Origin of the sequence: Streptomyces sp. NPDC006140, assembly GCF_040628815.1 — a bacterium.
Taxonomy (GTDB): Bacteria; Actinomycetota; Actinomycetes; order Streptomycetales; family Streptomycetaceae; genus Streptomyces.
In genome coordinates this window covers 1-115,343 of the sequence record NZ_JBEXTS010000021.1, presented here as the reverse complement: position 1 = coordinate 115,343, position 115,343 = coordinate 1, and the positions used below count along the sequence as shown (strand labels likewise).

Below are 115,343 nucleotides of genomic sequence, written 5' to 3'. Positions count from 1 at the left end.
ATCAACCCGCCGATCGACGAGCTCCTCGAGGCCACCGACTCGAAGTACAGCCTCGTGATCTACGCGGCCAAGCGGGCCCGCCAGATCAACGCGTACTACTCGCAGCTCGGCGAGGGCCTCCTCGAGTACGTCGGTCCCCTCGTCGACACCCACGTCCACGAGAAGCCGCTCTCGATCGCCCTCCGCGAGATCAACGCGGGGCTCCTGACGTCCGAGGCCGTCGAGGGCCCGGCGCAGTAAGTCGTATTTGCAGCTTGATGCTGACTTTTCCACAGGCCCGGCAGGCCGACTGCCGGGCCTGTGGTGTGTCATGGAGTCGTACGGTGGGCCGGTCGCCGAGGTCCGGGTCGCCGAGGTCCGGGGAGAGACGGGGAGCAACGTGGACAAGCCGAAGGTCGTTCTGGGGGTCAGCGGCGGCATCGCCGCGTACAAGGCCTGTGAGCTGCTGCGGCGGCTGACGGAGTCGGGCCATGACGTGCGCGTGGTGCCCACCGCCTCCGCGCTGCACTTCGTCGGTGCCGCGACCTGGTCCGCGCTCTCCGGAAAGCCGGTCTCCACCGAGGTCTGGGACGACGTGCACGAGGTGCCGCACGTCCGCATCGGGCAGCACGCCGACCTGGTCGTCGTCGCCCCGGCCACCGCCGACCTGCTCGCCAAAGCGGCCCACGGCCTCGCCGACGACCTCCTCACCAACACCCTGCTCACCGCCCGCTGCCCGGTCGTCTTCGCCCCCGCCATGCACACGGAGATGTGGGAGCACCCGGCCACCCAGGAGAACGTGGCGACGCTGCGCCGCCGCGGCGCCCTCGTCATCGAGCCGGCCGTGGGCCGCCTCACCGGCGTCGACACCGGCAAGGGCCGGCTGCCCGACCCGGCCGAGATCTTCGAGGTCTGCCGAAGGGTGCTGGCCCGGGGCGTCAGAGAGCCGGACCTCAAGGGCCGGCACGTCGTGGTGAGCGCCGGGGGCACCCGCGAGCCCCTGGACCCCGTCCGCTTCCTCGGCAACCGCTCCTCCGGCAAGCAGGGCTACGCCCTCGCCCGCACGGCGGCCGCCCGCGGCGCCAGGGTCACGCTGATCGCGGCCAACGCCACCCTGCCCGACCCGGCGGGCGTGGACGTCGTACCGGTCGGCACGACCGTGCAGCTGCGCGAGGCGGTACTCAAGGCCGCCGCCGAGGCCGACGCCGTGGTGATGGCGGCGGCGGTGGCGGACTTCCGCCCGGCGACGTACGCGGCCGGGAAGATCAAGAAGAAGGACGACCAGGAGCCGGAGCCGATCACCCTGGTGCGGAATCCGGACATCCTCGCGGAGGTCTCCGCCGACCGGGCCCGCGCCGGACAGGTGGTCGTCGGCTTCGCCGCGGAGACGGACGACGTCCTCGCCAACGGCCGCGCCAAACTGAAGCGCAAGGGGTGCGATCTGCTGGTGGTGAACGAGGTGGGGGAGCGGAAGACCTTCGGTTCCGAGGAGAACGAGGCGGTCGTGCTCGGCGCCGACGGCAGTGAGACGGCGGTGCCGCACGGCCCCAAGGAAGCCCTGGCCGAAACTGTGTGGGACCTCGTCGCCGAGCGCCTCGGCTGATGCTCGAGTCGCCTCGGAAGCCGATCAAACCCGGCCGATCCAGGCGTGGCGCCTCTGGCCAACGCCGCTCGGCATTGGGCAGAATGCCCGTGCCGCAGGTCACAGCACTCCCGAGTGGCGAGACAGGGGGACCGTGGCCGAAGCGTGACCGATAAACTGTTCCACGGACGGCGCCGGGTGCAGCCCCCGCCGTCCGCCAATGATCAGCCAGCAGCCGCTGCAACCCCAGGGAGCGTTGTGTCCCGTCGCCTGTTCACCTCGGAGTCCGTGACCGAGGGTCACCCCGACAAGATCGCTGACCAGATCAGCGACACCATTCTCGACGCGCTCCTGCGCGAAGACCCGACCTCCCGGGTCGCCGTCGAGACCCTGATCACGACCGGCCTGGTGCACGTGGCCGGCGAGGTCACGACCAAGACGTACGCGGACATCGCGACGCTGGTCCGGAACAAGATCCTCGAAATCGGCTACGACTCCTCGAAGAAGGGCTTCGACGGCGCCTCCTGCGGCGTCTCGGTGTCGATCGGCGCGCAGTCGCCCGACATCGCCCAGGGTGTGGACACGGCGTACGAGTCCCGTGTCGAGGGCGACGAGGACGAGCTCGACAAGCAGGGCGCCGGCGACCAGGGCCTGATGTTCGGCTACGCGACGGACGAGACGCCGACGCTGATGCCGCTGCCCATCTTCCTCGCGCACCGCCTGTCCAAGCGCCTGTCCGACGTGCGCAAGAACGGCACGATCCCCTACCTGCGCCCGGACGGCAAGACCCAGGTCACCATCGAGTACGACGGCGACAAGGCGGTCCGCCTGGACACCGTCGTCGTCTCCTCGCAGCACGCGTCCGACATCGACCTGGACTCCCTCCTGGCCCCGGACATCAAGGAGTTCGTCGTCGAGCCGGAGCTGAAGGCGCTCCTGGACGAGGGCATCAAGCTCGACACGGAGAACTACCGGCTCCTGGTCAACCCCACCGGCCGCTTCGAGATCGGCGGCCCGATGGGCGACGCCGGCCTGACCGGCCGCAAGATCATCATCGACACCTACGGCGGCATGGCCCGCCACGGCGGCGGCGCCTTCTCCGGCAAGGACCCGTCCAAGGTGGACCGCTCGGCGGCGTACGCGATGCGCTGGGTCGCCAAGAACGTGGTCGCCGCGGGTCTCGCCACCCGCTGCGAGGTCCAGGTCGCGTACGCGATCGGCAAGGCCGAGCCGGTCGGTCTGTTCGTGGAGACCTTCGGTACCGCCAAGGTCGACACGGACCGGATCGAGAAGGCGATCGACGAGGTCTTCGACCTCCGCCCGGCCGCCATCATCCGCGACCTCGACCTGCTCCGCCCGATCTACTCCCAGACCGCGGCGTACGGCCACTTCGGCCGCGAGCTGCCCGACTTCACGTGGGAGCGCACGGACCGCGTGGACGCGCTGCGCAAGGCGGCGGGGCTGTAGTCCCCACGCTTCACCGCCGAGGCCCGGCTCCCTTCGGGGGCCGGGCCTCGGCGTGCCCCGGGGTCTGACGGGCGCCGTCGTCTGTCAGTGGTCTTTGGTAAGAATGCAAGCGTGAGCAGCGAGAACGAACAGGCGGGTGGCGGTGGCGAGGGTGCGCCGCCGGAGCAGCTCGCGCTCATCCGGGAGAGTGTGCGGAAGGCGAAGACCCCCCGGGCCAAGCCGCGTACGTGGCGGGGGGCCGCGCTCGCCAAGGAGCTGCCCGTGGCGCGGGTGCTCGTCGACAAGGGCGTGCTGCATCTCGACCGGTACTTCGACTACGCCGTCCCCGAGGAGCTGGACGAGCAGGCCCAGCCGGGCGTGCGGGTGCGGGTGCGGTTCGGGGCCGGGCGGCACCGGGTGCGGGAGGGGCGTCGCGAGGGCGGCGGGCTGATCGACGGCTTCCTCGTCGAGCGGCTGCCCGAGTCCGACTACTCCGGGCCGCTGGCCGCCCTCGCCCAGGTCGTCTCGCCCGAGCCGGTGCTGAGCGAGGAGCTGCTGGGGCTGGCCCGGGCGGTCGCCGACCGGTACGCGGGCAGCCTCGCCGACGTCCTGCAGCTCGCGGTGCCGCCGCGCAACGCACGGGCCGAGCAGCGCGCCTCCGCCGAGCCCCTGCCGCCGCCCCCGGCGCCCGAGGCCGGGTCCTGGCAGCGGTACGAGCGGGGAGCGGCCTTCCTGGAGTCGCTGGCCTCCGGCGGTGTGCCCCGGGCCGTGTGGAACGCGCTGCCGGGCCCCCAGTGGAGCGAGGAGCTGGCCCGGGCGGTGGCGGCGACGCTGGCCTCGGGCCGGGGGGCGCTGGTGGTCCTGCCCGACGGCCGGGCCGTCGCCCGGGTCGACGCCGCGCTGACGTCCCTGCTGGGGGAGGGACGGCACGCGGTGCTCACCGCCGACGCCGGTCCCGAGAAGCGGTACGCGCAGTGGCTCGCGGTGCGGCGGGGATCCGTCCGGGCCGTGATCGGGACCCGGGCCGCGATGTTCGCACCGGTGCGGGACCTCGGGCTGGTCGCCCTCTGGGACGACGGGGACGACAGCCACAGCGAGCAGCACGCCCCCCAGCCGCATGCCCGCGAGGTGCTCCTGCTGCGGGCGGCCCAGGACAAGTGCGGCTTCCTGCTGGGCAGCTGGTCCTGCACGGTGGAGGCCGCGCAACTCGTCGAGAGCGGCTGGGCGCGGCCCCTCGTCGCCGGGCGGGAGCAGGTGCGGGCAGCCGCTCCGCTCGTACGGACCGTCGGGGACGGGGACCTCGCCCGGGACGAGGCCGCTCGCGCCGCCCGGCTGCCGAGCCTCGCCTGGCAGGCCGTCAGGGACGGGTTGCGGCTGGGGCCGGTGCTGGTGCAGGTGCCCCGGCGGGGTTACGTGCCGCGCATGGCGTGTGCCAACTGCCGTGCCCCCGCGCGGTGCGGGCACTGCTCGGGGCCGTTGGAGACGCGGGACGGCGGTGCCCTGTGCTGTGGCTGGTGCGGCCGTGAGGAGAGCGGCTGGCACTGCCCGGAGTGCGGGTCCTTCCGGCTGCGGGCCTCGGTCGTGGGGGCACGGCGGACCGCCGAGGAACTCGGACGGGCCTTTCCCGCCGTGCCGGTGCGGACCTCAGGGCGTGAACATGTGCTCGACACGGTGCCGGGAGCGCCCGCGCTGGTCGTGAGTACGCCGGGGGCGGAGCCCGTCGCCGAGGGCGGTTACGCGGCGGCGTTGCTGCTGGACGGGTGGGCCATGCTCGGGAGGCCCGATCTGCGGGCCGGGGAGGACGCGTTGCGGCGGTGGATCGGGGCCGCGTCCCTCGTCCGGCCGCAGTCGGCCGGCGGCACGGTGGTGGTCGTCGCCGAGCCGACGCTGCGACCCGTGCAGGCGCTCGTGCGGTGGGACCCCGTCGGACACGCGGTGCGCGAGCTGGCGGAGCGGGCCGAGCTGGGGTTTCCGCCGGTGTCGCGGATGGCGGCCGTGTCGGGGCCGCCGGATGCGGTGGCCGACTTCCTGCGCACGGCCGAACTGCCGCCGGAGGCCGAGGTGCTGGGGCCCGTGCCGTTGCCCGTTCCCCCTCCGGGGCGACCGAGGCGGGCGGGGGCGCCGCCGCCCGGGGAGCAGTGGGAGCGGGCGTTGCTGCGGGTGCCGCCGGGGAAGGGGGCGGCGCTGGCCGCCGCGCTGAAGGCCGCGCAGGCTGCGCGGATGGCCCGGGGGAGCGGGAGTGGGAGTGGGAGCGGTGCCTGGGTCTGGGTGCGGATCGATCCGGCTGATATCGGGTGAGGGGGGTGTCGCATCGCCGGGGTGCGGACGGTGGGCGTTGCCCGGGGTGCGAGCGGTGGCGTCGCCCTGGGTGCGAAGGGTGGCGTTGCCCGGGGTGCGGACGGTGCGTCGCCCTGGGTGCGAGCGGTGGCGTCGCCCTGGGTGCGAAGGGTGGCGTTGCCCGGGGTGCGGACGGTGCGTCGCCCTGGGTGCGAACGGTGGCGTCGCCCTGGGTGCGAAGGGTGGGCGTTGTCCGGATGCGCGGCTGCCCTCCCGGAGGTGTTCCGGGAGGGCAGGGCGGGTAGGGGCAGTGGTAGGTCAGCCGTTGCGCGGGCCCGGGAAGGCGGTCGGCCTTGCCTCGTCGCGGAGTGCCGGGCTGCCTGCCGTCGGCTGCGTGGGCATGGAGCGGGCCGCGGGGACCGTCGGCACGGTGGGGAGGCCCGTGTTCACACTGACCGTGCGCGTGCCGGACGGCTCCGGCGTGCGCTCCGGCTCGGCCGCGGCCGGCTGGGCCGTGGCGCGGCGGGCGCCGTAACGGCGGTGGACCGCCTGTTTGGTGACTCCGAGCGCGGAGCCCACCGCGTCCCACGAGAAGCCGAGTGAACGGTCGAAGTCCACGGCCGCCGTGACCAGGGTCTCGACACTGTCCCGCAGCTCCTGGGCGAGACGTACCGTCGGGGCGGGGGCGCGTCCGTAGACGACGAAGCCCGTGGAGGGACCTGAGCGGCGCGGGCGGTAGACGTTGCCCAGCTGGGCGGTGAGCGTGCGCAGTGCGTCCACCTGCCGGCGGACCCGCTCGATGTCCCGCACCAGCAAGTGCAGGCTGGCCCGAGCCTGGGCGTCGTGGGTTGCGTGGTCGGCCATGAACAAGCCTCTCGAACCGGCGTTGAAAGGAATGGGCCGCGATCGCGGCCCGATGTGGTCAACTCTGTCTTGACCAACGCGGATTCGCTCCGCTGGTCACGGTGTGGGGGCGTGGGGGCATATGCGTGCGCCTGTTTGCGCGGGGCGTGCGCCTCGGCCTGCGGCCTTCGGCGTCGTCTCCCACCCGCGCACCGCCCGTAACTGTCCGCCGAGAGGCCCGGCTCTCCCGTGGGGGATGAGCGCCGTCGGCGGCTTCCCCGTTCCGGCTCATAGACTTGGGCGTTGCCCGTCGTCCACCCCGCCCGAGAGGCCCCCACCACCCCATGAAGCTCGTCTTCGCCGGTACACCCGAGGTCGCCGTTCCCGCTCTGGACGCTCTTCTCGCCTCCGGGCGGCACGAGGTGGCCGCTGTCGTCACGCGGCCCGACGCGCCGGCCGGACGCGGACGCAGGCTCGTCGCGTCGCCCGTCGCCGAGCGGGCGGAGGAGGCCGGGATCGAGGTGCTGAAGCCCGCGAAGCCGAAGGACCCCGAGTTCCTGGAGCGGCTGCGGGAGATCGGGCCGGACTGCTGCCCCGTCGTTGCCTACGGCGCGCTGCTGCCCCGGGTCGCCCTCGACGTCCCGGCGCACGGCTGGGTCAATCTGCACTTCTCCCTGCTGCCCGCCTGGCGGGGCGCCGCGCCCGTGCAGCACGCCATCATGGCCGGGGACGAGATCACCGGGGCGTCGACCTTCCTGATCGAGGAGGGGCTCGACTCCGGGCCGGTGTACGGGACGGTCACCGAGGAAATCCGGGCCACCGACACCAGCGGGGATCTGCTGACCCGGCTCGCCTTCGCCGGTGCCGGGCTGCTCGCGGCCACCATGGACGGGATCGAGGACGGCACCCTGAAGGCCGTGCCGCAGCCCGCCGAGGGGGTCACCCTGGCCCCGAAGGTCAACGTCGAGGACGCCCGCGTCGACTGGAACGCGCCCGCGCTGCGCGTCGACCGGGTGGTGCGCGGTTGCACCCCCGCCCCGGGCGCGTGGACCACCTTCCGCGGTGAGCGGCTCAAGCTCATCCAGGTGACGCCCGTTCCCGACCGGACGGACCTCGCCCCGGGGCAGATCTCCGCCGGGAAGAACAACGTGTACGTCGGCACCGGCTCGTACGGCGTGGAGCTGCTGTGGGTGCAGGCGCAGGGCAAGAAGCCGATGCGGGCGGCGGACTGGGCGCGCGGGGTGCGGATCAGCGAGGGGGAGCGGCTCGGGGGCTGACGCGGCGACACGTCCGGGGCCGCGTAGGCTGGAGGGCGCACTTCATCTCACCCCCGGAGCACCTTTTTCGTGAGCGACCAGCCCCGTCGGCCCCGCCCGTCCGGCAAGCCCTACCGTCGGCCCAAGAAGGACCCCGTCCGCATCCTCGCCTTCGAGGCGCTGAGGGCCGTGGACGAGCGGGACGCCTACGCCAACCTCGTTCTGCCGCCGCTGCTGCGCAAGGCACGGGAGAAGGAGGGCCCCGAGGCGTTCGACGCCCGGGACGCTGCGCTCGCCACCGAGCTGGTGTACGGCACGCTGCGGCGGCAGGGCACGTACGACGCGGTCATCGCGCGGTGCGTCGACCGGCCGCTCGGTGAGGTCGACCCGCCGGTGCTGGACGTGCTGAGCCTCGGCGCGCACCAGCTGCTCGGGACGCGCATCCCCACCCACGCGGCCGTGTCCGCCACCGTCGAGCTCGCCCGGGTCGTGCTGGGCGACGGACGGGCCAAGTTCGTCAACGCCGTGCTGCGCAAGGTCGCTCAGGACGATCTGGACGGCTGGCTGGAGCGGGTCGCGCCGCCCTACGACGAGGACCCCGAGGACCATCTCGCCGTGGTCCACTCCCACCCGCGCTGGGTCGTGTCCGCACTGTGGGACTCCCTCGGCGGCGGGCGCGCCGGCATCGAGGAGCTGCTGCGCGCCGACAACGAGCGGCCCGAGGTGACCCTGGTGGCCCGCCCCGGCAGGGCCACCGCCGAGGAGCTGCTCGGGGAGGACGCCGCCGTGGCCGGGCGCTGGTCGCCGTACGCCGTGCGCCTGGCCGAGGGCGGTGAGCCGGGTGCCATCGCGGCCGTGCGGGACGGGCGCGCGGGCGTGCAGGACGAGGGCAGTCAGCTCGTGGCGATCGCCCTCGCCAACGCGCCCCTGGACGGTCCCGACCGGCGGTGGCTGGACGGGTGCGCGGGCCCCGGCGGCAAGGCCGCGCTGCTCGGCGCGCTCGCGGCGCAGCGGGGCGCCGCCCTCGTCGCCTCCGAGAAGCAGACCCACCGCGCCGGGCTCGTGGCCAGGGCGCTGGAGGGCAACCCTGGGCCGTACCAGGTGATCGCCGCGGACGGGACGCGTCCGGCCTGGCGGCCGGGCAGCTTCGACCGGGTGCTGGTCGACGTGCCGTGCACCGGGCTCGGTGCCCTGCGGCGCCGTCCCGAGGCGCGCTGGCGGCGCCGCCCGGAGGACCTGGAGGGGTTCGCGCCGCTCCAGCGCGGGCTGCTGCGGAGCGCCCTGGAGTCGGTGCGGGTCGGCGGTGTCGTCGGCTACGCGACCTGCTCGCCGCACCTGGCCGAGACCCGGGCCGTGGTCGCCGACGTCCTCAAGCAGCATCCGGACAGCGACCTGCTCGACGCCCGGCCGCTGCTGCCCGGCGTACCGGACCTGGGTGAGGGGCCCGACGTACAGCTGTGGCCGCATCTGCACGGGACCGACGCGATGTACCTGGCGCTCATTCGCCGGACCGGCTGACCCCCGCCGGGACGCTCTCCCGGGCCGTTGCGCCGCCGTCCTCCCGGGCCAGCCGGTGCGGCCACCACACCTTCGGGCCCACGTCCAGGAACAGTGACGTCACCAGGATCGAGCGGACGACGAAGGTGTCCAAGAGCACGCCGAGGGCGACCGCGAAGCCGATCTCGGCGAAGGCGACCATCGGGAGGGTGCCGAGGGCGGCGAAGGTGCCCGCCAGGACCAGGCCGGCGGAGGTGATGACCGCGCCGGTGGCGGCCAGACCGGTGACCACGCCCGGTCTCGTGCCCTGGCGGGCCGCCTCCTCGCGGATGCGTGTGGTGAGGAAGATGTTGTAGTCGATGCCCAGGGCCACCAGGAAGACGAAGACGAACAGCGGGAAGTCCGTCGACTCGCCCGCGTAGTCGAACAGGTACCGGAAGGCGAGCGCGCTGATGCCGAGCGCCGCCGCGAACGACAGGATCACCGTCCCGATCAGCAGCAGTGGGGCGATCAGGGCGCGCAGCAGCACGCACAGGATCAGCAGCACGACCACCAGCACCAGCGGGATGATCAGCACGTTGTCGTGCGTGGTCGCCTCGTCCATGTCCAGCAGGGCCGCCGTACCGCCGCCCACCCGGGCGTCGGCGTCCGGTACCGCGTGCACGGTGTCCCGGACCCGCTCCACCGTCTGCTTGGCGGCCTCGCTGTCCGCCGGGGCGGTCATGGTGGCCTCGAACAGCACCCTGCCCTCGAAGGCCGGTTTCGTGCCGGGCGGCAGCCCGAGGGACTGCGGGACCACGCCCGGCGTCGCGGCGACCGCGCGGCCCACCTGCTCGGCCTGTGTCTGGTCGCTGACGATGACCAGGGGGTCGCCGCTGCCCGCCGGGAAGTAGCGCGCCGACACCTCCTGGCCGGTGATCGAGTCCGGTTTCCCGGTGAACGCGTCCGCGTTGCCGATGCCCTCCGCGCGCAGCTGGATCAGCCCCAGCGAGCAGACCGCCAGGACCAGCGCCGTCACGGCCCAGGTCATCCGCGGCCGGTGGGCGATGCGGCGGCCCATGCGGGCCCACACGCCCCGCTCGGTCGGTTCGGGGGAGCCGAGGTGTGGGACCACCGGCCAGAAGATCCACCGGCCGAAGATCACCAGCAGGGCGGGGAACAGGCTCATCATCGCCAGCAGGGCGACGGCGACGCCGATCGCGGCGACCGGGCCGAGGCCGCTCGTCGAGTTCATTTCGGCGGCCAGCAGCACCAGCATGCTCAGCACGACCGTCGCGCCGGAGGCGAGCACCGCCGGGCCGGCGCGGTGCAGCGCCAGGGCCATCGCCTCGTGCCGGTCCTCGTGCCGGCGCAGCTCCTCCCGGTAGCGGGCGACCAGCAGCAGGGCGTAGTCCGTCCCCGCGCCGAACACGAGCACCGTGAGGATGCCGGCGCTCTGGCCGTTGACCGTCAGGCCCGCGTGCTCGGCCAGCAGGTAGATCAGCGCCTGCGAGGCGAACAGCGCGCAGACCACCGCGACCAGGGGCACCAGCAGCAGGGTCAGGCTGCGGTAGGTGATGAGCAGCATGACGATGACGACGGCCATCGCCGAGAACAGCAGGGTCGAGTCGATGCCCTCGAAGCCCTCCGCGAAGTCCGCGGACGTGCCGCCCGGGCCGGTGATGTGCACGGCAAGACCGCCGCCGCCCTCCCCGACGTCCTCGCGGATGGAATCCACGGCGGGCGAGATCCGCTCCCAGCCCTTCTCGTCCATCGTGATCGGCACGAACACCTGGGCCGCGCGCGGATCGGCCTGCCGGTCGAAGACCGGACCCCGGGTCTGCGCGCCCATGATCCCGTGGTCGCGCAGCTCCTTGAGCTGCCGCACGTCCTCGGCGATCTCCGCCCGGTCCCGCGCCGTCAGCCCGCTGTCGCGCGCGTAGATCACGATCGCCGGGATCTGCTCGGGCCGGAAGTCCTCCGACTCCTGCAGCACCTGCGTCGACTCGGCGGACCCCGGCAGCCAGGACGAGGCGTCGTTGTCCTGCGCGTCGGTCAGCTTCATGGCGAACGGCGCCGCGACGAACAGCACCACCACCCACAACACCAACACCAGCCACTTGGCCCGCCGCCCGCAGACGAGATGAGCAACGCCCTGTTTCATCACATCCCCCTCCGCGGAAGCGCCCCGCAGGGGGCGCGGGGAACTGCGCGAGCAGCCACACACGGCCCGCAGCCGCCGTACCACCGTCCTCGTCCGGGACCGATGCCCACAACCCCCGGAGGGCATGGCAGGCTTAGGGCATGGCCGTGCAGATCAACCCCAGCATCCTCTCCGCCGACTTCGCCCGCCTCGCGGACGAGGCGAAGGCCGTGGAGGGAGCCGACTGGCTCCACGTCGACGTCATGGACAACCATTTCGTCCCGAACCTCACGCTCGGCGTGCCGGTCGTAGAGTCGCTCGCCCGTGCGACGGACACCCCGCTGGACTGCCATCTGATGATCGAGGCCCCCGATCGGTGGGCGCCCCAGTACGTGGAAGCGGGGGCCGGTTCCGTCACCTTCCACGTCGAGGCGGCCGCCGCCCCGGTCCGGCTCGCCCGGGAGATCCGGGCCAAGGGCGCCCGGGCCTCCATGGCGCTGAAGCCCGCGACCCCCATCGAGCCGTACGAGGACCTGCTCCCCGAGCTCGACATGCTGCTGATCATGACGGTCGAGCCGGGCTTCGGGGGACAGGCCTTCCTCGACATCATGCTTCCGAAGATCCGCCGCACCCGCGAGTTGATCAGCAAGCACGGACTGGAACTCTGGCTCCAGGTCGACGGCGGAGTCTCCGCTTCCACCATCGAGCGGTGCGCGGACGCCGGAGCCGACGTCTTCGTGGCCGGATCGGCGGTCTACGGGGCAAACGACCCGGCAGAGGCGGTACGTGCACTACGCACCCAGGCGGAGGCGACGACGGCGAAAGCCTCCTGGGCCTGCGACCACTGAGCCACAGCAAAGTGAACGGCTCTCATCAGGGCTGATCATCCGCGCCGGATCTGCAAGGATGAACGGCGAATCCAGAGTGTGAACAGCAGTGAGGAGATCGCCGTGTCGGGTATGTCGGCGGGCCGGTCAGCCATGCGGATGGGACCCGCTGAGCTGGTGCAGGCGGCGGCCATGGCCCGCCGCTTCTACCTCGAGGGCAAGTCCAAGATCCAGATCGCCGAGGAGTTCGGCGTCAGCCGCTTCAAGGTGGCCCGGGTCCTGGAGACCGCCCTCGAACGGGATCTCGTACGTATCGAGATCCGTGTGCCTGCGGAGCTGGACGCCGAGCGCTCGGACGCGCTCCGCGCCCGCTACGGCCTCAGGCACGCCGTCGTGGTCGAGTCCCCGGCCGAGGCCGAGGAGTCGCCCGACCCCGAGAACCTGGGAGAGGTGGCCGCCGACCTGCTCGGCGAACTGGTCGACGAAGGAGATGTGCTGGGCCTGGCCTGGGGCCGCTCCACCATCCACATGGCGGCGGCGCTCGACCGGCTGCCGCCCTGCACGGTGGTGCAGCTGACGGGTGTGTACGACGCCGGGACCGCCGAACGCGGCTCGGTCGAGGCCGTCCGCCGCGCCGCGCAGGTGTCCGGCGGGGACGCCCACCCCATCTACGCGCCGATGCTGCTGCCCGACGCGGCCACGGCCACGGCGCTGCGCAACCAGACGGGCATCGCCCGGGCCTTCGAGCACTTCGACAAGGTCACCGTCGCCTGCGTCTCCATCGGCTCCTGGGAGCCGGGCATCTCCACGGTGCACGACATGCTCAGCGACGAGGAGCGGGCGCACTACGCCTCCCTCGGGGTCGCCGCCGAGATGTCCGCGCACCTCTTCGACGCGGAGGGCCGCCGCGTCGGACGGGACCTGGGCGAGCGGTGCATCACCGTCAAGGCCGACCAGCTCCGCCGCATCCCCGAGGTCGTCGCGATCGCGGGCGGGCAGCGCAAGGGGCCGGCCATCGACGCGGTGCTGCGCTCCGGGCTCGTCACCAGCCTGGTGACGGACACGTCGGCCGCGGACTACCTGATGACGGCGGGCCCGGCACCGAAGCCCGCGCTCAACCGCGCCGACCCGGACGGAGTCTGACGGGTGGTCGGTCAGACGCACGGGGTGCACGACCCGGCGGGCCGGATCGTGGTCGTCCTCGACCTCGAAGGGGTCACGGACAAGGCGGGTCTCATGGACCGCTGCGCCCGTGACCTGTCCCTGCCCGAGTGGTTCGGCCGCAACTGGGACGCTCTCGCCGACTGTCTGGCCGACCCCGCCCTCTGGCCCGAGGGCGCCGTGGACCGGGGGCTGCTCGTCGTCGTCCGGGGCTGGCGGGCCTACGCCGAGGCGCGGCCCGAGGAGTGGCAGGTCGCGGAGGAGATCTTCGCCGAGGCGACGGACCGGGGCCCCGGCCTCTTCGTCACCCTCGGCCTTGGAGAATCCTCCGAACGGCCCCCTGACCAGCCTGGATGATTCGCTGGGGGACGTGTGCGCACCCGGCATGGGAGAATGAAGTACGTGCTCTTTTCCCCCTGGCCGGCCGGTCGGGGGGTCACCTCTGATCGACTGGGATGTGCAGCACGTGCGTTTCCTCAATGACATCCGGCCCGGGTACGACCTGACGTACGACGACGTCTTCATGGTGCCGAGCCGCTCCTCGGTCGGCTCGCGGCAGGCCGTCGACCTCAGCTCCCCGGACGGCACGGGCACCACCATCCCGCTCGTCGTCGCCAACATGACCGCCATCGCCGGGCGCCGCATGGCCGAGACCGTGGCCCGCCGCGGCGGCCTCGTGGTGATACCGCAGGACATTCCGATCGAGGTGGTCACCGACGTCGTCTCCTGGGTGAAGAGCCGCCACCTGGTCCTGGACACCCCGATCATCCTGTCCCCGCACCAGACGGTCGCGGACGCGCTGTCCCTGCTGCCCAAGCGCGCGCACAACGCCGGTGTCGTCGTCGACGAGCACCACAAGCCGATCGGCGTGGTCACCGACTCCGACCTGTCCGGCGTCGACCGCTTCACGCAGCTCTCCGAGGTCATGTCCCGGGACCTGCTGCTCATCGACGCGGGCATGGACCCGGGCGAGGCCTTCGACACGCTCGACCACGCCAACCGCCGCTACGCCCCCGCGGTCAACGAGGACGGCACGCTCGCCGGCATCCTCACCCGCAAGGGAGCCCTGCGTGCCACGCTGTACAAGCCCGCCACCGACGCGCGGGGGCGGCTGCGCATCGCCGCCGCCGTCGGCATCAACGGCGACGTCGCGGGCAAGGCACAGCAGCTGCTGGACGCGGGCGTCGACACCCTCGTCATCGACACCGCGCACGGCCACCAGGAGTCGATGATCAGCGCCCTGAAGCTGGTGCGCGACCTCGACCCGCAGGTCCCGATCGTCGCGGGCAACGTGGTCGCCGCGGCCGGCGTGCGCGACCTGATCGAGGCGGGCGCCGACATCGTCAAGGTCGGTGTCGGGCCGGGCGCCATGTGCACCACGCGCATGATGACCGGCGTCGGCCGGCCGCAGTTCTCCGCCGTCCTGGAGTGCGCCGCCGAGGCGAGGAAGTACGGCAAGCACGTGTGGGCCGACGGCGGTGTCCGCCACCCGCGCGACGTGGCCATGGCCCTCGCCGCCGGCGCGTCCAACGTGATGATCGGCTCCTGGTTCGCGGGCACCTACGAGTCCCCCGGCGACCTCCAGCACGACGCGCAGGGCCGCGCCTACAAGGAGTCCTTCGGCATGGCCTCCGCCCGCGCCGTGCGCAACCGCACCTCGGAGGAGTCGGCGTACGACCGGGCCCGCAAGGCGCTGTTCGAGGAGGGCATCTCCACCTCCCGCATGTTCCTCGACCCGGCCCGCCCCGGCGTCGAGGACCTGATCGACTCGATCATCGCGGGCGTCCGCTCCTCCTGCACCTACGCCGGCGCCGGCTCCCTGGAGGAGTTCGCCGAGAAGGCCATCGTCGGCATCCAGAGCGCCGCCGGCTACGCCGAGGGCAAGCCGCTGCACGCCAGCTGGAGCTGACCCGCCCAACGCCCTTGTGCACGGCCCCCGTTCGACCTGCCCGGCAGGCCGAGACGGGGGCCGTACGCGTCTGCCCGCGCAACGGTCGAAAACGGCGGTGCAACGAACCTCCGGTCAGCCCCCATGCACGCAATGATCTTGCGTGGATGCGCAAGGTTGCTGCATTTCGACAGCAACGCCGCTCCTCGTAGGCTGTCGCCTCGTACGTGGCGTGGCGGGGACTCCGCTCGGCGGGTCCCTGCTCAAGGGTGCCCGCGGTCCCTGCCGCCCTGACCGGCAGCGATGAAGGAGCCAGCGCGTGCTCGACCAAGGCGCACCCCCGCAGAATCCAGGCCAGACAGCCGCCCCCTCGTCCCCGGGCATCGGCGCGCGCCTGATGCGCCGCAAGCCCGTGGAACGCCTGGTCGCGGAGGGTGGCCAGGGCGAGGGAGGCTCGCTGCGGCGGTCCCTCGGGCTCTGGCAACTCACCATGATCAGCATCGGTGCCACCCTCGGCACCGGCATCTTCGTCGTCCTCGGCGAGGCCGTCCCGAAGGCCGGCCCGGCCGTCACGCTCTCCTTCGTCATCGCCGGCCTCACCGCCCTCTTCTCGGCCCTGTCCTACGCCGAGCTGGCCGGCAGCATCCCGGTCTCCGGTTCCTCGTACTCGTATGCGTACGCAACGATGGGCGAGCTGATCGCCTGGGTCTGCGGCTGGTGCCTGGTCCTGGAGTACGGCGTGTCGGTCGCCGCCGTCGCCGTCGGCTGGGGCGAGTACCTCAACGAACTGCTCGACGGGACCATAGGCGTCACCATCCCGGCCGCCCTGTCGGCTCCGCCCGGTGACGGCGGCGTCTTCAACCTGCCCGCGCTGATCGTCGTGCTCCTCGCGATGGCGTTCCTGCTGGGCGGTGCCCGCGAGTCCGCCCGCGCCAACACGATCATGGTCATCGTGAAGATCGGCGCGCTGGTGCTGTTCTGCGCGATCGGCGTCCAGGGCTTCCGCTCCGGCAACTACGAGAACTTCATGCCGCTCGGCATGGCCGGGGTCAGCGCCGCCGGTGCCACGCTGTTCTTCTCCTACATCGGCTTCGACGCCGCCTCCACGGCCGGCGAGGAGGCGAAGAACGCGCAGCGCGACCTGCCCCGCGCGATCATGCTGTCGCTGGTCATCGTCACCGCGCTGTACGTCCTCGTCGCCGCCGTCGCCGTCGGCGCCAAGCCCTGGGAGAACTTCACCGACTCCGAGGCCGCCCTCGCCCAGATCATGCGCGAGGTCACCGGACAGACGTTCTGGGGCACGCTGCTGGCGTTCTGCGCCGTCATCGCCATCGCCAGCGTCGTCCTGACCGTCCTCTACGGTCAGACCCGCGTCCTGTTCGCCATGTCCCGCGACGGGCTGGTGCCCAAGGTGTTCGCCAAGGTCCACCCGAAGACCGGCACGCCTCGCGCCAACACCCTGATCGTCTCCCTGTTCTGCGGAGTCCTGGCCGCCGCGATCCCGCTCGGGCAGCTCGCCGACGCCACCAGCATCGGCACCCTGTTCGCCTTCGCGCTGGTCAACGTGGCCGTCGTGGTGCTGCGGCGGACCAAGCCGGACCTGCCCCGCACCTTCCGCGTGCCGCTCTCCCCGGTACTGCCCGCGCTGGGCTTCGGCTTCTGCGTCTGGATGATGGGCAGCCTGCCGGCCGTCACCTGGGTGGTCTTCGGTGTCTGGATGGCCGCCGGGCTCGTGTTCTACTTCGTGTACGGCTACCGCCGTTCCCGACTCGCACCATCCGAGAAGTGATCGACCCACTGTGCTGAACGATCTCGACGAACGCATCGTGCACGCCCTCGCCGAGGACGCCCGCCGCTCCTACGCCGACATCGGCCACCTCGTCGGCCTGTCCGCGCCCGCCGTCAAACGGCGCGTGGACCGGCTGCGGGCCACCGGAGCCATCACCGGCTTCACCGTGCGCGTGGACCCGGGCGCCCTCGGCTGGGAGACCGAGGGGTTCGTCGAGATCTACTGCCGGGGCAACACCTCCCCGGAGACCATCCAGCGGGGCCTGGAGCGCTACCAGGAGGTCGTGGCCGCGTCCACCGTCACCGGGGACGCGGACGCGATCGCCCAGGTCTTCGCCTCCGACATGCGGCACTTCGAACGGGTCCTGGAGCGGATCGCCGGGGAGCCGTTCGTCGAGCGGACCAAGTCCGTGCTGGTGCTCTCGCCACTGCTGCGGCGCTTCTCGTCGGGGTCGCCGACCTAGGAGCTCCGCCGCGCGTGTTCACGGACCGCCGCCAGCAGGCGTCGTACGCCGAGCGCGTGGCCGCCCGTGGCCAGGACGAGCTGCCGGTAGAGAGCCCCCGCCGGGCCCGGGAACCTCGCCCGGGTCTCGGCGCGCAGCCGGGTGCGTCCGGGGCCGGCCGCGTCGAGGTGGAAGAGCAGGGCGTACGTCGAGAAGTGGTGGCGTCCGATCAGGATCAGCTCCGAGTGCGGCACAGCGGAAGCCACTCGGAAACCAGGGATCGTCGAGCCCACGGCCAGGGGGCGCGGCCCGGAGGACGTGCGGTCGGGGCAGCCGACCAGGCGTGCGTACCCGGCGCTCCGTCCGTCCCCGAACGAGCGGTCCAGAACCTCCCCGAGGCGCCCCCACACGACACCGGCGTCCGCCGCGACCACCGTCGTGTGCTCGTCGACGTACGGCAGGGACAGTGCTGCGACGGCGTCCATGGAGATCCCCTTCACCGGCGGGTACGGCTTTCCTTCCGCAGTCTCGCGCGCCGGGCCGTCCGCAGTCCTCGTCCGGCGAGCGGACCTCCCTCGCCGCTCGGCGGAGACGCCCGCCGCCCGCCTCCTCCCGGGGGAGGACGGCCCCGGAGGAATTCCCGCTGGGCCTACGGCGCCGGCCCGCCTACCATCGATGCCATGACCTGGCGACATTGATCCACCCGCCGCGCCTCCCGAGGACCGCCTCGGCCGCCGTACGTCCCGCACGTCCGGTGTCCGAACCGCCCCCTCGGGAAGGCCTCATGACTCTCTCACCCGTGCCCGCGACCGGTGTCCGCCGGCTGACGAGCACGCTGTACGGCTACGCGTTCCTCGAAGACTTCGTCCTGCTCTACCCGGTGTACGCGCTGCTGTTCGCCGACACCGGCCTGTCGGTCTGGCAGATCTCCTCCCTGTTCGCCCTGTGGTCGGTCACCGGCGTGGTGCTGGAGGTCCCCTCCGGCGCCTGGGCCGACGCCTCCTCCCGCCGGCTGCTGCTCTGCCTGGGCCCGCTGCTCACCGCCGCCGGCTTCGCGCTGTGGACGTTCCTGCCGTCGTACGGCGCCTTCGCCCTCGGCTTCGTGCTGTGGGGCTCCGGCGGCGCCCTGGTCTCCGGCGCGCGAGAGGCGCTGGTCTACGACGAACTGGACCGGCTCGGCGCGGCCGGACGGTACGCCCATGTGATGGGCCGGGCTCGGGCCGCAGGCCTGGTCGCCACCATGGCGGCGACGGCCCTGGCCGGACCGGTGCTCGCCCACGGCGGCCACACCGCCGTCGGTGCCGCGAGCGTGCTGGTGTGCCTGCTGGGCGCGGCGACGGCGACCCGCTTCCCGGAGCAGCGGACCCCGACGGCCGGGCACGACGGCTGGACCGCGACCCTGAAGGCCGGGCTCGCCGTGGCCCGGGCCGACCGGTCCGTACGCGGCGCGCTGCTCCTGGTCCCGGCCGTCACCGCCGTGTGGGGCGCCCTGGACGAGTACACGCCGCTGCTGGTGCGGGACACCGGCGTGTCCGACGCGCTGGTGCCCTACCTGCTCCTGCTGATCTGGGCGGGCGCCACGGCCGGGGGCCTGCTGGCCGGGGCGGGAGAACGCCTGGGCCAGCGAGGTTTCGCGGCACTGCTCGCGACCTCGGCCCTCGCCCTGGCCCTGGGCGCCGGCGCGGCCAGCCCGGCCGGCATCGCGCTCGTGGCGCTCGCCTTCGGCGGGTTCCAGGCGGCGAGCGTGCTGGCCGACGTACGGCTCCAGCGGCGCATCGACGACCAGGGGCGGGCCACCCTCACCTCGGTCGCCGGGCTGGGCACCGACGTGGCCACCATCGCCGTGTACGGCGGCTACGCGGTGCTCGGCACGGCGGCGGGACACGGCACGGCCTTCGCGTGGTGCGCGGTGCCGTACCTGGTGACCGCCCTGCTGGTGGCCGCGCCCGTGCCCGCTAGAGCGGGGGCTGCCAGGGAGTGACCGAGAAGTCGCCGGTGCCCTTCTCGACCTTCTCGAAGGGCGCCGAGCTGACGCACTTGGGCAGGTCCTCGATGGCGACCGGGGTGCCGGTCGTGGCCCAGCTGTAGCCGAGCCGGTCGCTTCGGCCGAGGTCCTGCACGGTGATCCCGACGCGCTTGCCCTTCGCGCCGGGCAGGTCGGAGGAGGTGATGACACCGGAGACGACAGCCACCTTGCCGCCGGTGACCAGACAGTCCACCTTCGCCTTCGCCCGGGCGCCCTTGCCGTTCAGGTAGTGGCTCCACTCGAAGGTGCCGGTGGCCTTCATCGGGTCGAGCTTGTGCTCGGCCGCCAGGTGCGCGTCGAACGAGAACGCGATGTCGTCCCCGGCGGACCGGTACAGCTTGGCCTTGCCGGTGAGGGCGGCGGCCTCGCGCTGCTTCCCCTCGGAGGCGGTGGCACCGGCTGTGCGCCGCCCGTCGTCGGCGGCGATGGCCGCGCCCGCCGCGGCGGTGGCGCAGAGCAGTAACGCGGCACCGATCACGGCGGTCTTCGTACGGCGGTTCATGGCCTTCATACGGCGGTTCACGGCCTTGGCGCGGCGGTTCATGGCGTTCGCACGGCGGTTCATGGCGGTCCTCTCGGCAGGTGAGCGCTGTGTGTCGCGGTGTTCGGAACGCTCATTACTCTCCCGGGCCCGGGCCCGCGCCACATCGCACCGGGGACGGGACCCCGCCTCCGCCGCCCGGCGGGGACAACTCCGCTCCGCCTGCCCCTGGGGGAGTACCGGACCTTCGCCTGCCCCCGGGGGAGTACCGGACCTCCGCCTGCCCCCGGGGGAGGACCGGACCGTACCCGCAACGAATCGCCGCCGACCGCCCGACGAACGCAATGATCCGCTCACGGACGCGCAACGGCTGCTCCTTGTCCGGCCGAAGCCGCCGACCGTACCGTCTATCCGGCCCCCTGAAACCCTCCGCGTACCGGTGAGGAACACGCATGCGCACCGCCCTGCTCCAGAGCTCCGGCCGACCCGGCTCCACCGTCGAGAACCTCAAGGTCCTCGACGAGGCCGCGGGCCGGGCCGCCGCCGCGGGCGCCGGGCTGCTGATCACGCCGGAGATGTTCCTGACCGGGTACGCGATCGGCGACGACATCGCCCGGCTCGCCGAGCCCGCCGACGGCGACTGCGCGGACGCGATCGCCGAGATCGCGACGAGCCACGGGCTGGCGATCGCCTACGGCTACCCCGAGCGGGCCGGCGAGACGGTGTTCAACTCCGCCCAGCTGATCTCGGCCGACGGCACGCGGCTCGCGAACTACCGCAAGACCCACCTCTTCGGCTGCTTCGAGCGCGACCACTTCACGCCCGGCGAGCAGCAGGTCGTGCAGGCGGAGATCGACGGTCTGCGCGTCGGGATCCTCATCTGCTACGACGTGGAGTTCCCGGAGAACGTCCGCGCCCACGCCCTGGCCGGCACCGACCTGCTGGTCGTCCCGACCGCGCAGATGCACCCGTTCCAGTTCGTCGCCGAGTCGATGATCCCGGTGCGGGCGTTCGAGAACCAGCTGTACGTCGCGTACGTCAACCGGGTCGGTGCGGAGGGCGAGTTCGAGTTCGTGGGCCTGTCCACGCTGGCCGGTCCCGACGGCGTAGCCCGGACCCGGGCCGGGCGGGGCGAGGACCTCGTCCTGGCCGACGTCGACCCGGCCTTCCTCGCCGCGTCGCGCGAGAACAACCCGTATCTGCGGGACCGGCGCCCCGGCCTGTACGGGTCGCTCGTCTGACACCCCCACACCCGCCTGTTCACACCTGTGCAAGGAGTCCGTACCCCATGACGTCCACCGTGCCCAACGCCGTCGAGCACGCAGACGCGCAGCAGCCGCCGATCACCATGTTCGGCCCGGACTTCCCGTACGCGTACGACGACTTCCTCGCCCACCCGGCGGGCCTGGGGCAGATACCGGCGACCGAGCACGGCACGGAGGTCGCGGTCATCGGCGGCGGCCTGTCCGGCATCGTCGCCGCGTACGAGCTGATGAAGATGGGCCTCAAGCCCGTCGTCTACGAGGCCGACCAGATCGGCGGGCGGCTGCGCACCGTCGGCTTCGAGGGCTGCGACGACTCCCTCACCGCCGAGATGGGCGCGATGCGCTTCCCGCCGTCCTCCACGGCCCTGCAGCACTACATCGACCTCGTGGGCCTGCAGACGCGGCCGTTCCCCAACCCCCTGGCCGAGGCCACCCCGTCGACCGTCGTCGACCTCAAGGGCGAGTCCCACTACGCCGAGACCATCGACGACCTGCCGCAGGTCTACCGGGACGTGGCCGAGGCCTGGGGCCGGTGCCTGGAGGAGGGCGCCGACTTCTCCGACATGAACCGCGCCCTGCGCGAGCGGGACGTCCCGCGCATCCGCGAGATCTGGTCCCGGCTCGTCGAGAAGCTCGACAACCAGACCTTCTACGGCTTCCTCTGCGACTCCGAGGCGTTCAAGTCCTTCCGGCACCGCGAGATCTTCGGCCAGGTCGGCTTCGGCACGGGCGGCTGGGACACCGACTTCCCGAACTCCATCCTGGAGATCCTCCGCGTCGTCTACACCGAGGCCGACGACCACCACCGCGGCATCGTCGGCGGCTCCCAGCAACTGCCGCTGCGGCTGTGGGAGCGCGAGCCGCAGAAGATCGTCCACTGGGCCCAGGGGACCTCGCTGGCGAGCCTGCACGAGGGCCGTGAGCCCCGCCCGGCGGTGACCCGGCTGCACCGCACGGCCGGCAACCGCATCACGGTGACCGACGCCCGCGGCGACATCCGCACCTACCGGGCGGCGATCTTCACCGCCCAGTCCTGGATGCTGCTGTCGAAGATCGACTGCGACGACTCGCTCTTTCCGATCGACCACTGGACGGCCATCGAGCGCACCCACTACATGGAGTCCTCGAAGCTGTTCGTTCCCGTCGACCGCCCGTTCTGGCTCGACAAGGACGAGGAGACCGGCCGGGACGTCATGTCGATGACGCTCACCGACCGTATGACGCGCGGCACCTACCTGCTCGACGACGGCCCGGACAAGCCCGCCGTCATCTGCCTGTCGTACACCTGGTGCGACGACAGCCTGAAGTGGCTGCCGCTGTCCGCGAACGAGCGGATGGAGGTCATGCTGAAGTCGCTCGGCGAGATCTATCCCAAGGTCGACATCCGCAAGCACATCATCGGCAACCCGGTCACCGTCTCCTGGGAGAACGAGCCCTACTTCATGGGCGCGTTCAAGGCGAACCTGCCCGGCCACTACCGCTACCAGCGGCGCCTGTTCACGCACTTCATGCAGGACCGGCTGCCCGAGGACAAGCGCGGGATCTTCCTCGCCGGCGACGACATCTCCTGGACGGCCGGCTGGGCCGAGGGCGCGATCCAGACCGCCCTCAACGCGGTCTGGGGCGTCATGCACCACCTCGGCGGCACGACCGACCCGACCAATCCGGGCCCCGGCGACGTGTACGACGAGATCGCTCCGGTGGAGCTGCCGGAGGACTGACCCGGAGGACCGACCGGGCGGCCGGGCCCCACGGGCTCGGCCGTCACGTCCGCGGGCCGGCGCGGGTCCTGATCCGCCTGGCGTAGCGGAGGTTCCGCGCCGCGCCGGCCCGTCCCGGGCGTGACCGGACGCGTGGCGCCGGTCGTGGCCGCGGGCCCGGGGCGGCACCGCGTACGGACTCGGCGGCCTCCTCGTCCTCGGGGCCGAGGGCCGGCAGCCTGCGGCGGATGACCATCGCTGCCACGGCGGCGATGGCGCTCACGGACACGGCGAGTCCGCCCAGGCCGGTGATCGCGTCGGCCACCTGCCGCCACAGGTCCCTGGCCCAGGAGACCCAGCTGTCGTCCTCGGGCGGCTCCACCGCCCGCACCGTCCAGGCCGGAGACGGCTTCTCCGCCAGCACCGTGTCGGTGTCGCGGAGGTAGGAGGTGATCGTGAGCGCGATGCCGAACGTCCCCGCACGCTCGGCCTGCATCTCCCACACCCAGACGGCGACGTCCTCGCGGGTCAGGACGTACTGTCGTTCCGACGACAGGGGCGTGCACCGCACCCCGGCGCCGGTGCAGTGCAGCTTCACGCCGATCTGCGTACCCGCTCTGGCGACCGTGTGGGTCCCGCCCAGGTCGGTCCGGGGCCGGGCACCCCGGATCTCCACCCGGAACCGGCGCGGCGGGGCGTCCGCCACCAGCCTCAGGGCTCGCGGGTTCGTGTGGACGACCGTGGCGTCGAAGAGCCGGCGACGCGCCTGCTCGATGTCCTCGAAGGCGTCGTACGGGGGTGCCGGTGCCATCGCGGCACCACCGGGCCGGTCCTCGTCCCCGCTTCGCGTGGCGAACCCGACGAAACTCCCCCAGACGAGGGCGAGCAGGAGCCCGAGCGCCACCCAGGAAACGCCGCCCAGGGCGTCGAGGACCAGGAGTACCGAGCTGCGCCGGCGAGTCGCCCACGCGCGTAAACCGACCATGCGCGCACAGCGTAGTGAACGATCCTGTCACCAGGACCGCGCCCCCAAGTCGACGTCCGCAGCGCCGAGTTGGATCACCCCTGCAACGGTGTGAGCAGCATGCGCCCCGCCAGGCCCACCGCCGTGTCCAGGTGTTCCGTGAACTCCCCGGCGATGTCGGGGAGTCCGCGCAGGGCCCACAGGGCCCGGGCCGCCGTCCAGGCCGCGTCGCGGGCCCGCTCCAGGCTCCAGGAGCCCAGCAGATGGGTCAGCGGGTCGGCGATCTGGAGGAGATCGGGGCCCGGCATCAGATCTTCGCGGATGCGCTCCTCCAGCGAGACGAGGAGATCACCCACCGCGTCGAACTCGTCCTCCAGGTCGGCGGGTGCGCAGTCGAGCGTACGACAGGTGTCCACGACGGCCAGTGCGAGATCGTGCCCGATGTGCGCGTTGATGCCCGCCAGCGCGAACTGCAACGGTCGTACCCCGGGATGGCGGCGGAGCTGGAACAACGGCCGCCAGCAGGCCGGTGCGCGCCGGTCCCCGGCCGCCGCCTCGACGGCGTCCAGGTACCGCTCGGCGAACCGTACGTCCAGCGTGATCGCGGCCCGCGGGTCCGCGAACCGCCCGGTGTCGACGTGCCGGTCCACCGCCTCCGTCACCGCCAGGTAGACGCGGTTGAAGACCGCCACCCCGTCCCGGGGGTGCAGGGACGCGCCGAGGGCGCGCATCCGGGAGATGACGGCGTCGACCGGTGTGTCCACGGCTGGGGGGACTTGTTCGCATCGCGGCATGCGGGCAGAGTCCCAGCTCTAGGCTGGCGGGAGTGCCGGCGGGCCCGGTGCTTCCCCGGAACGGGGGAACGCCGCCCGCCGCAGGGGGAGGGGGAGCAGCAGCGTGTCAGGCTCGCGTGCGCAGCGCCTGGCCGCCCGCAGGGCCGCGCGCAGGCGTGCCGCCCGGCGCGGCGCGATGGTCGTGGCGGCCTCCGTCGTGGTCGCGGCCGGCGCGGTCGCGGGGGTCCTCTCCGCGTTCGAGGACGGGCGCGGCCCGGACCAGGCCCGGCGCCCCCAGGTGTCCGCCCCGCCCCGGCCGGCGCCCCTGCCCGCCGAGCCGCCCTCGTCCCCGACCGTCGCCGCCGAGTCCGCGGTGCCCTCGCCCTCCGCGTCGGTGCGCAGGACGCCGAGCCGCACGCCGTCGCCGTCGAGAATCGAGCGGAAGCGGGAGCGGACCACGACCGTGACCACACGGCTCTACCGCCACCCGGACTCCCAGGTGCTGGACTGGGTCAGGGCCCACTCCGGCGACCCCCGGCACGCGGTCATCGCGTCCCGGATCGCCGACCAGCCGGCCGCCGTCTGGTTCGCCGAGTACGCGCCGGACACGCTCACCGCCCGGGTCGCCGCCGTGACGTCGGGCGGGGCCGCCCAGGGCCGGGTGCCCGTCCTCGTGCCGTACGCGATCCCCGGCCGCGACTGCGGCGGCCACTCCCAGGGCGGCGCCCCCGACCTGGACGCCTACGACGCCTGGATCGACCGGTTCGCGGCCGGGCTGGGCTCCGGAGAGGTCATCGTCGTCCTGGAGCCGGACTCGGTCGCCCAGGCCGAGTGCCTCTCCGCCGGGGAGCGCGCGGACCGCTTCGCCTCCCTGGCCCGGGCCGGACGCGTCCTCAAGGAGGCCAACCCCCGGGCCCGCGTGTACTTCGACGCGGGGCACTCGGGGTGGAACGCCCCCGGCAAGCAGGCGGCGTGGCTGCGGCAGGCCGGAGCCGCCTCGCCCGAGTCCTCCGACGGGATCTTCAGCAACGTCTCCAACTTCCACACCACCGCCGACGAGGTCGCCTACGACCGGCGGGTCCTGGACGCCCTCGGCGGCCCGGCGAGCCTGGGCGCCGTCATCGACACCAGCCGCAACGGCAACGGCGCCCCGGCCGACGGCCAGTGGTGCGACCCGGCGGGCCGCAAACTCGGCCGGACACCCACCCTCAGCACCGGCGAGCCCCGGATCGACGCCTACCTGTGGGTGAAGCTGCCGGGGGAGTCGGACGGCTGCAAGGGCCGCCCGGGGACCTTCACGGCGTCCTACGCCTACGACTTGGCCTCGTCGTAGGAGCTGGTGCCCTCGTCCAGCAGCGGCTGCTGCGTCTTCAGATGGGCCGGGGCGAAGGCCCGCAGCGCGTGGTAGCCGGTGATGACGACGAGCGTGCCCAGCGCGATGCCGCTCAGCGAGAACGTGTCCGTGAACTTCATGGTGACGTTGCCGACGCCGATGATGATGCCCGCCGCCGCCGGGACCAGGTTCAGCGGATTGCGCAGATCCACCCCGGCGTTGATCCAGATCTGCGCGCCGAGCAGCCCGATCATGCCGTACAGGATGACGGTGATGCCGCCGAGCACCCCGCCCGGGATCGCGGCGACGACCGCGCCGAACTTCGGGCAGACGCCGAAGAGCAGGGCGAAACCGGCGGCGGCCCAGTAGGCGGCCGTGGAGTAGACGCGGGTCGCGGCCATCACGCCGATGTTCTCGGAGTACGTCGTGTTGGGCGGGCCGCCGACCGCCGTGGACAGCATCGAGCCGACGCCGTCGGCCGCGATCGCCGTGCCGAGCTTGTCGTCCAGCGGGTCGCCGGTCATCTCGCCGACCGCCTTCACATGCCCGGCGTTCTCCGCGACCAGCGCGATGACGACCGGCAGGGCGACCAGGATCGCCGACCACTCGAACGACGGGCCGTGCAGGGTCGGCAGCCCGATCCAGTCGGCCTTGCCCACACCGGACAGGTCGAGCCGCCAGTGGTCGGTCAGCCTGCCGCTCGCGTCCACCGAGTGGATCTTGCCGAAGACCTGGTCGAACACCCAGGAGATGCCGTACCCGAAGATCAGCCCCAGGAAAATGGCGATCCGCGACCAGAAACCGCGCAGACAGACGACCGCCAGACCGGTGAACAGCATCACCAGCAGGGCCGTCCACTGGTCCTGCGGCCAGTACGTCGAGGCCGTCACCGGCGCCAGGTTGAAGCCGATCAGCATCACCACCGCGCCGGTCACGATCGGCGGCATCGCGGCATGGATGATCCGCGCCCCGAACCGCCGCACGGCGAGCCCCACCAGGAACAGCGCGGCCCCGACGACGAAGACGGCGCCGGTGACGGTCGCGCTGCTCCCGCCCTGGGCGCGGATGACCGCCGCCACCCCGACGAACGAGAGCGAGCAGCCCAGGTAGCTGGGCACCCGGCCGCGGGTGGCCAGCAGGAACACGACGGTCGCGACACCCGACATCATGATCGCGAGGTTCGGGTCCAGGCCCATGAGGACCGGGGCCACGAACGACGCCCCGAACATCGCCACCACGTGCTGGGCGCCGAGCCCGACCGTGCGGGGCCAGGAGAGCCGCTCGTCGGGGCGGACCACCGCGCCGGGCGCCGGGGTGCGTCCGTCGCCGTGCGGTTTCCAGCGGACGCCGAGATCCATGGTGCGGTTTCGCTTTCGTCGTGCGGGCGAGTGTCCGGACCATTGTCGGGGTGCGCCGGGAGGCGCGGTGACCGGGGCTGACCCGGGGGCCGGACCCGGCTCAGGGACGCGGGTCGGGGACCGCCGCGTCCGGCCGGCTGATCTTCGCCCGGTCGCCGGGGCGCAGCACCCCCGCGAACGCCACCAGACCGCACGACAGCGCCGCCACCAGGCAGAACGACACCATCAGGCTGGTCGCCTGCGCCAGCATGCCGATCGCGCTCGGCGCGATCAGGCCCGAGGTGTAGGTGATGGTCGCGACGCCCGCGATGGCCAGACTCGGATTGGCGCCGCTGCGGCCCGCCGCCGCGAAGCACAGCGGCACGACGACCGCGATGCCCAGCCCCATCAGCGCGAACCCGGCCATCGCCACCGCCGGGTGCTCCGCGACGACGATCAGCAGCCCGCCGAGCACGGCGAACACCCCGCTCGCCCGCACGGTCCGCACCGCGCCGAAGCGGTCCACCACCTTGTCGCCGGCGATCCGGGCGAGGGCCATGGTGAGCGTGAAGCCCGTCGTGCACGCCGCCGCGAGACCCGCCGAGGTCTCCAACTGCTCGCGCAGGTAGACCGCCGACCAGTCCAGGCTCGCGCCCTCCGCGAAGACCGCGCAGAACCCGATCGCGCCGATGAGCAGGGCCGACCGGGGCGGCAGCGCGAACCTCGGCGGCGGCTCCTCGTCCTCGGCGGGCTGCAGGTCGAGCACCCACCGGCAGGACAGCACGCCGATCACGGTGAGGACCGCGGCGGCCAGCACATGGTGCAGCCGGGCGTCCGAGCCGAGATGCGCGGCGAGCGTGCCGGCCGCCGAGCCGACCAGGGCGCCCGCGCTCCACATGCCGTGCAGCCCCGACATGATCGACCGGCGGAGGCGGTTCTCGACCTCGACGCCCAGCGCGTTCATCGCGACGTCCGCCATGCCCGCCGTCGCGCCGTACACGAACAGGGCCAGGCAGAGGGTGAGGAGGTTCGGCGCGAGGGACGGCAGGACCAGCGACAGCGTCCACAGCGCGATCAGTCCGCGCAGCGCGTTGCGGGCCCCGAAGCGGTGGCTGACACTGCCGGCGAGCGGCATCGCGACGGACGCGCCGAGCGCGGGGAAGGCCAGCGCGATGCCCAACTGCCCCGCGCTGACACCCGCGTGGTCCTGGATCCACGGCACGCGGGTGGCGAACGAGCCGGTCACGGCGCCGTGCACGGCGAAGACGGCGGCCACGGCGTACCGGGACCGCTTCACCTCGCGCAGATCATCGACCACGTTGCCCATTCTGCGGTCCCCCTCCAGGTCTCTGCCTCACTCGCGTCGCTGCGGGCGTAAACTATCAGGAAGCCTGCCTGATAGATAAGGGCGCAACCGGTCGGCCCGTCCGCCCGCCCCGCCGATCTGGGAGGATCCCGGCATGCCCGCATCCCCGAGCACCGCCCGGGCCATCAACGACCGGCTCGCCCTCACCCTGCTCCAACAGGAAGGCCCGCTCACGGCAGGGCAGTTGAAGCAGCTGACCGGCCTGTCCCGCCCCACCGTCGCCGACCTCGTCGAACGCCTCACCGCCGCCGGCCTGATCGCGGTGGTCGGTGAGGCCGGCGAGCAGCGGCGCGGCCCCAACGCCAAGGTCTACGGCATCGTCGCCGACCGGGCGCACCTCGCCGCCCTGGACGTGCGCACCGAGGGCGTCGCCGTGGCCGTCGCCGACCTGGTGGGGCGGGTGCTGGCCGAGGCGTCGGTGCCCATCGACGGCGACATGGGGACGGGCCCCGCCGTGGAGCAGGCGGTCGCGCTCGTCGAGCGCGTGGTGAAGGAGGCCGGCGCCGACCGGCTGCACACCGTCGGCATCGGCGCGCCCGGCCTGATCGACCCGGCGAGCGGCGAACTCCGCGACTCCACCGGACTGCCGGCCTGGCACCGCCGCCTGGTCGCTGCCCTCCAGGAGCGGCTGCCCGAAGCCCGCGTCAGCGTCGAGAACGAGACCAACCTCGCCGCGCTGGCCGAGCAGCGCGACGGAGCGGCCCGGGACCGGGACCCGTTCGTCCTGCTCTGGCTGGGCCACGGCACCGGAGCCGCCGTGGTCCTCGACGGAGCGCTGCGGCGCGGCGCCTCCGGCGGCACCGGCGAGATCGGCTTCCTCCCGGTCCCGGGCACCGCGGCCCCGCCGTCGGCGAAGGACTGCGCGGGTGGCTTCCACTCCCTGGCCGCGGCGGCAGCGGTCGTGGACCTCGCGGCGCGGTACGGGATGGCGCCGGAGCGGGGGGAGGGGCCGTCGGCGGTGGGCGTGGTGCGGGCGGCCGTCGGCGTGGTGGAAGCGGCGGTGCGCCGGGTGCGGGAGGCGGGGGGCGGGGGAGTGAGGGAGATCGGCGAGGCCGCGGCGTCCGCGGCATCGGGCGGGCGCCCGGCGTCCGGGCCCGTGGGCGAGAACGCCGGGGAGCCGGGCACCGGGGAGCCGGGCACCGGGGAGTGGGGCGCCGGGGAGTCGGGCGCCGCCTCCGCCGGCCGTTTCCTCGACGCCCTGGCCGACCGTCTCGCCGTCGGCGTCGCGGCGGTCGTCGCGATCCTGGACCCCGGGTGCGTGGTGCTCGGCGGCGAGGTCGGCCGGGCCGGGGGCGAGGAACTCGCCGCGCGGGTGCGGGAGCGCATCGCCCGGATGACACCCCTGCCCACCGAGGTGCGCCCGACCATCCTGGGCGGCGGCGCGGTCCTGCGCGGCGCGCTGCTGACGGCCCGGGAGCGCGCGCAGGACGAACTCTTCGCCCCTCGGGAGCGGGGGCTTCCGCCCTCCTGAAGGGGGGCGTGGGAAGGCCCGACGGCGGGCAAGGGCCGTCGTCACCGCCGCCGGGCCGGTCTGCGGGTTGAGGGGTGAAGGTCGCGGGTTGCGCCGACCCTAGAAAGGACTAGACCACGCGTCAATAGGTGCGTACCAACTCGGATCCGTCAAGGCCGGACCACCGCACGGAAGTTGGGCAGCCCTGTCGCGCTGGGGAAGGGTCGTGACACGTTCTGTGAGGCACCCCACACACTTCGCCGGTCTGGATGCCGATCAGGCGTGGCACACTGGCCATGTATCAGTAGCAGCGCACTCCGGGGTCGGTGAAAGTCCGAACCGGCGGTTACAGTCCGCGACCCGGTCGCCTCCAGCGGCCGGTTGACCAGGTGAAATTCCTGGACCGACGGTTAAAGTCCGGATGGGAGGCAGTGCGCGGCGAGCGGGCATCCGTGCGCGCCGCCCAGAAGTCCGTCCTCGGGGGCGGACTCCGTCCGGCGTCGTCCCCGGTGTTCCTGCTCGTACTTCTGTCGTCATCGACAGCCCCGGAGTCCGTGCCCGAAGAGGCAGGAGGACCCGGGAAGTGTTCACCGGAATCGTCGAAGAGCTGGGCGAGATCACCGCCGTCGAGACCCTCGACGACGCCTGTCGCTTCCGTCTGCGCGGCCCCGTCGTCACCCAGGGCGCGAAACACGGCGACTCCATCGCCGTCAACGGCGTCTGCCTCACGGTCGTCGACCACGAGGGCGACGAATTCACCGCCGACGTCATGGCCGAGACCCTGAACCGCTCCAGCCTCGGCGCCCTGAAGGCCGGCTCCCGCGTCAACCTCGAACGCCCCATGGCCGTCGGCGAACGCCTCGGCGGGCACATCGTGCAGGGCCATGTGGACGGCACCGGCGAGATCCTGGAGCGCAAGCCGTCCGAGCACTGGGAGATCGTGAAGATCTCTCTCCCCGCGGACCTCACCCGGTACGTGGTCGAGAAGGGCTCCATCACCGTCGACGGCATCAGCCTCACCGTCGTCGACGCCGGCCCCGACTACTTCACCGTCAGCCTCATCCCCACCACCCTCGACCTGACCACGCTCGGCCACAAGCAGCCCGGCGACCCGGTCAACCTCGAAGTGGACGTCATCGCCAAGTACGTCGAGCGCATGCTGGGCGACCGCGCGCGGGGGGCGGCCGAGTGAACTCGCTGAACTCCGAGGCGTTCGTCCTCTTCGGCCAGCACATCCTCTGGTCCGACATGGTCGGCAACCTCTTCGGCCTGGCCGCCCTCGCCCTCGGCTGGCGGCGCTCCATCTGGACCTGGCCCGTGCAGTTCGTGGCCGGCCTCATCCTCTTCGGCGCCTTCTTCGGCCACCTCACCGGCAGCGCCGGCAAGCAGGCGGTCGTCATGCTCGTCGCGCTCTACGGCTGGTGGCAGTGGCAGCGCGGCAAGGGCCAGGGCGAGGACGGCCACATCGCCGTACGGTTCGCCTCCTGGCGCGAGCGCGCCGCGATGACCGCGGCGGCCGCCGCCGGCACGGTCGCGGTGGCCCTGCTCTTCACGGCGTACCCGACCCTGTCCTGGGACCCCTGGCCGGACGCCTACATCTTCGTCGGCACGATCGTCGCGATGTACGCCCAGGCCCGCGGCATGGTCGAGTTCTGGTTCGCCTGGCTCCTCGTCGACCTCGTCGGCGTACCCCTCAACTTCGCCAACGGCTACGCCTTCTCCGGCTTCGTCTACGTCATCTACGGCGCGCTCGTCCTGTGGGGCCTGCGCGACTGGTGGCTGCGCTCGCGCGCGGCAGCACGGCCCACCCTGGAAGGAGCGCCGGCATGAGCACGGCACCGATCCTGTACAGCACCGACGGCGAGTTCGAGGACCTCGCGCTCGACCCCGTCGAGCAGGCCATCGCCGACATCGCGGCGGGCCGCCCGGTCGTGGTCGTCGACGACGAGGACCGGGAGAACGAGGGCGACCTCGTCATCGCCGCCGAGAAGGCGACCCCCGAGATCGTCGCCTTCATGATGAGCGAGTGCCGCGGCCTGATCTGCGCCCCCATGGAGGGCGACGAGCTGGACCGGCTGAAGCTCCCGCAGATGGTCGAGGACAACACCGAGTCGATGAAGACCGCCTTCACGGTCTCCGTCGACGCCTCCGCCGCCTACGGCGTGAGCACCGGCATCTCCGCCGCCGACCGCGCCACCACCCTGCGGCTGCTCGCCGACGGAGTCTCCGGGCCCGACGACTTCGTCCGCCCCGGCCACATCTTCCCGCTGCGCGCCCGGCCCGGCGGCGTCCTCACCCGCAACGGCCACACCGAGGCCGCCGTCGACCTCGCCCGCCTCGCCGGCCTGCGCCCCGCCGGCGCCATCGTCGAGATCGCCGGCGAGGACGGCCGCATGCTGCGCCTGCCCGAGCTGGTCCCGTTCGCCCGCAAGCACGGCCTGACGATCATCTCCATCGAGGACCTGATCGCCTACCGCCGCAGCAGCGAGCCCACCGTCCGCCGCGAGGCCAGGACCCAACTGCCCACCGCACACGGCACGTTCACGGCGTACGGCTACCGCTCCACCGTCGACGGCGTCGAGCACGTCGCCCTGGTGCACGGCGACATCGGCGACGGCCAGGACGTCCTCGTGCGCGTCCACTCCGAATGCCTCACCGGCGACGTCTTCGGCTCCGCCCGCTGCGACTGCGGCCCCCAGCTGGACGCCTCCCTGGCCCGCATCCAGGCCGAGGGCCGGGGCGTGGTCGTCTACCTGCGCGGACACGAGGGCCGCGGCATCGGCCTGATGTCCAAGCTGCGCGCCTACGAACTCCAGGAGCGCGGCCGCGACACCCTCGACGCCAACCTCGAACTCGGCCTGCCCGCCGACGCGAGGGACTACGGCGCCGGAGCCCAGATCCTCGCCGACCTCGGCGTGCGCAGCGTCCGGCTGCTGACCAACAACCCCGACAAGACCGACGCGCTCGTCCACCACGGCATCACGGTCAAGGCCCGTGTGCCGATGCCCGTGAGCGCCGGCGAGCACAACCTCCGCTACCTGCGCACCAAGCGGGACCGGATGGGCCACGACCTGCCCTGGCTCGACACGACCACCGTGCCGGCCTGCGGCAACCAGTAAGAGAGCAAGAGGGAGAGACGTGAGCGGCAAGGGTGCACCGGAGCTGTCCGTACGCAATGTGGGTGACCTCCGGGTCGCCGTCATCGCGGCACAGTGGCACGAGAAGGTGATGGACGGACTGGTGGACGGCGCCCTGCGCGCCCTGCACGACCTGGGCATCGACGAGCCGACCCTGCTCCGGGTCCCCGGCAGCTGGGAACTCCCGGTCGTCGCCAAGGTCCTCGCGGGCCGCGGCTACGACGCGATCGTCGCCCTCGGCGTCGTCATCCGCGGCGGAACCCCCCACTTCGAGTACGTGTGCCAGGGCGTGACCCAGGGCCTCACCCAGGTCTCCGTCGACACCGGCGTCCCCGTCGGCTTCGGCGTGCTGACCTGCGACACCGAAGAGCAGGCCCTGGACCGCGCGGGCATCGAGGGCTCCAGCGAGGACAAGGGACACGAGGCGGTGACGGCCGCGGTGGCGACCGCGGCCACCCTCCGCTCAGTATCCGAACCCTGGCGCTGACGAACCGCACCTGTGGCATAGGCTGAGCGTCACCATGTCCAAGAAGACGTTCGAGGAGCTCTTCACCGAGCTCCAGCACAAGGCCGCCCACGGCGACCCCGCCACTTCCCGCACCGCAGAACTGGTCGGGAAGGGCGTCCACGCCATCGGCAAGAAGGTCGTCGAGGAGGCCGCCGAAGTGTGGATGGCCGCCGAGTACGAGGGCAAGGACGCGGCCGCCGAGGAGATCTCGCAGCTGCTGTACCACGTCCAGGTGATGATGGTCGCCCGCGGCATCTCCCTCGACGACGTCTACGCCCACCTGTAAGCCGCACACCCGTTCCCGCAAGACACCACGCAAAGGAAGCCGACCTCATGCTGCGCATCGCCGTCCCCAACAAGGGTTCCCTGTCAGGCCCTGCGGCGGAGATGCTGCATGAGGCCGGCTACCAGCAGCGCAGGGAGTCCAAGGAACTGCGGATCGTCGACCCGACCAACGAGGTCGAGTTCTTCTACCTGCGCCCCCGCGACATCGCGATCTACGTCGCCTCCGGCCAGCTCGACATCGGCCTCACCGGCCGGGACCTGCTGATCGACTCCGGAGCCGACGCGGAGGAGATCCTCGCCCTCGGCTTCGCCCGCTCCACCTTCCGCTACGCCGGCAAGCCCGGCACCATCAGCGGCCTGGCCGACCTGACCGGCAAGACCGTCGCCACCTCCTACGAGGGCATCGTCGCGGCCCACCTCGCCGAGCACGGCATCGACGCCTCCGTCGTCCACCTCGACGGCGCCGTCGAGACCGCCATCCAGCTCGGCGTCGCCCAGGTCATCGCCGACGTCGTCGAGACCGGCACCTCGCTGCGCAACGCGGGCCTGGAGGTCGTCGGCGAGCCGATCATGCAGTCCGAGGCCGTCGTGATCCGCCGCACCGGCGCCGACCCCGACGACCCCAAGGTCCAGCAGTTCCTGCGCCGCCTCCAGGGCGTCCTCGTCGCCCGGACGTACGTGATGATGGACTACGACTGCCGCGTCGAGCAGCTGGAGAAGGCCGTCGCCCTCACCCCCGGCCTGGAGTCGCCGACCGTCTCCCCGCTGCACAACGAGGGCTGGGTCGCCGTCCGTGCCATGGTCCCCGCCAAGGAGGCCCAGCGGATCATGGACGACCTGTACGACATCGGCGCCCGGGCCATCCTGACCACGGCCATCCACGCCTGCCGTCTGTAAGAGGGGCGCACCCGATGTCCGACCTGCCCACCCTGCCCGTCACGTTCCGGCCGGGCAGCACCCGCGCGGTGCTGCTCACCGCCGCCGTCGCGATCCTCGTGGTGATCACGGCCGTGGCGATGCTGCTGGAGCAGCTCAGCCCCGCCGAACGCCTCAGCTTCGTCGTCACGGCACTGCTGCTGGACGCCGTGCTGCTCCTGCTGGCCCGGCCCAAGGTCGTCGCCGACGAGGACGGCGTCACTGTCGTCAATCTCACCAACAAGCGCCGGCTGGAGTGGGCCGAAATCCTGCAGGTGACCCTCCGGCCCGGCGACCCCTGGGTGTTCCTCAACCTCAGCGACGGCACCAGCCTGCCCGCGCTCGGCATCCAGCCGGGCATCGCCAAGCAGCGCGCGATCGCCGACGCCAGGGCCCTGCGGGCACTCGCCGAGGCCCGTTCCGTCGCGGACCCCCAGCGGCATCAGAGCTGACGCGTGGCCATTCGCACGGCGGTCGCCACTGCCGCTCCGGGCCGTGTCTTGATTAATCTGTTGGCGGAGGCGCAAAGGACGCGCCTTCGCCGCTGCTGCCCCGCCCGGTGCGCAGAGGCTTCCTGCTAACCGAGGAGTGACCCTCTCCGGCGATGGACGGATCGTCCTGCAGTACCTGCGCCGCCCCCTGCCGACATAGCGCGGACCGTGTCCGCGACCGTGCGGAGGCGGCGGCATCATGACCATCCCCCTGCTGCTCCTGGCAGCCGCGTTCCTGCTGATTCTCGCCAACGGATTCTTCGTGGCGGCCGAGTTCGGCCTCGTGACGGTCGAGCGGGCGGAAGCCGAGAAGGCCGCCGCCGACGGCGACCGGCGCGCCCACCGCGTCGTCGAATCACTCAGGGAACTGTCCTTCCAGCTCTCCGGCACCCAGCTCGGCATCACCATCACCTCCCTCGTCGTCGGCATGCTCGCCGAACCGGCGCTCGCCGAACTGCTGCACGGCCCGTTCACCTCGATCGGCGTCCCCGAGGGAGCCGTCTCCGGCGTCACGGTCGTCGTCGGCATGCTGGTGGCGTCCGCCGTGCAGATGGTGATCGGCGAGCTGCTGCCCAAGAACTGGGCCGTGTCCAGGCCGCTGCAGGTCGCGCGCTTCGTCGCGGGCCCGCAGCATGTCTTCGCCCGGCTGTTCCGCCCGGTGATCGCGGGCCTGAACGCCGTCGCGAACCGGCTCGTGCGGGCCCTGGGCTTCGAACCCGCCGAGGAACTGGCCTCCGCCCGCACCCCCGGCGAACTCGTCTCGCTGGCCCGCCACTCGGCCCGGGCCGGCGCCCTGGAACAGGACACGGCCGACCTCTTCGTCCGCACCCTGTCCCTCGGTGAGCTGACCGCGCAGCACGTGATGACGCCGCGCGTGAAGGTCAGCGCCCTGCAGTCCTCCGCCACCGCCGAGGACGTCGTCAACCTGACCCGCGCCACCGGCCTGTCCCGCTTCCCCGTCTACCGGGAGCGGATCGACGAGGTCGTCGGCATGGTCCACCTCAAGGACGCCCTGGCCGTGCCCGTCCAGGACCGGCTGCGCACCCCGGTGGGCCGCATCGCCCGCCCGGCGCTGCTCGTCCCCGAGACCCTGCCCGTCAAGCCCCTGCTGACCCGGCTGCGCAGCGAGCAGCCCATCGCGGTCGTCGTCGACGAGTACGGCGGCACGGCCGGAGTCGTCACGCTGGAGGACATCGTCGAGGAACTCGTCGGCGAGGTCCGCGACGAGCACGACGGGCACGACCTGCCCGAGCTGGCCGCCGCGCCGCCGGAGGACGGCAGGCCCGCCTGGGACGCCGACGGCAGCTGCCGGGTCGACATCCTGCAGCGCATAGGCCTCGACGTGCCCGAGGGACCGTACGAGACGGTCGCCGGGCTGATCGCCGACCTGCTGGGCCGCATCCCGGCCGTCGGGGACAAGGCGGAGCTGCCCGGCTGGCGGCTGTCCGTGCGCCAGGTCGGCCACTACCGCGCGGAGCGGGTCCGGCTCGTGCGCACGGCCCCCGTGATCACCCTGGCGGAGGCCGCCCGATGAGCGTGCTCCAACTCCTCTTCGCCGCGCTGCTCGTGCTCGCCAACGGCTTCTTCGTCGGTGCCGAGTTCGCGCTGGTCTCCGTACGCCGCAGCCAGATCGAACCCCTCGGCACCGCCCGCGCCCGGCAGGTCCTCTACGGCCTGGAGCGGCTGCCGCAGATGATGGCGGCGGCCCAGTTCGGCATCACCGTCTGCTCCCTCACCCTCGGCGCCGTCGCCGAGCCGACGGTGGCGCATCTGCTGGAGCCGGTCTTCGAGTGGATCCACCTGCCGCACGCGATGATCCACCCGCTCGGGTACGTCATCGCCCTGGCCACGGTCGTCTTCTTCCACCTCGTCATCGGCGAGATGGTCCCGAAGAACCTGGCCATGGCGGCCCCCGAGAAGGCCGCGCTGTGGCTCAGCCCCGGCCTGGTCTGGTTCGCCCGCTTCTGCAAGCCCATCACCGCCGCCCTCGGCGCCGTCTCCCAGGGCATCCTGCGGCTCTTCCACGTCGAGCCCAAGGACGAGGTCGAGGCCGTCTTCACCAGCGAGCAGCTCAACCGGCTGGTGGAGGACGCGGGCCAGGCGGGCCTGCTCGACCCGGAGGAGGCCGAGCGCCTGGAGGACGCCCTGGAACTGGGCTCCCGCCCGGTGACGGACGTCCTGCTGAAACGCGAGTCGCTGGTGACGGTCAGCCCCTCGGTCACCCCCGGGCGGATCGTCGAGCTCACGGCCCGCACGGGATACTCCCGCTTCCCGGTCGCCGCGGACAACGGTGCCTTCATGGGCTACCTGCACGTCAAGGACGTCCTGGACCTGGAGGACTCGGACCGGGCCGTGCCGCAGCAGCTGTGGCGGCCCATGACGACCCTGCGGTCCGAGCTGCCACTGGACGACGCCCTGACGGTGATGCGCCGGGCGGCGACCCACCTGGCGCAGGTCGCCGACGGGTCCGGAAAGGTGCTCGGACTCGTGGCGCTGGAGGACGTGCTGGAGCTGCTGGTGGGGGAGGTACGGGATCCGGCTCACCGGCAGGTGCGCGAGGTCCGGCTGACCGAGCCGAGGTCGGGCGAGGAGGTACTGGCGACGTAGCCCGGGCCGGGTGGGTGCGCAGCCCGGCGCCGCGGGGTGCCGCCCTCTGTGGGACGGGTGCCGCCCTGGGGGCACCTCCCAGGCCCTTGAGGCACTGGGGGAGGCACGACTGCCCGCAGGCTAGGTCGTCACAGTCCGGGCGGATCCTGCGGCCCCCGCCCGGACAGCACCTCCCCGTACGCCTGCATCAGGTCCGGCAGCCGCAGCGTCGCCAGATCCTCCCTGCCCAGCACCCCGGGATACACCGACAACCGCAGATCCCGGTACGCGCAGCTCTTCTCGTACAGCGTCCGCAGGAACCGCCCGTTGCCCAGCTCGTCGATCCACCCCTGGTCCACCACGTGCGCCGCGATGGACCGCAGCTCGTCGAGGGCCTCCTCGTCCCACAGGTCCCCGTTCTCCGCCGCGAGGACCTTGCCGATCTCGGTGAGTTCGAGGGGACGGTAGGACGGGAAGTCGACCCGGGTCGTGAAACGGGACGACAGCCCGGGGTTCGCGGCGAGCAGGCGGTCCATGCCCTCCGGGTAGCCGGCCAGGATCACCACGAGATGGTCGCGGTTGTCCTCGGCCCGCTTCAGCAGCACCTGGAGCGCCTCGTCGCCGTACGCGTCCCCCTTGCCGTAGCCCGAGTTGGACAGCGAGTACGCCTCGTCGACGAAGAGCACGCCGCCGAGCGCCGAGTCGATCAGTTCGTTGGCCTTCACGGCCGTCTGCCCCAGGTACTCGCCCACCAGGTCGGCCCGCTGGGCCTCCACCAGATGGTCGCCGCCGAGCAGGCCGAGCGCGTAGAAGACGCGGCCGAGGATACGGGCGACGGTGGTCTTGCCGGTCCCGGAGGGGCCGGAGAAGACGAAGTGGCGTTTCGGCGGCTGCACCGGAAGGCCCTGCCCGGCCCGCAGCCGGGCCATGTTCAACTGCGCGGACAACGCCTTGACCTGGCGCTTCACCGGCTCGAGGCCCACCATGCGTTCGAGTTCGGCCAGGGCCTCCTCGAGTAAGGCGGGGTCGGTGGGGCCGGCGGGCAGGGACGGTGCCGGGCCGGTCTTCTCGCGGACCAGCGGGTCGGCCACCGGCGGCAGGGGAGGGGAGAGAGGCGGCTCCGGGTCGGGCAGTCTCAGGTCGCGGCCCTCGGTGCCGAAGAGCGGGTCGAACCCGTCCGGCCCGTCCACGGCGTCCTGGCCGGCACCGGTGAGCGTGATCGCCGCGAGGTCGGCGGAGTCCTCGTAGCCGTCGCCCTCGGCGATCGCGGCGAGCCGCGCCGACGTGTCCATGAACGCCGGGTCGACTCGGTGCACGGCCCGGTAGAGGGGGAGCGCGGCGGCACTGCGGCCGGTGCCCTCATGCGCCCGGGCCAGCCAGTAGCGCAGCTCCTTGCGCTGCGGCTGCTCGCTGCGGCAGCGCATCAGGGCCGCCGACAGCAGCGGTTCGGCCTGCCCGTACATCTCCAGCCGGACCCGGGCCATGCCGCCGAACAGGCCCGCCTCGATGCCGAGCATCGGGTCGTCGAGCAGCGGGTCGGTGTGGCGGACCAGCTGCTCCCAGTCCTTGACCAGGTAGGCGCGGCAGGCGTGCAGGAAGCGGACCTGGTGGTCGGTGTCCACGGGAGGCAGCCCGGCGAGTGCCCGGTCCAGCTCGGGGACGTGGCGGCCGTCCAGCCAGTGGGAGGCGTGCGCGAGCAGCAGGTCGCGCGGGCTCTCCAGCACGGGCTGCACCCACCAGCCCAGCCAGTACCAGGAGTTGAGGGTGCGGCGGTAGCGGGTGCGCTGCTCCCCGAAGCGGTCGCGGTGGCGGAACATCTTCAGCAGCGCGGTCGTCGTGTCGACCCGCAGGGCGTGCAGTCCGAGCCAGCCGTCGGCCATCCCGGCGTCCAGCCGCACGGCGGTGCGGAACTCCTCCTCCGCCTGCGGATAGGCGCCCATGGTGTAGGCATCCACGCCTCGCAGCCAGGCGAGGTCGGCGGGGGCCTGCGGGCCCTGCGTGCCGAAGTCCATCACGTCCCCCACAAACCGTGCCCCCGTCGGTATGCCAACGAGCCGTCCCCCGGGCCCTGTTGTGGGCATCGTACCTGCGGGGGCGGCGCGCCCGTAGGGTGCCGCACGGGCCGTTCGGCGAGGTGGGAGCGGATGCGGCGCACCGGCGCACGGTGACCGAGGGTGAGCGTCCGACGCCGCGCGGAACCCGGAAAACCGGAGGAGGACAGAACGAAGCCCCCGATCACGGGGGAACAACCGGGGGCTTCGCGTCAGTGGGCGGCTCCAATGGGCCGCACATTGAGAACGTAAGACCTGTACGGCCCCCTGGTCAAGCCGAGTTGAAGCACTCCGGCAAGTTGTTCCGCAAGGCCCTTCACAAGTTCAGCACACCGCGGGCGGTCCGTCACCCTCAGTGAGGGGCTGGTCCGGTCCAACGGATCCCGCAGGCCCCGGAAGCACCTCGTACCCCTTCTCCCGCTGACGCACCAGGAGGTCGGCGAACGGCCGGGAGGGGTCGTCGGCGAAGTGCCGGCGTTCCGCCGGGACCCATCCGTTCCAGAACTCCCGCTGCTCCTCCCCGTCCCGCGACCGCCCCCGCGCCCAGGCATCCTCGCGGGGCAGCTCCATCCACAGCAGCAGCGCCAGGTGGGGGCGGAGCGCCCGGCGTCCCGCGCCGACGCCCTCCACCAGTACCACCGGCGCGGGCGGCAGGGGGCGCGGGGCGCCGAAGCGGCGGGCTCGCCAGTCGTAGGGGGCGTAGTGCGCGGTCCGGCCGTCGGAGAGCGGTCCGACGACCTGGTCCAGCAGGCGTCCGGTCCAGTCGAACAGCTCGTCGTGGCTGGCGATGTCGTCCAGGCGCAGCACCGGAGCGCCGCCCAGCGCCGCGGCCAACTGTGCGGTGAACGTGGTCTTCCCCGAGCCGGCGTGCCCGTCGACGCCGACGAGCCGGACCGGGCCGCAGGACGGGGAGAGGCGGCGGATCCGGGCGGCCAGGTCGCGCACGGCGGGCCCCGGTGCGGGGCGGAGGGACGGATTCATCTCGCGCAGCACTCTAACGACGGCCTCCTCGGCCCGTGCCACTGGTCGACGCCAATATTGGTGGGCGTGGCGCGTGTCGAGGTGCTGGCAGTACCCGGCGGGCTGTGCTCATATGTGGCGCACACGCGTGTGCGACCGACCGTGCCACGGACCTGCCCCGCCCCTGCCCGACTCCGACATCCGGGGGTCCCCCATGTGCAGAGCCGAACAGCCGTCCCGCAGAACCGTCCTGGCCGCCGCGGTCGCCGCCGCCGTCACGGCGAGCGCGGGTCCGGCGGCCGCCGACATCGAGGCGCCCATGACGACCGACACCACCGCAGACCCCGCCCGGGCGGTCCCGGCCCGTACCGTCGACAACCGGGCGTGGACCTCGTACGGCGACTGGTGCGGCGGCACGGCCAGGGGCACCCGGGCCGTCGCGGGCGCCCGCCCGGGCGTGGTGATCGCGACGCCCGCGGGCACCACCGACTACACGGACCCGCACACCGGCACCACCGCGCCCTGGGAGTACGGCACCTGGACGTCCCCCGTGCACCGGCTCGCCGTCCCCGCGACCGAGGCGATCGTCTCCTGGAACGCGCACACCCCGCCCGGCACCTGGCTCCAGGCCGAGATCAAGGGCACCTACACGAACGGCACCGGCACCCCCTGGTACGTGATGGGCCGCTGGGCGGCCGGCGACCAGGACATCCGGCGCACCTCGGTCGACGGCCAGAGCGACGACAGGAGCAGTGTCTGGACCGACACCCTGGCGATCGACGACCCGTCGACCGGCCCTCGCCTGACCTCGTACCGGCTCCGCCTGACCCTGTACCGCAGGCCGGGCACCCAGGCCACGCCCACCGTGTGGCGGCTCGGCGCGATGGGCTCCGACGTCCCCGACCGGTTCACCGTCCCGGCGTCCGAGCCCCGACTCGCCCGGGAACTGGCCGTCCCGCGCTACTCCCAGGAGATCCACAAGGGCCGCTACCCCGAGTACGACAACGGCGGTGAGGCCTGGTGCAGCCCGACGTCCTCCCAGATGGTCATCGAGTACTGGGGCGGCCGGCTCACCCCCGAGCAGCTGGCCTGGGTGGACCCGTCGTACTCCGACCCGCAGGTCTGCCACGCGGCCCGGTCCACCTACGACCACCAGTACGCGGGCTGCGGCAACTGGCCGTTCAACGCCGCCTACGCGGCCACCTTCGACGGCCTCCAGGGCGTGGTCACCCGGCTCGGCTCGCTCACCGACCTGGAGACGCTGATCGCGGCCGGCATCCCGGTCATCACGTCCCAGTCCTTCCTGAAGGAGGAGCTGACCGGCGCCGGGTACGGCACCGCCGGGCACCTCATGGCCGTCATCGGCTTCACCGCCGACGGCGATGTGATCGCCAACGACCCCTACTCGGCGAGCAACGAGGCCGTACGGCGGGTCTACCGGCGGCGCGAGTTCGAGAACATCTGGCTGCGGACCAAGCGGTACAACGCCTCCGGCAAGGTCGTCTCCGGCACGGGCGGCGTCTGCTACCTGTACTTCCCGGCGCGTCCGACCGCGGCCCAGAGCAAGGCCCTGGCAGCAGTGGGCGTACGCGTGTGACCAAGCTCTCGGCCGCACCATCCGCTCCGGGTGGCAAGGTGGACAGAACCTCGGGGGGAAGTCCGTCCGCACCACCGAACGAGCGAGAAGCCATGACCGCGCACTCCGCCACCGCCGGCCGCGTCCGTACCGGCGGCCCCCAGGAAGACGGCCCGAAGATCGTCGAGCACCTCATGGGCTGGGTTCTCGTGGTGGTCGTCGCGATGTTCGTGACACAGCTCGGACTGCTGTGACCTGACCCACGACCCGGCCATGGGGCCTGCCATACTGCGGATGTCCCGCCCCCGCCCGTGAGACCAGGGTCGAAATTGAATATCAGCCCCCAGCCTGCCGCGCGCCCCAGAGCCCGCGGCACCGAGCGCTCGACGGCGCGCCGTGCCGAACTCATCGCCATCGGGCGGAGGTTGTTCGCCGACACGTCCTACGACGCCCTCTCGATGGACGACATCGCCCGGCAGGCGCACGTCGCCAAGGGACTGATCTACTACTACTTCCAGTCCAAGCGCGGCTACTACCTGGCCATCATCCAGGACTCCGTCACCGAGCTGATCACCCTGGCGGCCGACAGCCTCGAACTGCCCCCGGTCGACCGGGTCCAGCGCACCATCGACAGCTACCTGCGCTACGCCGAGCACAACCAGGCCGCGTACCGCACGATCGTCAGCGGCGGCGTCGGCTTCGACACCGAGGTGCACGCCATCCGGGACGGCGTGCGCGAGGCCGTCGTCACGACCATCGCCGAGGGCGCGTACGGCCGCGCCGACGTCACCCCGCTGGCGCGGATGGGCCTGCTGTCCTGGGTGTGCAGCGTCGAGGGCGCCACCCTCGAATGGATCGACCGCCCCGAACTGCCCCGCGCGACCATGTGCGAACTGCTGGTGAAGACGCTCGGCGGCGCCCTGCGCGCGATCGAGGAGCTGGACCCCGCCTACCCGGCCCCGCAGCCCGCGCGCCGGGGCGCGTGAGAAAGGGGCGGAGGATCCGCCACGGACCCTCCGCCCCCGGTGCCGCTCCGGTCTACTTGATGGCCTTGATCAGCTCACCGTTCGCCGTGTCGCCGCTCAGCTCCCAGAAGAACGTGCCGCCCAGGCCCTGCTGGTTCTTGTAGGCGGTCTTGGTCGCGATGGTCGCCGGGGTGTCGTAACTCCACCAGTCGCCGCCGCATTTGGCGTACGCCGTGCCGGCCACCGTCCCCGTCGCCGGGCACCTGGCCTTGAGCACCTTGTAGTCCTCGATGCCCCGCTCGTACGTGCCCGCCGCCGGGCCGGTCGCGGTGCCGCCGGGTGCCGCCTGGGTGACGCCGGTCCAGCCGCGGCCGTAGAAGCCGATGCCGAGCAGCAGCTTCGAGGCGGGGATGCCGAGGCCCTTGAGCTTCGCGATCGTCGCCGAGCTGTGGTTGTCCGCCTTCGGTATGCCGGGGTACGAGGTCAGCGGCGAGTGCGGGGCCGTCGGGCCGGTGGCGTCCCAGGCGCCGAAGAAGTCGTAGGTCATCGGCAAATACCAGTCGACGTAGGGGGCGGCGCCGGCGTAGTCCGCCGCGTCGATCTTGCCGCCCGGGGTGGCGTCGGCGGTGATCGCCGCGGTGACCAGGTTCTTCGAGCCGAACGTGGCGCGCAGTGCCTGCATCAGGTTCCGGAAGGCCGCCTTGCCGCTGGTGTCGCAGGTGGCGCCGCAGGCGTTCGGGTACTCCCAGTCGATGTCGATGCCGTCGAAGACGTCGGCCCACCGGGAGTCCTCGACCAGGTCGTAGCAGGACTGGGCGAACGCGGCCGGGTTCTTCGCGGCCTCGCCGAAACCGGCCGACCAGGTCCAGCCGCCGAAGGACCACAGGACCTTGAGGTTCGGGTGCTTCTGCTTCAGCTTGCGCAGTTGGTTGAAGTTGCCGCGCAGCGGCTGGTCCCAGGTGTCGGCCTTGCCGTCGACGGACTCGGCGGCGGTGTAGGCGCGGTCGGTGGCGGCGTACGCGTCGCCCATGGCGCACTTGCCGCCGGTGACGTTGCCGAAGGCGTAGTTGATGTGCGTGAGCCTGGCCGCCGAGCCGGACGTCTCGATGTTCCTGACGTGGTACTTGCGGTCGTAGGTGCCCCATTCGGTGAAGTACCCGATGACCTTGGAGCCGGCGGCCTTGGGGCCGGGGGCCTTGGGGCCGGAGGCCGCCGTCGAGGCCGCGGCGGCCTCCTGAGCCGGGGTCGCCGCGGTGGCGGAGGTGCCCGCGCCGGCCAGGAGACCGGCGCCGAGGACGGCGCAACAGGCCGCGGACACGATGGTCCGGAAGCGGGAGCGGTGGGGGGTGGGCATCCGGTGTCTCCTCGTGGGGAGAGGGAACGCGCGCCGATTGGCATGAACGCGCTGAATCGGTGGAGCGAAACAGTAGGAGGACTAGACCAGTTCGGTCAATGGTGCGGACCAATTTCCCCGCTCCGGACGTCCGCGTGCGATTCTTGAGGTGAGCGGTCGTTAACTGGTGACGGGATGCCTCCGATCGGGCATACTCACAGCGCACAGCCGCTGGTCAGCAGCTTCCGCGACCCGGGACTGCAAGCATCGGCCAGGCACCAGAACGACCCGGCGGCGCCGCCCCCACCCGCGGGCTCGTCCGCCACTGCCCGACAGGGAGGAGAGCGTCGCCATGCCCGACCGCGCCCCGCAGCCGGTGGACCGACAACTGCCCACGGAGGAGGCCCGGGACCTGATCTCACTCGTCCGCGACATCGCGCAGCAGGAGATCGTCCCGAAGGCGGCCGAGGAGGAGGACGCCGGCCGCTTCCCGCGTGAACTCTTCACCCTGCTCTCCCGCTCCGGCCTGCTCGGCCTGCCGTACGACTCCGAGTACGGCGGCGGCGACCAGCCCTACGAGGTCTACCTCCAGGTCCTGGAGGAACTCGCCGCGGCCCGCCTCACCGTCGGCCTCGGCGTCAGCGTCCACTCCCTCGCCTCCTACGCCCTGGCCGCCTACGGCACCAAGGAACAGCAGGTCGAGCACCTGCCCGCGATGCTCGGCGGCGGCCTGCTCGGCGCCTACTGCCTCTCCGAGCCGCACTCCGGCTCGGACGCGGCCGCGCTGCGCACCAAGGCCGTGCGGGACGGCGACGACTGGGTGATCACCGGCACGAAGGCCTGGATCACGCACGGCGGGATCGCCGACTTCTACACGGTCATGGCGCGCACCGGCGAGGAGGGCCCGCGCGGGATCACCGCGTTCCTGGTGCCCGGCGACGCGCCGGGGGTGAGCGCCGCGCCCCCCGAGAAGAAGATGGGCATGAAGGGATCGCCCACCGCCCAGGTGCACTTCGACGGCGTCAGGGTCCCCGACGCGCGGCGCATCGGCGAGGAGGGGCAGGGCTTCGCGATCGCCCTCTCCTCCCTCGACTCCGGGCGGCTCGGCATCGCGGCGTGCGCGATCGGCGTGGCACAGGCGGCGCTCGACGAGGCGCTGGCGTACGCGGCGCAGCGGCGCCAGTTCGGCAAGCCGATCGCCGACTTCCAGGGGCTGCGCTTCATGCTGGCGGACATGGCGACCCAGATCGAGGCGGGCCGCGCGCTCTACCTCGCGGCGGCCCGGCTGCGGGACGCGGGCCGGCCGTTCGCCCGGCAGGCCGCCATGGCCAAGCTGCACTGCACCGACACGGCGATGCGGGTCACCACCGACGCCGTGCAGATCCTCGGCGGCTACGGCTACACCGCCGACTTCCCGGCCGAGCGCTACATGCGCGAGGCCAAGGTGCTGCAGATCGTCGAGGGCACCAACCAGATCCAGCGGATGGTCATCGCCCGCCACCTCGTGGGTCCAGAGGGACGCTGAACTGGTCGAGGCCCCGCCAGGGAGCCGCGAGCCGCATCCACTCCGGGTCGTGCCGGCCCGGCAGGGTGCGGCCGCCTTCCGCCCAGGTCCGCATCAGGTCGCGGTAGATCGGCGGGTCCTGATAGCGCGGCGGAGCGGGCCGAACCGATTCTGCGGGCGGCGGGACGTACAGGAGGCGCTGACGCCCGGTCGCTGAGGAGATGGGGGTCATACCAGGGCAACGCGGAAGAGGCCGGACAGGTCACCCCACGTGGAATCGGGCGTGCGTTTCAGGGGTGCCGGTTCCTCGAACGGGCCCGGGGCCGGCGGACTGCCGCGACTGCGAACCCACCGGACCCGCGCCCCCGGGCGCACTGAACCGCACCACGGCAGTCCACGAGCCGTGGTGCGGGGCAGCTACTGAGGTGGAGCGAGCGGGCAGGGAAGGCCCGCGCTCAGGCCGCGTTGCGGCGCATGACCGGGACCCTGATGGGGCGTGAGCCCGGGCCGCCGACGTGCGAGAAGGGCTGGGTCCGCCAGTCCAGTCCCTGAGGGAGCGTCAACAGCAGGGCGGTGTCCTGCTCCTGAGGGTCCACCGACTCGTCCGCGGGGCGGGCGTCCGCGGCCCTGCGGCCGGTGCCGGCGCAGACCGTGAGTCCGAACGGGTTCCACGGCGAGGCGCACAGCGCGTGCTCCGGCAGGACTTCCTCGTCCGCCAGCAGGGCGATGGGCTGTGCGCAGTCCGGGCAGATCACCCGGAACATCTCGAACGTGTCGTAGGCGTCGAGTTCGTCGTCGAAGGCGTCGGGTTCGACGCCCTCCGGCTCGGGCTCGACGACGAGCTGCTGCCGCTTGGGTGCGGTGCGACCAGGGCGCTTAAGACTCTGCATTGGGTTCTCCCCCTCGGGCTGGGCCGTATCAGGCACTGCGGCCTCGACCACAGCAAGCACTTCCCGTCCCCCCTCGGCGGTAATCACGAGAACATTACGGAGACTGTTCGAGCGCTGTGGCGTTCGTCACATGCCGCACGCAGGTGTCCTCTGCGGCGGATTTGTCCCCCGAACGGCTGACCGTCGTCTTCCGGCCACATCACGAACCGGGTATGACCTGGGCTCCTCAGGTATCCGAGGAGATCAGCCGCACTGTAGGTTCTTGCGCCATGGAGGAGCTGGACCGACAGATCGTGCAGCTGCTCGTCAAGGACGGGCGGATGAGCTACACCGACCTGGGCAAGGCCACGGGGCTGTCCACGTCGGCCGTGCACCAGCGGGTGCGACGGCTGGAACAGCGCGGTGTCATCCGCGGTTACGCCGCGGTCGTCGACCCCGAGGCGGTGGGGCTGCCCATGACGGCGTTCATCTCGGTGAAGCCGTTCGACCCCAGCGCGCCGGACGACATCGCGGACCGGCTGGCCGGTGTGCCCGAGATCGAGGCCTGCCACAGCGTCGCGGGGGACGAGAACTACATCCTCAAGGTGCGGGTGGCCACGCCGCACGAACTGGAAGAACTGCTGGCGCGGGTGCGGTCGTTGGCCGGGGTGTCCACACGGACGACGGTCGTGCTGTCCACGCCGTACGAGGCGCGGCCGCCGCGGATCTGAGCGCCGGTTTTCGGGTGCGGGCTGTGTGTGGCTGGTCGCGCAGTTCCCCGCGCCCCTGAAGAGGGCGCCGAAAGCGACCCTGTGAAACTGTGCTGCATGAGTGAGTCCAGTGCGCCGACGAAGACGGTTCTGCTTCGTCGTGGTGAGGTTCATAGTCCCGCCGATCCTTTCGCTACCGCGATGGTCGTGGAGCGGGGGCAGATCGCCTGGGTCGGGTCGGAGGGAGCCGCCGAGGCATTCGCCGACGGGGTCGACGAGGTGATCGACCTGGACGGAGCGCTGGTCACCCCGGCGTTCACGGACGCGCATGTGCACACCACTGCCACCGGTCTCGCCCTGACCGGGCTCGACCTGTCCGACGCCCCCTCCCTCGAAGCCGCCCTCGCCCGCGTGCGGGACTTCGCCGCCGCCCGCCCCGACGACCGCGTACTGCTCGGACACGGCTGGGACGCCGCCCGCTGGCCCGGCGGCCGGCCCCCGACGCGGGCCGAACTCGACGAGGCCACCGGGCACCGGCCCCTCTACCTCAGCCGCATCGACGTCCACTCGGCGGTCGTCACGACCGCCCTGCTCGACCTGGTCCCCGGCGCCACCCGGGAGGACGGGCCGCTCACCGCCGACGCCCACCACGCCGTGCGCGCCGCCGCGTTCGCCGCCGTCACGCCCCGGCAGCGCACCGAGGCACAACGCGCCGCCCTCGCGCACGCCGTCTCGCTCGGCATCGGCACGGTCCACGAGTGCGCCGGCCCGGAGATCTCCTCCGAGGACGACTTCACGGGACTGCTGCGGCTCGCCGCCGAGGAGCCCGGCCCGCGCGTCGTCGGCTACTGGGCCGAGCAGGACGTCGCCAAGGCACGGGAGCTGGGCGCGGTCGGCGCCGCGGGCGACCTGTTCGTCGACGGCGCCCTCGGCTCGCACACGGCCTGCCTGCACGAGCCGTACGCCGACGCCGGGCACACCGGCAGGGCCTACCTGGACGCCGCCGCCGTCGCCGCCCACGTGACCGCCTGCACCGAGGCGGGGCTCCAGGCCGGCTTCCACGCCATCGGCGACGCGGCCGTGGACGCCGTGGTCGACGGCGTGCGGGCGGCGGCCGAGAAGCTGGGCCTCGCCCGGATCCGGGCCGCCCGGCACCGGGTCGAGCACGCCGAGATGCTCACCCCCGAGTCGGTCGCCGCCTTCGCCGAACTCGGCCTCACCGCCTCCGTCCAGCCCGCCTTCGACGCCCTGTGGGGCGGCGACGACGGCATGTACGCACAGCGCCTGGGGGCGGAGCGGGCCCGGAGCCTGAACCCCTTCGCCGCCCTGCTGCGCGCCGGTGTCCCGCTCGCCTTCGGCTCCGACAGCCCGGTCACCCCGCTCGACCCCTGGGGCACGGTCCGGGCCGCCGCCTTCCACCGCACGCCGGAGCACCGCGTCTCCGTGCGCGCCGCGTTCACGGCGCACACGCGCGGCGGCTGGCGGGCCGTGGGGCGGGACGACGCAGGCGTCCTGGTCCCGGGCGCCCCCGCCGACTACGCCGTGTGGCGCACCGGCGAACTCGTCGTCCAGGCCCCCGACGACCGCGTCGCCCGCTGGTCCACCGACCCCCGCTCCGGCACCCCGGGACTGCCCGACCTGACCCTCGGCCGCGACCTGCCCGTCTGCCTGCGCACCGTGGTCGGCGGGCACACGGTCTTCGTAGGGCCGGGCGAGTGATCTACGGGGGTGGCGCGCACGCGATCGTGCGCCGCACCCCCGGCGCGCGACCTGCGTATCCTCGGCCCTGACCAGGCCTTTGCCGTGGAACGCGCAGGTCAAACGGCTGTTGACAGGCGGCCGCAGGGGGCCGGTAGGTTCGGCCGAGTCCACCACCGGACGCCCGACCGGGGACCGTCCGCGCACTCGCCGCAGCGCCGCCGGGTCAGGGACGGTGTGCCGCACCGGGGCACCGCCACTGGGAGCCAGGCTCAGGCCGGCGCGGCGCCGAGGGAACGTTCCGGCCGGTCGGGGAGGTGTGACCCGGGTGGGGCCCGGGCGCTCAGTAGACAACGGCTTTGGGTCGATCCGCAGCCAGCGGGTCCCAGGTCGGCCCGAAGGGCGCCGGGCCCCCATCCGCCGTACGCTCGCCCCCGGAGGCGCGCTCTTACCCGCGTCTTGTCGATTCGACACCACCAATCGAACGTCCTGTCACGTCATCGCAGGCCGGGCCCACTATGGTGGTCCTCTGCGTATGGACATGAAGGGGCAGCAGTGAACGACGGCGACGGAACCCTCGCGGCAGGAGCCCAGGGGAGGAAGTTCGGCCCGCTCGGCACGGCCTTGGTGATCATCCCGACCTACAACGAGGCGGAGAACATCAAGAGCATCGTCGGCCGGGTGCGCGCGGCTGTCCCCGAGGCGCACGTGCTCGTGGCCGACGACAACAGCCCGGACGGCACGGGCAAGCTGGCCGACGAGCTGGCCGTCGAGGACGACCACGTCCACGTGCTGCACCGCAAGGGCAAGGAGGGCCTGGGCGCCGCCTACCTCGCGGGCTTCCGCTGGGGCCTGGAGCGCGACTACGGCGTGCTGGTCGAGATGGACGCCGACGGCTCCCACCAGCCCGAGGAACTGCCCCGGCTGCTCACCGCCCTGAAGAGCGCCGACCTGGTGCTCGGCTCGCGGTGGGTGCCGGGGGGCCGGGTGGTGAACTGGCCGAAGTCCCGCGAGGTGATCTCCCGGGGCGGCAGCCTCTACTCCCGGCTGGCGCTCGACCTGCCGCTGCGCGACATCACCGGCGGCTACCGCGCGTTCCGCCGCGAGACCCTGGAGGGCCTCGGCCTCGACGAGGTCGCCTCCCAGGGCTACTGCTTCCAGGTGGACCTCGCCCGCCGCGCCGTGAAGGCCGGCTACCACGTGGTCGAGGTGCCCATCACCTTCGTCGAGCGGGAACTCGGCGACTCCAAGATGAGCCGCGACATCCTCGTCGAGGCGCTGTGGCGGGTCACGGCGTGGGGCGTCGGGGAACGCGTCGGCAAGGTCACGGGGCGCGTCGCCAAACCGCCCGTCACGGGGCACGGCGCCAAGCCGTCCGTGACCGGCCGCGACACCAAGCCGTCGAAGCCGTAACCGCTTCCGGCCCGGCCGCGCACAGGAACGCCTGATCGGGGCCTTATCCCGTGCTGAGCCGGGGCCAGGCACACTGGAGGCATGACGACTGGCGCTCAGACCCCCAGCCATCCCGCCCGGCCCCGGCGCTCCCGCCTGCGCACGTTCCTGCCGTTGGGGATCGCCGCGTGGCTCGTGCTGGAGATCTGGCTGCTCACGCTGGTCGCGGGGGCGTCGAACGGGCTGGTGGTGTTCCTCGTCCTGCTGGCGGGCCTCGTGCTCGGCTCGGTCGTCATCAAGCGGGCCGGCCGGCGTGCCTTCCGCAAGCTCTCCGAGGCGCTGCAACAGCAGCAGAGCGGTGTGATGCCCGCGGCGGCCCGGCCGAACAGCGAGGGCAACGGCCTGATGATGCTGGGCGGTCTGCTGCTGATGATCCCCGGCCTGGTGTCGGACGCGGTGGGCCTGCTCCTGCTGCTGCCCCCGGTCCAGAAGGCCGTGAGCCGCTCCGCCGAGCGCACCTTCGAGCGCAAGCTCCGCGAGGCCGACCCGGGCACCCTGGGCGGCGCCTTCCAGCAGGCCCGGATGCACCGCCCCGACGGCAAGGTCGTCCAGGGAGAGGTCATCAGGGACGAGCCGGGGGACGCCCCGCAGGGGCCGCGTCCGCCGCTGACGCATTGAGCGGTTCGAGTGTTCTGAGCGGGTTCATACAGAAAACCGCGGGCGCCGTACATTTCGTACGGCGCCCGCGGTTCACTGACGCGCTGTTATTCCGGCCAGGCCCCGGAGGGACTTACGCCGACTTGCGGCTGTCCCGGGGATGAACAGCGATGTTCATCGCGCCGGAGCGCAGTACCGCCAGACGCTCCTCGAGGACCTCTTCGAGTTCCTCGCGGGTGCGTCGCTCCATCAGCATGTCCCAATGCGTACGCGCGGGCTTGGCCTTCTTCTCTTCCGGGCCGTCGCCGTCCACCAGGAGTGCCTGGGCCCCGCAGACCTTGCACTCCCACTCCGGCGGGATCTCCGCCTCGACCGAGAAGGGCATCTCGAAGCGGTGCCCCTTCTCGCATGCGTACTCCACGGCCTGGCGCGGGGCCAGGTCGATGCCGCGGTCCGTCTCGTAGCTGGTCACCACGAGGCGCGTGCCGCGAAGAGCTCGCTCACTCATGAATCGTGCCTCCCGGGCTTGTCGCCCACAGGACAGGTGTCGCTGTCGTCGTCATCCGGTCAACGTCCGGTCGGCGGTAAAGATTCCCGTTCCGGGTCCCGTTCCGGGTCATGCGTCGCCGTCGTAGCCGCCCTTGTTGTACCCACCAGCGCCCGGTTTGTCACATCTGCTAGCAGATGTAACCCAGCGTTTCGGCATCTTTGACGCGCAGTAACGGTACGCCTGGCAGGCCAAACGCGTACACTACAGCCCTTTCGCGTCGAGTGCTAAATCCTGTCAGGAACCGGATTCCCCGCATCCGCGATCGCACGCCGTACCGGAACCCGGGCGAGCAGGGCGAATCCCAGCACGAAGAACGCCACCAGCGAGATGATCGCGTCCCGGTAGCTCCCGGTGAGCTGGTAGGTGAGCCCGAACAGCAGCGGCCCGAGCCAGCTCATCCCGCGGTCGCTCATCTCGTACGCGGAGAAATATTCGGCCTCCTTGCCGGGCGGGACGAGATGGGAGAACAGGGAGCGGGACAGCGCCTGGCTGCCGCCCAGGACCAGGCCGATCCCGGCGGCCAGGACGAAGAACCACATGGGTGCCCCGGCCGGCAGGAAGAACCCGGCCGCGAGCGTCACCGTCCACGCCACCAGCGAGCCGAGGATCGTGCGCTTGGCCCCGTACGCCCGGGCCAGCCGGCCCATCGTCAGCGCGCCCGCCACCGCCAGCACCTGCACCAGCAGCACGGCGACGATGAGGGTGGACTGGCCGAGACCCAGTTCCTCGGAGCCGTAGACCGAGGCCTGGGAGATCACCGTCTGGATGCCGTCGTTGTAGACGAGGTAGGCGAGCAGGAAGGCCAGCGTCAGAGGGCGGCGGCGCATGTCGCGGACGGTCGCGGCGAGCTGCCGGAAACCCGGGAGGGCCGCCTCCCGGGCGGTGACCTTGCGGTCGCGCAGCCTGGTCAGCGGGATCAGGGCGAAGGCGCCCCACCACAGCCCGGCCGACGCCAGGCAGATGCGCACCGCCGTGCCCTCGGAGAGGCCGAAGCCGTCGTGCCCGGTGTAGAGGACCAGGTTGGCCACGAGGACCAGCGAGCCCGCCGCGTACCCGAAGGCCCAGCCGCGGGAGGACACCGCGTCCCGTTGCTCGGGCGGGGCGATCTGCGGCAGATAGGAGTTGTAGAGCATCATCGCCACGGACTGCGCCGCGTTCGCGACGATCAGGAGGGCGCCGCCGAGCAGGTAGCGGTCGCCGTCCAGGAAGAACATGGCCGTCGTGGCCGTGGCCCCCAGGTAGGCGGCGCCCGCGAGGAGCGGCTTCTTGCGGCCGGTGCGGTCGGCGGCGGCGCCCACCAGGGGCATCACCAGTACGGCCACGATCACCGACAGGGACACCGAGTACGCGAAGAAGGACCCGGCGCGCACCGGGATCCCCAGCGGGTGGACGAACCCGTCGGCGTCGGCCGACGACTCGGCGACCGAGGTCAGATAGGGGCCGAGGAACACCGTGAGCACGCTCGTCGAGTAGACCGAGCACGCCCAGTCGTAGAAGTACCAGCCGCGCTGCTCGCGTCTGCGCTCCGCGGCGCCGTCGGCCGGCGGTGTCCGCACGGTGTCGGTGCCCACCCGTGCCCTCGCTTCCCCGTGAACGCGCAGGGGCGACCGGCCCGGGCTCTCAGATCCAGACGCCGCGGTCCTCCATGACCTTGCGCAACGTGTCGATGTGATCGGTCATGATGCCATCCACACCGAGGTCGAGAAGCCGGTGCATGCTCTCGGGGTCGTTGACCGTCCACACGTGCACCTGGAGTCCGCGCGCGTGGGCGGCGCGGACGAAGCGGAGGTCCACGACCTGGATGCCGGACTGGATCTCCGGAACCTGGGCGGCTACCGCCGAACGGCGCACCGCCGCCGGCAGCCCCCAGGAGCGCAGCCGCAGGTTGAGCACGCCCCGGGTGCCGTACGACGTGGCCAGACGCGGACCGGCGAGGCGCTGGGCGCGCACCACGCGCGCCTCGGAGAACGAGCCGAGGCAGATCCGGTCCCAGGAGCCGGTCCGGCCGACCAGGTCGAGCAAGGGCAGCAGGGCGGCCTCCGCCTTGACGTCGACGTTCCAGCGCACGTCGGGGAACGTCTCCAGGAGTTCCTCGAAGAGGGGCACCGGTTCCTCGCCCGCCACGCGTGCCTGCCGTACCGCCTGCCACGGCAGGTCGGCGATCCGGCCCGCGCCGTCCGTCACCCGGTCCAGGGTCGCGTCGTGGAAGGCGACCAGCTTGCCGTCCCGGGTGGCGTGCACATCGGTCTCGATGTACCGGTAGCCCGCCTCGACGGCGCACCGGAACTGCCGCACCGTGTTCTCCAGGCCGTCCGCGGCCCCGCCCCGGTGGGCGAAGGGGATCGGGCCGGGATGGTCGAGGTAGGGGTGGCGTATCCGCGGGGTCACGGACGCAGTATCGCCCCTTCGGGTTGACCGGTGGCAACGACCGTGCTGCCGACGGGTGCCGCGGGGACGGCGAACACCCGCAGGAAGAGCTGGGCGAGCGGCCCGATGGACAGCGCGTACAGCAGGGTGCCGATCCCGACGGTGCCGCCCAGGGCGAAGCCGGTCGCCACGACCGTCAGCTCGATGCCCGTGCGCACCAGGCGGATGGAGACGCCCGTGAGCTGGTGCAGTCCGGTCATCAGGCCGTCGCGCGGGCCCGGGCCGAAGCGGGCCGCGATGTACAGGCCGGTCGCCGCGCCGTTCAGGACGATCCCCGCCGCCATCAGGGTCACGCGGAGCGCCCAGCCGTGCGCGTCGGGCACCAGGGCCAGCGTCGCGTCCATCGCCATGCCGATGACCAGCACGTTGGAGACCGTGCCGAGGCCCGGGCGCTGGCGGAGCGGGATCCACGCGAGCAGCACGGCGGCGCCCACGATCGTCAGGACGACGCCGATCGAGAGTCCCGTCCGCTCGGCGAGGCCCTGGTGCAGCACGTTCCACGGCTCCAGACCGAGCCCCGACCGGACGAGCAGCGCCGAACTCGCGCCGTACAGCGCGAGACCGACGTAGAGCTGGGTGAGTCGCCGGGCGAGACGCCCCCGCGTCGACATGATGTGCCCCCCTGTGGTGGTAGTGGACTGATGCATGACACCCTGTGGCTTGGACGGAGATGCCATCCAGGGCCAATCCGGGGAAGGTGGACTGATTTCGATGGCGCAGTGGACCTCGGCCGTGGGGGCGGCGCAGCTCGCCCGGCTCCTCAAGTCCCAGCAGGACCGCCCGGCGGGGCCCGGCGCCAGGCGCCCGCCCGCCTATCGCGCCCTCGCCGACGGCATCCGCCTGCTGGTGCTCGAAGGCCGGGTCCCGGTGGCCGCCCGGCTGCCCGCCGAGCGGGAACTCGCCCTCTCCCTCTCCGTCAGCCGTACGACGGTCGCCGCCGCCTACGAGGCGCTGCGCGGCGAGGGGTTCCTGGAGTCGCGGCGGGGCGCGGGCAGTTGGACGGCCGTACCCGCCGGGAACCCGGTGCCCGCGCGCGGACTGGAGCCGCTGCCGCCCGAGGCCCTGGGCTCCATGATCGACCTGGGCTGCGCGGCGCTCCCGGCCCCCGAGCCGTGGCTCACCCGGGCGGTCCAGGGCGCGCTTGAGGAACTGCCCCCGTACGCGCACACGCACGGCGACTATCCCGCCGGGCTGCCCGCGCTGCGGTCGATGATCGCCGAGCGCTACACCGAGCGCGGGATCCCGACCATGCCCGAGCAGATCATGGTGACGACCGGGGCGATGGGCGCGATCGACGCCATCTGCCATCTGTTCGGCGGGCGCGGGGAGCGCATCGCCGTCGAGTCGCCCTCGTACGCCAACATCCTCCAGCTGATGCGGGAGGCCGGGGCCCGGCTCGTGCCCGTCGCGATGGCCGAGGGGCTCACCGGGTGGGACATGGACCGCTGGCGGCAGGTCCTGCGGGACGCCGCGCCGCGGATCGCGTACGTCGTCGCCGACTTCCACAACCCGACCGGGGCGCTCGCCGACGAGGACCAGCGGCGGCGGCTGGTGGACGCGGCCCGGTCCGCCGGGACCGTGCTGATCGCCGACGAGACGATGAGTGAGCTGTGGCTCGACGCGGAGGTGCGGATGCCGCGGCCGGTGTGTGCCTTCGACCCGGCGGGTTCGACCGTGATCACGGTGGGGTCGGCGAGCAAGGCGTTCTGGGCCGGCATGCGCATCGGGTGGGTGCGGGCGGCGCCGGACGTGATCCGCAGCCTGGTCGCCGCGCGGGCCTACGCCGACCTCGGTACGCCGGTGCTGGAGCAGCTGGCCGTCAACTGGCTGTTCGGCACGGGGGGTTGGGAGCAGGCCGTGCAGGTGCGGCGGGAGCAGGCCCGGTCGAACCGGGACGAGCTGGTGGCCGCCGTGCGGCGGGAGCTGCCCGGGTGGGAGTTCGAGGTGCCGCAGGGCGGGCTGACGCTGTGGGTGCGGACCGGGGGGCTGTCCGGGTCGCGGATCGCGGAGGCGGGGGAGCGCGTGGGGGTGCGGGTGCCGTCCGGGCCGCGGTTCGGGGTGGACGGGGCGTTCGAGGGGTACGTGCGGTTGCCGTTCACCGTGGGCGGGGCGGTGGCCGAGGAGGCGGCCGTGCGGTTGGCCGCGGCGGCGGGGCTGGTGGAGTCGGGCGGCGTGGGGGGCAGCGAGGCGCCGCGTACGTTCGTGGCGTAGCGCGGGACGGTGGGGCCGGCCGGCGCCGGGGGCCGCTGAGTCGGGTGCGCGCCTGGCCGCGGCCCGGCGCGCCGCGCTAGCCCCGCTTCGCCTCTGTCGGTTTGGTCAGGACCGGGACGGGATTCGGCAGGGGGTCCTTGGTGAGGACCGGAACTGGATCCTGCGGGGGTTCTTTGGCGAGGACCGGTACCCGTTCGGGCTGCGGCTCCGGCGTCTCCGAGGCCACCGCCACCGGCACGGGTTCCGGCTCCTCTTCCGCCGGGACCGGTTCCGGCCCGCCCGGCGACCCGTCCGGCTCCGGGACCGTCTCCCCGTCCGCCGGTGTCGTCCGGGGCGGGAGGAGGGCCAGGACCGCCTCGCGGTGAGCGTCCGGTGTCGCGTCGTCGTACGGGTTCGGGGTGGCCGGGACCTGGAGGCGGTGGACGGGGCCCGTGCCCAGGCGGGCGTAGCCGCGGCCGGGTGGGACCTGGTCCACGGGGGTGGTGTGCGGGGGCGCGCCCAGGGCCGCCTCCAGTTGTCCCGCCGTCGCCGGGCCGAGGACCACGCGGGCCCGGGTGTGCTGTCGTACCGGCTCGCTCAGGGCGTCCAGGCAGTCCAGCTGGTCGGCCACGACCACCGTCACGTTCGCCGGGCGGCCGTGCCGGAGCGGGACCTGGAGCAGGGACTGCGGGTCCTTGCGGTCGTCCGCCGCGGCCAGATGCGTGAACGCGGTCGGGCGGTCCAGGAGGATCCACAGCGGCCGCTTGGTGTCGTCGGGCGGCGGCTGGCCCGCCTGGTGGGCGCGGTTGGCGGCGATGAGGCGGCGCTCCGTCTCGGTCGCGGCCCACTCCAGGCTGGCCAGGGCTCCGGTCAGGCCGCACTCGACGGCCAGGACGCCGTCCCGGCCGGTCAGGCACGCGTACTCGCCGGTGCCGCCGCCGTCGACGATCACGACGTCGCCGTGCTGGAGGGCCTGCAGGGCGATCGAGCGCAGCAGCGTGGAGGTGCCGCTGCCCGGCTGGCCGAGGGCGAGCAGGTGGGGCTCGGTGGAGCGCAGGCCGGTGCGCCAGACGACCGGGGGCACGTCACGTCGCTGCTCGCCGTAGCTGAGGGGGAGGGTGCGCCGGACCTCGGTCGGGTCGGTGAAACCGAGGACGGTCTCGCCGGGCGCGGTGACGAAACGCTGGGCGGCGATGTCGACGGGGAGCGGCATGAGCACGCTGACCGTCAACTGGTTGCCCTCCTCGTCCCACGCGAAGTGGTATTCGCGGCCCCGGCCCGACTTCGCGGCGAGGAGGTGCTCGATCCGGGCGCGGGCCTCGGCCTCGCCGTCGGTGAAGTACGCCGGGTAGCGGACCACCAGGTGCGAGATCCGGCCGCCGCCGTCGAACGCGTAGGTGGGGAACGCCTTGTCCCACGCCCCGCCGTGGGCATACAGCGGCTCGGGGTCCTCGGCGGCGGAGAAGTACGGCACCAGTGCCTCGTACAGCGACTTCAGGCGCTGGGCCTGCGTCTCGTCGGGCCCGTCGGGCGACGCCGGGGCGCGGTCCCGGCCCTGCCAGGCCGCCGCCGACATCAGGGTGATGACGGCGAGCAGCGGCCCGTACGGCACCAGCGCCACGACCAGGATCACGGAGGCCACCAGGAACAGCAGCGCCCCCCGTCGCTCCTTGGGGGTGTCGGCCCATCTGCGCCGGCCGGCCGCTGCCAGCCGGCGCAGACCGCGGGTGATCGTGATCAGCGGGTGGAGGACGTCCGTGGCGCTGTCGGCGGCCGTCCGGGCCAGCTCCCGGCTCCGGGCGAGCTGCGCGCTGCCGTTGCTCAGAATGCGGGGGAGGGGGCGCCGGGCCACTACTGCCTCCAGTCGATGCGTACGGGGAGCGGGGCCGTCAGAACTTGATTCCGCCGAGGAGGCTCGCCAGGCTCTCTCCGCCCGCCTTGATGCTCGGGGCGATGGCCGTGCTCGCCAGGTAGAAGCCGAACAGCATGGCGACCACGGCGTGCGAGGCCTTCAGGCCGTCCTTGCGGAAGAAGATGAAGACGACGATGCCGAGCAGGACCACGCCTGAGATGGACAGGATCATTTGAGGTCTCCTGGTTCGCGGGGACAGTCACCATGAGTACTTCCAGGATCACAGGATGTATCCATACGATAAAAGGTGCAACTGGGTGAAATCCGGACTATTTCCCCTGGGTGTGGTCTGTGCTGATCTTTACCTCGGGCACATCGGGTCATGTGCCGCGCGAGCCAGTACCCTGGCGATTCACTCGTACGGCTGCGGCACGCGCAGGCGTACCCACCCGACGATGAGCAGTGGAGAGGCGGTCCGCCCGATGACCGAAGTCCCCGACCCCGAGGTCGTGGAGCTGGCGACCAAGATCTTCGATCTGGCCCGGCGCGGACAGACCGAGGCGCTCGTGGCGTACGTCGACGCGGGTGTTCCGGCCAACCTCACCAACGACCGCGGCGACTCGCTCGTCATGCTCGCCGCGTACCACGGCCACTCCGACGCGGTGCGCGCGCTGCTCGCCCGCGGCGCCGAGGCCGACCGGGTGAACGACCGAGGCCAGACCCCGCTCGCGGGAGCCGCGTTCAAGGGGGAGACGGATGTGGTCAAGGCCCTCCTGGAGGGCGGCGCCGACCCGTCCGCCGGCACGCCCTCGGCCGTCGACACCGCACGGATGTTCGGCCGGACGGAACTGCTCGAACTGTTCGGCGAGCACTGAGCCGACCAGTCTGACCTGGAACGACTGAGAAAACGGGGGAGGCGGTACAGGGCCGCCGAAATTTCGGTCGCGGCAGACGGAAGTGCCGAGTCATCATGACGACGTGGTTCACGGACGTGATGGTTGGGCAGGTGTTGCCGCACCGCGCGGGCCGTGACGCGGTCCGCAAGGGCCACCGACGAGAGGCAGAGGAAGATGGTCTACAGCAAGCAGGAAACGGCGGGCACTCCGACGTGTTGTCGCGCGGCCAGGTAGTACACGTCCCCGGTTGCGTCGACGCTTGATGTGAGGCTGTTTCCCATGTTCGATCCGGTCATAGCGCCCAGCGGTACGCTGCTCGGCCTGCTCCAGCGGGGCCGCGGCGACGGCACACTGCACGCGCTCACCGCCCCGCGCCCCGAGGCGCTCGCGGCGCTGAACCACTGCGTGCTGCGCGATCCCCGCCACGACTGGCAGGTGGAGAACCGCTCCCTCTACTACGCCCGCCTCTACCTCGACCTGAACGGCGAGCTGGACGCGGTCGAGGCCCATCTCTTCGACGCCGAGGACGTCCTCGACACCGACGAGTCACGCACCGGCCTCGCCCTCGCCGTCCTCGGACACCTCGCCTCCTACGGCAGGCGGGACGCGCTCGAACTGCTGCGCAGGTACGCCGCCCACGGCACCAACTGGGCCTGGGCCCTGGACGAGCTGGCCCTCAGGGACGACGACGCGGGCCTGCGCGCCCTCGCCGCGCCCGTCCTCGCCCGCTTCCCGGCCGATCCGGAGGGCGACGCCGAGCTGGCCGCCGCCGTCCGGGACGCCTTCGAGCCCCGGCCGTGGCGCCTGTGGGCCGACGACCCGCGCGAATCCGTCGCCACACGCGTGCGTGCCGCCCATGAGACGGGCTCTTTCGACCGCTGGCAGCGGCAGATGCGGCCGACGGGTCCACGCCCCGGATGGAGCGTGCAGGCCGTCTTCGAGTGGGCCCAGCAGGGCATCGAGCGAGGCGCCGCCCTGCACGTCCCGGCGGCCCGCTGTCTCTCCGCCGTGGCGGGCCCCGAGGACCGGGCCGAGATCGTCCAGGCCGCCAAGGACGGCGGCGACGGGGCCCGGTGCACGGCCCTGCGCTATCTGGCCGACGGCAACGATCCCGACGCCCTCGACCTGATCGAGGGCGCCGTGGCAACCGGTTCGACGCTCGTCGTGGACGCCGCCGTCGACGCCTTCGAACGCATGCGCTCGCTCGCCGCCGTCGACCGGGCCCGCGGCTGGGCCCGGCGGCCGGACGCCCTCGGCGCCGCCGCCGGACGCCTCCTCGCCTGCCGGGGCGGCGTCCAGGACCGCGACCTGGTCCTCGCCGCCTTGCGCGAGGCGGTTCGGGGCGAAGGCCCGGACGCACCGACCCTGTGGACCCTCGTCGACGGCACCGGACGGCTCGGCATCGCCTGCGCCGCACCCGTCCTGCGCCACGTCTACCGCGAGACCGCCTCCTCCCATCTGCGCGGCCGGGCCGCCCGGGCCCTCGCCGCCACCGACCCCTCCTTCGCCACCGGCTTCGCCGTCGAGTGCCTGTGGGACTGCGAGGAGACCACCCGCGAACTCGCCGCCCGGCACGCCGAGACCGGCGACACCCGCGTCGTCGAGCGACTGCGCCGGCTCGCCGCCGACCCCGCCGAGGAGGCCGAGGTGCAGACGGCCGTCCGCAGCCGCATCGGTCCCGAGGAGACCGCTGTGTGACCCCCCTCGCGCAGGAAATCCAAGGCGGAATCAGGCCGCGGAGGTGAACGTGGGGTGACTCGCGGGTCAGGGGGGCATGGACACGGCCTGACCTGGGCGGGGGCGCCTCGGAACGCTCATAGGACGTTCCTCGTTCGGAAAGATCCACGTTGACGCGGCCACGTCCGGCACGGCGACAACACGGGTATGCGTGTCGTCATCGTGACCGAATCCTTTCCCCCCGACGTGAACGGCGTGGCCCACTGCGCGCTCCAGACCGCCCGGCACCTCGTCGAGCGCGGTCACGCCCCCGTCGTCGTCGCCCCGGCCCCCGCCCCCGGGAACAAGCCCGACGCGTCCGCGCCGTGCCCCGTCGTCCACGTCCCCTCCCTTCCGCTCCCCGGCTACCCCCAGGTCCGCGTCGCCCTCCCCAGCCGACGCCTGGCCGCCGCCCTCATCGAGCACCGTGCCGATGTCGTTCACCTGGCCAGCCCCTTCGTCCTCGGCGTACGCGGCATGGCCGCCGCAGCCCGCCTCGGCGTCCCCGCCGTCGCCGTCTACCAGACCGACCTGGCCGGATACGCCCGCACCTACATGGGCGCCGGCGAGGCCGCCGCCTGGCGGCGCATCCGCTCCGTCCACGGCGCCGCCGACCTCACCCTCGCCCCGTCCAGCGCCGCCCTGAACGACCTGGAGTCGCACGGAGTGCCCCGGGTCAAGCTGTGGCCGCGCGGTGTGGACACCGAACGGTTCCGGCCAGACCGCCGCGACGAGGCCCTGCGCCGCGAACTCGCCCCGAACGGCGAGCTGATCGTCGGCTACGTCGGCCGGCTCGCCCCCGAGAAGCAGGTCGAACTCCTCGCCGGCGTCTGCGGCCTGGAAGGCGTCCGGGTCGTGGTCGTCGGCGACGGCCCGAGCCGGCCCGGCCTGGAGCAGGCGCTGCCCGGCGCGGTCTTCCTCGGTCGGCGCACCGGTGACGACCTCGCCCGGGTCTTCGCCTCGTTCGACGTCTTCGCGCACACGGGCCCCTTCGAGACGTTCTGTCAGACGGTCCAGGAGGCCATGGCCAGCGGCCTGCCCGTCGTGGCGCCCGCCGCGGGCGGGCCGCTGGACCTGGTCGCCCACGGGCACACCGGGCTGCTGGTGCCGCCGCGCGACGCGAGTGCCGTCCGGGACGCGGTGCGGGCCCTCGCCGCCGACCCCGGGCTGCGGACCGCCTTCGGGGCCGCCGGGCGGGCCACGGTCGAGGGCCGCACCTGGGCCGCCGTCGGCGACCAGCTGATCGGGCACTACGCGAACGTGCTCGCCGGGCGCCGGACGGCGGTGGCGGCATGAACGCGAACACCGCCGACCGCCGGTCGCTGCGGATCGTCCGGCTGGCCAACTTCGTCGCGCCCGCGTCCGGCGGGCTGCGCACCGCGCTGCGCGAACTCGGCAAGGGCTTCAAGGCGGCGGGTCACGAGCCCGTCCTCGTGATCCCCGGCGAGCGGACGAGCGACCAGGAGACCGAGCAGGGACGGGTGATCACCCTTCCGGGGCCGCTGCTGCCCGGCACCGGCGGCTACCGCGTCCTCGCCGACAAGCGGCGGGTGGCCCGGCTGCTGGAGGAGCTGGCGCCGGACCGGCTGGAGGTGTCCGACCGGACGACCCTCAGGTGGACCGGCAAGTGGGCGCGGCGCGCCCGGGTCCCGGCCGTGATGGTCTCCCACGAGACCGCGGACGGCGTCCTGCGCACCTGGGGCCTGCCCGAGGGGGCCGCCCGGCGTGCCGCCGACGCCCTCAACGTCCGTACGGCCCACACGTACGCGCGCGTGGTGTGCACCACCGAGTTCGCCGAGCGGGAGTTCGTGCGGATCGGGGCGCGCAACGTCGTCCGGGCCCCGCTCGGCGTCGACCTCGTGCAGCGGCACCCCGCCCTGCGCGACCCGAACGTACGGGCGCGGCACGCGCGCGAGGACGAGACGCTGCTCGTGATGTGCTCCCGGCTGTCCGTGGAGAAGCGGCCCGGCACGGCCCTGGACGCCCTGGAGGCGCTGCGGCGGCGCGGGCGGCGGGCGGTGCTGGTGGTGGCCGGGGACGGTCCGCTGCGCGCGCGGCTCGAACAGCGGGCCCGCGAGGGCGGCCTGCCGGTCACGTTCCTCGGGCACGTCTCCGACCGCGGGCTGCTGGGCGCGCTCCAGGCGTCCGCCGACGTGGCCCTGGCGCCCGGGCCCGCCGAGACCTTCGGGCTCGCCGCGTTGGAGGCCATGGCGTGCGGCACGCCCGTGGTGGCGAGCGCGTCGTCCGCGCTGCCGGAGGTGATCGGCTCCGCCGGGGCCGTCGCCGCGGACCGCGGGGAGGCCTTCGCGGACGCCGTGGACCTGCTGCTGGAACGCCTCGAGGCGGACCGGCGCGAGGCGGCACGCGCGCGTGCGGAGTGCTTCGGGTGGAACGCGGCGGTCGACGCGTTCCTGGCCGCGCACGACGCGGCTGTGCCCGTGCGGCCGTACGTGCCCGGAGGCGTGGCATGAGAACCGCGCCGGGCGAGGGGGCTTCCCGCCGGTGCGAGGGGGCTGTGAGGTTCGTGGCCCTCGGGGACTCGCTGACCGAGGGAGTGGGGGACCCCGTGGGCGACGGGTGGCGCGGCTGGGCCGCGCTGCTCGCCGCCGGGCTGGGGACGGGAACCGTTCGGTTCACCAACCTCGCCGTGAGCGGATCGCAGACCCGGGACGTGCTGGAGCGGCAGCTGCCCGCCGCGCTGGAGCTGCGGCCCGACCTCGTGTCCGTCGTCGTCGGCGTCAACGACACCCTGCGCTGCACCTTCGACATCCAGGCCGTGGCAGCCCGCCTCGACCAGGTGTACGCGGCGTGCACCGAGCAGGGCGCGGTGCTGCTCACCGCCTGCCTGCCCGACCCGGGCGCGATGCTCGGGCTGCCGGGGGCACTGGCGCAGCCGCTGGCCCGGCGGCAACGGGCCGTCAACACGGTGGTGCACGCCCTGTCCGACCGGTACGGAGCCTTGCACGTGCACGCCTGCGAGGGCGACTGGATCACCGACCGCGCGATGTGGAGCGCGGACCGCCTGCACCCCGGCGAGCGGGGGCACCGGCAACTGGCCCTGCGCTTCCACGCGCTGCTCGCGGAGCACGGCCTCGCGACCGGGCCCGCGCCCTCGCCCGAGCCGGAGTTCCCCGCACCGACGAAATCCGCCGACCTGTGGTGGCTGGCCACGGCCGGCACCGGCTGGGTGGCCCGCCGCTGCACCGACCTGCTGCCCCAGCTCCTGACCCTCGCCGCCGACGAACTCCGGCACCGCGCCCGGGGGACGAGCGCCCGCCTCGATCTCCGGGCCTCGGCGGCGGTGTCGGCGGCCCTCGCCGCGCTGTCGGTGGGGGAGCAGACGGAGGCGGCCTGAGAGAGCAGAGCGTCACGTCGGCCGTCTCCGTCCCCTAGGCGCGCCGCACCGCCACGAAGCGGACCGGTGTACCGGGAACCGCCTGGGCGGCGGCCGGCAGGTCGGTGGCGCGGACCACCGCGATCACCGGGTAGCCCCCGGTGGTCGGGTGGTCGGCCAGGAACACCACGGGCCTGCCGTCGGGCGGGACCTGGACGGCTCCCAGCACCATGCCCTCGCTGGGCAGTTCCCCGGCCCGGGCCCGCTCCAGGGCGGGGCCCTCCGTGCGCAGCCCGATGCGGTTGCTCGTGGCGGACACCCGGTAGGCGCGGGAGAGGAAGGCGCGCACGGCCTCCGGCGTGAACCAGCCGTCACGCGGGCCGAGGGTCACCCGCAGGACCAGCTCGGCCGGTGGCGCCGGCTGCGGGGCGACGTCCACGCGCGCGTGCACCCCCGTCGGCCTGCCCAGGGGCAGCACCGTGCCGTCCGTGAGCGGCGCCGGGCCGAGCCCCGACAGCAGGTCGGTCGAGCGGCTGCCGAGCACGGGTTCCACGGCGATGCCCCCGGAGACGCCCACGTAGGCGCGTACGCCCGACACCGCCGGGCCGACGTCCAGCAGCGCCCCGGCGGGCACGCGCACCGGCGCGCCCCAGGCGGCGGGCCGTCCGTCCACCGTGACCCGGCAGGGCGCGCCCGCCACCGCCACGGTGACGGGCGAACGAGGACGCACGGCACAGCCGGTGAGGGTCGTCTCCAGCACGGCCGCCCCGGGCGGGTTGCCGGTCAGCCGGTTGACGAGGTCCGCGGCGGGCCCGTCCAGCGCCCCGGAGCGGGGCACGCCGAGGTGGGCGTGCCCGGGGCGGCCCCGGTCCTGCACGGTGGTCAGGGCGCCGGCCCGTACGACGGCGAGCGCGCGGTCCGTCATGAGCGCGCCTCGGGGACGAACCGCACGCGCGTGCCCGGCGACAGCAGCGCCGCCGGCACGCGCGCGTGGTCCCACAGCACGGCGTCCGTCGTGCCGATCAGCTGCCAGCCGCCCGGGGAGGAGCGGGGATACACGCCCGTGTACGGGCCCGCCAGCGCCACCGACCCCGCCGGGACGGCCGTGCGCGGGGTGGCCCGGCGCGGCACGTCGTAGCGCGGCGGCAGGCCGGTGAGATAGCCGAAGCCGGGCGCGAAGCCGCAGAAGGCGACCCGGAACTCCGTGTCCGCGTGGATGCGGGCGACCTCCCGCTCGGGCACGCCCCAGTGCGCGGCGACGTCGGCCAGGTCCGGGCCGTCGTAGCGCACCGGGATCTCGACCACCGCACGCGCGCGTGGGGGAGCGGGCGGGAGGTCGGCCGCGGTCAGTTCGGCGGCCACCCGGGCGGGCGCGTCGAGGCCGTCGAGGAGGACCGTGCGGGCCGCGGGGACGATCTCGCGGACGGACAGCGAGCCCTCCGCGCGGCGCCGCAGCAGCTCCGCGTGCAGGGCCTGGGCCGCGTCGCCCGAGGAGACCTCGACGAGCAGGGCGTCCTCGCCGACGGGCAGCACCTTCATGCGAAGGCCTCCACCCGGACTCCGGAGGACTTCAGCCGCTCCCGGACGCGGCGGGCCAGTTCCACCGCGCCGGGGGTGTCGCCGTGCAGGCACAGGGACCGCGCGCGCACCCCGATGCGCGTCCCCGAGCGGGAGACCACCTCGCCGGAGCGGGCCAGCCCCAGGGACCGCTCCACGACGGCCTCCGGGTCGGTGACCACGGCGCCCTCCTGGGAGCGGGGCACGAGGGTGCCCGCGTCGGTGTAGGCGCGGTCGGCGAACGCCTCCGTGACGACCGGCAGCCCGGCCTTCGCGGCCAGCTCCAGCAGGCGTGAGCCGGGCAGGCCGAGCACGGGCAGCCTGCCGTCCGCGAGGAGAACGCCGTCGACGACCGCGGCGGCCTGCTCCTCGTCGTGCACGACCCGGTTGTAGAGCGCGCCGTGCGGTTTGACGTAGGCCACGCGGGCGCCCGCCGCGCGCGCGAACACCTCCAGCGCGCCGATCTGGTAGGCCACCTCGGCCGCCAGCTCGGCGGGCGGCACGTCCATCGCGCGCCGCCCGAACCCGGCCAGGTCGCGGTAGGACACCTGGGCGCCGATCCGCACCCCGCGCTCGGCCGCCAGCGCGCACACCCGGCGCATGGTGACCGCGTCCCCGGCGTGGAAGCCGCAGGCCACGTTGGCGCTGGTGACGACGGACAGCAGCTGTTCGTCGTCGGTGAGCCGCCAGCGGCCGAAGCCCTCGCCGAGGTCGGCGTTCAGGTCGATCGAGGTCACTTTCACTCCTGTCAGGCCACGCGGTACTGCTCGTCGCGGGCGTCGGTGAGGAACATCTGCCCCGGGGCGTGGGTGAGGGCGAACGGCGGGCGCGAGGCCATGACGGCCGCCTGCGGGGTCACCCCGCACGCCCAGAACACCGGGATGTCGTCCGGCTCGGTGTCCACCGCGTCGCCGAAGTCGGGCCGGCCGAGGTCCTCGATGCCCAGCCCCGCGGGATCGCCGCAGTGCACCGGGCTGCCGTGCACCGCGGGCAGCAGGCTGCTCTCCCGGATCGCCGCCGCCAGGTGCTCGGGCGGCACCGGCCGCATCGACACCACCATGGGGCCGTGCAACCGCCCCGCCGGACGGCACGGCCGGCTCGTCACGTACATCGGGACGTTGCGGCCCTGCTCGACGTGGCGGATCGGCACGCCCGCCTCCGCCAGCGCCCACTCGAAGGTGAAGCTGCACCCGATGAGGAACGACACCAGGTCGTCCCGCCAGTACGCGCGCACGTCGGTCGGCTCGTCCACCAGCTCGCCGTCCCGCCACACCCGGTAGCGCGGCAGGTCCGTGCGCAGGTCGGCGCCCTCGGCGAGCACGGTCGTCCAGGACCCGGCGTCCGTGACGTCGAGGACGGGACACGGCTTGGGGTTGCGCTGGCAGAACAGCAGCATGTCGTAGGCCCAGTCGGCCGGCACCGAGATCAGGTTGACCTGGGTGTGGCCGCCCGCGACCCCGGCCGTGGGGCCCGTGAGGCCTTCCCGGAAGCGGGCCCGGGCCGTTTTCGGGCTCCACGCGCGCGCGTGCTCGTCGACGAGGACCAGGGGACGGTCCTCCGCGCTCGTGCGGTTCACGTGAGCTCCTTCCCGCGCGTCTCCGGCAGCCCGAGCAGGGCCAGTGCCGCGATGCCGTAGCCGATCGCCCCGAAGACCAGCGCGCCGCCCACGCCCCAGCTGTCGGCCAGGAAGCCGACCGTCGTCGGGAACACGGCGCCCACCGCGCGCCCGGTGTTGTACGTGAAGCCCTGCCCCGTGCCGCGCACCGCCGTCGGGTACAGCTCGCTCAGGTAGGAGCCGAAGCCGCTGAAGATCGCCGACATGCAGAACCCGAGCGGGAAACCCAGCACCAGGAGCAGGGTGTTGGCGCCGCTGGGGATGTTCGCGTACGCCAGGATGCAGATCGCCGACAGCAGGGCGAAGAGCCAGATGTTGCGCCGCCGGCCCAGTTTGTCGGTGAGGTAGCCGCCGGTCAGGTAGCCGATGAAGGCGCCCGAGATGAGGAACGCCAGATAGCCGCCGGTGCCGACGACCGACAGCTCCCGCTCGGACTTCAGGTACGTCGGCACCCAGGTGGCCAGCGTGTAGTAGCCGCCCTGGACACCGGTCGACAGCAGCCCGGCGAAGACGGTGACCCGCAGCAGGCCGGGCTTGAAGATCGCCTTGAACGAGCCCTTCTCCGCGCTCTGTTCGCGCGCCGCGGCCGCCTCGGGAGCGTCGTGCACACTGCGCCGCAGCCAGATGACGAGCAGCGCGGGCAGCGCCCCGGTCCAGAACATGATGCGCCAGGCCAGGTCGTCGCCCGCGATCGAGAAGACGAACGTGTACACGATCGCGGCGAGGCCCCAGCCCACGGCCCAGGAGCTCTGGATCGCGCCGAGCGTGCGCCCTCGGTGCTTGGCGCTCGCGTACTCGGCGACCAGGATCGCGCCGACCGCCCACTCGCCGCCGAAACCGAGGCCCTGGAGGGCGCGGAAGACCAGCAGCGTCTCGTAGTTGGGCGCGAAACCGCAGGCGACGGTGAACACCGCGTACGTGATCACTGTGACCATCAGGGCCTTGACGCGTCCGATGCGGTCCGCGAGGACGCCCGCGAGGGCGCCGCCGACCGCGGAGACCACCAGCGTGACCGTCGTGAAGAGTCCGGTCTGGCCGCTGTTCAGGCCGAAGTACGCGGACAGCGCGACCATGCTCAGCGGCAGCGTGAAGTAGTCGTACGAGTCCAGGGCATAGCCGCCGAAGGCACCGGCGAACGCGCGGCGGCCGCGCGGACCCAGGGCCCGCAGCCAGCCGAACGCCCCGTCGTCCGAGGTGCGTTCGGTGGTGGCGGGGCGCGGGTCGTCGGTGAGGGCCTGCGGTGGAGGAGTCGTGCTCATGGGCACCTCGCAGAGGGAGGACGGGGGGTGCTTCAGGGAGCCGTGCCGTGCGGAAGCGGTCGGCGCCGCGGTGAGGGAGGCGACGCCGTGCGTAGCACCGTAGAGGATTGTTCAACGATCCCTCAATACCCATGTTGGTTCGTTCTTGGGAACTGCGATTGAATTCCGGCATGGCAGAGCAGCTGAAGGACCTCGCCGACGACCGGGCTCTCCTGGGGCGCACCAGCACCGCGGAACGGGTCTCGGACATCCTCAGGAGCCGGATCGCCGAGGGCTACTTCCCGCCCGGCACCCGCCTGTCCGAGGACAGCATCGGCGGCGCGCTCGGCGTCTCCCGCAACACGCTGCGCGAGGCGTTCCGGCTGCTCACGCACGAACGCCTGCTCGTCCACGAGCTGAACCGGGGCGTCTTCGTCCGGGTCCTGACCGTGGAGGACGTCGAGGACATCTACCGCACCCGGCGGCTCGTGGAATGCGCCGTCGTCCGAGGCATGGGGGAGCCGCCGTACGGCCTCGACGGGCTGGCCGGTGCCGTGGAGGAGGGGCGTCGGGCGGCCCGGGAGGGTGACTGGAAGGGAGTGGGTACGGCCAACATCCACTTCCACCGGGAACTGGTGGCACTGGCCGGGAGCGAGCGCACGGCCGAGCTGATGCGCAGCGTCTTCGCCGAACTGCGCCTCGCGTTCCACGTGGTGGACGAACCCCAACAGCTGCACGAGCCCTATATCGCGCGAAATGTCGCAATCCTCCAGGCTCTTCAGGGCGGGGACCGCGAGCAGGCCGAGAGGCTGCTCGCCGGTTACCTCGACGACTCACTGGGGAGGGTCGTCGAGGTGTACCGCCGGCGCGTCGGCGAGGACGGCTGAGGCCGGGCGCCGCCGAGGCGTACCGCGTCGTTTGGGTCGATGTCAGACCCAGGACCTAGTCTGTGCACCGTGACTTCGCCTGCATCCACGGACAGCGTTCCGCCCCAGCTCAGCGCGGGGCCGCGCCCCGCCCTGGGGCCGGCCGCCGACGAGGGCCTGGCGCGCCGCCTGCGCGCCCTCGCCTGCACCGCGCCGCTGCACGACCTGGACGCGCGCAAGGCCAACCTCGCCGGCGAGTACTCGGTGTACGGCATGGCGGAGGTCGCCCTCGCCGCCATCGACCTCGTCACGCTCAACATGGACTTCGACACGGGCGCCGACCACGACCAGATCGTCGCCCGCCTCATCCCGCGCATCGCCGCCCAGGCCCCGCAGCGCCCCGCCGCCGAGCACGAGCGGGTGGCCCGCTGGGTCCTGGAGAACCTGATCAACGTCGGCAGCGTCGACCGCGGCTTCCGCGCGGTGTACGGCACGTTCGCGGCGGACGGCACCTATGTGCGCAGGGACTACGACTTCAAGCTGATCGAGGAGGTCCCCGGTCCGGGCGGCACGGTGTACCTCCGCACGACGGACGAGGCGGTCAACGTCCTCGTCGGCGCCCTCGACACGGACGTCACCAGCGCGCAGATCGCCGCCGAGGTCAAGCTGGAGGTGCTGATCAGCCGCGGTCGGCTCGCCGACGCCCAGCTCGCGGCCGAACAGGCCCGCTACCGCACCGTGCAGTACTCGGAAACCCTGCGCAAGGCCCTGGACGCGACCCGGCGCAACGTCCGCGCGGTGGACTGGCTCACCACGGTGCCCGACATGATCGCCGAGGCCCTGGAGCACGTGGCCGACCGCTACCGCCACGAGAACGCGATCCTCACGAACATCCGCAAGGCCCGCGATGAGTCCGAGGACCCCGAGCACAAGCGGCGAGCCGCCGAGCTGGTCGACATCGTCAAGGACTGCATCCGCCGGCACACGCAGCTGCAGTCCCGGCTGCTGGAGGCGGGCCCCCTGTTCCGCGCCGAGCAGGACCGGCAGGCATTCGCCACGCCGACGACCACCTCGGGGATAGACCTGTACGGCCATCTCGTCGCGCCGGTCCTCCCGCTGCCGCTGGAGCAGGCCGTCCGCGTCACCGACGCGTTCTTCGCCCGCGGCACGGGGCTGCGCACACCGGTGTCCGTCCGGGTCGGTGACCTCGTCGACATACTGCTGACGCCGCCGGTGGAGCGGGAGCACCTGGGTGCGGAGATGCCCGAGCCGGACCTCATCGCCACGCCCGACGACAGCCGGTTCAGCGAGGAGCAGATGGCGGCGGCGCAGGAGCTGCTCGACCTGCCGGCGGACGCGCCGCGCCGGTTGTCCGGGTTGCTGGCCGAGGCCCGGCGGCAGGACCCCGAGCTGCCGTACCTGGTGGCCCTGCTGGCGGTGCACGCCGCGAGCCCGCCGGTCGGCACCGCCTACCGCCAGGGCGAGCAGAAACTGCTGTTCGCCGTGGACGACGGGACCGAGCTCGACGACCCGGAGTTCGGCGGGGCGGACCTGATCGTCGGCACCGCGCTGCTGGACGCGGCGGGGATGGCGGCGGACCGGACGGAGGCCGCGTGATGCTTCTGCCGGAGGGCGGCCGCGGGCCCGCCGTGGCCGGTCGCGCAGTTCCCCGCGCCCCAGAGGGCGCCGGCCCCAGACTGGTTTCCAAGATCAAGGAGTTCACGTCGTGAGCGAGCACGTCGAGTGGAGCGACGCGGAGAGCCCGGCCCCCGCGGCCACCGCCGCCGTCACCCCCGCCGACGCCGCCGACGCGGCGCGGCTCGTGTCCTTCGGGCTGCAGCCCAAGCTGCAGCCCGCCCGCGACCAGGAGTACGCGGACCTGCTGCGGCGCTACCGCGAGGACCCGCCGTTCGCGCGGCTCGCCGACGCGGTGGCGACCGGGCTGGGGCTGATCGTGCTGGAGGTGTCCCCGCGCTCGGGCATGGTCGTGACCGCCGCCGAGGACTCGGTGTTCGCCGTCCGCATGGGTGACTACGCGCGTCGTACGTCCGCCGACGGCGGCGACCGGTTCCTGCACGGGCTCGCCCATCTCGCCGTCGCCGCCATGGCGTTCCCGCGCCCCGAGGACCTCGCCGACGACGGCTACATCGGCCGGGTCACGGTCAACGGCGTCGACGCCTTCGTGCGCCAGGCCTGCCGCCGCCTGGAGGAGCGCGCCGCCGAACAGGGCGAGAACACCGACCCGGTGACCGACGCGCCCGGACTGGAGGCCGCCTGGCGGATCTGGATGCGGCGCAGCGCGACCGGCGCCACCAAGGACGCGCGCCGCCCGGCCGGTTCGACCACCGGCATCGTCGCCAAGGCCGTCGCCTTCCTCACCGACTCCGGCTTCCTCCAGCGCACCGGCGACGACAACGGCGGCACGTACCGCACGACCGCCCGCTACCAGCTCCAGGTCCGCGACATGGCCGGCAGCGCCGCCATGGCCGAGCTGCTGGAGCTGGGCGTCGTCCCGGTCACCGACGGCACACCCACGCTGCTGCCCGCCGAGGAGAGCGACGACCTGGAGCTGGTCGCCGACGCCGGGCTGCCGTTCCACTCCTCCTGAACACTCCCCACCTCACGAAGACTTACGAGAGTCCGCCATGTACGAGCTGTCCCGGGTCCGCCTCTACTCCATCGGGCCGGCCGGTGCGCGCTACGCCGACACCGTGCTCGACCTGCGGGGCGTGGGCGAGCCCGTGCCCGACCCCGCACCCACGCAGGCGGAGTTCTTCGAGGAGGAGCCCGTCGGCCCGCCGCGCCGGCCCGCGCCCGCCGGCGTGCTGTTCCTGGAGAACGGCGGCGGCAAGTCGGTGCTGCTCAAGCTGATCTTCTCCGTGATGCTGCCGGGACACCGCAACACGCTCGGCGGCGCCAGCTCCGGCGTCCTGCGCAAGTTCCTCCTCGCCGACGACTGCGGACACGTCGCGCTGGAGTGGCAGCACGTGCTGACCGGCGAGTGCGTCGTCGTCGGCAAGGTCAGCGAGTGGCGCGGGCGGCAGGTCTCCAACGACCCGCGGAAGTTCGCCGAGGCCTGGTACTCCTTCCGGCCCGGCCCCGGTCTCAGCCTCGACAACCTGCCCGTCGCCGAGTCCACCGCCGTACGCCCCCCGGTCGAGGGCCAGTCGGGGGCGCGCGGGCGGCGCCGCACCATGAAGGGCTTCCGGGACGCCCTCATGGAGGCGGGCAAGAACTACCCGCACCTGGAGGTGCACTGGGAGGAGATCCACGACCGCTGGATCGAGCACCTGGGCGACCTCGGCCTCGACCCGGAACTCTTCCGCTACCAGCGGGAGATGAACGCCGACGAAGGCGAGGCCGCCGGTCTCTTCGCCGTCAAGAAGGACGCCGACTTCACCGACCTGCTGCTGCGCGCCGTCACCGACACCCGCGACACCGACGGGCTCGCCGACCTGGTCAGCGGGTTCGGCAACAAGCTGGGCCGCAGGGCCGAGCTGATCGCCGAGCGCGACTTCACCGCCGGGTCCGTCGACCTGCTCGGGCGGATCGTCGAGGCCGCCGAGGCGCGCGCACGCGCGCGTGACATCCACGCCGGAGCCGAGCGCCGGACCAGGACGCTCGCCCGCAGGCTGTCCGCGCGCGGCGTCCAGGAGCGGGTGCGGGCCGCCGACCTCGCCCAGCGGGTCACCGCCGCCGCGTACGCCGTCACCCACGCCGAGGCGGCCCGCGAGCGCAGCGCGCTGATCTCCGCCGAACTCGCCTACCGGCACGCCTCCCTGGCCCTCGCCGCCGCCGAGAAGTCCGCCGCCGCGCAGAAACGCGAACTCGCCGACGCCCGCACGCTGTACTCCGCGTGGCAGGCCGCCGAGGCCGTCCTGCGCCACCGCGCCGCCGCCGACCGCGTCGCCCGCGTGTCCGCCGCGATCCAGGAGGCCGAGCGGGACGCCGCCCCCGCGCTGGCCGCCCGCTCCAAGGCCGCCGTCGACCTCGTCCGGGCCCTGCACGCGGCCGCGGAGAAGGCCGAGCACCACGCCAACGAGGAGGAGGAGCGGTCCGCCGCCCTCCAGGAGGTCAGCGACGCGGCCTACCGGGACTCCACCGCCGCCGCCACGCAGGCGCAGCGGGCCCGCAGCGAGGTCGGGCACCTCAAGCAGCGCCTCGCCGAGGTCGAACAGGAGACGGCCGAGGCGGTCCGGGCCGGCTGGCTCGACGACAGCGCGCCGGACGCCGACCCGGCCCGTGCCGCCCTCGCTGCCAGCGACGCGGAGAAGACCGCCGTCGCGGCCTGGGACTCCGCCCGCGAGGCGTCCCGCCGGGCCACGGAGCACGCCCGCGAGGCCGCCGCCACCGAGACCCGCGCCGAACTGACCGCGGCCCGCGCGGCGGACGCGGCCACGGCGGCGGAGCGGGCCTACGAGGCCGAGCGCCGCACCGCCGAGGCCCTCGCGGCGGAGGAGCGCCTGGCCGACCTGCTCAGCCTGACCCCCGAGACCCGCCCCGGCATCCCGCAGCCCCGCCACGGCACGGACGACGAGCAGCCCACCCCGTCCGGCCCCGGCGGGCAGGGCCTCACCGCCGAGGAACTCGACCGCTTCGCCGACGACCTGCGTGCGCTGCTCGACGACGCCGTCTCCTCCGCCGAACGACAGCTGTTCGAGCTGCGTACGGCCGCCGCCGACGACTCCCGCATCCTCGGCGCCCTCGGTGACGGCGGGCTGCTGCCGCCCGGCCCGGACGTGCTGGCCACGGTCGAGTTCCTCGGCGAACACGGCATCCCCGCGCTGCCCGGCTGGCGCTACCTCGCCCAGGCCGTCGACCCGGCCGACCACGCGCGCGTGCTGGCCGCCCGGCCCGAACTCGTCGACGGCGTGATCATCACCGACCCCGACTCCCACGCCCGCGCCCGCGAGGCGCTGGGGGACGCGGCGCTGCTGCCGCGTTCCGCCGTGGCGGTCGGCACCGCCGCCGCCCTGCTCGCCCCGACCCCTGCCCCGGACACCGACAGCGGCGACGTCTTCCTCGTGCCGCCGAACCCGGCCATGCACGACGAGCACGCCGCCGACGAGGAACGGCAGGCGCTGCGCGCCCGGGCGACCGAGCGGGACGAGGAGATCCGCACGCTCGCCGCCCGGCTCGGCAAGGACCGCGAGCTGGCCGCCCGGCTCGCCTCCTGGCGCACCGGCTGCCCCGCCGGCCGGCTGGCCGAACTGGCCCAGGCGGCCCACGACACCCGCGCGTTCGCCGAGGAGTCGGAAGCCGAACTGGCCGAGGCGCGCACCGTCCGGGCCGAGGCCGACGAGGCCGCCGCCGAAGCCGCACGCGTCCGCGACGAACGGCAGGAGGCCGCCCAGAAGGCCCGCCGCTCCGCCGACGCCCTCGCCGGGCTCGCCTTCCGGCTGCGCGAGCGGGCCGGCTGGCAGGTCAAGCTGCGCGAACTGGCCGACGAGGCCGCCGAGGCCGAGGCGAGCGCCCAGGCCTGCCTGGAGCGGGCCCGGGCCGCCGACGAGGACCGCCGTGCCGCCCAGCGCGCCGCCGACGACGCCCGCCGCACCGCCCGCGCGCTGCGCGCCGAGCGCTCCGAGATCGCCGGCGCCCCGGACGACGTGCCCGAGGACGACACCCAGACCCCGAAGGCCTCCCTGCCCGCGCTGCGCGAGGCATACCGGGCCGCCTCCCAGGTGTACGAGAAGGTCGGCGTGGGCGCCGACCTGCGCGCCGAGCAGGCCCGCGCGGAGAGCGACGAGAGCGCGGCCCGCGCCGAGCTGGACCGGCTGAGCAACAAGGTCCGCACGCGCGCGGAGCAACTCCTCGAATCCCCCGACGGCTCCGACGGGCCGAGCCGCCAGGCCGCCGCCGCCCGCGCCGAGGAACTGGTGCAGCTCCTCGAGACCCGCATGTCGACCGCGAGCGAGCAGCTCGGCCGGCTGCGCGGCGAGGCCGAACGGCACGCCCCCGAGGACGGCGAGGCCCACACCGACCTCCCCGAGGACCTCCAGCCGCGCGACGCCGAGCACGCGCAGACCCTGCTGCGCACCGCCACCGCCGAACTCGCCTCCCACACCGAGGCGCTCGACCAGGCCCGGGAGGCGCACGCCGAACTCCTCGACGCCCACCGCGCCGCCGAGGACGCGGCGAGCGGCTTCGACGAGATCGCCGCCATGCTCCGCGACCTGCTGCGCGAGCACACCACGGAGGAGGAGCAGGAGGAGTCCGAGCCGTACCCCGGCAGTCCGGAGGAGGCCCGGCAGGCGGCCGCCGAGGCCCGCCGCTCGCTGCGCGGCTGCGCCGCCGACCTGTCCGCCGCCGAGGCCGCCGTCCGCGAGGCGAGCGACATCCTCGTCCGGCACGCCAACTCCACCCGCTACGAGCAGGTCCGCACCCCGGCCCGGCAGCAGATCCGCGAACTGCCCGCCTCCGCGCTGCCCGAGCACGCCCAGAAGTGGGCGGACGCCTTCGCGCCCCGCCTGAGGGTCCTCACCGACGAACTGGAGCAGCTGGAACGCAACCGCGACTCGATCGTGGACCGGCTGCGCGGCCTGGTCGAGTCCGCCCTGGCCACCCTGCGCTCGGCCCAGCGGCTCTCCCGGCTGCCCGAGGGCCTCGGCGAGTGGTCCGGGCAGGAGTTCCTGCGCATCCGCTTCGAGGAGCCCGACCAGGCCACGCTCACCGAGCGGCTCGGCGAGGTCATCGACGAGGCGACCCGCGCCGCCGTCAAGAAGAACTCCGACCTGCGACGGGACGGCATGTCCCTGCTCCTCCGGGGCGTCGCGGCGGCGCTGCAGCCCAAGGGTGTCGCCGTCGAGATCCTCAAGCCGGACGCGGTGCTGCGCGCCGAGCGCGTACCCGTCGGGCAGATGGGCGACGTCTTCTCCGGCGGCCAGCTCCTCACCGCCGCCATCGCCCTGTACTGCACGATGGCCGCGCTGCGTTCGAACGACCGGGGCCGCGACAAGCACCGGCACGCGGGCACGCTGTTCCTCGACAACCCCATCGGCCGCGCCAACGCCACCTACCTGCTGGAGCTCCAGCGGGCGGTGTCGGACGCCCTGGGCGTGCAGCTCCTGTACACCACCGGCCTGTTCGACACCACCGCGCTGGCCGAGTTCCCCCTGGTCATCCGCATGCGCAACGACGCCGACCTGAGGGCGGGGCTGAAGTACATCAGCGTCGAGGAACACCTCCGCCCGGGCCTGCCGCAGCAGCCCCAGGCGGGGGAGGCGGTCCACAGCGAGATCACGGCGACCAGGATGTACAAGCGCCCGGCGCCCGCGACCTCTTAGGTCAGGCGTCCTCCCGCAGGAGATCCGCGCACTTCTCGCCGATCATCATCGTGGTGATGCACGGGTTGACGGTGACGAGATCCGGCATGACCGAACCGTCCGCGACCCGCAACCCCTGGACGCCCTTGACCCGCAACCGGGCGTCCAGGGGAGCGGACGGATCGTCGTCCGCGCCCATCTTCACCGTGCAGGACGGGTGGTACACCGTGTTGTGCGTCTTGTGGATGTAGTCGAGCAACTCGTCGTCCGTCCGCACCTCCGGCCCGGGCGCCAGCTCCGCTCCCGTCCAGCCGCTCAGCGCGGGCTGTTCCGCGATCCGGCGTGCCAGCCTCAGCCCGTACGTCATCACCCGCACATCGTGCTCGTGCGTGAAGTAGCGCGGGTCGACCCTCGGTTTGTCCCGGTAGTCCCGGGTCCGCAACCGCACCGTCCCCCGCGACCTGGCCCGCGTCACGTTGGGCGTGAGGCAGAACGCGTTCTCCGAGGTGGGGTAGCCGTGCCGGGCCGTGTTCATGTCGAACGGCACCGACCCGTAGTGGAACATCAGGTCCGGCCGGTCGAGCCCCGGCTCGGTGTCGTAGAAGATGCCCGCCTCCCACCACTGGCTGGACGTGGTGGTCATGGGCTGCCGGGCCTCCCACATGATCACGCCCTCGGGATGGTCCTGGAGGTTCTCGCCGACCCCCGGGGAGTCGACGACGACCTCCACGCCCACCTCGCGCAGGTGCCCGGCCGGCCCGATGCCCGACAGCATCAGCAGCTTCGGCGAGTCGATCGCCCCGCAGGACACGATCACCTCGCGGCGGGCCCGTACCGTCCGGGTGTGGATCAGATCCGGGTCGAGGTACTCGGCGCCCACGCAGCGCCGCCCGTCGAGGACCAGCCGCTTGGCGCGGACTCCCGTCCGCACCTCCAGGTTGGGCCGCTTGCCGAGAACCGGGTGCAGATAGGCGACCGAGGACGACTGGCGGATGTTGTTCTCGTCGGCGTTGATCTGGAACCAGTTGGCGCCCCTGACCACCGTCCGGCCCGTGTTGAAGGCGACCGTGGGGATGCCCGCCTGCGCGCACGCCTCCAGCAGGGCCGTGCCGCACGGGTCGTCGCTCTTCAGCGTGCGCAGCTTGACCGGGCCGGTGCGGCCGTGGTGGTCGCCGGGCGCGTCGTTGTTCTCCAGCCGCCGGTACAGCGGGAACAGGTCGGCCGCGCTCCAGCCCGCGCAGCCCGCGGCCGCCCAGTCGTCGAGGTCCTCGGCCGGCGCCCAGAAGGCGATGCAGGAGTTGTGGGAGGAACAGCCGCCGAGCACCTTCGCCCGGGCGTGGCGCATGAAGCTGTTGCCGCTGGCCTGGGGCTCGACCGGGTAGTCCCAGTCGTAGCCGGACTCCAGCAGGCCCATCCAGCGCTCCAGCCGCAGGACGTCGTCGTCGCCGACGTCGCTCGGGCCGGCCTCCAGGACGCACACCGTGACCGAGGGGTCCTCGGAGAGCCGGGCCGCCACCACGTTGCCCGCGGTGCCGCCGCCGACCACGACGTAGTCGAACTCATGCGTACTCATGGGTCCTCCTTCGGTCCTCAGTCGGCCGCCGGGGCGGTGACGGGAGGGGTGGCCGCGGCATCGGAGCGGTGCTCGGCGAGCACGCCGGTGCGGTGCCGCTGGACGAACCAGTAGTAGGCGAAGCCGCCGCCCGCGATGACCGCGACGAACAGCACCGCGCCCCAGCGCAGGTACCAGTGGTAGGGCTCCGTGGCGTTGTAGACGGCGGCCCGCGGCCAGATCAGGTTGAGCGTCATGGCCCCGCCCCACAGCACGGCCAGGATGTTGACCGGCAGGCCCCAGCGGCCCAGCGAGAACCGGCCCCCGTCCGCGGGCTGCCACTTCCCCCGCAGCCGGGCGACCAGCAGCGGCACCGTGACGCCCAGATAGGCGAGGTAGATCATGATGATGCCGATGCTGGTGACGACGGTGAAGATCTGCGGCTGGCGGATGTTGACCACCAGGATCGCCAGCGCGAGGATCCCGATGATCACGGTGGGCAGGACCGGCGTCTGGAACCGCGGGTGGCACTTGGCCAGCTTCGAGGAGGCGGGCAGGTTGTTGTCGCGGGCCATCGCGAACGCCAGCCGGACCGCCGCCGTGTGCACCGCCAGGGCGCACACCGTCACCGCGATCAACACGCACCACAGCATCGCCTTGCCGGCCGTCGGGCCGAGCACGTCGAGCACGATGTACTGCAGACCGTCCGTGGACAGCTTCTCGCCGTTCAGACTGGACACGCTCATCAACGCGAGCAACAGGATCAACCCGCCGAGGATGAAGGACGCGACGATCGCCCGGATGATCGCGCGCGGCGCGTTCCGGGTCGGGTCCAGGGACTCCTCGCCCAGCGAGGCGGCGGTGTCGAAGCCGTACATGACGTACGCCGAGGCCAGCGAGGCCACCAGGAAGGCGCCCAGGTAGCCGTTTCCGTATCCCGCGCCGGTGCCGTGCGTCTCCATGACGACCTGGGGACCCCGCGTGATGTGGACGGCGAACAGGACGATCAGTACGACAGTGGCGATCAACTCGATGAACACGCCCGCCGTGTTGATCCGCGCCATCAACTTGACGCCGAAGGCGTTCACCAGGGTGGTGAACAGGATCAACACCGCGGCCAGGATGACCGCGTTGGTCGCCACGTCGTACGTACCGGTGCCGTCCCCCACGAACTGGAAGAAAGACGAGATCTGCGGCAGCGTCAACTGGTAGGCCAGCGCCACGGCCGATATGGACACGATCGAGGCGATCAACATCATCCAGCCGGCGAGCCAGCCCAGATGCGGATTGCCTATCTTCTTCGACCAGTTGTAGACGGATCCGGCCACGGGATAGCGGGCGGCCAGCTCCGCGAAGCAGAGGGCGACCATGAACTGGCCCACGAAGACCATCGGCCACGACCACCAGTAGGCGGGGCCGCCGCTGCCGTAGCCGAAGTAGAACAGCTGGAAGGTGCCGGTCAGGATCGAGATGTAGCTGATCCCGGCGGCGAAGGTGTGGAAGTTGCCGAGGGTCCGTTTCAGTTCGGGTCTGTAGCCGAACTCGGTGAGTTCGGCGTCGTCCTGGCCGTGTGGGTCCGTGGACTGCGCGGGAGCTGTCATGGGCGGTTCCTCGATGCGTGTTCCGACAGGTCGGTTTCGGTCAGTCGAACCAACCCTGGGGGGTGGGACGGGTGTTGCGCCAGATGTGCTTCGTCTCGCGGTACTCGGCGAGCCCCGCGTGTCCCAGTTCGCGTCCGGAGCCGGACTGCTTGAAACCGCCCCACTCCGCCTGCGGGACGTAGGGGTGGTAGTCGTTGATCCAGACCGTGCCGAGCCGCAGCCCGGCCGCCACCCGCGCCGCGCGCGCCTCGTCGCTCGTCCACACGGCGCCGGCGAGGCCGTAGACCGTGTCGTTGGCGAGGCGTACGGCCTCCTCCTCGCTCGTGAACCGCTCGACGGTGAGGACCGGCCCGAACGACTCCTCCCGGACCACCGACATCCCCGCGGTGCACGCGTCCAGCACGGTGGGCAGGTAGTAGAAGCCGTCGGCCAGGTCCGGCCGGTCCGGGCGCGCCCCGCCGCAGCGCAGCACCGCGCCCTCCGCGAGGCCCCGCGCCACGTACGCCTCGACCTTGGCGCGGTGCGCCTCCGAGATCAGCGGCCCGGTCCGGGCCCGCTCGTCGAACGGCCCGCCCAGCCGGATCTCCCGCGCCCGCCGGACGACCTCGTCGACGAACCGGTCGTGCAGCGCGTCCTCGACGAGCAGCCGCGTACCTGCCGAGCACACCTGCCCCGAGTGCAGGAACACGGCCGTCAGCGCCATGTCGACGGCCGCCTCGAAACCGGCGTCCGCGAAGACGATGTTCGGGTTCTTGCCGCCGAGTTCGAGGGCCACCTTCTTCACCGTCCCGGCGGCGGCCGCCATCAGCCGGCGGCCGGTCTCCAGGCCGCCGGTGAACGAGACGAGGTCCACGTCCGGATGGTCGGCGAGCGGAGCGCCCGCCTCCGGACCGGCGCCGAGGACCAGATTTCCGGCGCCCGGCGGAAGCCCCGCCTCCGCCAGCAGCCGCACGAGGTGGATCGCGGTGTGCGGGGTCAGCTCGCTCGGTTTCAGCACGAAGGTGTTGCCGGCGGCGAGGGCCGGGGCGACTTTCCAGGCCGTCTGCAGGAGCGGGTAGTTCCAGGGCGTGATCAGACCGCACACACCGACCGGCTCGTGCACCACCCTGCTGTCGATGTCCTCCCTGCCGGTGTCCACGACCCGGCCGGTCTCGTTCGCCACGAGCCGCCCGAAGTAGCGGAAGCAGTTCGCGACGTCGTCGATGTCGTACGCGCTCTCCACGAGCCGCTTGCCCGTGTCCAGGGACTCGGCGCGGGCGAGGGCCTCCTTGTCGCGTTGGAGCAGCTCCGCGACGCGCAGCAGCAGATCGCCGCGTTCGGAGGCCGGGGTCCGGGGCCAGGGCCCTGCGTCGAAGGCCCGGCGGGCCGCGGTGATGGCCTCCGCCGTGTCCTCGCCGCCCGCCTCGTCCACGACCCCGACCAGGGATCCGTCGGCCGGGCAGCGGATCTCCCGGGTGTGTTGGTCGACCGCCCCCCGCCACTCGCCGTCAATGAACAGGTCCGGCATGCGCGCCTCCCAGCCGCTCGACCAGCCACTCGTGGAAGATCCCGATGTGGTGCTCGTTGGGGACCAGCACACCGCCCTTGCGGTACGCCCGGGAAGACATCGCCGGCTGCGTCCGTTCACAGGCGTCGAAATCCTGGACGTTCACCCTGTGAAAGAGCTCCACCGACCTCGACACGTCCGCCCCCGACGCCACCACCTCCGGGGCGTACAGCCAGTCGCACTCGACGACCGTGCGGTCCTCGGCGAGCGGGAACATGCGGTGCAGGATGACGTGGTCCGGGACGAGGTTGACGAACACCGTCGGCTTGACCGTGATGGCGTAGTAGCGGCGGTCCTGGTCGGCGCTCACCTCGGGGAGCTTGCCGAAGCCCTCGCCGCCGTCGACCGTGAAGCCCTTGACGTCGGCGCCGAACTCGGCGCCGTGGCCCACGTAGTACTGGGCCGCGTAGCCGTCGGCGAACTCCGGGAGCACCTCGGTCAGTTCGGGGTGGATCGTCGCGCAGTGGTAGCACTCCATGAAGTTCTCGACGATCAGCTTCCAGTTCGCCTTCACGTCGTAGGTGATGCGTTTGCCGAGCGCGAGGTTCTCCGTGCCGTAGTGCTCGATCGCGGCGACGTCACCGAGGCGCTCCACGGCGGCGTGCACGACCGTGTCCTCGAAGGAGGGCGGTTCGTCCGCCAGGCACACCCAGGCGTAGCCGAGCCACTCGCGCAGAGAGACCTTGATCAATCCGTACGCGACCCGATCGACGTCGGGCATCTTGATCAAGTTGGGTGCGGCGATCAACTTGCCGTCGAGGTCGTACGTCCAAGCGTGGTACGGACACTGGAGCGTGCGGCGCGTCTCGCCCGACTCCTCCAGGCAGAGCCGGGCCCCGCGGTGGCGGCAGACGTTGAGGAAGGCGCGGAGTTCGCCCTGGCGGTTGCGGGTGATGATGACGTTCTCGCGGCCGACCTGGACGGTGCGGAAGACGCCCGGCCGGTCCAGGTCGGAGCTGCGGACCGCGCAGAACCACAGCGACTCGAAGACGCGCTCCTGCTCCTGCCGGAAGACGTCCGGGTCGGTGTAGTAGTGCCCGGGGAGGGTGGCGATCAGGCTCGGAGTGATCGGGGTCGTCGTCACGAGGGAACGCCTCCTACCGGCGGATACGGGTCATCTTCGGGTCGAACAGCGGCTCGTCGGCGACGGTGGCCGGGACCTTCTCGCCGAAGTACTCGATGTGCACGCCCGTGCCGGTGGCGAGCCCGGCGGGCAGCCAGGCGTAGGCGACGCAGCGGCCGAGCGTGTAGCCGTACGACGCGCTGGTGACGTAGCCGGCGGGGGCGCCGTCGACGTACACCGGCTCCTTGCCGAGGACGACGGCGGCGGGGTCGTCGAGGAGCAGGGGCGTGAGGCGGCGCGTGGGCTCCGGGCGGTCCCGCAGGGCGGCCCGCCCGACGAAGTCCTCCTTGTCCATCCGCACGGCGAAGCCGACGCCCGCCTCGAACGGGTCGTGTTCGTCGGTCATGTCGACGCCCCAGGCGCGGTAGCCCTTCTCCAGGCGCAGGGAGTTGAACGCGGAGCGGCCGGCCGCGATCACCCCGAGCTCCCGGCCGGCCTCCCACAGCGTGTCCCAGAGCCGGAGCCCCAGGTCGGCGGTGGTGTACAGCTCCCAGCCCAGCTCACCGACGTAGCTCAGCCGCAGGGCGGTCACCGGGACGTGCCCGATGTACGTCTCCTTCGCGCGGAAGTAGCCGAAGGCCTCGTGCGAGAAGTCGTCGGGGCTGAGCGGCTGGACGAGATCGCGGGCGAGCGGGCCCCAGACCCCGACGCAGCAGGTCCCGGAGGTGATGTCCCGGATGTGGACGTCGGCGGGCGCGTGGCGCAGCAGCCGGTCGAGGTCGGCGGGGGAGTTGGCACCGACCTGGAAGCGGTCGGGGGCGAGGCGGGCCACGGTCAGGTCCGAGCGGATGCCACCCGACTCGTCGAGAAGCAGCGTGTAGGTGACCGCTCCCGGCTTCTTGCGGAGGTTGTTGCTGGTCATGCGGTCGAGGAAGCCGAGGGCGCCGGGGCCGGTCACCTCCAGGCGGCGCAGGGGCGTCATGTCGTACAGGGCGACCTTCTCGCGGGTCGCCTTCGCCTCGGCCGCCGCGACGGGTGACCAGTGGCGGGCCGCCCAGGCGTCCCGCTCGGGGAGAGGCCCGAGCGCGTCCACGAGAGGGGCGTTCGCCTCGTACCAGTGCGGGCGCTCCCAGCCGCCGCCCTCCAGGAAGTACGCCCCGAGCTGCTGCTGCCGGGCGTGGAAGGGGCTGACCCGGAGCGGACGCGGCTCCTCCATCGGCTGGAGCGGATGGATGACGTCGTACACCTCGATGAACTGCCGCGCCCCGCGCTGAAGGACGTACGACGGTGAACGCTGCGCCTCCTCGAAGCGCGTGAGGTCGCACTCGTGCAGGTCGAGCGAGGGCCGCCCGTCCACCATCCACTCGGCGACGGCCTTGGCGACACCGGCGGAGTGCGTGACCCAGACGGCCTCGGCCAGCCAGAACCCGCGCAGCGTCCGCGACTCGCCGAGGACCGGCATGCCGTCCGGGGTGAAGGAGAAGACGCCGTTGAAGCCCGACTCGATCTCGCTGTCGCGCAGGGCGGGCATCAGGCGTCGGCAGTCCGCCCAGCTGGGGGCCCAGTCCTCCTCGGTGAAGGGGTAGGAGGACGGCATGTCCATGTTCCGGGAGCGGGCCTCGTCGTACGGGAGGACCGCGAACGGGTCGACGGGCAGGGGCCGGTGGGCGTAGGAGCCGATGCCGATGCGGTCGGTGTGCTCACGGAAGTACAGGTCGCGGTCCTGGAAGCGGAGGATCGGCTTCGAAGCCTCCGCGGTGGCACCGCTCAGCTCGGGGAGCGGCCCGGTCCTGGCGTACTGGTGGGCGAGCGGTTGCAGCGGCACGTCGACTCCGGCCATGCGGCCGATGACCGGGCCCCAGAAACCGGCGGCCGAGACGACGTGGTCGGCCGGGAAGGTTCCCCGGTCGGTCACGACGGCGGTGACCCGGCCGTCGTCCCGTTCGATGCCGGTGACTGTGTGCCGGTCCAGGAAGCGGGCGCCCCGCGCGGTGGCCCGGGCCAGCTGCGCCCGGGCGGCGAGAAGCGCGCGGGCCAGGCCGTCGTCCGGGGTGTGGAAGCCGCCGAGGACGATCGACTCGTCGATCAGGGGCCACAGTTCCTTGCAGCGGGTGGCGCTGACGACCTCGCCGCGCACGCCCCAGGAGGCGGCGTAGCCGGCCCTGCGGTGGAGTTCGGCGAGGCGCTCCGGGGTGGTGGCCAGCTCCAGGCCGCCGACTCGCTGGAAGCAGGAGACGCCGTCGACGTCGAGGGAGCCGAACTTCTCGACCGTGTAGCGGGCGAGGGCGGTGAGGGTCTTCGACGGGCTGGTCTGGAAGACGAGGCCGGGCGCGTGCGAGGTGGAGCCGCCGGGCGCGGGCAGGGGCCCCTGTTCGAGGACGGTGACGTCGGTCCAGCCGCGGGCCGTCAGCTCGTCGGCGAGGGAACAGCCGACGATGCCGGCGCCGACGACGACCACGCGGGGGATTTCGGGTGTGCTGGACATGCCCCTCCTTGCCGGGACGGGATGAACGCGCTGGGGCTGGGTGTTTGTCGGGAGGCAGCTTTGTGCGGCTCAGGGCGCCGGCACGTTCCGGCGCTCCGCCGCGATCGTGGTGTCCGGGCCGTGCCCGGTGTGGACGGTGGTGGCGCCGGGCAGGGTGAGCAGCCGGTTGCGCAGCGACGCCTCGATCGTCGGACGGTCCGAGTAGGAGCGGCCGGTGGCGCCCGGGCCGCCGTGGAACAGGGTGTCGCCGGTGAGGACGACGTCGAGGAAGGGGGCGTGGAGGGAGCAGCTGCCCCAGGTGTGGCCGGGGGTGTGGATGACCCGGAGTTCGATCCCGGCGACGGCGAGGACCTGGCCGTCGACGAGGTCGCCGTCGGGCTTGCGGTGGGGGTGCGTGCGGGACCACAGCTCGCGGTCGTCGGGGTGCAGCAGGACCGGCGCGCCGGTCAGGGCCGACAACTCGGGCGCCGCGTCGATGTGGTCGTCGTGGGCGTGCGTGCACACGATCGCGGTGACCCGGCGGCCCGCGACGGCCTCGTGGATCGCACGGGCGTCGTGCGCGGCGTCGACGACCAGCACCTCCTCGTCGTCACCGACGAGCCAGACGTTGTTGTCGACGTCGAACGTCTCGCCGTCGAGGCTGAACGTGCCCGAGGTGACGACGCGCCGCACCCGCACGGCGCTCACAGGACGACCACCGAGCGCAGCACCTCACCCCGGTGCATCTTCGCGAACGCCGCTTCCACCTGGTCCAGCGCGATCGTCTCGCTGACGAACGCGTTCAGGTCCAGCAGCCCGTACAGGTACTGGTCGATCAGGAACGGGAAGTCGCGGCTCGGCAGGCAGTCGCCGTACCAGGACGACTTGATCGCACCGCCCCGCGAGAACACGTCGATCAGCGGCAGTTCGAGCTTCATCTCGGGTGAGGGCACGCCGACCTGGACCAGCAGACCCGCGTGGTCGCGCATGTAGAAGGCCTGCCGGAAGGTCTCGGGGCGGCCTACGGCGTCGATGGCGATGTCGACGCCGAAGCCGCCGGTGAGCTCCCGCACCGCCTCGATCGGGTCCGTGCCCCGCGAGTTGACGGTGTGCGTCGCGCCGAACTTCTCCGCCTGGTCGAGTTTCCTGTCGTCGATGTCCACGGCGATGACCTTCATGGCGCCGTTGAGGCAGGCGCCCGCGATCGCCGCGTTGCCGACTCCGCCGCAGCCGATGACGGCGACCGAGTCACCCCGGCCGACGTTGCCGGTGTTGACGGCGGCGCCGTAGCCGGCCATCACGCCACAGCCGATGAGGCCCGCCGCCTCCGGCCGGGCGGCCGGGTCGATCTTCACGGCCTGCCCCGCCGCCACCAGGGTCTTCTCGGCGAAGGCGCCGATCCCGAGGGCGTTGCTGAGCGGTGTTCCGTCCAGCAGGGTCATCGGCTGGGCGGCGTTGCGGGAGTCGAAGCAGTACCAGGGGCGGCCACGGCGACAGGAACGGCAACTGCCGCACGGGGCACGCCAGGCGAGCACCACGTAGTCGCCGGGTTTCAGCTCGGTGACACCCTCGCCGACCGCCTCGATCGTGCCGGCCGCCTCATGGCCCAGCAGGAACGGGAAGTCGTCGTTGATCGCGCCCTCCCGGTAGTGCAGATCCGTGTGGCAGACCCCGCAGGCCTGCACGGTGACGAGGACCTCTCCCGGCCCGGGGTCGGGAACCACGATCGTCCGCACCTCGACGGGTGCGCCCTTCTCGACAGCGACTACGGCTCGGACCTCATGTGGCACGACCTAGCTCCTCTGCTGTTGCGCAATGCACGATGGGTTGCGCGATGGGGAACATAGTGGGAACGCCATCGAGGGGCCGTCAAGAGGTGCGGGTCATGGTTCGCGTCAACCCTTGGAAAACAGCACGGGACGGGCGAAACCCGCCGGACACACAACAGCGCGGGACCAGGCGTTTCGCCTGGTCCCGCGCTGTGTGCCCTACGCTCTCGGCGCCCTGCCCGCGCTACGTCAGAAGCCGTAGCCCATACGGCGGGACAGCTCGGCCGCCGCCGCCTCGGTGCGCTTCGCCACCTCCGGCAGCCGTTCCGGACTCAGCCGGTACACCGGTCCCGAGACGCTGAGCGAGGCGATGACCTTGCCGTCGTGCGCGCGGACGGGCGACGCCGCTGCCGCCAGCCCGATCTCCAGCTCCTCGACCGTGATCGCGTACCCCTGGCGCACCACGGTGTCCAACTCGCCGCGCAGCATGGACGCGACCGTGACCGTGCGCTCCGTGAAGCGGTGCAGCGGGCGCGCCAGCAGGCCCTCGCGCAGGGTGGGCGGCATGTGGGCGAGCAGCACCTTGCCGCTGGACGTGGCGTGCAGCGGGGTGCGGCGGCCGAGCCAGTTCTGCGCGGTGACGGAGGCGGTGCCTCTGGCCTGCATGATGTTGACCGCCGCGTCGTCGTCCAGGACCGCGATGTTGACCGTCTCGCCCAGCTCGTCGGCGAGTTCCCGGCACACCGGGACACCCTCCTGGGACACGTCCAGCCGCACTGCCGCCGCCCCCGCGAGGCGTAGTACGCCGGCGCCCAGGTAGTACTTGCCGCGGTCCTTCGCCTGGGCCACCAGGCCGCGGTTCTCCAGCACGCCGAGCAGCCGGAACGCCGTGGACTTGTGCACGTCCAGCTCGTCCGCGATCTCGGTGACGCCCGCCTCGCCGTGCCGGGCGAGGATCTCCAGGACGCTCACGGCCCGGTCCACCGACTGGACGGCACTCGCCGCGCCTCTGCCGCCCTGCTTCGCCGTGCTCTCCGTTCGGTTCTCGTCGCGGTCGGACTGCTTCTCCGTGCCGGTCATGGCTGAACTCTCACCACCTGTCGGCCCTGTTTGGGCCGCATCTGCGGGAAACCCTTGACGCGACGGTCGTCCCGCCCGGATTCTGTTGCGCATAGCGCTTGCTCATGCGCCATGTGAAACATCATGTTACCGAAGCGTCCGGATCTCGGAAGGGGACGAACTCCCGGTGGGAGACTCGTCCCGATCGCGGGACCGGACCCATGTGCACCAACACCTTTCCGTGCCCGGACCCGCCCCGGTCCGGCACTCCCTGAACTGCCTACAGTCTGGCCGAACGGCTCCGGGCCATGCGTCCCGGACCGAGAGGGGGGGCCCGTGATTCCCGTCTGCCGCCTCGAAGACCTCCCCAAGGGCGAGTCCATCCGCATCGAGACGACACCGCCCGTCGCCGTGTTCCACACCGACGACGGCGAACTCCACGCCATCGACGACACCTGCACCCACCAGGACGCCTCCCTCTCGGAGGGCTGGCTGGAGGGCTGCCTGGTCGAATGCCCGCTGCACGCCGCCTCCTTCGACCTGCGCACGGGCCTGCCGACGTGCCTCCCGGCCCGCCGCCCCGTCCGCACCCACCGCGTCACCGTCGACGGCGGCGTCATCCACGTCCACCTCGCGGCGGAGGAGGGGACGGCGGCGTGACGGGGCAGGACCGGGGGGCGGCTGGGGGTGCGACCGGCCTCGGCGCCGGGGGTGCCTGCGGGCGGCGTACCGAGACGCGCCCGGCGGGCTCGCCGGACGGTGAGCGGGGGCGGCGCCGCCCTGCCATCACGCCAGACGGCGAGCGGGGGCGCCGCCGCCCTGGCGTCAGGCTGGACGCTCCTGGAGCGCGGACTGCGACCGGCGCGGCCGGCAGTGGTCCGGGCGTGGGGAGGAGGCGTCGCCGCCCTGGCGTCAGGCTGGACGCTCCTGGAGGGCTGACTCCGACCGGCGCGGCCGGCAGTGGTCCAGGCGCCGGAAGGAGGTACGCCGCATGCGAACCGTGACCATCGTCGGAGCCTCGCTCGCCGGCGTGTACGCCGCCCGGGAACTGCGCGCCCAGGGCTACGACGGGCGACTGGTGATCGTCGGCGACGAACTCCACCATCCCTACGACCGGCCTCCTCTCTCCAAGGACTTCCTCACCGGCCGCGCCGACGAGACCCAACTCGCCCTCACCGACGCCGAGGAGACCGCCGAACTCGGCGCCGAGTGGCTCCTCGGCGTCCGTGCCCGGGCGCTCGACGCCCGAGGCCGCACCGTCCTGCTGGACGACGGCCGTACCGTCTCCACCGACGGCGTCGTCATCGCCACGGGTGCCTCGGCCCGCCGTCTCCCCGGCGACAGCCTCGCCGGAGTCCACACACTCCGCACCCTCGACGACGCCCTCGCCCTGCGCGAGGAACTCAGCCGTGGCCCGCGCCGCGTCGTCGTCATCGGCGGCGGCTTCATCGGCGCCGAGACCGCCTCGTCCTGCTCCTCCCTCGGTCACTCCATCACCGTCGTCGAGGCCGCCCCGCTCCCGCTCGTGCCCCAACTCGGCGCCGACATGGCGGCCGTGTGCGCCGCACTGCACCGCCGCGGCGGCGTGGACCTCGTCACCGGCACCGGTGTGACCGGCCTGCGGGGCACCGCCACCGTCACCGGCGTGGACCTCACCGACGGACGCACCCTCCCCGCCGACACCGTGATCGTCGGAATCGGTGCCGTCCCCAACACGGCCTGGCTGGTCGGATCCGCCCTGGCCCTGCGGGACGGCGTCCTGTGCGACGACGGGTGTGTGACGACCCTGCCGCAGGTGGTCGCCGTCGGCGACGTCGCCTGCGTCGGCGGCCACCGCGCCGAGCACTGGACGTCAGCCACCCAGCAGCCCCGCGTCGCCGTGACGAACCTGCTCGCCGGACACACCGTCAAGACCGCCGACGCGGTGCCCTACTTCTGGTCCGACCAGTACGGCGCACGCATCCAGTTCGCCGGCCGGCGCCGGGACGGCGACACCGTCCGCATCGCCGAGGGCGAGCTCTCCGACGGCGCACCGTCCGAGGGAGGCTTCCTCGCCCGCTACGAGCGCGACGGCCGTACGACCGCCGTGCTCGCCGTGGACCGCCCGCGTCCCTTCATGCGGGCCAGACGCGAACTCGCCAGGGACGCCGGGGAGGAACGGGTGCGGTCCGTCATCCCGTGAGCGGGGACGGGCTCCGGGATCCGCTGAGCGTCGGTCGCGGCCCGGGGCCCTGCCAGACCCTTCGGTCGCAACCTCTGCACCAGCGGCGCACCTTCTAGGCACACCTTCTATACGAGGGCCGCGCCCGCCGCACCTGCCTTACGAGCACCACCTTCTGCCCGAGCACCGAACCTGCCGTACGAGCACCGAATCTGCCGTACGCGCGCCGAACTCCCCTTACGAGTGGGACAACTGCCCGGCCCCACCCCGCCGGCGTATCCGCTCCTGGGCGCGTTCCGCCGAACGTGCCTGACGCCGGGCCCGGCGCCGCTCGCGGCGCAGGGCCCGTGCCGTGCTGCTCGGCATGGACACCACTCCGTTGCGCTGGTTCCAGACCTGACGCGTCACCCACACGTCGAGTGCCCCCCACGTGGCCGCGATCGTGCTGACCACACTGCTGATCACCATGGGGAACGCCAGCCAGGACCCGGCCATCGTGCACAGGAAGGCCACCATCGCCTGAATCAGCGTCACGGCGATGAGCAGGACCGCCCGCACAGCCGCCGTGCGCACCGGATCCGGCAACCGGCGCCGCCGCGCCGGCTCCTCGACCCACAAGGGCCGGTAGTGCTGCTGCTCGCGTATGCCTCGGCCCACCTCGGGGGCCAGGACGTCCGCCTCGCGAGCCCTTGCCTCTGCCTCGGCAGCCGGAATGCCGTGATCAGCCGCCTCGGGATCCCGATGCCCTGTCACCTGCGCCCCGCCAGCCCTGGGCGCCCCGCGCCGCTCCGCCGTGCCCATCAATGTGTCACTCCCCACCGCCAGCAGACCGCTCGCCCGCATCCGAAGACCCGTGCTCCCCAGTGGCTGCCCGGCTTGCGCTGTTTTACGCCGCCCGGGTTCGGGATGCGGCTCCTGTGGCCGATTCCGCCCCCATTTCCCGTAGTGAAGGACGAACGACCCGCCACGAAGATTCCCGGAAACCGAAAAATTTCAGCCAACCGCCCTGGCCGACCACGGGGATTGGCCCGTACGCTCACCATCGGTTTCGGGGAGACAACTCCTGCAATGCCCGGACAACTCCCCACACCTCGTGGCTGGCGCGGAAGTTCAGCCTCCGGACCGGTCTTCGAGTTCCCTGTGCGTCGGTAGTAGGCTCGCGCCGTTTGTTGACGCACATGTGTACCCCCGGTAGACCGGGGGCCCGAGCTGGGGGAGGCCATGCGCTTTCGCGGGAAGTCCATCCGCCGGAAGATCGTGGCGCTGCTTCTCGTGCCGCTGGTGTCCCTGACCGCGATCTGGGCCTTCGCCACCGTGCTCACGGGACGCGAGGCGAGCGACCTGTTCAACGTGTCGTCCGTGGTGGAGAAGATCGGCTACCCCGTCGAGGACACCGTCCGCGTTCTCCAGGAGGAACGCCGCCAGACCCTCGTCTACCTCGCCGACCCCCGTGCCTCCGACGGGCTCGCCGCGCTGCGGCGCAGCCGGACCGCCACCGACGAGGCCGTCGGCAGCATCCGCGAGAACGCCGAGAACCCGGACGTGCGCGACGCGATGGGCCAGGACACCGACGAGCGGCTCACCGCGGTCCTGGACGCCTTCGAAGGCATCGAGTCGCTCCGCCGCAGTGTCGAGGACGGCACCGTCAACCGCTCCCAGGCTCTCGACCTCTACAACCGTCTGGTCGACCCGTGCTACGTCCTGCTGGCCAACCTGCACGTGGTCGACAACGTGGAGCTGGACAAGCAGTACCGCGCGCTGGTCAACCTCGCCCGCGCCCGTGAACTCCTCTCCCGCGAGGACGCGCTCCTCGGCTCCGCCCTGATCGTCGGCAGGATCTCCCACGCCGAAGAGCGCGAGATCTCCGACCTCGTGGCGCAGCGCACCCTGATGTACGACGTCAACCTGCAGCTGCTGCCTGTCGCCGAGCGTGACCGCTACGAGAGCTTCTGGAAGAACGCCTCCTCCGCACCGCTGCGCGTGGCCGAGGAAGCGGCCCTCGACTCCGGAGCCGGAACACCCCGCGGCGTCACCGCGAAGAGCTGGGACAGCGCCGCCGGCAACGTCCTCGACGAACTCGGCACCCTCAACGACCAGGCCAACGACCGCTACCAGGACCGCGTCCACCCGGTGGCCATCGGCGTCATCGCCAAGGCGGTCATCGCCGGCGCCCTCGGCCTGATCGCACTGCTGCTCTCCCTCTTCCTGTCCGTACGCGTCGGCCGCACCCTCATCCGCGACCTGCGGCAGCTGCGACTGGAGGCCCACGAGGCGTCCGGAGTACGACTGCCCAGCGTGATGCGCCGCCTGTCCGCGGGCGAGCAGGTCGACGTCGAGACCGAGGTCCCGCGCCTGGAGTACGACAAGAACGAGATGGGCGAGGTCGGCCAGGCCCTCAACACCCTCCAGCGCGCCGCCGTCGAAGCCGCCGTCAAACAGGCCGAACTGCGCGCCGGTGTCTCCGAGGTCTTCGTGAACCTCGCGCGCCGCAGCCAGGTCCTGCTCCACAAGCAGCTCACCCTGCTCGACGCCATGGAGCGCAGGACCGAGGACACCGAGGAACTCGCCGACCTGTTCCGCCTCGACCACCTGACCACCCGCATGCGCCGGCACGCCGAGGGCCTGGTGATCCTCTCCGGCGCCGCTCCCTCCCGCCAGTGGCGCAAGCCCGTCCAGCTCATGGACGTCGTACGCGCCGCCGTCGCCGAGGTCGAGGACTACGAGCGCATCGAGGTCCGCCGTCTTCCGCGTATCGCCGTCACCGGCCCGGCCGTCGCCGACCTCACCCACCTCGTGGCCGAACTCCTGGAGAACGCCACCGTCTTCTCCCCGCCGCACACCGCCGTCCAGGTCCTGGGCGAGCGGGTCGCCAACGGCTTCACGCTCGAGATCCACGACCGCGGCCTCGGCATGGCCGCCGAAGCGCTGCTGGACGCCAACCTCCGGCTCGCCGAGACGCCGGAGTTCGAACTGTCCGACACCGACCGGCTCGGCCTGTTCGTGGTCAGCCGTCTCGCCCAGCGGCAGAACGTCCGGGTCTCCCTGCAGCCCTCCCCGTACGGCGGCACGACCGCCGTCGTCTTCATCCCCGACGCGCTGCTGACGGACGACGTCCCGGACACCAACGGCTTGGGCTTCCGGCTCGACCGGCCCCAGCTGGCCAAGGAGAGCGAACCCAAGGACACCCGCCGCGCCGCACTGTCCCAGGCGCCCGCACGGACCGGCCTGCCGGCCTCCCTCCTGGACGGACCGGTCGAGCTCGAGGCCCCCGTCGATCTCGACGCCGTCGACGGCTTCCCCGGTGCCATCGAGGACGAGGACAGCGAACACGGCGGCCTCTTCCGCCCGCGCCACTCCCTCACCCGCGCCCCGAACGAGACGGCGGGCCGCCGTACCGACCCGCACCAGCAGACCGCCGACTCCCGCAGCGCACGGGACCGCACGGACACGGACGGCGAGCTGAGCGCCCCGGTCCCGCTGTCCCGCCGCCACACCCCCAAGCTGGTCAGCTCGCACGGGCGTCCCGTCACCGAGCAGCGCCCCCGGCGGGGCAAGACCGAGGAGGAGACCGCGGGCACCGGCCGAGCGGACTCGGGGGCCACACCCTCGCTCCCGTCCCGCCGCCGGGGTGAGGAGTCCGCGAGCGGTCGCGACACCGGACGGACCGGGCCCGAGCCCGCGCTTCCGGTGCGCCGCCGCACAGAGGGCTCGCCGTCCGGCAGCGAGTCGCAGCCGGACGCACCGCCGCCCCTGCCGGCCCGTCGCCGGGGGACGGACTCCGCTCGCCGGGGCATCGGCGCGGCCGGCCGGAACGAGGAACCCACCGAAGCCCCTGCCTCGTCCGGCAGCGGCTTCGGTGACCGGTCGGAGCCGTCCTCCCTGCCCCGGCGGACACGCCGCGCGGAGATCGCCTCGAGCGGCCCGGACGCACCCGACCGCCTCTCCGGCACCCCGGCGGAGACGCCCGGCGCGCCCATGCGCCCCAGGACCGGCTCCGGAGCCGCGCCCCAGGAGACCGGCGCGGCAGGACGGGGGGACGACCCCCGCTCCGCACCCCAGACGCCTCGCTCCGGCACCGCGCCGCTGCCCCGGCGCGTCCGGCAGGCCAACCTGGCCCCGCAGCTGAAACGGGGCCCCGAGCCCCGTACGGAGGCCAGGGCCGAGCCCGCCGAACGCGACGCCGAGGAAGTACGCAGCCGAATGGCCTCGCTCCAGCGCGGCTGGCAGCGCGGCCGCGAGGAGAACGCCGCGGGCGATGCCGCCCACAGCGGCGCAGCACGACAAGGAACGACAGAGGGGGACGGTCGATGACCGCACCGAAGGCGACCGGCCACACCGCGAACAGCAAGGGGGAGCTGAACTGGCTCCTCGACGATCTCGTGGACCGCGTCGCGAGCATCCGCAAGGCCCTCGTGCTCTCCGGCGACGGGTTGCCGACAGGGTTCTCCAAGGACCTGACCAGGGAGGACAGCGAGCACCTCGCCGCCGTCGCCTCCGGGTTCCACAGCCTCGCCAAGGGCGTGGGACGCCACTTCGAGGCCGGCAACGTCCGCCAGACGGTCGTCGAGCTCGACGACGCCTTCCTGTTCGTGACGGCCGCCGGCGACGGCAGCTGCCTCGCCGTCCTCTCGGACGCCGACTCGGACGTCGGCCAGGTCGCCTACGAGATGACACTCCTCGTGAAGCGGGTGGGTGTGCATCTGGGCGCCGCTCCGCGCACCGATCTGCCCGCAGGCGGGTAGTGGGATGACATGAGCGCTGACGGTCAGGGAAGAAGCCACTGGTTCGACGACGAGGCCGGACCGGTCGTCCGTCCGTACGCCATGACGCGCGGCCGCACCAGCAGCCAGGGCCAGCACCGCCTGGACCTGATCGCGGTCGTGGTCACGGAACCGCACGCGGACGACCCGGAGGCCGACCACATGCTCTCCCCGGAGCACGTGGACATCGTCGAACTGTGCCGTGACGTCCCGCAGTCGGTCGCCGAACTCGCAGCGGAACTCGACCTGCCGATCGGGGTGGTACGGGTCCTTGTCGGAGATCTCGTGGACGCGGAATTCGTCCATGTGAACCGGCCCGTACCCCCGGCCGAACTGCCGGACGAGAGTATTCTGCGCGACGTGATCAACGGCCTCCGGGCGCTGTGAACAGCGCGGAAGCGAGGTACTGACGTGACTGGCTGGCAGTTCTGGGTCGACCGGGGCGGCACCTTCACCGACGTCGTCGCGCGTCGCCCGGACGGCCGGCTGCTCACGCACAAGCTCCTGTCGGACAATCCGGCACGCTACGCCGACGCCGCGGTCGAGGGCGTCCGCACCCTGCTGTCCGGCTCCGCCGACCCAGTGGAGACCGTACGCATGGGGACCACGGTCGCCACCAACGCCCTCCTGGAGCGCAAGGGCGAACGCACCCTCCTGGCCATCACCCGCGGCTTCCGCGACGCCCTGCGCATCGCCTACCAGAACCGCCCGAGCATCTTCGCCCGCCGCATCGACCTGCCCGAGCTGCTGTACGAACGGGTCGTCGAGGTCGACGAGCGCATCGACGCCGACGGCACCGTCCTGCTCGCGCCCGACCTGGACGCCCTCGCCGGGCCCCTCCAGGAGGCGTACGACGACGGCATCCGGGCCGTCGCCGTGGTCTGCATGCACAGCCACCTCCACCCCGCCCACGAACAGGCTGTCGGGGAGCTCGCCGCCCGCATCGGCTTCCCGCAGATCTCGCTCTCCAGCGAGGCCAGCCCCCTGATGAAGCTCGTCCCCCGCGGGGACACCGCCGTCGTCGACGCCTACCTCTCGCCCGTACTGCGCCGCTACGTCCGGCAGGTCGCCGACGAACTCGAAGGCGTACGGCTGATGTTCATGCAGTCCAACGGCGGCCTCACCGAGGCCGGGCAGTTCCGCGGGAAGGACGCCATCCTGTCCGGCCCGGCCGGCGGCATCGTCGGCATGGCCCGGATGTCGCAGCTCGCCGGCTTCGACCGCGTCATCGGCTTCGACATGGGCGGCACCTCCACCGACGTCTCCCACTTCGCGGGCGAGTACGAACGGGTCTTCACCAGCCGGATCGCCGGCGTCCGGCTGCGCGCCCCCATGCTGGACATCCACACCGTCGCGGCCGGCGGCGGCTCCGTCCTGCACTTCGACGGCTCCCGCTACCGCGTAGGGCCGGACTCGGCGGGCGCGGACCCGGGACCCGCCTGCTACCGCGGCGGCGGTCCGCTCGCCGTCACCGACGCCAACGTCATGCTCGGCCGGATCCAGCCCGCCCACTTCCCGAACGTGTTCGGCCCGAACGGCGACGAGCCCCTCGACGAGGCACTCGTCCGGGACCGCTTCACCGCCCTCGCGCGCGAGATCAGCGAGCGGACCGGCGACGACCGCACCCCCGAGCAGGTCGCCGAGGGCTACCTGCGGATCGCCGTCGCCAACATCGCGTCCGCCGTGAAGCGGATCTCCGTCCAGAAGGGCCACGACGTCACCCGCTACGCCCTCACCACGTTCGGCGGCGCCGGCGGCCAGCACGCCTGCATGGTCGCCGACTCCCTCGGCATCCGCACCGTCCTCGTGCCGCCCATGGCCGGTGTCCTCTCCGCGCTCGGCATCGGCCTGGCCGACACCACCGCCATGCGCGGACAGTCGGTCGAGGCACCCCTGGGCCCCGCCTCCATGCCCGGCGTCCGCAAGATCGCCGAAGACCTCGAAGCGGCGGCGCGCGCCGAACTCCTCGCCGAGGACGTCCCCGAGGAGCGCATCGAGGTCACCCGTCGCGCGGAGCTCCGCTACGACGGCACCGACACGACCCTCACCGTCGAACTGACCGAGCCCGACACGATGCGGCGAGCTTTCGAAGACCGTCATCGCGCCACGTACTCCTTCACGCTCGACCGCCCGATCGTCGTCGAAGCCCTCTCCGTCGAAGCCACCGGCATCACAGAACCCCCCGATCTCTCCGCTCTCGCTCCCCACGGAGCCACCCAGGACGGCAGCCCCCCGCCGCCACGGACCGTCCGCCTCCACACCGGCGGTTCCTGGCGGGACGTACCCCTCCACCGCCGCGAGGACCTTCCCCCCGGCGACCCCGTCACCGGCCCGGTGATCATCACCGAAGCCGGCGCGACGACCGTCGTCGACGACGGCTGGCGGGCCGCGGCGACCGACGACGGGCATCTGCTCATGGAACGCGCCGCGATTACGCAGAGTTCCGATCTCGACACGAAAGTCGACCCGGTTCTGCTCGAGGTCTTCAACAACCTCTTCATGTCCATCGCCGAGCAGATGGGCGCCCGCCTCGAGTCCACCGCCCAGTCCGTCAACATCAAAGAGCGTCTGGACTTCTCCTGCGCCCTCTTCGACCCGGACGGAAACCTGGTGGCCAACGCCCCCCACATCCCCGTCCACCTGGGCTCGATGGGAACCAGCGTCAAAGAGGTCATCCGCCGGCGCGGCCCCCGCATGCGCCCGGGCGACACGTACGCCGTCAACGACCCGTACCACGGCGGCACCCACCTGCCCGACGTCACCGTGATCACCCCGGTCTTCGGCACCCCATCGCCGGGCAACACGGAGAGTGACCCGGAGATCCTCTTCTACGTCGCCTCACGCGGCCACCACGCCGAGATCGGCGGCATCGCCCCCGGCTCCATGCCCGCGAACAGCCGCACCATCGAGGAGGAAGGCGTCCTCTTCGACAACTGGCTGCTCGCCGAGAACGGCCGCTTCCGCGAGGAAGAGACCCTCCGCCTCCTCACCGAGGCCCCGTACCCCTCCCGCAACCCGAAGACCAACCTCGCCGACCTGCGCGCCCAGATCGCCGCCAACCAGAAGGGCGTCGACGAGGTCGGCCGCATGATCGAGGAGTTCGGCCTCGACGTCGTCCAGGCCTATATGCGGCACGTCCAGGACAACGCCGAAGAGGCCGTGCGCCGCGTCATCGACGCCCTCGACGACGGCGAGTACGCCTACGAGACCGACTCGGGCGCCGTCATCCGCGTGACCGTACGCGTGGACCGCGAGAACCGAGCCGCCACCATCGACTTCACCGGCACGTCCGCGCAGCTGCCCACCAACTTCAACGCGCCCTTCTCGGTCGTCAACGCGTGCGTCCTGTACGTCTTCCGCACCCTCGTCGCCGACGACATCCCCCTCAACGACGGCTGCCTGCGCCCCCTGAGCATCGTCGTGCCGCCCCGCTCCCTGCTCGCGCCCGAGCCGCCGGCCGCCGTCGTCGCGGGCAACGTGGAGACCTCCCAGGCCATCACCGGTGCCCTCTACGCCGCCCTCGGCGTCCAGGCCGAGGGCTCCGGGACCATGAACAACGTCACCTTCGGCAACGCGCGCCACCAGTACTACGAGACGGTCGCCTCCGGCTCGGGAGCGGGCGACGGCTTCCCTGGCGCACCCGTCGTCCAGACCCACATGACCAACTCACGCCTCACCGACCCCGAGGTCCTGGAATGGCGACTGCCCGTGCGCCTCGAGGAGTTCGCGGTCCGGCGCGGCAGCGGCGGCGCCGGACGGTGGCGTGGCGGCGACGGCGCCGTCCGCCGCATCCGCTTCCTGGAGCCCATGACCGTCTCCACGCTCTCGCAGCACCGTCGCGTCCCCCCGTACGGTATGGCGGGCGGCGAGCCGGGCGCTCTCGGCGCCAACCGAGTGGAACACGCCGACGGCACGGTGACCGACCTCGGCGGCAGTGGCTCCGCTGACGTCGTCACCGGCGACGTACTCGTCATCGAAACCCCCGGCGGCGGAGGCTACGGCCCGCCGTCGCCCGACCCCCATCAAGCAGGAGAAGAGATCGATGATCTTCGGGCGTTCTGAGCGCGGCAAGCCTCCGGTCGAGCCCGTCACGCTCAAGATCCTGGTGGCCGGCGGCTTCGGCGTGGGCAAGACCACGCTCGTCGGCGCGGTCAGCGAGATCAGGCCGCTGCGCACCGAGGAACTGCTCACCGAGGCCGGGCGCCCGGTCGACGACATCAGCGGCGTGGAAGGCAAGCACACCACGACCGTGGCCATGGACTTCGGCCGCATCACCCTGCGCGAGGACCTGGTGCTGTACCTCTTCGGCACGCCCGGACAGGAGCGGTTCTGGTTCATGTGGGACGAACTCTCCGAGGGCGCGCTCGGTGCCGTCGTGCTGGCCGACACCCGGCGCCTGGAGGACTGCTTCGCCGCCGTCGACTACTTCGAACGGCGCGCCATACCGTTCCTCGTCGGCGTCAACTGCTTCGAGGGCGCCCCGCGCTACCCCGTCGAGGACGTCCGCCAAGCCCTCGACCTCGACGACGGCGTACCGCTCATGATGTGCGACGCCCGCGACCGCGAGTCCGTCAAGGAAGCGCTCATCGGCGTCGTCCAGCACGCGATGGCCTACGCGGCGGACCGCCGCCACACGGTGACCTCCTGACCGGAACAGACCGGCGGGCACGGCCCGTACCCCCGCCGACAGGGGTACGGGCCGCAGTCGGAAACGGCCCTCCACGCGCGCGTGGCTAGCTGTCGCCGTCCTCCTCCCAGCCGAAGCTCCGCTCCACGGCCTTGCGCCAGTTGTGGTACTCGCGGTCCCGTACCGACGCCTCCATGGACGGCGTCCACTCGACGTCCTTCTGCCAGTGCGCCTTGAGTTCGTCCAGGTCGTTCCACACACCGGTGGCCAGACCGGCCGCGTACGCGGCGCCCAGACAGGTCGTCTCGGAGACCTTGGGCCGCACCACCGGCACGTCGAGCACGTCCGACTGGTGCTGCATGAGCAGGTTGTTCTTCGTCATGCCGCCGTCGACCTTCAGGGTGGTGATGTGCACCCCGGAGTCCTGGTACATGGCGTCCACGACCTCGCGCGTCTGCCAGCTCGTCGCCTCCAGCACCGCGCGCGCGAGATGCGCCTTAGTGACGTACCGGGTGAGGCCGGTGACCACGCCACGCGCGTCGGAGCGCCAGTACGGCGCGAACAGGCCAGAGAACGCGGGCACGATGTACGCACCGCCGTTGTCCTCCACGCTCGCCGCCAGGGGCTCGATCTCGTCGGCGGTGCGGATGATGCCGAGCTGGTCGCGGAACCACTGGACCAGCGCGCCCGTTATGGCTATCGACCCTTCCAGGCAGTAGATCGGCGCCTCACTGCCGATCTTGTACCCCATGGTCGTCAGCAGGCCGCTCTTCGACGGCACCGGGCGGTTGCCCGTGTTGAGCAGCAGGAAGCTCCCCGTGCCGTACGTGTTCTTCGCCGTGCCCACGTCGTAGCAGGCCTGCCCGAACACGGCCGCCTGCTGGTCGCCCAGCGCCGAGGCCACGGGGACACCGGCGAGCTGGCCGACGGCGGTGCCGTACACCTCGGCGGATGATTTGATCTCGGGCAGCATGGCCTCGGGAATGTTCATCGCCGAGAGGATCGAGGAGTCCCACTGGAGGGTCTCCAGGTTCATCAGCATGGTCCGGCCGGCGTTGGTGACGTCGGTGACGTGCTGACCGCCGTCCGTACCGCCGGTGAGGTTCCAGATCAGCCACGAGTCCATGGTGCCGAAGGCGATCTCACCGCGTTCGGCGCGCGCCCGCAGGTCGGGCACGTTGTCGAGCAGCCAGGCCGCCTTGGGCCCGGAGAAGTAGGTGGCCAGCGGCAGCCCCGTCTGCTCGCGGAAACGGTCCTGCCCGTCCGATCCGCCCAGCTGGTTGCAGAGCGCCGCCGTCCGCGTGTCCTGCCAGACGATGGCGTTGTGCACCGGCTTGCCCGTCGCGCGGTCCCACAGGAGGGTCGTCTCCCGCTGGTTGGTGATCCCCATCGCGCTCAGCTGGTCGGCGCGCAGCCCGGCCTTGGCGATCGCCCCGGCGACCACCGCCTGGGTCTTGGACCAGATCTCGGTGGCGTCGTGCTCGACCCAGCCCGGCTTGGGAAAGATCTGGCGGTGCTCGCGCTGGTCGACGGCGACGATCGCGCCGTGCTGGTTGAAGACGATGCAGCGGCTCGACGTGGTGCCCTGGTCGATCGCTGCGACGTACTTCTCGGCGTTGTCCGTCATGACTACCCCTCGGGCTGGTTCAGAAGGCTGCGTTGTAGATGAGGCCACCCAGCAATCCGCCGATCAGCGGGCCGACGACCGGGATCCACGAGTAGCCCCAATCGGACGTTCCCTTGTTCGGGATCGGCAGGACGGAGTGGATGATGCGCGGTCCGAGGTCACGTGCCGGGTTGATGGCATACCCGGTGGGACCACCCAGGGACAGACCGATGCCGACGACCAGCAGGGCGACCAGGAGGATCGCGATGCCGGATCCGTAGATGCCTTCGGTCTGCCCGGCGATCTGACCGATGCCGATTCCCTCCACGTGCCGGTTGCTGCCGACGAGGGCAAGCAGGGGCAGCACCAGCGCGATGGTGGCGAGGATCTCGGTCATCAGGTTGGCCACCGGGTTCCGGATCTCGGGGATCGTGGAGAAGATGCCCAGCGTCGGAACCGGTTCGTCCTCCGTGCCCTCGGTGGTCCCCGTCTTGCGCACGTTGGCCTGGAACTGGGCGAAGTACACCAGGTACGCCAGGATGGCCCCGATCATGGCTCCGGCCATCTGCCCCAGGATGTAGATCCAGACCTTGTCCCACACACCGGTGTCGACGGCGAGACCGAAGGTGACGGCCGGGTTGAGGTGCCCTCCGGAGAGGGGAGCGGCGGTGTACGCGCCGGCCAGCACGGCGAAGCCCCAGCCGAACGCGATCACGATCCACCCGGAGGCCCGTGCCTTCGAGAACCTGAGGGTGACGGCCGCGCACACTCCGGCGCCGAACAGGATCAGGATCGCCGTGCCGATCAACTCGCCGAAGAAGATGTCCCAGTTACTCATGGCGGCTCCTAGGCCGTGACCCGGAACGGTCCGCCCCAGGCCTCACGTGCAGGGTGCGTTTCCCATGGCTACTTCAGCCGAAGGCAGGGGTCCCGCGCCCCGCCCGGCATCCGTGACGAGCGTGCCGTCGCAGCCGAATCGCCCGTGGGGAATGGGCCTTGGCGCAGGCGCTTCCACGCGCCGCAGTGCCGGATTACGCCGAGTATGTACGGCGATGTCGACTGACACCGGAAGTGTTCACCGGCACCCAAAGGGCGTCAAGGTAGCCGACCGCAACGGTTGACGGCCATGTGACGGTCGCCCGGGTTTCTGCCGGGCCGGGTGGCCGGTTGCGCGGCCGCGGCGGTACCCGGTCGGGTCGTTGTTCAGATCTGGGTCGGACCCGCGCGGACCTTGTGCGCCGCGCGAGGCATGACGGGTGGTGTCCGGCCTTCGCTGAGCCCCGCCCTTGGCGACTGCCCAGCCTCACCTGACTCCTCGCTTGCTCGTGTCCAGCATCTACCTGACCTGCCGGTTTCTCAACCGGACCAGTCGGGACCCGCTGCAGGCCGCCGTGCGGGGCCTGCCGGGGCAGGTTCCCGGCGCCCAGACGCCGCCCCTGACAGCGCCGCGGACCGCATGTGCCGAGCCCACCGGAGCTCCGCCAGATCCCCTGCCCCGCTCGCCGCTGAAGCCCCTACGAGGGGCTCAGAACCCCATGCCCGCCCCTCCGGGCCCACGCGACCCCGCATGCGGCTCAGAGCGCATTCATGTCCTCACCCCACGCGACCTGCAAGCCGCCCAGAACCCACGCTCGCGCCCCTCCGGCACTGCGAGCGATACAGAACCCCCGAATACCCGGCCCTTCCCGCAGCCGCCCATCACCCCCCACCGGGTTCCGCCACGCCACACCCCGCCGCTGCCGGTTCGGAGCCCCGGCGCGTCTCGTGGCCGGGCGATCCCGCGCGGCCCAGCACCCAACTCGCCCCGTGCAAGGCCTTCGCCGCCTTCTTCAGCGGTGCCAGGCAGGCCGCCGCCTGCCGGTGGTCCGCCACACTGCCCGGCGCGCACAGCACCGTCGCGAGCGACAGCGTGACCGGCCGCCCGCCCGCCGACCAGGGCGCGTCCAGCACGGAGGCGGCCAGCGGATCGAGGCCGTCCGGATCGGCCAGGACCAGGAAGTCGTCCCCGCCGATGTGCCCCACGCGTGCCCCGCCCGTGGCGGCCTGCTGGAGTGCTCGGCCCACTGCCCGGATCAGCTCGTCGCCCGCCGCGAACCCGGCCCCGTCGTTGACCTGCTTGAAGTGGTCGACGTCCAGCCAGCTCAGCGCGAACGCCCGCCCGGCAGCGATGCGCCGGTCCACCTCCTCGGTGATCGCGTCCGAGCCCGGCAGACGCGTCAGCGGATTGAGTCCGGCCGCCTCCTCCACCCGCGTCTCGGCCAGCGCGCGCACGAGGTCCGCAAGCCGTACGACCCCCACGCACCGCCCGTGCTCGTCCACCACGGCCACGTCGTCCGACGTACGGTCCCGTCCGCCGACCGCCACCACGTCCAGCACCTCCCAGGCGGTCGCGTCGACACCCACCGTCCGCGGCGGGTCACCGAGCTTGGCCGCGGGCCGGTCGGCGTACAGGGCGTGCCCGTAGCGTCCCGACATCGACAACAGGAAGCGGGACCGGTGCACCGACCGGACCGGTACCCCGGCGGTGTCCACGAGCAGCACCCCGGACACGTCCGGCGAGCCGGTCAGCAGCGCGCGCACCTGACCCGCGGACGCCGTGGCGGGCAGCAAGGCTGCGGGCCGCACGAACTCCCGTACCGACGGCCCGGACCGAGGCACCGCCATACCGCCGGGGGAGCGGGGCGGAACGTAGACGTCCGCGGCGGGCAGCCGGGCCGGCGGCGCGAAGAGCTCGCCCTGTGCCAGCTGTGCCCCGGCCGCCCATGCCGCCGCGCACTGCCCCTCGGTCTCCACGCCCTCCACGGCCAGGAGCGCTCCCAGTTCGTCGCACAGCGTCCGCATCGACCGCACCACCGCGGGCCGCGCCAGCAGCGACGCGTCCAGTTTCACGAGGCCGGGCGCGATGTCCGAGAGCAGCCGCAAGGGCACGTCCCCGTCCCCCACGCCGTCCGCGCAGATCCGGAAGCCCTGGCCGCGCAGTGTGGCGACCGCCTCCAGCAGCGCGTGCTGCGGCACGTGCGTGTACGGCGGACAGACGTCGATCGTCACCTCCCACGGCAGGCGCCCCGCCTCGCGCACGGCGTCGTGCAGGGAAGGGAGACCGCCGAGGTCGGCGAGGGTGCCGGCGAACACGTTGACGAACAGCGGGAGCAGGGTCTCCTTGCGCACCGCCGCACGGACCGCTGACACCGCCAGCCGGCAGTCGAGTTCGGGATCCCGACGGGCTTCGGCCAGGATGTCGCCGCTCTCCGGGCGGGCGAGTATCTCCAGTCCCGCGACCGCCCCGGTCGCCAGGTTGACCACCGGTTGGAAGGCGAAGCGGAGAGTATCCGTCCAGGAGCGCACGGGAGCATGATGACTCCACCGGCGCACGCTCAGGCCCAGTTCATGAGACGTTCACGCAGGATTCCGGCGCGGTCACACAGCGTATGGCCAGCGTCCGGCGCGGCCGTACGACCCGCACGGAGGCGGTGCGTGACCCGCATGGCGCCATGCGGTCGTGCAGTCTCCGGCAGAGCGGCTCACCGCACCGCGATCACCGCCGACCCGTGCCCGAAGAGCCCCTGGTTCGCGCTGAGGCCGACGCGCGCTCCCGTCACCTGCCGGTCACCTGCCTCGCCTCTCAACTGCCAGGCCAGCTCACACACCTGGGCTATCGCCTGGGCCGGTACCGCCTCGCCGAAGGAGGCCAGTCCACCGCTGACGTTCACCGGTATGCGACCGCCCAGGGCCGTCGCCCCGTCGCGCAGCAGCTTCACGCCCTCGCCCTCACCGCACAGCCCCAGGTCTTCGTACCACTGAAGCTCAAGGGCGGTGGAGAGGTCGTAGACCTCGGCCAGCGACAGGTCTTCCGGCCCTATGCCGGCCTCGTCGTAGGCCGCCCGCGCGATCGACGTCCGGAACGTCTCCCCGGGCGGGTCCACCGCCACCGCGACCGCGGAGTCCGTGGCGATGTCCGGCAGGTCCAACACGGTGTTGGGGTAACGCGGGGTCACCGTGGAGACGGCCCGGATCCGCACCGGCTCCGCGTGCCCATGCCGCCGCGCGTACTCCAGGCTCGACAGCACCAGGGCCGCACCGCCGTCGGAAGTGGCGCAGATGTCGAGCAGCCGCAGCGGATCGGCGACGACGGGGGAGGAGGCGACCTCCTCGGCCGTGACACGGCTGCGGTAGCGGGCGTTCGGGTTGACCGCTCCCATCGCCGCGTTCTTCACCTTCACCTGTGCGAAGTCCTCCGGCGTGTCGCCGTGCACAGCCATGCGTCTGCGGGCGTACAGCCCGAAGTAGACCGGGTTGGTCGCCCCGAGGATGCGGAAGCGCAGCCAGTCGGGATCGTCGGGCCGGTCGCCGCCCGCCGGGCGGAAAAATCCCTTGGGAGCGGCATCGGCCCCGACCACCAGCACCACATCGGTGAGGCCGGCGAGGATCTGGGCCCGCGCGGTGTCGACGGCCTGTGCACCGGAGGCGCACGCCGCGTACACGCTCGCGACCCGGGCTCCTTGCCAACCCAGTGCTTTCGCGAATGTCGCTCCCGCGACGAATCCCGGGTAGCCGCCCCGCACCGTGCCCGCGCCGATGATCGAGCCGATGTCCCGCCAGTCCAGCCCGGCGTCGGCGAGGGCCGCGCGGGCGGCCGCCACGCCGTACTCGACGAAGCTCCGCCCCCACTTGCCCCACGGATGCATGCCCGCGCCGAGCACCGCCACTTCGTCCGTCACGCCTTCACCCCCGTCGGCCGCCACTGCCACGTCGTCCACGTCGTCTCCGCGTCCTCATGGAGCACGCCGGGCACGACCTCCGCCTCCATGCCCACCGCCAGATCCGAGGCGGTGACCCCCGGAGCCGCCTGTCCCAGCACCACGATCCGCTCGGCCTCCAGCTCCACAGCGATCAACGCGCACGGCTCCCATGGAAGTTCCGGATCGCTCACGTAGGGTGACGGCGGCCGATACCGGCTGTCCGTGTACGACCAGACGCGCCCGCGCCGGGACAGCGGGATCTCCTCCAACTCCCCGCCCGCACAGCCCGGGTTGCGGCAACGGTGGTCCTCGCGTGGGAAGAAGACCGAAGCGCATGCCGTGCAACGCGTGCCGAGCAGCCGGAAACCGTCCCCCTCCCCGGCGAACCACCCCGCCACCACAGGTGTACGAGTACGCGCCACAGCCCCTCCCCACAGCTAGATCTGACGGCCCGTCAGGAGTCTGTCACGATCCGCCGAAGATCGGCAGGCCACCGCCCCGGACGCGACAGGCAGTCACAGCGCCTGTCCCTTCCCCACCGGGGACCACTCCTGGTAGACGCAGGCAGCGCCCACTGAGCCGCCTGCCCGAGACGCCCTCCCCGTGATCGGCTACAGTCCGCCGCGTGTCCGAAACTCAGCACTCCAGTTCCAACTCCGCGCCGGACTCCCACTGTTCGAGCTGCGGCGCGCCCTACGGTGAGGGCGTCTCCGGCTGGCCCCGCACCTGCCCGGCATGCGGCGCCGTGGCCTACCGCAACCCGCTCCCGGTCGCGGTGGCCCTCCAGCCCGTGTACGACACCAAGGGCATGGCCCTGGTGGTCATCACACGAACCGTCGCTCCCGCGCGCGGGGGCATCGCCCTGCCCGGCGGCTACATCGACGACCGCGAGGACTGGCGGCAGGCAGTCGTACGCGAGCTCAAGGAGGAGACCGGCATCGATGCGGCCGGCCGCGACGTACGCCTCGTCGACGCCATGAGCTCGCCCGACGGACACCTGCTGCTGTTCGGTCTCCTCCCGGAACGCCCGGCCGAGGGCCTGCCGCCCTCCGCTGCCACGGACGAGACCGAGGGCTGGCACCTCCTGCGCAGGCCGGAGGAGCTCGCCTTCCCGCTGCACACCGTGGCCGTCCGGGCCTGGTTCGAGGGCCGGTACTGAGCTCAGCGCTCCCCGGCCCCGCGGACGCGCACCGGGTGGGGCGGCGCGCCCCCGCCGTCCTCGCCCTCCCGCTCGACGACCACCCGCGAGCCCGTCCACCGGGTGGTGTAGCGCTCGATCTCCGGCTCGTCCCAGCCCTCGCCCCCGTCCGGCACGACCAGCCCGCCCCCGGTCCGGCCCCGGGCGGGTGCCCAGACCTCCAGTTCCAGCCCGCCGTCCTCCCCGCGCACGGGAAGCACGGCACCCGCGCGTGCGAACACCGGGATCCGCGACAGGGGCGCGTCGACGAGCACCGGCGCCGGCCCCTCGTACGCCTGCTCCGTCGCTGTGTCGTACCAGAGTCCCCGCGGCAGCTGCACGGCACGCCGGTCCGCGCCCGGATCGAGCACCGGCGCCACCAGCAGGCTGTCCCCCAGCAGGAAGGCGTCCCCGCAGTCCCGCAGCACCCGCTCCTCCGGTGCGGCCCACCACAGGGGCCGCACGTAGGGAGCCCCGGTCCGCCGGGCCAGATGCGCCAAGGTCATGAAGTACGGCAGCAGCCGCCGGCGTTCCACGAGCGCCACGCGCGCGTGCTCCAGCACCTCCGGACCGAACTCCCACGGTTCCCTCCGCCCCGCCCGCAGACTCGCGTGCGTCCGGAAGAGCGGCAGATACGCGCCCAGCTGGAACCACCGCAGGTACAGCTCGGGTGAAGGATCCCCGTCGAAGCCTCCGATGTCCGGACCCGAGTACGGGACACCGCACAGCCCGAGCCCCATGACCAGCGCCAGAGACGCCCGCAGTCCCGGCCAGCCGGTGGCCACGTCCCCCGACCACGTCCCGCCGTAGCGCTGCATGCCGGCCCACCCGGAGCGGGAGAACAGAAACGGCCGCTCCTGGGGCGAGAGTTTCCGCAGCCCTTCGAAGCCCGCCCGGGCCATGCACAGCGCGTACACGTTGTGCGCCTCACGATGGTCCCCGCCCCGCCCCTCCAAGGAGTGCCGCGCCGAACGCGGCAGCGTCGTCTCCCCGAAGGCGTTGAACGAGGTGGGCTCGTTCATGTCATGCCAGAAACCCGAGAACCCCTGCGTCAGCCGCTCCTCGTAGAGACGGCCCCACCACTCCCGCACGCGCGCGTGCGTGAAGTCGGGAAACACCGCCTCCCCGGGCCACACCACACCCTGCACAACCTGCCCCGACGCGTCCCGCACGAACGCGTCCTCCGCCACGCCGTCGTCGTACACCGCGTTGCCGGGCAGGGCCTTCACGGCCGGGTCGACGATCGACACCAACCGGATGCCGTCCCGCCGCAGCTCCTCGGCCAGAACCGGCAGCTTCGGGAAGCGGTCCTGGTCGACGGTGAAACCCTGATGAGCGTCGAAATGGTCGATGTCCAGATGCACGGCGTCGAGCGGAAGACCGTGCTCCAGATACCCCGCGACGATCCGCCGCACCTCCTGCTCGCTGCCGAACCCCCACCGCGCGTGGTGATGGCCGAGCGCCCACGCGGGCGGCAGCGCCGGCGCCCCGGTCAGCGAGGCCCACGCGAGCAGCACGCGCGCGGGGCTGCCCACCATCACCCAGCAGCGCAGCGGACCGCCGTCCATCCGCAGCTCGCTCGTCCCGGCGCGATCGTGCCCGGAACCCGCACCCTCCTCGCCCTCCCGCAGGGTCACCGTGCCGTCCCACGAGCTGTCGTGGAACACCAGATGGGTACCTCCGTCGGACACCACCAGCTGCACCGGCATCGTGATGTACAGCGGGTCGTCACCAGGCGCGAAGGCGTGCCCGGGATCGGTGTTCCACAGCCGGTACGTCCCGTCCGGCAGCCGAGGACCCGAAGCACGCCCCCCGAGACCGAAGAACCGCGCGTCGGCAGCCACCTCCGACCGCTGCATCCACCGCGCCTGGCCGCCACCGACCGGCTCCCACCACCGCGGCGGCAGATCACGGCGAAGGGTCACGCCGCCCGGGGTGCGCACCTCCACCGCGCCGTGCCGCGAGACGACCACCGTCGCCCGCTCGGCCACCACCCGCCAGCCGCCGTCCTTGTCCGGCTCCAGCACCGCACGAGGGTCCGGCTCCGGACAGCGGCCGGCCAGCGCGTACGACGGCTCGGGCTCCGCCCCGTCCCAGCCCCAGAAGACGGCCCCGTTCACCGCGACCAGAATCCGCAACTCCGACCGGCTGAACCGGACGACACCGCCCCCCGGCCCCGGCTCCACCCCCTGCACGGGCCCGGGCACCCGCGCCCGCTCCGCCCCCCGCGACGGCAGCCCGGTGGCGTCGGCCCGCCGCCTGCGCCACGCTGCTCGTACGGTACGCACACCCTGCGCCGCCCCCACCGAACCCACCGCTTTCACCGAACGCACCAGGTCACGACCGTTCATGCTGCTCACCCTGCCACTGACCGCCCCACGAGCGCGTCTCGTTCAACTGCCGTTCACCCGTGTCAGGACCACATCTTCACGACACCGACTATGTGGGGCGCACCCTGGTGCCGAAGTCGATCACGTGGCATTGTCCGTGCCAGCCGCGTCACGCGCACACCCCAGCCCGTGCGCGGAGGACGCACACGACGCGCACAGTCCGGGAGCCGACCATGTCGACCGATAGTCCTCAGCCGCTCTGGCAGCCCGACCCCGAGCGCATCGCACGGGCACGCATCACCAGGTTCCAGGCCTGGGCCGCCGAGCACCACGGCGCCCCCGCCGAGGGCGGCTACGCGGCCCTGCAGCGCTGGTCCGTCGATGAGCTGGAAACCTTCTGGACAGCCGTCACCGAGTGGTTCGACGTCCGCTTCTCGACCCCCTACGCGCGCGTGCTCGGCAACCGCTCCATGCCGGGCGCCCCATGGTTCCCCGGGGCAACCCTCAACTACGCCGAACACGCCCTGCGCGCCGCCGACACCCGCGCCGACGAACCGGCTCTCCTGTACGTCGACGAGACACACGAACCAAGCCCCGTCACCTGGACCGAACTGCGCCGCCAGGTCGGCTCCCTCGCCGCCGAACTGCGCGCCCTCGGCGTGCGCCCCGGAGACCGCGTCAGCGGCTACCTCCCCAACATCCCGCAGGCCGTGGTCGCCCTCCTCGCCACAGCAGCCGTGGGCGGCGTATGGACGTCCTGCGCGCCCGACTTCGGCGCCCGCAGCGTCCTCGACCGCTTCCAGCAGGTCGAACCCGTCGTGCTGTTCACCGTCGACGGCTACCGCTACGGCGGCAAGGAACACGACCGGCGCGAGATCGTCTCCGAACTGCGGCGCGAACTGCCCACCCTGCGCGCCGTCGTCCACATCCCCCTCCTCGGCACCGACGCGCCCGAGGGCGCCCTGGACTGGTCGGCCCTCACCTCCGGCGACACCGCCCCCGTCTTCGAGCAGGTGCCCTTCGAGCACCCCCTGTGGGTGCTCTACTCCTCCGGCACGACCGGCCTGCCCAAGGCCATCGTCCAGTCCCAGGGCGGCATCCTGGTCGAGCACCTCAAGCAGATCGGCCTGCACTGCGACCTGGGCCCCGAGGACCGCTTCTTCTGGTACACCTCGACCGGCTGGATGATGTGGAACTTCCTCGTCTCCGGCCTGCTCACCGGCACCACGGTCGTCCTCTACGACGGCAGCCCCGGCTACCCCGACACCGGTGCCCAATGGCGGATCGCCGAACGCACGAAAGCCACCCTGTACGGCACGTCGGCCGCCTACGTCATGGCCTGCCGCAAGGCCGGCGTGCACCCGTCCCGCGACTTCGACCTCTCCTCCGTCCAGTGCGTCGCCACCACCGGCTCACCCCTGCCGCCGGACGGCTTCCGCTGGCTCCACGACGAGGTCCGCGACGACCTGTGGATCGCCTCCGTCAGCGGCGGTACGGACGTGTGCTCCTGCTTCGCCGGAGCGGTACCGACCCTCCCGGTCCACGTCGGCGAGCTGCAGGCCCCCTGCCTCGGCACCGACCTCCAGTCCTGGGACCCGAACGGCAGCCCCCTGATCGACGAGGTCGGGGAACTCGTGGTCACCAACCCCATGCCGTCGATGCCCATCCACTTCTGGAACGACCCCGACGGCAGCCGCTACCACGACAGCTACTTCGACACCTACCCCGGCGTATGGCGGCACGGAGACTGGATCACCGTCACCTCCCGCGGATCCGTCATCATCCACGGCCGCTCCGACTCCACGCTCAACCGCCAGGGCGTTCGCATGGGATCCGCCGACATCTACGAAGCCGTCGAGCGCCTCCCCGAGATCCGGGAGTCCCTCGTCATCGGCATCGAACAGCCCGACGGCGGCTACTGGATGCCCCTCTTCGTGCATCTGGCCCCGGGAGTCACCCTCGACGAGTCCCTGCTGAACCGCGTCAAGCAGACCATCCGCGAGCAACTCTCACCGCGCCACGTCCCCGACGAGATCATCGAAGTGCCCGGCATCCCGCACACCCTCACCGGCAAGCGCATCGAGGTCCCGGTCAAGCGCCTCCTCCAAGGCACCCCCCTGGAGAAGGCGGTCAACCCGGGCTCCATCGACAACCTCGACCTGCTGGCCTTCTACGAGGAACTGGCCCGCAAGCGCGCCTGACCGGCGTCTTGGACCACTCCCCGTCACGGTGGGTAGATGCTGCTGGCATCAGCCACACCGCCATGACCTGCGTTTTCTTCATCGGTCGAGTAGGTGATCCCCCTGGCAGCCCCCATTGTCAGTGCCGCCGGTTACTGTGAGTGAGCACTGATCGACCGTGCACAGGGGGAACACAATGGCGCACACTGACAGCAGGACCATGCGACGCGTCCTGGGCCGCGAAATCGCAGGCACCATCGGCCTGCTGACCGACGAGCACGACTTCCGGGCCATGCGGCGCTACCGCAGCTTCACCTTCGACGACCACGCGACCTACCTCAAGCAGATGGAGGCCCTCCTCAGGACGCGGGCCCTGCAAGGCAGCCACACCACGGTGGCCCTCTTCGACCCGGAGGAATACGCCGAGTTCTGCGAACAGAAGGGCCTGGACCCCGACATCCCGTCGACCCGCACCCGTTTCACCGCGCACCTCGCGCTGACCGGCCCGAGCCTCCCGTACGAGGGCCAGCCCCTGGCCGACCTCCTCTCCTCCCTCGTCGACGAAGCCGTCCGGCAGGCCACCTGGGAGTACGCGACCACGCTCCTCGCCCGCCTGGGAGCCTGCACCTCCTGCGGCGAGGACATCGGACGCGCCGCCTTCACCCGCGCCTCGGAACTCCTCGTCCGCATCCTCGACACAGCTCCACCCGGGGACCGGCACCTCGTCTGCAGCGTCACCGGACCACCCGAAACCCTCGTCGCCGCACTCCACGCCACCGACACCGGCAACGCCCTGGAACTCGACGAGACCGAAGCCCTCGAATTCACCACGGTCCTGGCCCTCGGCCTGGCCACCGAAAGCCCCGGCGGCCTCGTCATCCGGGCCAGCGCCCCAGGCACCCCCGACCGCGTCTACGGCTGGCGCCTGCGCGCATACGGACTCACACCCCTCACCGCGGGAGAGGTCTTCGACGCCTACTGCACCGACATCGACTCCGGGGACCTCATCTCCCCGGAATCCAACGTCGACTACTGCGCACCACCCGACCTCGGAGACGAGAAACCCACACGGGGACACCACCACTGAAACCCGGAGGGGCGCCCCACCTCAGTGGAGCGCCCCTCCCGGGCAGCCGATCAGCCGACCACATCCGGCCTACTCGCCGGACAGCACCGCCTGCGCCGCGCTCCGCGCGTCCTCGGCGCTGTCCGACGCCCGGGCCGCGGCGGCGGCCCGCTCGCACTGCGCCAACGTGTACTTCGCCAGCGTCGCGCGGACGTAGGGGATCGACGCCGAGCCCATGGAGAGAGAGGTGACGCCCAGACCAGCCAGCACACAGGCGAGGAGCGGGTCGGACGCGGCCTCACCGCACACACCACAGCTCTTGCCCTCGGCCTTCGCCGCCTCGGCGGACAGCGCCACCAGGTCGAGCAGCGCGGGCTGCCACGGATCCTGAAGACGGGAGACCGCACCCACCTGACGGTCGGCGGCGAACGTGTACTGCGCCAGGTCGTTCGTCCCCAGCGACAGGAACTCGACCTCCTGCAGGATCGAGCGTGCCCGCAGCGCGGCCGACGGGATCTCGACCATCGCACCGAACTTCGCCCGCAGCCCCGCCTCACGGCACGCGTCCGCGAAGGACCGGGCATCCGTACGGTCCGCCACCATCGGGGCCATGACCTCGAGATAGACCGGCAGCCCCTCCGCGGCCTTCGCGAGCGCCGTCAGCTGCGTGCGCAGGACCTCGGGGTGATCGAGCAGCGTCCGCAGGCCCCGCACGCCCAGCGCGGGGTTCGGCTCGTCGGCCGGAGTGAGGAAGTCGAGCGGCTTGTCCGCACCCGCGTCCAGCACCCGCACCACGACACGCCCCTCGGGGAACGCCTCGAGCACCTGCCGGTACGCCGCGATCTGCTTCTCCTCGGACGGCGCCTGCTTGCTGTCATCCAGGAAGAGGAACTCGGTACGGAACAGACCGACGCCTTCCGCACCAGCCTCCACGGCGGCCGCCACATCCACAGGGCCACCGATGTTCGCCAGGAGCGGCACCTTGTGACCATCCGCGGTCGCTCCAGGCCCGGTCGAGGCGGCCAAGGCAGCCTTCCGCTCGGCTGCCGCGGCCTCGAGCTGCGCCTTCTTCTCATCGCTCGGCTCGACGAAGATCTCGCCCGTGCTGCCGTCGACGGCGATCATCGTGCCTTCGGCGAGCTCACCGGCGCCCGGCAGCGCCACGACGGCCGGCACCCCGAGCGCGCGGGCCAGAATCGCGCTGTGACTGGTCGGGCCGCCCTCCTCGGTGACGAAGCCCAACACGAGAGTGGGGTCGAGCAGCGCGGTGTCGGCAGGCGCGAGATCACGGGCCACAAGGACATAGGGCTCGTCGCTGTCGGGGACACCCGGCATCGGCACCCCCAGCAGACGGGCGACGATACGGTTCCGCACGTCGTCGAGGTCGGCCACGCGACCGGCGAGGTACTCACCGGCGCCGGCCAGCAGCTCGCGGTACGAGGCGAACGCGTCGTACACCCCGCGCTCGGCCGTGCTGCCGACAGCGATCCGCCGCTCCACGTCGGCCATCAGCTCGGGGTCCTGGGCCATCATGGCCTGGGCCTCGAGCACCGCCTGGGCTTCGCCTCCCGCCAGATTCCCGCGCGCCATCAGGTCGGCCGCCACAGCCTCCACGGCCTTGCGGGCGCGCCCCTGTTCACGCTCCGCTTCCTCCGCCGGAATCTGCTTCGCGGGCGGCTCGAGCACCGCCGTTCCCATATGCCGAACTTCGCCGATCGCCACACCGTGGCTCACGCCGACGCCTCGCAGCGTTGTCTCCATCTCACCCGTCTCCGATAGTGCGGCGGGTCCCACCGCCGCGTTGGTTGTCCTACTCGCCGTCATACGACGGCACAGACGTCACTTCCAGAGGAAGAGACTGTCGCCGGCCTTCACATCACCGTTGTCGCGAAGATCGGAGAGCGCCTCGGCCGTGGCTTCCAGTGCTACGACCGGGCAGACCGCGGACTTGCCTGCGGCCTCGACGGCCGCCGGGTTCCAGCGCACGACGCCCTGACCGCGCCGGACGGTGTCGCCCTTGTTCACGAGCAGCTCGAAACCCTCTCCGTTGAGCTGCACGGTGTCGATACCGAGGTGGGTGAGCACGCCGTGTCCGCTCTCGTCGACCACGACGAACGCGTGCGGGTGCAGGGAGACGATGACGCCGTCCACGGGGGAGACGGCTTCGGAAGGCTCGCGTACGGGGTCGATCGCTGTGCCCGGGCCGACCATGGCCCCGGAGAAGACCGGATCCGGCACGGCTGCCAGTCCGATGGCGCGTCCTGCGAGTGGGGACGTCACGGTGGTCATGGGAAGCCTCCCAGGGGTGGAGATCGATAGGGGCCGTCCGTATCGGTACCGGACGGCACACTGCTCAGCAGCGTATGTCACCTGAAGTGCCGGTTCCGCGCAGGCACTCCAGAGTGGTCTAGACCATACCCCAAAGGGATTTGCACCGGCTCTACGGCCGCGTGTACAGTCGTACTCCTGCTTGGGGATGAGCGACGCAAGCTCGCGTCCTCGCCCGGCAGCAACCAACTTGTCAGATCCTATCTCGGGGTCGCCTTCTGCATGCCTGCAGGACGGTGGTCAGAGGGCCGGAAAAACACTGATAGAGTTTGGAACACCGAAGGGAAGCGCCCGGAGGAAAGCCCGAGAGGGTGAGTACAAAGGAAGCGACCGTTCCTTGAGAACTCAACAGCGTGCCAAAAGTCAACGCC

The 115,343-nt window shown here is 72.5% G+C and carries 94 protein-coding genes and 1 riboswitch (1 of these 95 running past the window's edge); of the genes, 54 read left to right on the top strand and 40 right to left on the bottom strand.

Going from position 1 to position 115,343, the window contains the following annotated elements:
• From rpoZ to ABZ386_RS37275, 4 genes are all read left to right on the top strand, one after another.
• On the top strand, positions 1-240 hold the 3' portion of the coding sequence (gene rpoZ, locus ABZ386_RS37290) for a DNA-directed RNA polymerase subunit omega (protein WP_003988945.1). It extends 33 nt beyond the left edge of the window; 240 of the gene's 273 nt are visible here — the last part of the coding sequence; its start codon lies beyond the left edge, outside the window; its stop codon occupies positions 238-240.
• 139 nt (positions 241-379) lie between these two features.
• Positions 380-1,582: a bifunctional phosphopantothenoylcysteine decarboxylase/phosphopantothenate--cysteine ligase CoaBC gene (coaBC, locus tag ABZ386_RS37285; RefSeq protein ID WP_358968050.1), complete on the top strand. Its 1,203-nt coding sequence runs from the start codon at positions 380-382 to the stop codon at positions 1,580-1,582.
• Positions 1,583-1,819: 237 nt separating this feature from the next.
• Complete coding sequence (gene metK, locus ABZ386_RS37280; protein ID WP_351347042.1) at positions 1,820-3,028, top strand: methionine adenosyltransferase; 1,209 nt, start codon at positions 1,820-1,822, stop codon at positions 3,026-3,028.
• A gap of 111 nt (positions 3,029-3,139) precedes the next feature.
• Positions 3,140-5,305, top strand: a complete 2,166-nt coding sequence (locus ABZ386_RS37275; RefSeq protein WP_358968031.1) for a primosomal protein N' — start codon at positions 3,140-3,142, stop codon at positions 5,303-5,305.
• A 297-nt stretch (positions 5,306-5,602) separates the two neighbouring features.
• On the opposite strand, the gene ABZ386_RS37270 is transcribed toward ABZ386_RS37275, so the two are convergent.
• On the bottom strand, positions 5,603-6,148 hold the full coding sequence (locus ABZ386_RS37270; protein WP_114250911.1) for a hypothetical protein: 546 nt from the start codon (positions 6,146-6,148) through the stop codon (positions 5,603-5,605).
• Between the two features lie 323 nt (positions 6,149-6,471).
• On the opposite strand from ABZ386_RS37270, the gene fmt reads away from it, so the two are divergent.
• Positions 6,472-7,404 (top strand): methionyl-tRNA formyltransferase, encoded by a 933-nt coding sequence (fmt, locus tag ABZ386_RS37265; RefSeq protein ID WP_351347028.1) that lies wholly within the window; start codon positions 6,472-6,474, stop codon positions 7,402-7,404.
• Between the two features lie 69 nt (positions 7,405-7,473).
• Positions 7,474-8,901: a transcription antitermination factor NusB gene (locus ABZ386_RS37260; RefSeq protein ID WP_351347026.1), complete on the top strand. Its 1,428-nt coding sequence runs from the start codon at positions 7,474-7,476 to the stop codon at positions 8,899-8,901.
• On the opposite strand, the gene ABZ386_RS37255 is transcribed toward ABZ386_RS37260, so the two are convergent.
• Entirely contained in the window at positions 8,882-11,023 is a 2,142-nt protein-coding gene (locus ABZ386_RS37255; RefSeq protein ID WP_358968028.1) for an MMPL family transporter, read from the bottom strand. The two genes, ABZ386_RS37260 and ABZ386_RS37255, sit on opposite strands and share 20 nt — an antisense overlap.
• Before the next feature lie 140 nt (positions 11,024-11,163).
• Between ABZ386_RS37255 and rpe the strand changes: the two genes are divergently transcribed.
• From rpe to ABZ386_RS37225, 6 genes are all read left to right on the top strand, one after another.
• Positions 11,164-11,850: a ribulose-phosphate 3-epimerase gene (rpe, locus tag ABZ386_RS37250; protein ID WP_037769158.1), complete on the top strand. Its 687-nt coding sequence runs from the start codon at positions 11,164-11,166 to the stop codon at positions 11,848-11,850.
• A 78-nt stretch (positions 11,851-11,928) separates the two neighbouring features.
• The gene (locus tag ABZ386_RS37245; RefSeq protein WP_351347021.1) at positions 11,929-12,972 is read left to right on the top strand and encodes a sugar-binding domain-containing protein; all 1,044 of its coding nucleotides are present in this window, start codon (positions 11,929-11,931) and stop codon (positions 12,970-12,972) included.
• A gap of 3 nt (positions 12,973-12,975) precedes the next feature.
• Positions 12,976-13,347: a barstar family protein gene (locus ABZ386_RS37240; RefSeq protein ID WP_198678099.1), complete on the top strand. Its 372-nt coding sequence runs from the start codon at positions 12,976-12,978 to the stop codon at positions 13,345-13,347.
• Positions 13,348-13,456: 109 nt separating this feature from the next.
• Positions 13,457-14,899, top strand: coding sequence for a GuaB1 family IMP dehydrogenase-related protein (locus ABZ386_RS37235; protein WP_351347019.1), 1,443 nt, complete (start codon positions 13,457-13,459; stop codon positions 14,897-14,899).
• Positions 14,900-15,197: 298 nt separating this feature from the next.
• Positions 15,198-16,667, top strand: a complete 1,470-nt coding sequence (locus tag ABZ386_RS37230; protein ID WP_351347017.1) for an amino acid permease — start codon at positions 15,198-15,200, stop codon at positions 16,665-16,667.
• Positions 16,668-16,677: 10 nt separating this feature from the next.
• A complete protein-coding gene (locus ABZ386_RS37225; protein ID WP_031116678.1) occupies positions 16,678-17,130 on the top strand; it encodes an Lrp/AsnC family transcriptional regulator in 453 nt (150 codons plus the stop codon).
• Here ABZ386_RS37225 and ABZ386_RS37220 read toward each other — a convergent pair.
• Entirely contained in the window at positions 17,127-17,594 is a 468-nt protein-coding gene (locus ABZ386_RS37220) for a hypothetical protein (protein ID WP_358968025.1), read from the bottom strand. The genes ABZ386_RS37225 and ABZ386_RS37220 overlap by 4 nt on opposite strands.
• Before the next feature lie 299 nt (positions 17,595-17,893).
• Between ABZ386_RS37220 and ABZ386_RS37215 the strand changes: the two genes are divergently transcribed.
• Positions 17,894-19,090 carry an MFS transporter gene (locus ABZ386_RS37215; protein WP_356671129.1) on the top strand — a complete coding sequence of 399 codons (1,197 nt, stop codon included), beginning with the start codon at positions 17,894-17,896 and terminating at the stop codon, positions 19,088-19,090.
• Here the strand turns inward: ABZ386_RS37215 and ABZ386_RS37210 are convergent.
• Positions 19,065-19,637, bottom strand: a complete 573-nt coding sequence (locus ABZ386_RS37210) for a Repetin (protein WP_358968047.1) — start codon at positions 19,635-19,637, stop codon at positions 19,065-19,067. The two genes, ABZ386_RS37215 and ABZ386_RS37210, sit on opposite strands and share 26 nt — an antisense overlap.
• 431 nt (positions 19,638-20,068) lie before the next feature.
• Here ABZ386_RS37210 and ABZ386_RS37205 point away from each other — a divergent pair, with 431 nt between their 5' ends.
• The gene (locus ABZ386_RS37205; RefSeq protein ID WP_351347010.1) at positions 20,069-20,857 is read left to right on the top strand and encodes a carbon-nitrogen hydrolase family protein; all 789 of its coding nucleotides are present in this window, start codon (positions 20,069-20,071) and stop codon (positions 20,855-20,857) included.
• Positions 20,858-20,904: 47 nt separating this feature from the next.
• Positions 20,905-22,602 (top strand): NAD(P)/FAD-dependent oxidoreductase, encoded by a 1,698-nt coding sequence (locus ABZ386_RS37200; RefSeq protein ID WP_356618059.1) that lies wholly within the window; start codon positions 20,905-20,907, stop codon positions 22,600-22,602.
• A gap of 43 nt (positions 22,603-22,645) precedes the next feature.
• Here the strand turns inward: ABZ386_RS37200 and ABZ386_RS37195 are convergent, their stop codons facing one another.
• Positions 22,646-23,566: a hypothetical protein gene (locus ABZ386_RS37195; protein ID WP_358968022.1), complete on the bottom strand. Its 921-nt coding sequence runs from the start codon at positions 23,564-23,566 to the stop codon at positions 22,646-22,648.
• Positions 23,567-23,640: 74 nt separating this feature from the next.
• On the bottom strand, positions 23,641-24,339 hold the full coding sequence (locus ABZ386_RS37190; RefSeq protein WP_358968019.1) for a DUF5995 family protein: 699 nt from the start codon (positions 24,337-24,339) through the stop codon (positions 23,641-23,643).
• A 175-nt stretch (positions 24,340-24,514) separates the two neighbouring features.
• Here ABZ386_RS37190 and ABZ386_RS37185 point away from each other — a divergent pair, with 175 nt between their 5' ends.
• Positions 24,515-25,651: a glycoside hydrolase family 6 protein gene (locus tag ABZ386_RS37185; RefSeq protein ID WP_356505098.1), complete on the top strand. Its 1,137-nt coding sequence runs from the start codon at positions 24,515-24,517 to the stop codon at positions 25,649-25,651.
• Here the strand turns inward: ABZ386_RS37185 and ABZ386_RS37180 are convergent.
• Together ABZ386_RS37180 and ABZ386_RS37175 are read right to left on the bottom strand one after the other, a co-directional pair.
• Positions 25,630-27,009: a solute carrier family 23 protein gene (locus ABZ386_RS37180; protein WP_351347002.1), complete on the bottom strand. Its 1,380-nt coding sequence runs from the start codon at positions 27,007-27,009 to the stop codon at positions 25,630-25,632. The genes ABZ386_RS37185 and ABZ386_RS37180 overlap by 22 nt on opposite strands.
• A gap of 100 nt (positions 27,010-27,109) precedes the next feature.
• Positions 27,110-28,315 carry an MFS transporter gene (locus ABZ386_RS37175; protein ID WP_358968017.1) on the bottom strand — a complete coding sequence of 402 codons (1,206 nt, stop codon included), beginning with the start codon at positions 28,313-28,315 and terminating at the stop codon, positions 27,110-27,112.
• A 133-nt stretch (positions 28,316-28,448) separates the two neighbouring features.
• Between ABZ386_RS37175 and ABZ386_RS37170 the strand changes: the two genes are divergently transcribed.
• The 10 genes from ABZ386_RS37170 (at position 28,449) to ABZ386_RS37125 (ending at position 37,747) form a co-directional block, all read left to right on the top strand.
• A complete protein-coding gene (locus tag ABZ386_RS37170; protein WP_358968014.1) occupies positions 28,449-29,825 on the top strand; it encodes an ROK family transcriptional regulator in 1,377 nt (458 codons plus the stop codon).
• A 287-nt stretch (positions 29,826-30,112) separates the two neighbouring features.
• A riboswitch (FMN riboswitch) is annotated at positions 30,113-30,243 on the top strand.
• A 144-nt stretch (positions 30,244-30,387) separates the two neighbouring features.
• Entirely contained in the window at positions 30,388-30,996 is a 609-nt protein-coding gene (locus ABZ386_RS37165) for a riboflavin synthase (protein WP_114250893.1), read from the top strand.
• The gene (locus ABZ386_RS37160) at positions 30,993-31,634 is read left to right on the top strand and encodes a nicotinamide mononucleotide transporter family protein (protein WP_351346996.1); all 642 of its coding nucleotides are present in this window, start codon (positions 30,993-30,995) and stop codon (positions 31,632-31,634) included. Before ABZ386_RS37165 ends, ABZ386_RS37160 begins: the two co-directional genes overlap by 4 nt.
• The gene (locus ABZ386_RS37155; RefSeq protein ID WP_358968011.1) at positions 31,631-32,923 is read left to right on the top strand and encodes a bifunctional 3,4-dihydroxy-2-butanone-4-phosphate synthase/GTP cyclohydrolase II; all 1,293 of its coding nucleotides are present in this window, start codon (positions 31,631-31,633) and stop codon (positions 32,921-32,923) included. Before ABZ386_RS37160 ends, ABZ386_RS37155 begins: the two co-directional genes overlap by 4 nt.
• 19 nt (positions 32,924-32,942) lie before the next feature.
• Positions 32,943-33,428 carry a 6,7-dimethyl-8-ribityllumazine synthase gene (gene ribH, locus ABZ386_RS37150; protein WP_004002733.1) on the top strand — a complete coding sequence of 162 codons (486 nt, stop codon included), beginning with the start codon at positions 32,943-32,945 and terminating at the stop codon, positions 33,426-33,428.
• Between the two features lie 34 nt (positions 33,429-33,462).
• The gene (locus tag ABZ386_RS37145) at positions 33,463-33,735 is read left to right on the top strand and encodes a phosphoribosyl-ATP diphosphatase (RefSeq protein WP_128789165.1); all 273 of its coding nucleotides are present in this window, start codon (positions 33,463-33,465) and stop codon (positions 33,733-33,735) included.
• 47 nt (positions 33,736-33,782) lie between these two features.
• On the top strand, positions 33,783-34,631 hold the full coding sequence (gene hisG, locus ABZ386_RS37140) for an ATP phosphoribosyltransferase (protein WP_356527202.1): 849 nt from the start codon (positions 33,783-33,785) through the stop codon (positions 34,629-34,631).
• Between the two features lie 14 nt (positions 34,632-34,645).
• Positions 34,646-35,101 (top strand): PH domain-containing protein, encoded by a 456-nt coding sequence (locus ABZ386_RS37135; protein WP_355722082.1) that lies wholly within the window; start codon positions 34,646-34,648, stop codon positions 35,099-35,101.
• Positions 35,102-35,339: 238 nt separating this feature from the next.
• The gene (locus ABZ386_RS37130; RefSeq protein WP_356505046.1) at positions 35,340-36,674 is read left to right on the top strand and encodes a hemolysin family protein; all 1,335 of its coding nucleotides are present in this window, start codon (positions 35,340-35,342) and stop codon (positions 36,672-36,674) included.
• A complete protein-coding gene (locus ABZ386_RS37125; protein ID WP_351346986.1) occupies positions 36,671-37,747 on the top strand; it encodes a hemolysin family protein in 1,077 nt (358 codons plus the stop codon). Before ABZ386_RS37130 ends, ABZ386_RS37125 begins: the two co-directional genes overlap by 4 nt.
• Before the next feature lie 128 nt (positions 37,748-37,875).
• On the opposite strand, the gene ABZ386_RS37120 is transcribed toward ABZ386_RS37125, so the two are convergent.
• Both ABZ386_RS37120 and ABZ386_RS37115 read right to left on the bottom strand, forming a co-directional pair.
• A complete protein-coding gene (locus tag ABZ386_RS37120; protein WP_351346984.1) occupies positions 37,876-39,738 on the bottom strand; it encodes an AAA family ATPase in 1,863 nt (620 codons plus the stop codon).
• A 363-nt stretch (positions 39,739-40,101) separates the two neighbouring features.
• Positions 40,102-40,758 carry a hypothetical protein gene (locus tag ABZ386_RS37115; protein WP_356618088.1) on the bottom strand — a complete coding sequence of 219 codons (657 nt, stop codon included), beginning with the start codon at positions 40,756-40,758 and terminating at the stop codon, positions 40,102-40,104.
• A gap of 193 nt (positions 40,759-40,951) precedes the next feature.
• On the opposite strand from ABZ386_RS37115, the gene ABZ386_RS37110 reads away from it, so the two are divergent.
• From ABZ386_RS37110 to ABZ386_RS37100, 3 genes are all read left to right on the top strand, one after another.
• Positions 40,952-42,334 (top strand): peptidase C39 family protein, encoded by a 1,383-nt coding sequence (locus ABZ386_RS37110; protein WP_358968008.1) that lies wholly within the window; start codon positions 40,952-40,954, stop codon positions 42,332-42,334.
• Between the two features lie 92 nt (positions 42,335-42,426).
• Positions 42,427-42,567 (top strand): SCO1431 family membrane protein, encoded by a 141-nt coding sequence (locus ABZ386_RS37105; protein WP_351346978.1) that lies wholly within the window; start codon positions 42,427-42,429, stop codon positions 42,565-42,567.
• A 75-nt stretch (positions 42,568-42,642) separates the two neighbouring features.
• Positions 42,643-43,299: a TetR/AcrR family transcriptional regulator gene (locus tag ABZ386_RS37100; protein WP_351346976.1), complete on the top strand. Its 657-nt coding sequence runs from the start codon at positions 42,643-42,645 to the stop codon at positions 43,297-43,299.
• Between the two features lie 52 nt (positions 43,300-43,351).
• Here ABZ386_RS37100 and ABZ386_RS37095 read toward each other — a convergent pair whose 3' ends face one another.
• Positions 43,352-44,632, bottom strand: a complete 1,281-nt coding sequence (locus tag ABZ386_RS37095) for a glycoside hydrolase family 18 protein (protein ID WP_358968005.1) — start codon at positions 44,630-44,632, stop codon at positions 43,352-43,354.
• Positions 44,633-44,963: 331 nt separating this feature from the next.
• Between ABZ386_RS37095 and ABZ386_RS37090 the strand changes: the two genes are divergently transcribed.
• Positions 44,964-46,136, top strand: a complete 1,173-nt coding sequence (locus tag ABZ386_RS37090; protein WP_358968004.1) for an acyl-CoA dehydrogenase — start codon at positions 44,964-44,966, stop codon at positions 46,134-46,136.
• A gap of 434 nt (positions 46,137-46,570) precedes the next feature.
• Here the strand turns inward: ABZ386_RS37090 and ABZ386_RS37085 are convergent, their stop codons facing one another.
• Positions 46,571-47,005: a hypothetical protein gene (locus ABZ386_RS37085; protein ID WP_351346970.1), complete on the bottom strand. Its 435-nt coding sequence runs from the start codon at positions 47,003-47,005 to the stop codon at positions 46,571-46,573.
• A 269-nt stretch (positions 47,006-47,274) separates the two neighbouring features.
• Here ABZ386_RS37085 and ABZ386_RS37080 point away from each other — a divergent pair, with 269 nt between their 5' ends.
• The 4 genes from ABZ386_RS37080 (at position 47,275) to fxsA (ending at position 51,462) form a co-directional block, all read left to right on the top strand.
• A complete protein-coding gene (locus ABZ386_RS37080; protein ID WP_006136660.1) occupies positions 47,275-47,715 on the top strand; it encodes an Lrp/AsnC family transcriptional regulator in 441 nt (146 codons plus the stop codon).
• A 96-nt stretch (positions 47,716-47,811) separates the two neighbouring features.
• Positions 47,812-49,413: an amidohydrolase gene (locus tag ABZ386_RS37075; protein WP_356674228.1), complete on the top strand. Its 1,602-nt coding sequence runs from the start codon at positions 47,812-47,814 to the stop codon at positions 49,411-49,413.
• 534 nt (positions 49,414-49,947) lie between these two features.
• On the top strand, positions 49,948-50,805 hold the full coding sequence (locus ABZ386_RS37070) for a polyprenol monophosphomannose synthase (protein WP_351346966.1): 858 nt from the start codon (positions 49,948-49,950) through the stop codon (positions 50,803-50,805).
• A gap of 81 nt (positions 50,806-50,886) precedes the next feature.
• Complete coding sequence (fxsA, locus tag ABZ386_RS37065; protein ID WP_356505054.1) at positions 50,887-51,462, top strand: FxsA family membrane protein; 576 nt, start codon at positions 50,887-50,889, stop codon at positions 51,460-51,462.
• Positions 51,463-51,574: 112 nt separating this feature from the next.
• Here fxsA and ABZ386_RS37060 read toward each other — a convergent pair whose 3' ends face one another.
• The 4 genes from ABZ386_RS37060 to ABZ386_RS37045 form a co-directional block, all read right to left on the bottom strand.
• Positions 51,575-51,949 (bottom strand): RNA polymerase-binding protein RbpA, encoded by a 375-nt coding sequence (locus ABZ386_RS37060; protein WP_003977404.1) that lies wholly within the window; start codon positions 51,947-51,949, stop codon positions 51,575-51,577.
• Between the two features lie 266 nt (positions 51,950-52,215).
• Positions 52,216-53,562 (bottom strand): MFS transporter, encoded by a 1,347-nt coding sequence (locus tag ABZ386_RS37055; RefSeq protein WP_356618067.1) that lies wholly within the window; start codon positions 53,560-53,562, stop codon positions 52,216-52,218.
• Between the two features lie 49 nt (positions 53,563-53,611).
• Positions 53,612-54,379 carry a glycerophosphodiester phosphodiesterase gene (locus tag ABZ386_RS37050; RefSeq protein ID WP_356618068.1) on the bottom strand — a complete coding sequence of 256 codons (768 nt, stop codon included), beginning with the start codon at positions 54,377-54,379 and terminating at the stop codon, positions 53,612-53,614.
• Complete coding sequence (locus ABZ386_RS37045) at positions 54,376-55,065, bottom strand: hypothetical protein (RefSeq protein WP_356505058.1); 690 nt, start codon at positions 55,063-55,065, stop codon at positions 54,376-54,378. The genes ABZ386_RS37050 and ABZ386_RS37045 overlap by 4 nt, the downstream gene beginning before the upstream one ends.
• A gap of 64 nt (positions 55,066-55,129) precedes the next feature.
• Here ABZ386_RS37045 and ABZ386_RS37040 point away from each other — a divergent pair, with 64 nt between their 5' ends.
• Entirely contained in the window at positions 55,130-56,629 is a 1,500-nt protein-coding gene (locus tag ABZ386_RS37040; protein WP_351346956.1) for a PLP-dependent aminotransferase family protein, read from the top strand.
• A gap of 76 nt (positions 56,630-56,705) precedes the next feature.
• Here ABZ386_RS37040 and ABZ386_RS37035 read toward each other — a convergent pair whose 3' ends face one another.
• Positions 56,706-58,460 (bottom strand): hypothetical protein, encoded by a 1,755-nt coding sequence (locus ABZ386_RS37035; protein WP_351346954.1) that lies wholly within the window; start codon positions 58,458-58,460, stop codon positions 56,706-56,708.
• A gap of 37 nt (positions 58,461-58,497) precedes the next feature.
• Entirely contained in the window at positions 58,498-58,692 is a 195-nt protein-coding gene (locus ABZ386_RS37030; protein ID WP_030843336.1) for a hypothetical protein, read from the bottom strand.
• Positions 58,693-58,942: 250 nt separating this feature from the next.
• Between ABZ386_RS37030 and ABZ386_RS37025 the strand changes: the two genes are divergently transcribed.
• The 5 genes from ABZ386_RS37025 to ABZ386_RS37005 all read left to right on the top strand — a co-directional run bounded on the left by ABZ386_RS37025 (position 58,943) and on the right by ABZ386_RS37005 (position 64,427).
• A complete protein-coding gene (locus ABZ386_RS37025) occupies positions 58,943-59,335 on the top strand; it encodes an ankyrin repeat domain-containing protein (protein ID WP_351347071.1) in 393 nt (130 codons plus the stop codon).
• Between the two features lie 300 nt (positions 59,336-59,635).
• Complete coding sequence (locus ABZ386_RS37020) at positions 59,636-61,054, top strand: HEAT repeat domain-containing protein (protein WP_351346951.1); 1,419 nt, start codon at positions 59,636-59,638, stop codon at positions 61,052-61,054.
• A 186-nt stretch (positions 61,055-61,240) separates the two neighbouring features.
• A complete protein-coding gene (locus ABZ386_RS37015) occupies positions 61,241-62,368 on the top strand; it encodes a glycosyltransferase family 1 protein (protein WP_351346949.1) in 1,128 nt (375 codons plus the stop codon).
• Entirely contained in the window at positions 62,365-63,543 is a 1,179-nt protein-coding gene (locus tag ABZ386_RS37010) for a glycosyltransferase (RefSeq protein WP_351346947.1), read from the top strand. The genes ABZ386_RS37015 and ABZ386_RS37010 overlap by 4 nt, the downstream gene beginning before the upstream one ends.
• A complete protein-coding gene (locus ABZ386_RS37005; RefSeq protein WP_358967999.1) occupies positions 63,540-64,427 on the top strand; it encodes an SGNH/GDSL hydrolase family protein in 888 nt (295 codons plus the stop codon). Before ABZ386_RS37010 ends, ABZ386_RS37005 begins: the two co-directional genes overlap by 4 nt.
• A 34-nt stretch (positions 64,428-64,461) precedes the next feature.
• Here the strand turns inward: ABZ386_RS37005 and ABZ386_RS37000 are convergent, their stop codons facing one another.
• Genes ABZ386_RS37000 through ABZ386_RS36980 form a run of 5 tightly spaced genes read right to left on the bottom strand, consistent with a single transcriptional unit; the run spans position 64,462 to position 68,837 of the window.
• Positions 64,462-65,331 carry a biotin-dependent carboxyltransferase family protein gene (locus ABZ386_RS37000; RefSeq protein ID WP_351346943.1) on the bottom strand — a complete coding sequence of 290 codons (870 nt, stop codon included), beginning with the start codon at positions 65,329-65,331 and terminating at the stop codon, positions 64,462-64,464.
• Complete coding sequence (gene pxpB, locus ABZ386_RS36995) at positions 65,328-65,945, bottom strand: 5-oxoprolinase subunit PxpB (protein WP_356505064.1); 618 nt, start codon at positions 65,943-65,945, stop codon at positions 65,328-65,330. Before pxpB ends, ABZ386_RS37000 begins: the two co-directional genes overlap by 4 nt.
• Positions 65,942-66,700, bottom strand: a complete 759-nt coding sequence (locus ABZ386_RS36990; protein WP_355724106.1) for a 5-oxoprolinase subunit PxpA — start codon at positions 66,698-66,700, stop codon at positions 65,942-65,944. The genes pxpB and ABZ386_RS36990 overlap by 4 nt, the downstream gene beginning before the upstream one ends.
• A gap of 11 nt (positions 66,701-66,711) precedes the next feature.
• Complete coding sequence (locus ABZ386_RS36985; protein ID WP_355724103.1) at positions 66,712-67,539, bottom strand: putative hydro-lyase; 828 nt, start codon at positions 67,537-67,539, stop codon at positions 66,712-66,714.
• A complete protein-coding gene (locus ABZ386_RS36980) occupies positions 67,536-68,837 on the bottom strand; it encodes an MFS transporter (protein ID WP_358967994.1) in 1,302 nt (433 codons plus the stop codon). The genes ABZ386_RS36985 and ABZ386_RS36980 overlap by 4 nt, the downstream gene beginning before the upstream one ends.
• A gap of 170 nt (positions 68,838-69,007) precedes the next feature.
• Here ABZ386_RS36980 and ABZ386_RS36975 point away from each other — a divergent pair, with 170 nt between their 5' ends.
• The 4 genes from ABZ386_RS36975 (at position 69,008) to ABZ386_RS36960 (ending at position 76,965) form a co-directional block, all read left to right on the top strand.
• Entirely contained in the window at positions 69,008-69,703 is a 696-nt protein-coding gene (locus ABZ386_RS36975; protein ID WP_358967991.1) for a GntR family transcriptional regulator, read from the top strand.
• A 69-nt stretch (positions 69,704-69,772) separates the two neighbouring features.
• The gene (locus ABZ386_RS36970; protein ID WP_351346932.1) at positions 69,773-71,299 is read left to right on the top strand and encodes a hypothetical protein; all 1,527 of its coding nucleotides are present in this window, start codon (positions 69,773-69,775) and stop codon (positions 71,297-71,299) included.
• Between the two features lie 109 nt (positions 71,300-71,408).
• Positions 71,409-72,290 (top strand): hypothetical protein, encoded by an 882-nt coding sequence (locus ABZ386_RS36965; protein WP_351346930.1) that lies wholly within the window; start codon positions 71,409-71,411, stop codon positions 72,288-72,290.
• Between the two features lie 37 nt (positions 72,291-72,327).
• Entirely contained in the window at positions 72,328-76,965 is a 4,638-nt protein-coding gene (locus ABZ386_RS36960; protein ID WP_358967988.1) for a hypothetical protein, read from the top strand.
• 1 nt (position 76,966) lies between these two features.
• On the opposite strand, the gene ABZ386_RS36955 is transcribed toward ABZ386_RS36960, so the two are convergent.
• The 8 genes from ABZ386_RS36955 to ABZ386_RS36920 form a co-directional block, all read right to left on the bottom strand.
• Positions 76,967-78,517 carry a GMC family oxidoreductase N-terminal domain-containing protein gene (locus ABZ386_RS36955; RefSeq protein WP_358967986.1) on the bottom strand — a complete coding sequence of 517 codons (1,551 nt, stop codon included), beginning with the start codon at positions 78,515-78,517 and terminating at the stop codon, positions 76,967-76,969.
• Positions 78,518-78,534: 17 nt separating this feature from the next.
• Positions 78,535-80,097, bottom strand: a complete 1,563-nt coding sequence (locus ABZ386_RS36950; RefSeq protein WP_351346924.1) for an amino acid permease — start codon at positions 80,095-80,097, stop codon at positions 78,535-78,537.
• A gap of 40 nt (positions 80,098-80,137) precedes the next feature.
• On the bottom strand, positions 80,138-81,604 hold the full coding sequence (locus tag ABZ386_RS36945; protein WP_358967984.1) for an aldehyde dehydrogenase family protein: 1,467 nt from the start codon (positions 81,602-81,604) through the stop codon (positions 80,138-80,140).
• Positions 81,585-82,727 carry an aromatic ring-hydroxylating dioxygenase subunit alpha gene (locus ABZ386_RS36940; RefSeq protein WP_358967981.1) on the bottom strand — a complete coding sequence of 381 codons (1,143 nt, stop codon included), beginning with the start codon at positions 82,725-82,727 and terminating at the stop codon, positions 81,585-81,587. The genes ABZ386_RS36945 and ABZ386_RS36940 overlap by 20 nt, the downstream gene beginning before the upstream one ends.
• A gap of 13 nt (positions 82,728-82,740) precedes the next feature.
• Positions 82,741-85,191: an FAD-dependent oxidoreductase gene (locus tag ABZ386_RS36935; protein WP_358967978.1), complete on the bottom strand. Its 2,451-nt coding sequence runs from the start codon at positions 85,189-85,191 to the stop codon at positions 82,741-82,743.
• Positions 85,192-85,260: 69 nt separating this feature from the next.
• On the bottom strand, positions 85,261-85,878 hold the full coding sequence (locus ABZ386_RS36930; RefSeq protein ID WP_356505080.1) for an MBL fold metallo-hydrolase: 618 nt from the start codon (positions 85,876-85,878) through the stop codon (positions 85,261-85,263).
• Positions 85,875-86,960, bottom strand: a complete 1,086-nt coding sequence (locus tag ABZ386_RS36925) for an S-(hydroxymethyl)mycothiol dehydrogenase (RefSeq protein ID WP_355718803.1) — start codon at positions 86,958-86,960, stop codon at positions 85,875-85,877. The genes ABZ386_RS36930 and ABZ386_RS36925 overlap by 4 nt, the downstream gene beginning before the upstream one ends.
• 228 nt (positions 86,961-87,188) lie before the next feature.
• Entirely contained in the window at positions 87,189-88,019 is an 831-nt protein-coding gene (locus tag ABZ386_RS36920; protein ID WP_351346912.1) for an IclR family transcriptional regulator, read from the bottom strand.
• A 315-nt stretch (positions 88,020-88,334) separates the two neighbouring features.
• Here ABZ386_RS36920 and ABZ386_RS36915 point away from each other — a divergent pair, with 315 nt between their 5' ends.
• The gene (locus ABZ386_RS36915) at positions 88,335-88,658 is read left to right on the top strand and encodes a bifunctional 3-phenylpropionate/cinnamic acid dioxygenase ferredoxin subunit (protein WP_351346910.1); all 324 of its coding nucleotides are present in this window, start codon (positions 88,335-88,337) and stop codon (positions 88,656-88,658) included.
• A gap of 331 nt (positions 88,659-88,989) precedes the next feature.
• On the top strand, positions 88,990-90,180 hold the full coding sequence (locus ABZ386_RS36910; protein WP_358967974.1) for an FAD-dependent oxidoreductase: 1,191 nt from the start codon (positions 88,990-88,992) through the stop codon (positions 90,178-90,180).
• Positions 90,181-90,396: 216 nt separating this feature from the next.
• Here the strand turns inward: ABZ386_RS36910 and ABZ386_RS36905 are convergent, their stop codons facing one another.
• Positions 90,397-90,960 (bottom strand): hypothetical protein, encoded by a 564-nt coding sequence (locus tag ABZ386_RS36905; protein WP_355718811.1) that lies wholly within the window; start codon positions 90,958-90,960, stop codon positions 90,397-90,399.
• A 420-nt stretch (positions 90,961-91,380) separates the two neighbouring features.
• Here ABZ386_RS36905 and ABZ386_RS36900 point away from each other — a divergent pair, with 420 nt between their 5' ends.
• Genes ABZ386_RS36900 through ABZ386_RS36880 form a run of 5 tightly spaced genes read left to right on the top strand, consistent with a single transcriptional unit; the run spans position 91,381 to position 99,567 of the window.
• The gene (locus tag ABZ386_RS36900) at positions 91,381-94,470 is read left to right on the top strand and encodes a nitrate- and nitrite sensing domain-containing protein (RefSeq protein ID WP_351346906.1); all 3,090 of its coding nucleotides are present in this window, start codon (positions 91,381-91,383) and stop codon (positions 94,468-94,470) included.
• On the top strand, positions 94,467-94,901 hold the full coding sequence (locus ABZ386_RS36895) for a roadblock/LC7 domain-containing protein (protein ID WP_114250845.1): 435 nt from the start codon (positions 94,467-94,469) through the stop codon (positions 94,899-94,901). Before ABZ386_RS36900 ends, ABZ386_RS36895 begins: the two co-directional genes overlap by 4 nt.
• Before the next feature lie 9 nt (positions 94,902-94,910).
• Positions 94,911-95,306 carry a DUF742 domain-containing protein gene (locus tag ABZ386_RS36890; RefSeq protein ID WP_010046285.1) on the top strand — a complete coding sequence of 132 codons (396 nt, stop codon included), beginning with the start codon at positions 94,911-94,913 and terminating at the stop codon, positions 95,304-95,306.
• A 24-nt stretch (positions 95,307-95,330) separates the two neighbouring features.
• The gene (locus tag ABZ386_RS36885; protein WP_358967971.1) at positions 95,331-98,981 is read left to right on the top strand and encodes a hydantoinase B/oxoprolinase family protein; all 3,651 of its coding nucleotides are present in this window, start codon (positions 95,331-95,333) and stop codon (positions 98,979-98,981) included.
• A complete protein-coding gene (locus ABZ386_RS36880) occupies positions 98,962-99,567 on the top strand; it encodes an ATP/GTP-binding protein (RefSeq protein WP_351346901.1) in 606 nt (201 codons plus the stop codon). The genes ABZ386_RS36885 and ABZ386_RS36880 overlap by 20 nt, the downstream gene beginning before the upstream one ends.
• Positions 99,568-99,652: 85 nt before the next feature.
• On the opposite strand, the gene glpK is transcribed toward ABZ386_RS36880, so the two are convergent.
• The 5 genes from glpK to ABZ386_RS36855 all read right to left on the bottom strand — a co-directional run bounded on the left by glpK (position 99,653) and on the right by ABZ386_RS36855 (position 106,292).
• Positions 99,653-101,173, bottom strand: coding sequence for a glycerol kinase GlpK (gene glpK / locus ABZ386_RS36875; protein WP_114250842.1), 1,521 nt, complete (start codon positions 101,171-101,173; stop codon positions 99,653-99,655).
• A 19-nt stretch (positions 101,174-101,192) separates the two neighbouring features.
• The gene (locus tag ABZ386_RS36870) at positions 101,193-101,990 is read right to left on the bottom strand and encodes an MIP/aquaporin family protein (RefSeq protein ID WP_351346898.1); all 798 of its coding nucleotides are present in this window, start codon (positions 101,988-101,990) and stop codon (positions 101,193-101,195) included.
• Between the two features lie 860 nt (positions 101,991-102,850).
• The gene (locus ABZ386_RS36865; RefSeq protein ID WP_358967968.1) at positions 102,851-104,497 is read right to left on the bottom strand and encodes a GGDEF domain-containing protein; all 1,647 of its coding nucleotides are present in this window, start codon (positions 104,495-104,497) and stop codon (positions 102,851-102,853) included.
• A 176-nt stretch (positions 104,498-104,673) separates the two neighbouring features.
• Positions 104,674-105,870, bottom strand: a complete 1,197-nt coding sequence (locus ABZ386_RS36860) for a lipid-transfer protein (protein ID WP_358967965.1) — start codon at positions 105,868-105,870, stop codon at positions 104,674-104,676.
• Positions 105,867-106,292, bottom strand: a complete 426-nt coding sequence (locus ABZ386_RS36855; RefSeq protein ID WP_355721003.1) for a zinc ribbon domain-containing protein — start codon at positions 106,290-106,292, stop codon at positions 105,867-105,869. Before ABZ386_RS36855 ends, ABZ386_RS36860 begins: the two co-directional genes overlap by 4 nt.
• A gap of 224 nt (positions 106,293-106,516) precedes the next feature.
• Here ABZ386_RS36855 and ABZ386_RS36850 point away from each other — a divergent pair, with 224 nt between their 5' ends.
• On the top strand, positions 106,517-107,050 hold the full coding sequence (locus ABZ386_RS36850; protein ID WP_114250838.1) for an NUDIX domain-containing protein: 534 nt from the start codon (positions 106,517-106,519) through the stop codon (positions 107,048-107,050).
• A 2-nt stretch (positions 107,051-107,052) separates the two neighbouring features.
• On the opposite strand, the gene ABZ386_RS36845 is transcribed toward ABZ386_RS36850, so the two are convergent.
• Entirely contained in the window at positions 107,053-109,419 is a 2,367-nt protein-coding gene (locus ABZ386_RS36845) for a TIM-barrel domain-containing protein (RefSeq protein WP_358967962.1), read from the bottom strand.
• Between the two features lie 212 nt (positions 109,420-109,631).
• Here ABZ386_RS36845 and ABZ386_RS36840 point away from each other — a divergent pair, with 212 nt between their 5' ends.
• Complete coding sequence (locus tag ABZ386_RS36840; protein ID WP_351346888.1) at positions 109,632-111,599, top strand: acetoacetate--CoA ligase; 1,968 nt, start codon at positions 109,632-109,634, stop codon at positions 111,597-111,599.
• A 175-nt stretch (positions 111,600-111,774) separates the two neighbouring features.
• Complete coding sequence (locus ABZ386_RS36835; protein ID WP_351346886.1) at positions 111,775-112,665, top strand: hypothetical protein; 891 nt, start codon at positions 111,775-111,777, stop codon at positions 112,663-112,665.
• 69 nt (positions 112,666-112,734) lie between these two features.
• Here ABZ386_RS36835 and ptsP read toward each other — a convergent pair whose 3' ends face one another.
• Positions 112,735-114,405 carry a phosphoenolpyruvate--protein phosphotransferase gene (gene ptsP, locus ABZ386_RS36830; RefSeq protein WP_358967959.1) on the bottom strand — a complete coding sequence of 557 codons (1,671 nt, stop codon included), beginning with the start codon at positions 114,403-114,405 and terminating at the stop codon, positions 112,735-112,737.
• Between the two features lie 78 nt (positions 114,406-114,483).
• Positions 114,484-114,933, bottom strand: a complete 450-nt coding sequence (locus tag ABZ386_RS36825) for a PTS glucose transporter subunit IIA (protein WP_351346882.1) — start codon at positions 114,931-114,933, stop codon at positions 114,484-114,486.
• Between the last annotated feature and the right edge of the window lie 410 nt (positions 114,934-115,343).

Bases quoted from the DNA above. Each gene is read 5' to 3' on its own strand.
- hisG (WP_356527202.1), top strand. From the start codon at position 33,783: ATGCTGCGCATCGCCGTCCCCAACAAGGGTTCCCTGTCAGGCCCTGCG.
- ABZ386_RS36960 (WP_358967988.1), top strand. From the start codon at position 72,328: ATGTACGAGCTGTCCCGGGTCCGCCTCTACTCCATCGGGCCGGCCGGT.
- ABZ386_RS37255 (WP_358968028.1), bottom strand. From the start codon at position 11,023: ATGAAACAGGGCGTTGCTCATCTCGTCTGCGGGCGGCGGGCCAAGTGG.
- ABZ386_RS36895 (WP_114250845.1), top strand. From the start codon at position 94,467: ATGACCGCACCGAAGGCGACCGGCCACACCGCGAACAGCAAGGGGGAG.
- glpK (WP_114250842.1), bottom strand. From the start codon at position 101,173: ATGACGGACAACGCCGAGAAGTACGTCGCAGCGATCGACCAGGGCACC.
- ABZ386_RS36845 (WP_358967962.1), bottom strand. From the start codon at position 109,419: ATGAACGGTCGTGACCTGGTGCGTTCGGTGAAAGCGGTGGGTTCGGTG.
- ABZ386_RS36920 (WP_351346912.1), bottom strand. From the start codon at position 88,019: ATGACCGGCACGGAGAAGCAGTCCGACCGCGACGAGAACCGAACGGAG.
- ABZ386_RS36840 (WP_351346888.1), top strand. From the start codon at position 109,632: ATGTCGACCGATAGTCCTCAGCCGCTCTGGCAGCCCGACCCCGAGCGC.
- ABZ386_RS37170 (WP_358968014.1), top strand. From the start codon at position 28,449: ATGCCCGCATCCCCGAGCACCGCCCGGGCCATCAACGACCGGCTCGCC.
- ABZ386_RS37185 (WP_356505098.1), top strand. From the start codon at position 24,515: ATGGTCGTGGCGGCCTCCGTCGTGGTCGCGGCCGGCGCGGTCGCGGGG.
- ABZ386_RS36900 (WP_351346906.1), top strand. From the start codon at position 91,381: ATGCGCTTTCGCGGGAAGTCCATCCGCCGGAAGATCGTGGCGCTGCTT.
- ABZ386_RS37060 (WP_003977404.1), bottom strand. From the start codon at position 51,949: ATGAGTGAGCGAGCTCTTCGCGGCACGCGCCTCGTGGTGACCAGCTAC.
- ABZ386_RS37125 (WP_351346986.1), top strand. From the start codon at position 36,671: ATGAGCGTGCTCCAACTCCTCTTCGCCGCGCTGCTCGTGCTCGCCAAC.
- rpe (WP_037769158.1), top strand. From the start codon at position 11,164: ATGGCCGTGCAGATCAACCCCAGCATCCTCTCCGCCGACTTCGCCCGC.
- ABZ386_RS36975 (WP_358967991.1), top strand. From the start codon at position 69,008: ATGGCAGAGCAGCTGAAGGACCTCGCCGACGACCGGGCTCTCCTGGGG.
- fxsA (WP_356505054.1), top strand. From the start codon at position 50,887: ATGACGACTGGCGCTCAGACCCCCAGCCATCCCGCCCGGCCCCGGCGC.
- ABZ386_RS37220 (WP_358968025.1), bottom strand. From the start codon at position 17,594: ATGGACGCCGTCGCAGCACTGTCCCTGCCGTACGTCGACGAGCACACG.
- ABZ386_RS37095 (WP_358968005.1), bottom strand. From the start codon at position 44,632: ATGCCCACCCCCCACCGCTCCCGCTTCCGGACCATCGTGTCCGCGGCC.
- ABZ386_RS36910 (WP_358967974.1), top strand. From the start codon at position 88,990: ATGCGAACCGTGACCATCGTCGGAGCCTCGCTCGCCGGCGTGTACGCC.
- ABZ386_RS36825 (WP_351346882.1), bottom strand. From the start codon at position 114,933: ATGACCACCGTGACGTCCCCACTCGCAGGACGCGCCATCGGACTGGCA.
- ABZ386_RS37190 (WP_358968019.1), bottom strand. From the start codon at position 24,339: ATGCCGCGATGCGAACAAGTCCCCCCAGCCGTGGACACACCGGTCGAC.
- ABZ386_RS37180 (WP_351347002.1), bottom strand. From the start codon at position 27,009: ATGGATCTCGGCGTCCGCTGGAAACCGCACGGCGACGGACGCACCCCG.
- ABZ386_RS36905 (WP_355718811.1), bottom strand. From the start codon at position 90,960: ATGGGCACGGCGGAGCGGCGCGGGGCGCCCAGGGCTGGCGGGGCGCAG.
- ABZ386_RS37270 (WP_114250911.1), bottom strand. From the start codon at position 6,148: ATGGCCGACCACGCAACCCACGACGCCCAGGCTCGGGCCAGCCTGCAC.
- ABZ386_RS37105 (WP_351346978.1), top strand. From the start codon at position 42,427: ATGACCGCGCACTCCGCCACCGCCGGCCGCGTCCGTACCGGCGGCCCC.
- ABZ386_RS36870 (WP_351346898.1), bottom strand. From the start codon at position 101,990: ATGAGTAACTGGGACATCTTCTTCGGCGAGTTGATCGGCACGGCGATC.
- ptsP (WP_358967959.1), bottom strand. From the start codon at position 114,405: ATGGAGACAACGCTGCGAGGCGTCGGCGTGAGCCACGGTGTGGCGATC.
- ABZ386_RS37200 (WP_356618059.1), top strand. From the start codon at position 20,905: ATGACGTCCACCGTGCCCAACGCCGTCGAGCACGCAGACGCGCAGCAG.
- ABZ386_RS36945 (WP_358967984.1), bottom strand. From the start codon at position 81,604: ATGCCGGACCTGTTCATTGACGGCGAGTGGCGGGGGGCGGTCGACCAA.
- ABZ386_RS37090 (WP_358968004.1), top strand. From the start codon at position 44,964: ATGCCCGACCGCGCCCCGCAGCCGGTGGACCGACAACTGCCCACGGAG.
- ABZ386_RS37010 (WP_351346947.1), top strand. From the start codon at position 62,365: ATGAACGCGAACACCGCCGACCGCCGGTCGCTGCGGATCGTCCGGCTG.
- ABZ386_RS37080 (WP_006136660.1), top strand. From the start codon at position 47,275: ATGGAGGAGCTGGACCGACAGATCGTGCAGCTGCTCGTCAAGGACGGG.
- pxpB (WP_356505064.1), bottom strand. From the start codon at position 65,945: ATGAAGGTGCTGCCCGTCGGCGAGGACGCCCTGCTCGTCGAGGTCTCC.
- ABZ386_RS36935 (WP_358967978.1), bottom strand. From the start codon at position 85,191: ATGTCCAGCACACCCGAAATCCCCCGCGTGGTCGTCGTCGGCGCCGGC.
- ABZ386_RS37115 (WP_356618088.1), bottom strand. From the start codon at position 40,758: ATGAATCCGTCCCTCCGCCCCGCACCGGGGCCCGCCGTGCGCGACCTG.
- ABZ386_RS37155 (WP_358968011.1), top strand. From the start codon at position 31,631: ATGAGCACGGCACCGATCCTGTACAGCACCGACGGCGAGTTCGAGGAC.
- ABZ386_RS37000 (WP_351346943.1), bottom strand. From the start codon at position 65,331: ATGACGGACCGCGCGCTCGCCGTCGTACGGGCCGGCGCCCTGACCACC.
- ABZ386_RS37120 (WP_351346984.1), bottom strand. From the start codon at position 39,738: ATGGACTTCGGCACGCAGGGCCCGCAGGCCCCCGCCGACCTCGCCTGG.
- ABZ386_RS37005 (WP_358967999.1), top strand. From the start codon at position 63,540: ATGAGAACCGCGCCGGGCGAGGGGGCTTCCCGCCGGTGCGAGGGGGCT.
- ABZ386_RS37020 (WP_351346951.1), top strand. From the start codon at position 59,636: ATGTTCGATCCGGTCATAGCGCCCAGCGGTACGCTGCTCGGCCTGCTC.
- ABZ386_RS37135 (WP_355722082.1), top strand. From the start codon at position 34,646: ATGTCCGACCTGCCCACCCTGCCCGTCACGTTCCGGCCGGGCAGCACC.
- ABZ386_RS36980 (WP_358967994.1), bottom strand. From the start codon at position 68,837: ATGAGCACGACTCCTCCACCGCAGGCCCTCACCGACGACCCGCGCCCC.
- ABZ386_RS37025 (WP_351347071.1), top strand. From the start codon at position 58,943: ATGACCGAAGTCCCCGACCCCGAGGTCGTGGAGCTGGCGACCAAGATC.
- ABZ386_RS37205 (WP_351347010.1), top strand. From the start codon at position 20,069: ATGCGCACCGCCCTGCTCCAGAGCTCCGGCCGACCCGGCTCCACCGTC.
- ABZ386_RS36835 (WP_351346886.1), top strand. From the start codon at position 111,775: ATGGCGCACACTGACAGCAGGACCATGCGACGCGTCCTGGGCCGCGAA.
- ABZ386_RS37145 (WP_128789165.1), top strand. From the start codon at position 33,463: ATGTCCAAGAAGACGTTCGAGGAGCTCTTCACCGAGCTCCAGCACAAG.
- ABZ386_RS36955 (WP_358967986.1), bottom strand. From the start codon at position 78,517: ATGAGTACGCATGAGTTCGACTACGTCGTGGTCGGCGGCGGCACCGCG.
- ABZ386_RS37085 (WP_351346970.1), bottom strand. From the start codon at position 47,005: ATGCAGAGTCTTAAGCGCCCTGGTCGCACCGCACCCAAGCGGCAGCAG.
- ABZ386_RS37175 (WP_358968017.1), bottom strand. From the start codon at position 28,315: ATGGGCAACGTGGTCGATGATCTGCGCGAGGTGAAGCGGTCCCGGTAC.
- ABZ386_RS36880 (WP_351346901.1), top strand. From the start codon at position 98,962: ATGATCTTCGGGCGTTCTGAGCGCGGCAAGCCTCCGGTCGAGCCCGTC.
- ABZ386_RS36950 (WP_351346924.1), bottom strand. From the start codon at position 80,097: ATGACAGCTCCCGCGCAGTCCACGGACCCACACGGCCAGGACGACGCC.
- ABZ386_RS37040 (WP_351346956.1), top strand. From the start codon at position 55,130: ATGGCGCAGTGGACCTCGGCCGTGGGGGCGGCGCAGCTCGCCCGGCTC.
- ABZ386_RS37015 (WP_351346949.1), top strand. From the start codon at position 61,241: ATGCGTGTCGTCATCGTGACCGAATCCTTTCCCCCCGACGTGAACGGC.
- ABZ386_RS37045 (WP_356505058.1), bottom strand. From the start codon at position 55,065: ATGCATCAGTCCACTACCACCACAGGGGGGCACATCATGTCGACGCGG.
- ABZ386_RS37210 (WP_358968047.1), bottom strand. From the start codon at position 19,637: ATGAACCGCCGTACGAAGACCGCCGTGATCGGTGCCGCGTTACTGCTC.
- ABZ386_RS37130 (WP_356505046.1), top strand. From the start codon at position 35,340: ATGACCATCCCCCTGCTGCTCCTGGCAGCCGCGTTCCTGCTGATTCTC.
- ABZ386_RS37110 (WP_358968008.1), top strand. From the start codon at position 40,952: ATGTGCAGAGCCGAACAGCCGTCCCGCAGAACCGTCCTGGCCGCCGCG.
- ABZ386_RS37215 (WP_356671129.1), top strand. From the start codon at position 17,894: ATGACTCTCTCACCCGTGCCCGCGACCGGTGTCCGCCGGCTGACGAGC.
- ABZ386_RS36890 (WP_010046285.1), top strand. From the start codon at position 94,911: ATGAGCGCTGACGGTCAGGGAAGAAGCCACTGGTTCGACGACGAGGCC.
- fmt (WP_351347028.1), top strand. From the start codon at position 6,472: ATGAAGCTCGTCTTCGCCGGTACACCCGAGGTCGCCGTTCCCGCTCTG.
- ABZ386_RS37075 (WP_356674228.1), top strand. From the start codon at position 47,812: ATGAGTGAGTCCAGTGCGCCGACGAAGACGGTTCTGCTTCGTCGTGGT.
- ABZ386_RS37195 (WP_358968022.1), bottom strand. From the start codon at position 23,566: ATGGTCGGTTTACGCGCGTGGGCGACTCGCCGGCGCAGCTCGGTACTC.
- ABZ386_RS37030 (WP_030843336.1), bottom strand. From the start codon at position 58,692: ATGATCCTGTCCATCTCAGGCGTGGTCCTGCTCGGCATCGTCGTCTTC.